Here is a 114,142-nt window from a genome sequence, read left to right on the forward strand (position 1 = left end):
GCCGACGCGGGCACCGTCGGCGCCGCCGTCAACGCCTTCGGGTTCGACCTGCTCGGCCAGCTCACCGACGGCGACGACAACACCGTCACCTCCCCGGTCTCCGTCGCCGCACTCCTGGCCATGGTGCTCGCCGGCGCCGGCGGCGACACCGCCACCGCCATGGCCGACGTCCTGCACCTCGACGACGCCCGCGACGTCCGCGTCGGCGCACTGCTGGACCAGCTGGCCGACACCGACGACATCACCCTCTCCACCGCCAACGCCATCTGGGCTCGCGAGGACTTCCAGCTCGAGGACGACTACCTCTCCTTCGTCCGCGACTCCTTCGGAGCGACGGCCGAGCAGGCCGACCTCGGCGCGCAGGAGACCGCGGACGAGATCGACGCGTGGGTCCGCGAGCACACCGAGGACCGCATCGACGGCATCGCCGCCGACCTCGGCCTGCCCGACCCGCAGGCCGCCGTCCTCCTGCTCAACGCCGTCTACTTCCTCGGCACCTGGACCACCGAGTTCGATCCCGCCGCCACCCAGGACGAGCCGTTCACGCTGGCCGACGGCAACACCGCGGACGTCCCGCTCATGTACCTGCGCGACCAGGAGCTCGAGCTCGTCCAGCGCGACGGGTACCGCATGCTGCGCCTCCCCTACGGCCAGGACGGCCGCTACGGCATGGAGATCCTGCTCCCCGACGCCGACTCCAGCCTTCCGCAGGTGTTGTCGACGCTCGACGCCGCCGAGTGGGCCGAGGCGGTCGCGGGCCTCGCGCCGGAGGAGCTGGGCACCGTGGTACTGCCCCGCTTCGAGCTGGAGTGGAACGCCGAGCTGACCGAGGCGCTGACCGCGCTCGGCATGGGGCCCGCGTTCGCCGGCGGCGACTTCCGGCCGATGTCGGCACAGGGCCAGACGCTGGACACCGTCGTGCACAAGACCTACATCCGGGTCGACGAATCCGGAACCGAGGCCGCCGCCGTCACCGGCGGCATGACGCGTACGTCGGCCGGCGAGAGCTTCCGCGCCGACTGGCCGTTCGCCTTCACCATCTCCGACCGCGAGACCGGCACCGTCGTCTTTTTCGGGACGGTGGCCGACCCGCGCGGCTGAGCCCGACCAACCTGGGGGTACGCATGCCGCTCACGCGCTGGACCGCCGCCGTCGTCGCCGGTGCCTTGCTGGTCGCGGCCTGCGGGACCGCCGACGACGACGGCGACCGGTCGCCGGCCGCCTCCGGGCCGCCGGACGCCGCACGAGTCGAGGTGGTAGCCGACCTCGCGCCCGCCGACGCGGGCACCGTCGGCGCCGCCGTCAACGCCTTCGGGTTCGACCTGCTCGGCCAGCTCACCGACGGCGACGACAACACCGTCACCTCCCCGGTCTCCGTCGCCGCACTCCTGGCCATGGTGCTCGCCGGCGCCGGCGGCGACACCGCCACCGCCATGGCCGACGTCCTGCACCTCGACGACGCCCGCGACGTCCGCGTCGGCGCACTGCTGGACCAGCTGGCCGACACCGACGACATCACCCTCTCGGTGGCCAACGCGCTGTGGGCGCAGGAGGACCATCCCTTCGAGGAGGACTACCTGACGTTCGTCCGCGACACGTTCGGCTCCACGGCCGACGAGGCCGACCTCGGCGCGCAGGAGACCGCGGACGAGATCGACGCGTGGGTCCGCGAGCACACCGAGGACCGCATCGACAGCATCGCCGCCGACCTCGGCCTGCCCAACCCGAGCGCCGTCCTGGTGCTGCTGAACGCCGTCTACTTCCTCGGCGGCTGGACGACTGAGTTCGACCCGGCCGAGACGCGCGACGCCGGCTTCACCCTGCCCGACGGCGAGGTGGTCGCGGTCCCGCTCATGCACCTTCACGACCAGTACGCCGAGCTCAGCGAGCGGGACGGCTACACGATGCTGCGGCTGCCCTACGGCGCGGACGGCCGCTACGGCATGGAGATCCTGTTGCCGGCCGATCCCGCCGGCCTGCCCGACCTGCTCGGCCAGCTCGACGCCGCCGAGTGGGCCGACGCCGTCGCCGGGCTCACCGAACAGAAGGTCTCGACGATCGCGCTCCCGAAGTTCGAGTTGGAGTGGAAGGCGACGCTGAACGACGCGCTGACCGAGCTCGGCATGGGCGCGGCGTTCGCCGGCGGCGACTTCCGCCCCATGTCGCCCACCAACCCGTACCTCGACGTCGTCGTCCACAAGACGTACCTGCGCGTCGACGAGGCCGGCACCGAGGCCGCCGCGGTCACGGGCGGGGTGATGGAGGAGTCCCTCGGCCAGGAGTTCCGAGTGGACCGGCCGTTCGCGTTCACCATCTCCGACCGCGAGACCGGCACCGTGCTGTTCCTCGGTACGGTCACCGACCCACTCGCATAGCGCATCTCGGGCGATCCCGCGACTCGGAGCCAGGGCGCTGTCACAGCGGTCACAGTGAGTTTTGAGGCTCGTCACTGGCGGTAACGTTTTCATGCCAGCGCCTTGATCAACCCCGCGTCTCGAAGTGCGGGCACAAGGTCGTCTTCAGAACTCGCCAGAAGACTTTTTACGGCAAACTGCCCCCTGTGAGTGTGTGGGCTCCCGATTCCGTCCAGCGTCATTGGCATGGAGTGGCCGTTGCGCGGCCCGGCATGCTCGCGCTCGTCATCGCCCTGACCGGGTCGGCCCGCAGCGTCGTCACCGACTGGTGGTGGCTGGGAGCGCTGGCGCTGGTGGCACTGGCCGCGGCCATCTCCGAGCGCATCCTGCCGCGCACCCGCGTGCGGGTGGCCGCCGAGATGGCCCTGGCGTCCATCATCGTCGGGCTCGGGCTACCCGAGGCCTACCTCGCCCTCCCCTACCTCCTCGTGCCTGCGTTCGCCGCGGGCCTGGCCGGCAGCATCATGGGTACCGCCATCACCACCCTGACCGGTGCCGTGGGGTTGGCCATCGGCAACATCCTGGCCGGCGGAAACCTCATCGAGCTGCCCACGTTCGGTAGCGTCTCGGTCTGGGTGGTCATCATCTTCGCCACCGGCGCCATCGGGGCGTGGGTGCTGCGCCTGGACACCATCCAGATCGCCGACGGCGGCCGCTACGCCGCCGCGTACCGCCTGCTGTCGGAGCTGCGCGTCGTCTCGCGACGGCTCTCGGTCGGCCTCGACCCGGGCACCCTCGCCGAAGGCCTGCTCGACCACGTCGCCCGCCCGCTGTCGGTACGCCGGGCCGCGCTGCTGGTGCGACGCGAGGGCGGCAACCTGTTCCCGCTCGCACACCGCGGCGAGGACGACGGCTGGCTGCTCGGCGCCGAGCGCGACCCCGTCGTCCTCGAGGCATGGAGCAGCGAGACGCCCGCGTGGACACCCATGGGGCGGCGCGGCTTCCGCGTCGTCCTGCCGCTGCGGGTCGGGTCACGCACCATGGGCGTCATCGTCGCCGACGTGCCCGACCAGGTCTCCTCCGACGAGCTGCAGACGCTCGTGGGCTCCACCGACGAGGGCGCCCTGCGCCTGGAGACGGCCCTGCTGTTCGACGAGGTCCGCGAGCTGGCCACGCGCGAGGAGCGGCGGCGGCTGGCCCGCGAAATCCACGACGGCATCGCGCAGGAGCTGACGTCGCTGGGCTACCTCGTCGACGACCTCATCGCCCGCACCACCGACGCCGACGCCAAGTCGTTGTCGACGACGCTGCGCCAGGAGCTGACCCGCATCCTGTCCAACCTGCGGCACTCGATCTTCGACCTGCGCAGCGACCTCGACCACGACGGCGGCCTCGGCTCGTCGCTGTCCGCCTACGCCCGCCAGGTCGGCGCCCAGGCCGGCCTCAAGGTCCACCTGGTGCACCAGGAGGAGCACGACCGGCTGCGCCCGGAGGTCGAGGCCGAGCTCCTACGCATCGGACAGGAGGCCATCACCAACGTCCGCAAGCACGCCAAAGCCAAGAACCTGTGGGTGACGGTGTCCGTCAGCCCGCCGAACGCCCAGATTCGGGTGGTCGATGACGGAACGGGCATGCGGGACCAGCCGCGTGGACGGTACGGTCTGGAGATCATGGCCGAGCGGGCGCGGCGAGTGGGGGCGACACTCGTCATCGAAGACAGACCCGAGAGCGGTACCGTCGTCGACGTATCCCTCGGCAGCATTGATGGAGAGGGGTAACAACCGTGCCCATGTCGGTCATGCTCGTAGACGACCACGAGCTCATCCGCCAAGGCCTTCGCCGAGCATTCGAGCGCGACGCGGATTTCACCGTGGTCGGGGAGGCGGCGACAGTCGCCGAGGCGCAGAAGCTCGCCGAGGCCAGCCAGCCCGCGGTGGCGGTCATCGACATCCGGCTGCCCGACGGCAGCGGGCTGGAGCTGGCCCACCGGCTGCGCCAGGCCCGCGCCGACATCGGCTTGGTCATCCTCACCATGTACGCCGGTGACGACCATCTGTTCGGCGCGCTCGACGCCGGGGCCTCGGCGTTCGTCCCCAAGAGCTCCCCGAGCGACGAGGTCGTGGCCGCCGCCCGGCACGCCGCGGCCACCCCGTCCGCGTTCATCGCCGACGGCCTGGCCGAAGCCATGCAGCGCCGCCTGCACCCCACCGGCCCGCAACTCACCCGGCGCGAGCGCGAGGTGCTCGACCTGCTGGCCGACGGCTTGGGCGTCTCGAGCATCGCGCGCAAGCTGTACATCAGCGAATCGACGACGAAGACCCACGTGTCGAAGCTCTACGACAAGCTCAACGCGTCCAACCGGGCGCAGGCCATCATGGCCGCGGTCCGAGCCGGCCTGTTGAGCCGTGGCGAGGACGCCCAACCGGGGTAATGTGACACCGGCACCGGTGCCGGTGACATCGGGCCGGCAGTTGTGACACTGGGTGTCGCACCGTTACACAGTGTGACAGTCCTCCCCCGTTCAGACGATACGTAAGTAACCGCTCGCTCCATCGACCCTGAAGTGATCTGACCTCATCCTTGAGGTAGCTGGTACTGACCTGCCGGCAGACACGAAGGGTCCGGGGGTGATCGCCCATGCGTGAGGTTCTGCGACAGCGGAACTCTGTGCGCGTCGAGAGTGCGCTGATGCGGTTGGCCGTCGTCGCCATCATCTTGGCCGGCACGTGCTTCATCAGTTGGCAGTTGAGCCACGCCATCAGCGTCGGCTGAGTTCGCTCAGCTGGCGTCCACCAGTCCGGACGGTGATGGAACGGCGTCTGCGATCGTCTCGGTCGGCTCCGCGAGTGCCGATCGGTGCGGAACGTCACAGCGGCCGTCCAGGCCGGTGGAGCTTCAGCGCAACCTGCTTGACCTGTATGTTCACCCGTCGTGCCGGTCGCCGCACCCGTCGCGGCCGACACGCGGCCCCGTCGTTCCCGGCCGAGCTGTGACACGCTCGCCGGCCCTGACCTCACGGGTCATCTCCGCAGCAGGGCGGCATTGACCTGCGGTTCTACGTGTCCGATGCCGGCCATCGCCGCATGAGTCCAGACGTCACGACGGCCGGCTGCGCCGCTCATCGGCCCGATGTCACGGGCGTCACGGTGACGTCACGTGTCAGCCTTCGGGCTCAGGGTTCGGTCAGCCCGGCCGGGTGGCGCCGGAGAACGGCATCAGGTCGACGTCGTCGACGCTGACCACGTCACCCGGGTGGGTGGCGTGCACGATCTGGCCGTCGCCGATGTAGATGCCGACATGGCTGATGGGGCTGTAGTAGAAGACGAGGTCGCCGGGCTGCAGCTGGCTCTTGGAGACGCGGGAGCCAGCATTGATCTGTGAGCCGGACGAGCGCGGCAGGCTCACCCCGGCCTCGGCCCACGCCGCGGAGGTCAGGCCGGAGCAGTCCCAGCAGTCCGGGCCGTTGCCGCCCCAGCAGTACGGGTCGCCCACCTGCGACAGCGCGAACTCGACGACGGCGCCGGCGCGGCCGGAGACGGGCACGTCGGGCGGCGTGTCCTCGTCCTCCTCGTCGTCCTCACCCCGGCTGGGCTGCTCGGCCTCTTCCCGCTCTTCCTCCAGGCGGGCGAGCTCCTCCGCCTCGAGCTGGTCGAGGATGGCCTGCGCCTCGTCGAGGAGTTTCTCTACGTTCTCGCGCTCGGTGTCCAGCGTGGCCTCGACGGCATGCTGGCGGGCCAGCTCCTCGTCGGCCAGCATGCGCGCCTGCTCCAGGCTGCGGCTGACCTCGGCGGCGCTCGCGAGGCTGTCGGCCTGCTGGCCGGCGTAGGCATTGACGACGGAGGCCTGCGCGAGGAAGTCCTCAGGGCTCTCGGCGAGCAGCGCCTGCAGCGTCGGGTCGAACCCGCCGCCGGAGCGGTAGCTGGCCGCGGCGAACCCGGCGACCTGCGCCCGGACCGCCTCGACCGCGGCCTCCTGGCGGGTCAGCGAGGCCTGCGCACGCTCGATGCGCCGCTGCACCTCGGCGAGCTCGTCCGTGGCGGCGTTGTAGCGCTCGGTGGCCTGTTCGGCCTGGTGGTAGAGCGCATCCACCTGCTCCCGGACCTCGTCGATGGTCGGCTCCGGATCGGCATGTCCGGACGTCGTCAGCATCAGCATTCCGGTGACGCTGACCGCGGCCGTGCACAGCGCTACGAGCACTCGGCGAGGGCTACGCGACTGACCACCTGGCACAGGCACTCTGGTCCTTCCTTCGGGCGGGAATCAGGCACCTGGGCCGGGAGCCTAGCCAGCCGAGCGCGCCTGCCGCAAATCCCTGGGCGGAGTTTCTGGCGACTTTTTCCGGTCGGCACGCTCGTTGTCACCATCGGTCACGACCAAACGCAGCGGTGGCACCAGTCCTGCCTCGGCGAGCACGCCGATGGCGTCCCGCTCCTCGCCACCCAGCTCGGTGTCGAGCGGTCCCAGCAGCACAGACACTACGCAGTCGGTGCACGCGAGGCCGCGCATCTCGCAGCGGTCACAGTCGATATGCATGATCCCCAGTCCCTCACGCTCGCAAGGGCGAGCCCTTGCCCGCCGACAACGACGCTAGGTCCAGGGTCCGACAAGGTCCCTCCCTCGCCGGCCTCCGAATGATCACGTTCAGCACGAAATCTCGTGTCGCACCATGCCTGCGAGCATGGTGACGCGCGAGGCATCCTGGTGATGTTGGCCTGAGGACGAAGACGAAGACGAAGACGAGGCCGAGGCCGACACGGCAGGGCGGCCGACCCGGCAGCCGTGCCTCAGCGGGCCAGCAGGCCCACCAGCGCGACCGCCTCGACGCTGCGCACGCCCGGCCGCCGGACGCCCTCGGCGACCTCGCGGTCCGAGGACGCGACGACCACCGGCCGGCCCTCCGGCTCGGCCAGGACCATGCGCCGGATCAGCTCGTCCGCGGTCTGTCCGGTCGGGCTGAACCGGACCCGGACGCCCTGGGCGGAGGCCACCGGCGGCGGCACCGTCACGTCCGCCCCGTCGAACACGCAGGTCACCTCGGCACCGGTCCGCGCGGTCACCGCGGCGAGTCCCTGCACGAGCCGGGAGCGCTGCGCGTCCAGCGGCATCGTCGACCAGGCTGTCTTCGTGACGTTGTAGCCGTCGACGATCAGGTGCACCCGCGGCAGCGCCAGCAGCTCGTCGAGGTACCCCGGCTCGTCGGCGCGCCGAGCCCGTCCGGAACCGGCCCCGGCCAGCGGGTCACCGGGCACGACCGCGTCGACGGTGTCGGCGGGCTGCAGCGAGGACGCCGGCAGTGCCAGCTCGCGCCGGAGTCCGGAAGCTGCCTCGGCGAGCGTGTCGAGCAGCAGCGCCAGTCGCGCCGTCTCGAGGCTGCGCTCGGCCCGGCCGCTGCGCCGCACCGCCTCCAGCGCGCCTTCCGCGTCGGCCAGCCGGCCACGCAGCCGCCGCGACTCCGCCTCGGCCGCCCGCAGCGCCGCGCGGGTCTCGGCCAGGTCGCGGGCCGTCTCCTCCTGCTCCTCGCGATCCTGCTGGCGCACGGCGCCGAGCTTCTCCCGCGTCTCCTGGATGCGCCGGCGCAGCGTCGTGTTCTCGGCCTTGAGCCGGTCGATCTCGGCCCGCATCGTCGCGCGCATCTCCCGGGCCGAGGCGCGGGCGGCGTCGAGCTGCTCGCGGATGCGCTCCGTCGCCGCCGCCTCGCGGGCCCGCCGTGCCTCGTCGTCGTCACGGCGCAGCGACATGGTGGCCGCCTCGATCAGCTCTTCCCACCCCTCCGGGCGCAGCAGGTAAGCCATGACGGCGACGTCGACGGGGTCCGCAGCGGCCGGCGTCGTCCCCTCGTCCAGAGCCTTGGCCAACGCAGGATCGTGAGCGGCCGCGGCGTCGAGCACGCGGCGGCGGAAGCCGGCGTCGGTGTCGAGTGCGGTGGCGATCGCGTTGCCGCCCAGCCGCGCCCGCTTGGCCGCGGCGAACCGCGCGATGGGACGCAGGACCCCGGGCGCGTCGTCGGTCGGCAGCCCGCCCAGCACGTCCGAGGCGAGGGCCACGACCCGGGCCCGGACGGCGTCGGGCAGGGCGTTCACGCCGAGTCTGGGCGCGCGACGAGCTCCACCGTGCCGTCCCCGCCACACCACCGGCAGATGACCCGCTCGACCGACTCGGCCAGCACGTCGGTCTCCTCGACCTTCGGCGCGCCGGCGAGGTCGACGTGGACGTACTCGCGCACCCGGCTGGAGCGAACCACGTCGAACCGCGTCAGGTTGCCGCACTGCGCGCAGCGCCACCGAGTCGTCTCGGACGGCTGGGGGACGGGCATGTGCTCCTCCTCTGCCTCGCGCATGGGTCGTGACGTGCCCAGCGTAGGCGCTCGGCGATCGGTTGCCGGCGACGCCGCGAGTTCTCGCTGATCAGTGCCAGCGTCGGCGGGTCGTGCCCGGAGGTTGTCGGTGGGCGTGCCTACTGTGCGGATCAGGGGTGCGGACCGAGCGGAGGAGGTGGGCATGACGGCCGTGGCGATCCAGGGCACGCTGGACGAGATCGGCATGCCCCTGGTGTCCACGACGTTCGTCGTCGTCGACCTCGAGACCACCGGCGGCGCGCCCAGCGGGTCGGAGATCACCGAGATCGGCGCGGTCAAGGTCCGCGGTGGCGAGGTGGTCGGCGAGTTCTCCACGCTGGTCCGGCCCGGCTCCTCCATTCCGCCGTTCATCGCGGTGCTCACCGGCATCACCGACCTCATGGTCGCCGGCGCGCCGCGCATCACCTCGGCGCTGCCGTCGTTCCTGGAGTTCGCGCACGGCAGCGTGCTGGTGGCACACAACGCACCGTTCGACGTCGGCTTCCTCAAGGCCGCGTGCGAGCTCACCGGCGCCCGCTGGCCGCCGTTCCACGTGCTCGACACCGCGCGGCTGGCCCGCCGGGTGCTCTCGCGCGACGAGGCCCGCGACTGCAAGCTGTCCACGCTGGCCCGGCTGTTCCGGTCCGGCACCACGCCCAACCACCGGGCGCTGGCCGACGCGCGCGCCACCGTCGACGTCCTGCATGGCCTGCTCGAACGGCTCGGCAACGTCGGCGTCCACACCGTCGAAGAGCTGGCGTTGTGGCAGAGCAAGGTCACCGTGGCTCAGCGGCAGAAACGGCACCTGTCCGAGCAGCTGCCGCATGCCCCGGGCGTCTACCTGTTCACCGCGCCCGACGGCGAGGTCCTCTACGTCGGCAAGAGCAAGGATCTGCGCACCCGCGTCCGCACGTACTTCACCGCGTCCGAGACCCGCCCGCGGATGACCGAGATGGTCTCCATCGCCACCGGCGTCACCGGCATCGAGTGCGCCACGCCGCTGGAGGCGGAGGTGCGCGAGCTCCGGCTGATCGCCGAGCGCAAGCCCCGCTACAACCGCCGCTCGCGCTTCCCCGAGCGCGGCAGCTGGCTCAAGCTGACCGTCGAGGCGTTCCCGCGGCTGTCACTGGTCCGGCAGGTGCGCGACGACGACGCCACCTACCTCGGGCCGTTCGGGTCACGGCGGCTGGCCGAGGCGGCCATGACCGCCGTGCACGAGGCCGTGCCGATCCGCCAGTGCACTCAGCGCCTGTCGATGAAGCCCGCGTCGTCTGCCTGCATCCTGGCCGACATGGGACGCTGCGGCGCGCCCTGCACCGGTGCGGAGTCGCCGGCCGACTACGCGGTGCACGTCGACGCCGTCCGGCAGGCCTTCACCGGCGACCCCGGTCCGCTGGTCCGCCGCCTCCTGGAGCGCATCTCGCTGCTGGCCGAGCAGCAGCGGTACGAGGAGGCAGCGGTCCGGCGCGACCGGCTGTCCACGCTGGTCCGCTCCGCCGCCCGGGGCCAGCGGATGGCCGCGCTGGCCGCTGTCCCGCAGCTCGTCGCGGCCCGGCGGCGCGAGCTCGGCGGCTGGGAGCTGCACGTGATCCGGTACGGCCGGCTCGCCGCCGCCGAGGTCTCACCGCCCGGCGCCGACCCCCGTCCGTATGTCGACGCCCTCGTCGCCACGGCCGAGACGGTGCGCCCGGCGCCCGAGCCCTTGCCGGCCGCCACCGCCGAGGAGGCCGAGTGCGTGCTGCGCTGGCTCGAGACTCCCGGCACGCGTCTGGTCCGCGTCGACGGCGTCTGGGCGCTGCCGTGGCCCAGCGCGGCCGGCTACGCCGCCGTCGTCGAGGCCCGCGACGAGGACCACTACGCCGCCCAGCCATTCGCCGACCGCCGTCCCCTTCGCCCCCTCCGCTGACCTCAGCCGCACTCCCTTGCGCACGCCCAGCCTTTGCGCGCTCCTGTCCGCCCCGCTCCAAATGATCACGTTCAGCACGTGATCTCGTGTCGCACCATGCTCGTAGGCCTGGTGACGCGCGAGGAATCCTCGTGATGCAGCCCCGGAGCCGACGCGCGGACGCCCCGGGACCCCCGGTAGTCTCGGCGCCGAAGCGGTTCCACCCCGAGGAGACATCACATGATCACTGCGATCGTGTTCATCCAGGCCGACGTCGCGCGCATCCCCGAGGTCGCCGAGGAGATCGCGGCGCTCGACGGCGTGAGCGAGGTCTACTCGGTCACCGGCGAGATCGATCTCGTCGCCCTGGTGCGGGTCCGCACCCACGAAGCGATCGCGGAGGTCGTCGCCGATCGGCTCAACAAGGTCGACGGCGTCCTCAACACCGAGACGCACATCGCGTTCCGCACGTTCTCCAAGCACGACCTCGAGGCAGCGTTCGCGCTCGGCGCCGAGGACTGACGGCGTCGGGCAGGGCTGGCCATCACCAGGACTATCCACGCATCACCAGGCCTACGAGCATGGTGCGACACGAGATCTCGTGCTGAACGTGATCATTTGGGCCCGTGGGGCGCGGCCGGTGGGCGGGAGTGGGGCGGTCAGGCGGAGGCGGCGGTGACCCAGCGGGACAGCAGGTCCGCGGCGGCGCCGGAATCGACCGCGTCGGCGGCCTGCGCCAGCCCGGCGGACAGCCGGTCGTCCAGCGGCGCGTCCGAGGCGTCGTAGGCGGCCAGTCCGGCGGCGGCGTTGAGCAGGACGGCGTCGCGCACCGGACCCTTCTCGCCGCCCAGGTACCGATGTACCGCGTCGCAGTTGTAGGCGACGTCGCCGCCGCGCAGGGCCTCCGGCGACACCGGCGCGATGCCCAGCGTCGACGGGTCGAACCGCTCCTCGACGACCTCGCCGCCGCGCACGACCCAGACGCGCGACGTCGTCGTGGTGGTCAGCTCGTCGAGGCCGTCGTCGCCTCGGAACACCAGGGCGGACACTCCTCGCCCGGCCAGCACCCCGGCGATCAGGCCGGCGACGCGGGCGTCGGCGACCCCCACTGCCTGCGCGGTGGGCCGCGCCGGGTTGGCCATCGGGCCGAGCATGTTGAACGTCGTTTGGATGCCCAGCTCGCTGCGCGCGGTGGACGCGTAGCGAAGCGACGGGTGGAAGGCGGGCGCGAAGCAGAACGTGATGCCGACCTCGTTGACGATCTCGACGACTCGCTGTGCCGGGAGATCGAGCCGGATGCCCAGCCCCTCCAGAACATCGGCGGAACCGCACACCGACGACGCCGCCCGGTTGCCGTGCTTCACCACGCGCGCACCGGCGCCGGCGGCCGTGATGGCGGCCATCGTGGAGATGTTGACGGTGTGCGCGCGGTCGCCGCCGGTGCCGACGATGTCGAGCGACGGGCCGTCGTCGGGGAACGGGGTGGCGTGGTCGTACATCGCCGCGACCAGACCCTCGAGCTCGGTGACGGTCTCGCCCTTGGCTCGCAGCGCGACCGCGAACCCGGCGATCTGCACCGGGGTTGCCTCGCCGCTCATGATCTCGCCCATCGCCCAGGCGGCCGCCTCCGTGGGCAGGTCCTCGCCGCCGACCAGCGAGGTCAGCACGGCCGGCCAGGTCTGGCTGACCTCACTCATGACGCCGCCGGCACGCCGGCGGCCCGCCCGCGCATCAGCTCGGCCACCGCGGACGCCACCTCGATGGGGTCCAGCGGATGGGACACGACGGCCTCCGCCCGCGACCAGGTGGCCAGCCACGCGTCCTGCGGGCGGCCGATCAGCACGAGTACGGGCGGAGACTGGAAGATCTCCTCCTTGATGGTGCGTGCGATGCCCATGCCGCCGGCCGGCACGGCTTCGCCGTCCAGGATCGCGATGTCGATGCCGCCGGCGTCGAGGGTTCTGATGACGGCGGCATGCGTGGCGACCTCGACGAACTCGACCTTCGGGAGGTCTGCGGCGGGCCGGCGGCCGATGGCGAGGCGCACCTTGTCGCGGGTGGTGCGGTCGTCGCTGTAGACGAGGATCGTCATCGTCGGCTCGGTGCTGCTCATCCTTGCGGTCCTCGCTGGCGTGGGTCGGCTGGTGGATGGTCGACTCGATGGTACCGGTGAGCCGCCACCGTCGCCGTCGTGCACCCACCGGCCTGTTGCCCGCCGGGCCGCGCGATCTCCACAAGCTCCGTATTTCATAGGTAAGGCTTGCTTTAATTGGCGACCCTGGCGCACCATATCGGTGACACGCCCGACGCCCGCTACCCCGGGGTCCTGTCGTACCCGTCGGAGCGGACCGACATAATGACAACGTGGCTTCCGCAACTGCCGTCGACGCTGCCCACACGCGGCAACCCGAGCGACCCAATCTCGTCGCCGTCGGGGTGATCGTGTGGCTGTCCAGCGAGCTGATGTTCTTCGCGGCCCTGTTCGCGATGTACTTCACGCTCCGCTCCAACGCCCCGGACCTCTGGGACGAACAGTCCAGCCTGCTGAACGTGCCGTTCTCGCTGCTCAACACGACCGTTCTGGTGCTGTCGTCCGTCACGTGCCAGCTCGGCGTGCTGCGGGCCGAGCGCGGCCAGGTCGGCCGGCTGGGCAACCTGTTGCAGGTCGGCAAGTGGGGCATGCGCGAGTGGTTCGTGCTGACGTTCCTGATGGGCGCGTTCTTCATCGGCGGCCAGGTGTTCGAGTACGCCGAGCTGGCGATGCACGAGGGCCTGACGCTGTCCAGTGACCCGTACGGCTCCATCTTCTATCTGGCCACGGGCTTCCACGGCCTGCACGTCACGCTCGGCCTCATCGCCTTCCTGTTCCTGCTGGGGCGGACGTTCATGACGCGGCGGTTCACCCACGAGCAGGCCACCAGCACGATCGTCGTCTCCTACTACTGGCACTTCGTCGACGTCGTCTGGATCGCCCTGTTCCTCACCATCTACGTGGTCAAGTGACGAGGAGAGACGTGCCCAGATCGTTGCCCGGCCGGCCCCGCGGCTCGTGGATCGGGCGGTTGCTGTCCACCCGGCGGCGGCACCCGCTGGCCGCCATCGCCGTGCTGGTCGCCCTCATGTTCACCTGTGGGGGCGCGTACGCCGCGCTGGCGCCGTCGACGTCACAGAACGTGCAGGCCGCGTCGAGCACGCAGATCGACGAGGGCCGGCAGCTGTTCGCCGTCGGCTGCGCCTCCTGCCACGGCCTGAACGGTGAGGGCCAGATCAACGACGACGGCGAAGTGCTCGGCCCGTCACTCATCGGGGTCGGAGCGGCCTCGGTCGACTTCCAGGTCGGCACCGGGCGCATGCCCCTGGCCGCGCCGTCGGCGCAGGCCGAGCGGAAGCCCCCGGCCTACGACCAGGACCAGATCGACGCGCTGGCCGCCTTCGTCGCCTCCCTCGCGCCCGGACCGGACATCCCGGACGCGGAGTACCTCGACACGTCCGCCGGTGACGTCGCCCGAGGCGGCGAGCTTTTCCGCACCAACTGCTCGCAGTGCCACAACACCACCGGTCAGGGCGGCGCCCTGACCAATGGCCAGTTCGCCCCGGCGCTGACCGGGGTCGAGCCGAGGCACATCTACGAAGCGATGCTCACCGGCCCGCAGGCCATGCCGGTGTTCACCGACGAGACCATCACGCCGGAGGAGAAGCGCGACATCATCGCGTTCCTCGAGTCCGTGCAGGACGAGCCCGACCCCGGTGGCCTGGGCATCGGCCGCGCGGGCCCGGTGGCCGAGGGCTTGTGGGCCTGGCTGGTGGGTATCGGCCTGCTGATCGGTATGGCCACCTGGATCGTGACGAGGTCGTCGAAGGCATGAGCGCGAACAACGAGCACAACAGCGGCCACGGTGAGTCCGAGGAGATCGCCCGGCGCGAGCCGGACGAGGTGGCCGCCGTCGGCGACCCCATCGCCGACCCGGGACTCCATCACAACGACGAGCGCCTCACCGACGTCGACCCGAAGGCGGGCCGGCGCGCGGAGCGGCAGGTCGCCGGCATGTTCACGCTGGCGTCGCTGCTGATGGTGGGGTTCATCGTCGCGTATGTGGCGATCGGCATCCACCCCGACGACCCCGAGAACGGCGTCGACATCGGCAACGTCCAGGTGTCGAACCTGGCGCTCGGCCTGACGCTCGGCCTCGCGTTGCTCCTCGTCGGCGCCGGTGCCGTGCAGTGGGCCCGGAGCCTCATGACGTCGCCGGAGGTCGTCCACGAGCGCCACGAGCTGCGCAGTGACGACGAGACCCGGCAGGCCACGCTGGACGACTGGAACACCGGGGTCGAGGAGACCGGCTTCGGCCGCCGCAAGATGATCCGCAACTCGCTGCTCGGCGCGCTGGCGCTGCTGCCGCTGCCGGCGGTCCTCCTGTTGCGCGACATGGGGCCGAACACCGGCGGCACCCCGGCCGAGCGCAAGGAGCACACCATCTGGGCCGAAGGCGTGCGCATCCTCACCGATGTGACCTTCATGCCCATTCGCGCCGCCGACCTGGAGGTCGGCTCGCTGGTCAACGCTATGCCGGCGACGTTCGAGGAGCTGCCCGAGCACGGCCCGGAGCGCATCAACGAGCGCGCGAAGTCGCCGGTCATGCTGGTCCGGATGCTGCCCGACGAGATCCACGTCGCCGAGGGCCGTGAGAACTGGCACGTCGACGGCATCCTCGCGTACTCGAAGATCTGTACCCACGTCGGTTGCCCGATCAGCCTGTACGAGCAGACGACGCACCACATGCTCTGCCCATGCCACCAGTCGACATTCGACCTGGCCGACAACGGCAAGGTCATCTTCGGCCCGGCGACGCGATCCCTGCCCCAACTACCGATTGCCGTCGACGACGAGGGATACTTGATCGCACAGAGCGACTTCACCGAGCCCGTCGGGCCGAGCTACTGGGAGCGGACGCGATGAGTACCATCGTCAACGGTGCCGGCAAGGTAGTCGATTTCGTCGACCAACGGATCACAGCCTCCAACTGGCTGAAGCGGAACATCCGCAAGGTCTTCCCGGACCACTGGTCGTTCCTGCTCGGTGAGATCGCGCTGTTCAGCTTCATCCTCATCCTGCTGTCCGGCGTGTTCCTGACGTTCTGGTTCAAGCCGTCGATGGCGCACATCGCCTACGAGGGCGCCTACGTCCCCATGCGGGGCGTCGGCATGTCCGAGGCTTACGCGTCGACGCTGGAGCTCTCCTTCGAGGTCCGCGGCGGCCTGCTGATGCGCCAGGTGCACCACTGGGGCGCGCTGGTCTTCCTGGCCGCGATGTCCGCACACATGCTGCGCATCTTCTTCACCGGCGCGTTCCGCAAGCCGCGTGAGATCAACTGGCTGATCGGCGTGACCCTGCTGGTGCTCGGCGTCGCTGCCGGCTTCACGGGCTACTCGCTCCCCGACGACCTGCTGTCCGGCACCGGCCTGCGCATCATCGAGGGTGGCATGCTGGCGATCCCGATCGTCGGCACGTACCTTTCGTCGTTCCTGTTCGGCGGCGAGTATCCGGGCGACGACATCGTCGCGCGGCTCTATCCATTGCACATCCTGCTGATCCCGGGGCTCATCATCGCGCTGGTCACCGCGCACCTGATGATCCTCTGGTACCAGAAGCACACCCACTGGGGCGGCCCGGGCAAGACGAACCACAACGTCGCCGGCGCTCCGTTCTTCCCGATCTACGTTGCCAAGGCCGGTGGCTTCCAGTTCATCGTCATGGGCGTCATCGTCCTGCTCGCGGCCACCATCCAGATCAACCCGGTCTGGCTGTGGGGTCCATACGATCCATCAGTGGTCAGCGCGGGCACCCAACCGGACTGGTACGTCGGCTTCCTCGACGGCGCCCTACGTGTGATGCCGCCATGGGAGTTCTATATCTTCGACCGCCCGATCACGATGAGCGTGCTCATCCCGGCGGTCATCCTGCCCGGGCTGATTCTGACGCCACTGGCGCTCTACCCCTGGCTGGAGCAGAAGGCCACCGGCGACACCCGCGAGCACCACGTCCTGGACCGGCCCCGCAACGTGCCGGTGCGTACGGGCATCGGTGTGGCCTTCATCGTCTTCTACATCCTGCTGTGGATCGCGGGCGGCAACGACTTCTTCGCCACGATCCTGGAGATCCCGGTCAACTGGATCACCTGGTCGATCCGGATCGGCATCTTCGCGCTGCCGCCGCTGGCGTTCTGGCTCACCAAGCGCATCTGCCTCGGCCTGGAGCGCCGCGACCGCGACAAGGTCATGCACGGCCGCGAGACCGGCATCGTCATGGTCAGCCCGGACGGCGAGTTCTCCGAGCTGCACGCGCCGCTCTCGCAGGCCGATGCCTACCAGCTCACCTGGCACGAGCGGCAGCTGCCCTCCGACCCGGGCCCGGCGACGGACGCCAACGGCATCCCGAACCCGAACTACCGCGCCAAGCGAGTCCAGGCCAAGCTGTCGCGCTTCTACTTCGGCGACGTCGTCCAGAAGCCGACGCGCGAAGAGGTCGAGGCCGCGCACCACAACGGCCACCACGATGCGGTCGAGGCCGGCCACCGCGACGAGATCACCAGCGGTCAGCAGTAGCAGACCGAGTCCGGCAGCAGACCGGCCCCGCCGTGCCCACACGTGGCGCGGCGGGGCCGGTTTTCGTCGTGCGCACCACTGGGTCGGCTCGCTCCCGTGCCCGACGCCGCGCGCAAGAAGCTACAAGACCGCCCACTCCCTTGCTGCCTAGCATCGATGACGTCCTCGCAACGCCGGCTGCAAGTGAAGGAGACGGGTGCGTGTCGGCAGCTCGACAAGGCCAGGCCGCTGGCCTCCAGGTTCGGCTCATGGACGATGAGCTCCGACGACGACCGCCTCTCCCCGGCGACGAGCATGCCCAGGTTGGTCCGCGCCGCGCCGAGGAGCCGCTGTGCCTCTTGCCGCGGCACGCTGGTGAGTGGCATGTCCGCGACGGCGTCGCCGTCCCGGTCCCGCTCGTCGGCGCCTGTACGACGAAGGAGCTGACGGGCTCCCTGAGCGCACGAGGCACTGTCCGGCGTCCTGTGTCCCTCTCAGCGGGTGTGTGGACGCGAGTTCTCGGCCGTCGTCGACCGGGTCGGCGTCGGCCCGATGGCCGGCGCGGCGAGCCCGGACCGGCCCGGCGAAGACCTCTGACGGGACGACACGCGATGCACATCTTCCTCACCGGAGGCACCGGATTCGTCGGCGCCGGTATCGCTCGTGCGCTGCTGGCACGGGGTCACGACGTGACCGCGTTGGCCCGCAGCGAGGCGAGCGCGGGGGCGCTGCGGTCGACGGGCGTCCGGCCCTGCCACGGATCGCTCGACGACGTCGATGCCGTGCGGCGCCACGCCGAGCGCGCTGACGCCGTCGTGCATGCCGCGTTCTCCCGTCACTATCTCGACGACGTAGGCAGCGCGGTCACCACGGACCGAGCGGCAACCCATGCGATCCTCGATGCCCTCCGCGGAAGCAGGAAGCCGTTCGCCTACACCAGCGGCCTCGGCGTCGTCGGCGACACCGGCGACCGAATCATCGACGAGGACACGCCGCTCCAACCGCCGAGCCACATGCGGTGGCGGCGAGCGCTGGAGCTCAGCGTCCTCGACGGCGAGCACGGCATCGTGATCCGACCGCCGCTCGTATACGGCCGGGGCGGTGGCCACGTGCTCCAGATCATGATCCGGACCGCCCTCCGCCGAGGTGCGGCCTCCTATCCGGAACCGGGCACGAACGCCTGGCCCAACGTCCACGTGGATGACCTGGGCCGCGCGTTCGCGCAGGCTCTGGAGGAGGCGCCGCCGTCGACCGTGCTCAACGTCGTCGGTGGTGAGTCGACCCCGAAGGCGGTGAGCGAGGCTATCGGTCGGCTCGTCGGCCGTCCCGAGGCCACTTTCGCCCTGCCCCTCGACCGGGCGCGCCGCGAACTCCCGATCGTCGACTGGCTGACCGTCACCCAGCGCATCGACGCACGCCGGGTACGGGCGCTGCTCGGTTGGCGCCCGGCCGAGGCGGCGATCGAGGACGACATCGCCGTCGGCTCGTACCGGCGGTTCGTGCGACCCGTGCCGGAGGCGCCTGCGACCTGAATCCAAGCCGACCGCCCCGGCCGACCTACGCCGGCATCACGGACGAGGTCCGCTACGACGGCCAGCACATCTTCAGCGACGACGCCGAGCTCCTGCACCAATACGCGTCCTCGGCCATGGGCGCCGGGGTTCGGCTGGGCCGGCGATCCCGATCCGGGTGCCCGCGGGCGCGCGGTCGACGCCGAGGCAACGCCGCCCTCGACGCAGCTCTGAGCGAGCCCTGATGCCCGCGGCTACGGCGCGAGCCCACCGGGCGTGGGCTCGTCCAGACCGGGGGCGAGCACCCGGCTGAGGCCACGCTCACCGCGGCGCATGACGACGCGGTGGCCGAAGCGGAACAGCGGATGCAGCACTACGCCGGCGACGTTCATCCAGGCCCGGGTGGTCCGCACGCGCAGGTCGATGTCCAGGCGGCTGCCGTCGCCGTCGTGGGTGAACCGGACCGCGCTTTGGCCCAGCAGGTCACCGTCGACGTCGAGCACGACCAGCCTGCCCGGGTCGACCTCCGCGAGCACCAGGGTGAACGTCAACGCATACCCGCCCGGGCTACGCCACCGGCAGGCCGCGACGCTCCCGACGAGGTCGGTTGTGCGCCGCACGTCGATGGACTCCAGGTTCGGCCACCAATCGTCCCATCGCTGGCCGGGATCGGTCAGAAAGGCCCACGTCCGGTCGAGCGGCGCCGCCACCCGCCAGGTGGACGCGAGCTCGTAGCGGCGTCCCCTCACGCTCCGACTCTAGAACCGCCGCGCGGAGGCCACGGAGATCGATCGCGGTGTCCGGGCAGTCACGGCGGAACACCGCTACCCGCCTGGTGCGCCACCGCTCTGAGCTGCGCAGCGCTCACCTGGCGGTCCAGGCCGCACCGAAGCAGCCGGGCGAGCCGGTGCGCCGGGTCGGCGGCCAGCGCCCGGTCCAGCGCGACGTTCGCCAGGGCTCCCTCGCCGCTCTGGACGGCAACCCAGGCCAGCGTGGCGCAGACCGGCGCCGCGTGGGCGTCGGGCGTGCGGCGGGCCAACTCGGTCAGCAGCACCAGCCAGGTGCGGGCGTCGTCCACCTGGCGGCGGAGGATCGCGTCGCGTGCTGTCTCGTCGGCCAGGCCGAGGCAGATGCGTGCCACCTCGTCATCGTCGAGTTCGTGGCGCCCGGTGAGGAACCGCTCGAAGGTGGCCTCCAGGGCGGCCACCGTGGCGTCGTGGGGGGTGCAAGCGTCTTTCGACGCGCCGACACGGGCGAACGCCCCTAGTGTCCGGGTGAGGTCGAGTTCTGCCGGACCTGCGATGCTGGCGGCGAGCTCTTCGCGGGAGCCCAGGATGCGGCGACCACGAAGGACTTCTTCGGCGGCCAGTCGACCGACCAGGGGGTCATCGGGTGCGAGAATGGTCGTGCCCTCCGATGGGCAGCAGGCCGAGTCGGTGCACAGGAACGACCACCATCGGCCATCCCGTACCAGGAGGGCGTCGACGACCGCCACCGGTCCGTTGCCCAGCTCGGCCACGATGGGGTCGACGAGCTCCCGTCTGGGCAGGCCGTCGTCCGCATGCTCGATCGCTTCTCGCGGCCGGGCACCCACGGCACCGCGCGGTGGAGGGGAGTCGTCGTAGCAGACCAGGACGACGGCCTCGGGCCGGAGATGCTCGAGGCGCTGGACCACTCCCGCCACGAACGTCGGCTGTCGCCGCCGCGGCGGCAGGTCGAACCGGAACACCTGGCCGCACCGCGCGGGCGTCCCGGCTAGGCAGAGCACGACCAGGCTCCGCCGCGGATGGAACCCGATCAGGTGCGGCACGACCGGCAGCAGCTCCGACGGCCGGGGCGCTCTGATCGTGCTGACGGGTCGTTCGCGTAGATTCATGGAGGCGACGCTCCCTGTCTCGCGGCCGCGCTTCAACCGCGAATCGCCGAAATGTGGATAACGTCAGCCGTCAGCAGGAGCTGTGAACAACGCGCCGGCAGCGGCGCGCATGACTTGTCGAGGAGGCGCATTGTCGCGTCGAGGATGGACCCTCTTCCTGGCCATGGGGGTCATCTGGGGCATTCCGTACATGCTGATCAAGGTCGCGGTCGAGGAGATGTCACCGTCGACCATCGTGCTGGCACGAACCGCCATCGGCGCCGCCCTGCTGCTGCCGCTGGCCGCCCGCCGCGGCTACCTGCGCCCGCTGCTCCCCCACTGGAAGCCCCTGCTGGTCTTCACCCTGATCGAGGTGTGCATTCCCTGGCTGCTGCTCGGATACGCCGAGCAGGAGCTGTCCAGCTCGCTCACCGGGCTACTGATCGCGGCGGTCCCGCTGGTCGGCGCGGTAGTCGTCTGGGGCATGGGAACCGAACGGCCAGGTCCCCGTCGGCTGGTCGGGCTGCTCGTCGGGTTCGCCGGCGTCGCCGCGCTGGTCGGCTTCGACGTCCAGGCCAGCAGCCCAGCGCCGGTGCTGGCGGTCGCCGGTGTGGCCGTCTGCTACGCGGTTGGCCCGGTCATGCTGTCCCGCTGGCTGTCGCACCTGCCGGGACTCGGCGTCATGGCCGCGTCGCTGACCGTCGCCGCCATCCTGTACGCGCCGGTCGGCCTCGTGCAGTGGCCGGACGCGACGCCATCGACCGAGGCGCTGCTCAGCCTGCTCGGCCTCGGCGTCATCTGCACGGCCACGGCGTTCCTGGTCTTCTTCGCGCTGATCGCGGAGGTCGGCCCGAGCCGCGCCACCGTCATCACCTATGTCAACCCCGCGGTCGCGCTGCTGCTCGGCGTCCTCGTCCTGGACGAGCGGGTGAGCGCCGCCACCGCCGTGGGGTTCGGACTGATCCTCCTGGGCTCGGTGCTCGCGACCTCGCGTGACCGCGATCGCGGCGAGGCCGGGCGCCCTCCTCAGTCGGCCAAGCCCGAAGCGCTGGACGTCAGGTGCGACGACATCGCCCGCCCGGTCGCCGAGCCCTGACTCGCCGACGACGAGGTGAGCTTGAGCTCACCCGGCTGCCCCTGCCGGCCCGCCGCACGAGGCGCTCAGCCTGAGGCCCGGCCGCTCGTCGCCAGCTGACGGTCGTCGCGGTTGCGCATGAGAACGAGACGCTCGTCCAGCCAGCGGTCGATCGACTCGGTCGCGCGAAGGATCTCGGTCGGGTCCTCGCAGCGGCCACGCCGCTCGACGAGCCGGCGCAGCGTGTCGTCCACGCGGCGGATCCTGGCTTTCACCGGCGCTTTCAACGACTGGGTCATGGCGCGACCTCCTTACGAGGATGGTGTGCACCCGACACCACTACGATTCCCGCTTCAGGGCAGCCATAACCAGATCGACCACCGCGGATCACACCGCCTCTGCGGTTCAGTGCGCGAACTGCCCCCGGTAGTACTCGAAGACCCAGCCGACCGCGGCGATAGCCGCCAGAGCCACACCGATGATGAAGATGAACCACGCGAACACCAGGCCAAGGAACACCACGGAGACCGCACTCGCGGCGGCCAGCGGCCACCACGAGTGCGGGCTGTAGAACCCGTACTCGCCGGCCAGTTCCTCGACCTCGCCGTCCGCACGGTCCTCCGGCCGCGGCTGGATGCGGCGGGACACCAGGTTGAAGTAGAAGGCGATCATGGCGCCGAGGCCGAATGTCAGCACCAGCGCCGTGGTGCCCGTCGGGTCCTCGGACATGAACCAATAGACCGGGGTCACCAGGGCGAAGAAGACCGTGATGATGCCGAAGATGAAGGCCTCGATCTTCACTTCTGCTCCCCCTCGACGTCGGCCGGGCCCAGCGTCTGCATCAGTGGTCCGGCGTCCGCGGGTTTGACCTGCGCTGTCGCCGCCGTCTCCGGGTACTTGAGGTCGAACGCCGGGCGCTCGCTGCGTACCCGCGGCAGTGAGGTGAAGTTGTGCCGAGGTGGCGGGCACGACGTCGCCCACTCCAGCGAGTTCCCGAAGCCCCAGGGGTCGTCCACCTCGACCTTGGGCGCGAGCCGGGTCTGCCACACGTTCCACAGGAACGGCAGGGTCGAGGCGGCGAGGATGAAGGCGAACACCGACGAGAACTGGTTCAGCGTGGTGAAGCCGTCCTCGGGGAAGTAGTCGGAGTAGCGGCGCGGGAAGCCCTCGACGCCCAGCCAGTGCTGCACCATGAACGTGCCGTGGAAGCCGATGAACAACAGCCAGAAGTGGATCTTGCCCAAGCGTTCGTTCAGCATCCGCCCGGTGAACTTCGGCCACCAGAAATAGAAGCCGGCGAACATCGCGAACACGACGGTGCCGAACACGACGTAGTGGAAGTGCGCCACCACGAAATACGTATCGGACACGTGGAAGTCCAGCGGCGGCGAGGCCAGGATGATGCCGGTCAGACCGCCGAACAGGAACGTCACCAGGAAGCCGATGGAGAACAGCATCGGTGTCTCGAACGTCAGCGAGCCGCGCCACATGGTGCCGATCCAGGCGAAGAACTTCAGCCCGGTCGGGATGGCGATCAACATGGTCATGGCCGCGAAGAACGGCAGGTTCACCGCACCGGTGACGAACATGTGGTGCGCCCACACCGCCACCGACAGGCCGGCGATGGACAGGGTAGCGAAGACCAGGCCCTTGTAGCCGAAGATCGGCTTGCGGCTGAACACCGGTATGACCTCGGTGATGATGCCGAAGAAGGGCAAGGCGATGATGTACACCTCGGGATGGCCGAAGAACCAGAACAGGTGTTGCCAGAGGACGGCGCCACCCGCGCTGGGGTCGTAGATGTGCGTGTCGAGGTTGCGGTCGGCGAGCATCGCGAACAGCGCCGCGGCCAGCAGCGGGAACGCGATCAGCACCAGGATGCTGGTGACCAGGATGTTCCAGGTGAAGATCGGCATCCGGAACATGGTGATGCCCGGAGCGCGCATGCACACGGTGGTGGTGACGAAGTTGACCGCGCCGAAGATGGTGCCGAAACCACTCATCGCCAGCCCGGCTACCCACAGGTCGCCACCGACGCTGGGACTGTAGATGGTGTTGTGCAACGGCGCGTAGGCGAACCAGCCGAAGTCCGCGGCGCCGCCCGGGGTGATGAAGCCGGCGCACACGATCAGGCCGCCGAACAGGAACAGGTAGAAGCTGAACATGTTCAGCCGCGGGAACGCCACATCCGGCGCGCCGATCTGCAACGGCACGATGATGTTGCCGAAGCCGATGAACAGCGGCGTGGCGAACAACAGCAGCATGATCGTGCCGTGCATGGTGAACAGCTGGTTGTACATCTGGTCGCCGACCACCTGCCGGCCGGGCGAGAACAGCTCGGCGCGGATGAACAGCGCCAGCACGCCGCCGAACAGGAAGAACCCGAACGACGCGATCAGGTACATGTACCCGATGATCTTGTGGTCGGTGGAGGTGAGCCACCGCACGACGATGTTGCCCTTGCGCTTGGGCCGTGCGATCACCCGGGTGGCCGCCGCGGTCCGCTCGAGGTACGTGGTCACTGCTCGCCTCCCTCGTCCTCGTTGAGGGGAACGTCGCTGTACGCGCCGCGGATCGGCGGATCGATCAAGCCGGTCTGTCCGGCTTCGCGCAGGCCGTCCATCTGGTCCTGGTACTCCTGCTCGGACACCACCTCGACGGTGAACAGCATCGACTGGTGGTATGCACCGCACAGCTCGGCGCACCGGCCGGTGTAGGTACCCTCCCGGTCAGGCGTGACCTGGAAGGAGTTCGGGTGGCCCGGGATGACGTCCTGCTTCATGTAGAAGGAGGGAATCCAGAACGAGTGGATGACGTCCGGCGACTCCAGGTCGAACCGCACGGTCTGACCGATCGGCAGGTAGAGCGTCGGACGGTCGTTGATGGTGCCGACCTCGTGGACGTCCTCGTCGACGTAGTTGAACGTCCACGACCACTGCTGGCCGATCACGTTGACGACGATGTCGGGCTCGGCCGACGTGTCGGTGATCTGGTCCTGGTGGTCCGCGGTGAAGTAGAAGAGCGGGGCGATGATGAACAGCGGCGCGACCGTGTAGAGGAACTCGATCGGGATGTTGAAGCGGGTCTGCTTCGGCAGCTGGTCGTTGCGCCGGCGGTAGGCGATGACCGCCCAGAGGATCAGGCCCCACACCAGGAAGCCGACGGCGAACGCCGCGATCCACGCGCCGATCCACAGGTCACCGACAAGCGGTGTCTCCTCGGTCGCCGGCTCCGGCAGCGCCAAGCGCGACCACTCGTCGCGCTGCTCGGCCGAGCAACCACTCAGCACGACCAACGTGCCGAGAAGAACGGCGGCAGCCGTGGCCCAGCGACGCGCCGGACGGACCCTGCCAGACTGACTCACGAGGCGCCCTTCTCCCTAGGCCGCTCACCGAGCCGTCCGTGCCATTGGCAACCGGCACGGCGTCGGGAGCAAACTTCTCCTGTCGCGCCCAACCCTAGCGGTTGCCCTCCGCCGTCATTCCGGGAGGTACTCGATGAACACACACGGCGTGTCGGCGCCGTCGAACCCGCCGTCCGACCAGGCGTCGAACCCGACGTCGGGCGGCTATTTCGACGCCGCGTCGACCGAGCCGTTGCACCCGGCCGCGCGCGAGGTGATCCTCACGGCGGTAGACGAAGGATGGGCCGATCCGGCGCGGTTGTACGGCTCGGCGCGGCGGTCGCGGATGCTACTCGACAACGCCCGCGAGATCGTCGCCGCGGTCATCGGGTGCCGACCCGACGAGGTTGCGTTCACCGCGAGCGGGACGCAGGCCGTCCACCTGGGCGTCCTCGGGACCGCCCTGGCCGCCGGCACGGACCGGCCGACCGCGGACCGTGACCCGGTCGCCGTCGTCGTCTCCGCCGTCGAGCACTCCTCGGTACTGCAGGCCGCTGTCCACCTGGAGCGCCTGGGCACGACGACGGCGACCCGCCAGGTCGGCGTCGACCGGCACGGCCGGGTCGACGCGGGCGAGTTCGGCAAGGCCGTCGACGACGGCACCGTGCTGGCGTGCCTGCAGGCGGCCAACCACGAGGTGGGCACGCTGCAGCCGGTCGACGAGGTCGACGTGCGCGGCGTTCCGCTGCTGGTCGACGCCGCGCAGGCGGTGGGGCGCGTCCCCCTGCCGCGTCAGTGGTCGCTGCTGACCGCCAGCGCGCACAAGTGGGGCGGCCCGGCCGGCGTCGGGGTCCTCGCGGTCCGCAAGGGCCTGCGGTGGCGCTCGCCGCTCCCCGATGACGAGCGCGAGGTCGGCCGGGTACCGGGGTTCGAGAACGTCCCCGGCGCGCTCGCCGCCGCGGCGGCGCTGCGGGCCCGGTGGGAGGAGTCGACGACACTCGCGGCGCGGCAGCGCGAGCTGATCGACCACATCCGGGCGCGGGTCCCGCGGCTGCTCGACGACGTCGACGTGGTGGGGCACCCGACACTGCGGCTGCCGCACCTAGTGACGTTCTCGTGCCTCTACGTCGAGGGCCAGGCGCTTGTCACCGAGCTGGACCGGGCCGGGTTCGCGATCTCCAGCGGCTCCTCGTGCACGGCGAGCACGCTGCGGCCCAGCCACGTGCTGGCTGCGATGGGGGCGCTCACCCACGGCAATGTGCGGGTCTCGCTGACCCGGGAGGCCACCCGCGACGACGTCGACCGGTTCCTGACCGCGGTCGTCGACGTCGTCACCAGGCTGCGCACAGAACTGGCCGGCCTGTGACCGGGGACGCGCCGGCGCTGGTGCTGGACTGCCGCGGGATGCGATGCCCGCTGCCGATCATCGAGCTGGCCCGGCGCATCGACGACGTCGAGGTCGGCGCGCTGGTCACCGTGGTGGCCGACGACCCCGCCGCCGCCTCGGACGTCCCGGCCTGGTGCCGGATGCGCGGGCACGGCTACACCGGCCCCGGCGACGACGTCGAGGGCGCCCCGTCGTACGTCGTGCGCCGCCGCCACTGATGACCGAGTCCGGCGCTCAGCCCTCGTTGATCATGGACTAGGTCATGATCCTTTCGCGATTGATCATGGCCTACTCCTTGATCAACCGGGCTGGGGGCGCCGTGGCTCCGTGAACGCGACGACGGGGTGCCGGCGAGCTTGGCCGGCACCCCGTCGGAGGCGCTCAGATCAGTGGAAGGAGTCGCCGCAGGCGCACGAGCCGCTGGCGTTCGGGTTGTCGATGGTGAAGCCCTGCTTCTCGATGGAGTCGACGAAGTCGATGGTGGCGCCGCCCAGGTACGGAGCGCTCATCCGGTCGACTACGACGTTCACGCCGCCGAAGTCCTTGACGACGTCGCCGTCGAGCGACCGCTCGTCGAAGAAGAGCTGGTAGCGAAGGCCCGAACAGCCACCCGGCTGAACGGCGATGCGCAGCTGCAGGTCGTCGCGGCCCTCCTGGTCGAGCAGCGCCTTCACCTTCGACGCCGCGCCTTCCGTCAGCACGACACCGTCGGTGACCTGTTCCTGAACCGTCATCTCGTTCTCCTGCTCCGAGGTCGGACTACGTCTCAACGCTACAACGCACCCGTCGTGCGCGGCATTCCTCACTCTTCATCCATGGTCGCACATCTCAGCGGCTCCACGTACGAGCCACTCGCTCGGCGACGGCGGCCAGGCTCTCCCGCGGCCGGCCGAAGGACTCCTCGGTGCCGACGATGTCGACCATCGCGTAGGCGGCCTCGATGCCGTTGGCGCGCAGCTCACGGTTGCCCACCTGCACGGCACCGGCCATGGCGATGCACGGGCACAGGGCGGGCCCGGCCAGGCCGGCCAGCCCGGACACCACCTTGCCGCTCATGGACTGCCAGTCCAGCTTGCCCTCCCCGGTGATGACGAGATCGGCGCCGGCCACCAGGGCGGGCAGCCCCACGGCGTCGGCGACGGTGCTGAACCCCAGCTCGCGCCGCCCGCCGAGCAGCAGCAACCCGTAGCCGAGGCCACCGGCGGCCCCGGCGCCCTTGTGGTCGGCGAGCCGGCGGTCGGCCAGGTCGGCGAGCCGGGTGAGCGCGGCGTCGGCGGCGAGACGGTCGCCGTCGTCGACGATGCCCTTCTGCGGGCCGAACACGTTGGTGGCACCGCGCAGGCCGAGCAGCGGGTTGTCCACGTCGGTCGCGGCGACCAGCTCGACGCCTGCGGTCCGCTTCCGGGCCGCCTCGAGATCCAGCTCGGTCAGCTCGGCCAGCGCCTGGGGCCCGCCGGTCAGTGCGCCGTCGGGCGCTGAGACCGCGCCGAGCGCGGCGACCAGGCCGGCTCCCCCGTCGTTGGTGCCCGATCCGCCCAGCCCGACGACCACCCTCGTGGCGCCGGCGTCGACGGCGTGCGCGACGAGCTCGCCGACGCCGTACGTGCTGGCCCGCTGAGCGGCGCCGGGTTCGGGCAGCCGCCCGTCCGGGCCGGGAGGCAGCAGCGCCAACCCGCACGCCTGCGCGGACTCGACGTACGCGGTCTTCCCCACCAGCAGGAACGTGGCCGGTGCCGGCTCACCGAGCGGCCCGCGGACCGTGGCCGCGAGGAGCTCACCGCCCAGGCACGAGTGCAGGACGTCGACGAAGCCGGGTCCGCCGTCAGCCATCGGGACGGTGACAACGTCGTCGTCCGGGGCGGTCCGGCGCCACCCTTCGGCGATGGCGTCGGCGGCTTCGACCGCGGTGAGCGTTCCGGCGAACTTGTCGGGGGCAACCAGGATCCGCATGGCCCGAGTGTGCCGCATTCGCGGCGCGCGCAAATGTCTGGCATCGCGCCGGGAATGCTGGTGCAGTAGCCCTATGCGGATCCGCCCGATGCGCCCGGACGACGTAGAAGCCGCCGAGCGGCTCACCGCGCTCGCGTTCGAGATCGAGCGGTCCGAGGAGCACGGTGCCCGCTGGTGCCGGCAGATCGCGCACGTCATCGACACCGATCCGGGCGGATGTTGGGTCGCCGACGCCGACGGCGAGACGCGGATCGTCGGCGTGGCCGTCTCGATGCGCCGCGACCTGCTCTGGCTGCTCACCACCTACGCCGTCCGCCCCGACCAGCAGGGCCGCGGCATCGGCCAGGCGCTGCTGGACGCCGCGATCGGCTACGGGGCCGGCTGCCTGCGCGGCATGCTGACCTCGCGGCCGCACCACGGTGCGTTGCGTCGCTACCGCCGGGCCGGATTCTCCCTGCACCCCACCATGCGGCTCACCGGCACCGTCGACAGGTCCACGCTGCCGGTCGTCGACGGCGTCCGCGTCGGCACCGCCGCCGACCTCGACCTGGTCGACTCCGTGGACCGGCGGGTGCGTGGCGCTACGCACCGCCTCGACAACGCGCTGCTGATGGAGCTCGGCACGCTACTCGTGTGCGACCTGCTGACCGGCAGTGGCTACGCCTACCTGACGTCGTGGGGTGTCGCGCCGCTGGCGGCCACGAACCGTGCGGTGGCGCAACGGTTGCTGTGGGAGGCGCTGGCCCGCGTTGAGCCGGGTCGGGCGATCGACGTGCGCAATCTCACATCCGACCAGGAGTGGGCGGTCGATGTGGGTCTCGCCGCAGGTCTCCGCCTCGACCACGACGCCTACCTGGCGCTACGCCACATGCGGCCGCCCGAACCGTACATTCCGTCCGTCGCGTTCGGCTGACGGCGTGGGACGATTGTGAACGCGGCGTGTGTTGCAGACGACGCCGAGGTGACGCGACCGTTCGCCCACGACATGGTTGGGCGTGCCGGCCGCCGAAGGAAAGGGCTGACCAGCCGTGACCGTGACCGACAACCCGTCGACGCCCGTGCCGCTCCTGCTGCTCGGCCGCGGCGCCGACCCCACCAGTGAGCGCGGAGTCGAGTGTCCGGGCGACCTCCCGGCCGCCAGCGATCCCGACCTTGTCGAGCGCGCCAGGGCCGCGCGCGCCGCCCTGGGCGAGCGCGTGTTCGTCCTGGGTCACCACTACCAGCGCGACGAGGTCATCCAGTTCGCCGACGTCACCGGCGACTCCTTCAAGCTCGCCCGCGACGCCGCGGCCCGACCGACTGCTCCGTACATCGTCTTCTGCGGCGTGCACTTCATGGCCGAGTCCGCCGACATCCTCACCGGCGACCACCAGCAGGTGGTCCTGCCGGACCTGGCCGCCGGCTGTTCGATGGCCGACATGGCCCGGCTGCTGCAGGTCGAGGACGCGTGGGCCAGGCTGGCCGCGGCAGGGGTGGCCGACGTCACCGTCCCGATCACGTACATGAACTCCTCCGCCGACATCAAGGCGTTCTGCGGCCGGGGCGGCGGCGCGGTCTGCACGTCCAGCAACGCCCGGCAGGCGCTGGACTGGGCGTTCTCCCCCGAGGGCGCCGGTGGCCAGAAGGTGCTGTTCCTGCCCGACCAGCATCTGGGCCGCAACACCGCGGTACTGCAGCTGGGCATGTCGCTGGACGACTGCGTGGTCATCGACCCGCACAAACCCGACTTCGGCGTCACCGACCAGGAGCTGCGCTCGGCCACGATGCTGCTGTGGAAGGGCCACTGCTCGGTGCACGGCCGCTTCTCCGCCGACTCCGTCGCCGACGTGCGCGCCCGCATCCCCGGCGTCAACGTCCTGGTGCACCCGGAGTGCAAGCACGAGGTGGTCACCGCCGCCGACTACGTTGGCTCGACGGAGTACATCATCAAGACCGTCGCCGCCGCGCCGGCCGGCTCGGCCTGGGCCGTCGGCACCGAGCTGAACCTGGTGAAGCGGCTGGCCGCGGAGCACCCGGACAAGACCATCGTGTTCCTGGACCGGACGGTGTGCTTCTGCGCCACCATGAACCGCATCGACCTGCCCCACCTGGTGTGGGCGCTGGAGAGCCTGGTCGAGGGCCGCGTGGTCAACCGCATCGTCGTCGACGACGACACCGCGCACTGGGCGCGCGTCGCGCTGGACCGCATGCTGGCCCTACCAGGCGGCGGAGCCGTCAAGAACTGAGGTCACACGCCGGGGGCGCCCCAGACGGGGAACCACCGGCTGACATCGGACTCGATGGGCAGGTCGCCGCCGACGATGGCGCGCACCTGCAGCTCCAGGGCGTTGTCGCGGTCCTGGGTGCGGGCGTTGACCGGCGCGAACGGGTAGAACGTGCCGCGCTTGTACAGGTAGACCAGCGCGAGCCCTTGCCCAGCGTCCGAGCGCAGCCCGATGGTGGTGCACAGCAGGGACGGCCCGAACCCGGCGGCCTCGAGCGTGGAGTTCACCGCGTGCAGGTCGGTGCACAGCTCCGACATCTGCGACGGCTCCCGGCGCACCACCAGCCAGGTGTAGCCGAAGTCGTCGTGCACCTCCTCCGGCTCCGAGCCGCCCAGCAACGTGGTGACCTCGGCCTTCAGCCGGGCGAACGGGCCACCTTCGACCTGCCGGAAGCACACAGCTCCCACCCCGGTGGGGTGCATCTGCGCCGACGCCTCCAGCGTCAGCGCCGCGGTGGGCAGCGCGAACAGCGCGTCGAGGTTGGGCTGGACCTGCTTGGACCTACCGAAGATGGCGTCGAGGATGCCCACGGATCACTCCCGGCCCAGCTCGACGGAGATGCGGCTGAGCTGTTCGAGCCGCTTCTCCAGCGGAGGGTGCGAGGCGAAGAGGGAGGCGATGTCGAGCTTGCCGGTCAACGCGGGGACGAAGAAGAACGCGTTGTACGGCTCGGCGGCGCGCAGGTCCTTCCTCGGGATACGGCTCATGTCGCCTGAGATCTTGGTCAGCGCGCTGGCCAGCGCGGACGGCTGGCCGGTGAGGATGGCACCGGCGCGGTCGGCCGCCAGCTCGCGGTAGCGCGAGAGCAGCCGGGTGAGCACGTAGCTCACCGCGTACACGACCGCTGCCACGACCGTGACGATCAGGACCATGATGGCGGCGTTGTTGTTGCCGCGGTTGTTGCCCAAACCCGACCACAGCAGCATCCGGGTGAGGAAGCCCGCCAGGACGCCGACCACCGACGCGACGGTCATCACCAGGACGTCGCGGTGGGCCACATGGGACAGCTCGTGCGACAGCACGGCTTCGAGCTCACGCTCGTCCAGGCGGCGCTGCAGACCGCGGGTGACGGCGACGACGGCGCGCTCCGGGCTGCGACCAGCGGCGAAGGCGTTCGGGATGTCGGTGTCGGAGATCGCGACCCGCGGCTTGGGCATGTCGGCCAGCGCGCAGAGCCGGTCGATCAGCGCATGCAGCTCGGGCTCCTCGGCGGGCGACACCTCGCGGGCGCCCATGCCGGCCAGCGCCAGCCGGTCGGAGAAGAACCACTGGCCCCAGAGGACACCCAGCCCGATGATGACACCGAGGACCCAGCTGCTCGTGCCGAGCGAGATGGCCCCGATGAGCACCACGTAGAGCAGGGCCAGGACCACCATCGTCAAGCCCATCCGGAACGAGAGACCTCGGTCCGGGGCGAATCTCGAACTCGCCAACGTGCTTCCTTCCTACCCGCAGCGGGCGATACCGCTCCTACCCTGGCAACGGCGAGGCGATCGCGCCGGTTCCCGTCGGCTCCCAGCAAGCCGACGGGCAGCCACCACCTGCCGGCTCGACCAAGCCGGCGAAGCGCCGGACCGCCACCGGCGGCACCCCCGCGTCACCACCGCCATGCCCGCGACCGTCCGCGACTCACTTGACCGGCGGCTCCGACGGAACCAAGCCCTCCTCGGTGAGCAGCTCGCGCACCTCGTCGATGTGGGCGTCGTCGTACGGGAGCACCAGGTCGCTGTCGACCAGGACGTCGTCGGCCAGCGCCGTACCGACCCGGCGGACCTCGTTCAGCAGTGACGTCAGCGCCGCGCGGAACAAGTCGTCGTCGCCGCTCTCGATGGACTCACCGAGCGCGTCGTCGAGCCGGTTGAGCTCATCGAGGTGCGAGTCGTCGACCTCGAGCTGCCCCTCACCCATGATCCGGACGATCACAGCTGGCCCTCCTCGCGCTGGCGCTGCGCCTGCGGCTCCGCCGCCGGCTCCGCACCTTGACCCTCGAGCTGCTTCGGCGGCTCGGTGCCACCGGTGATTCCCTGCTTCATGCGCGACAGCTCCAGCTCGACGTCGCTGGTGGAGGCGAGACGGTCCAGCTCGAGGGTGATGTCGTCCTTCGAGGTGCCGGTCGGGTCGTCGAGCGCGCCCGAGGCCAGCAGCTCGTCGATGGCTCCGGCGCGGGCCTGCATGTTGGCCGTCTTGTCCTCGGCGCGTTGGACAGCCATGCCGACGTCGCTCATCTCCTCGGAGATGCCGCTGAAAGCCTCGCCGATGCGCGTCTGCGCCTCGGCGGCGGTGTAGCTGGCCTTGATGGTCTCCTTCTTGGTGCGGAAGGACTCGACCTTGGCCTGCAGCCGCTGCGCGGCGAGGGTGAGCTTCTCCTCCTCACCCTGCAGCGAGGAGTGCTGCGTCTCCAGGTCGGTGATCTGGTTCTGCAGGCCCGAGCGGCGGGTCAGCGCCTCGCGGGCCAGATCCTCCCGCCCGAGGGACAGCGCCTTCTGCGCCTGCTCCTGCAGCTTGCCCGACTGCGACTGCAGCTGGGTCATCTGGACCTCGATGCGCTTGCGGCTGGTGGCGACGTCGGCCACGCCACGGCGCACCTTCTGAAGCAGCTCCAGCTGCTTCTTGTAGGAGTAGTCGAGCGTCTCCCGGGGGTCCTCGGCGCGGTCGAGCGCCTTGTCGGCCTTGGCCCGGAAGATCATGGACATTCGCTGGAGGATCCCCATCTGGCCAGGTATCCCTTTCTCGAGCTGGTGCAGTGTCGTGCACACTGTTTCCACCAACCCTACGGTGTAGTGCCGCACGGTGGCAGGGTCGGTTGCATACTGGCCTACCCTGGTAGGCGTGTTCCGTCGCCGAACTTCTCCCGAGACCGCCGAGGTCCCCGCCGCCGAGACGGCGGACGACGCTGCCCCCCAGGCCGGCAAGGGCCGGCCAACACCGAAGCGCAGCGAGGCCGAGAAGGCGCGCAAGCAGCGCGTCCGTCCAGCTCTCAACCGGCGCGAGGCCATGCGCCGCGACCGCGAGCGGATGCGTGCCGAGCGGGCCAAGACCCGGCAGGCGATGAACACCGGCGACGAGCGCCACTTCCTCAAGCGCGACCAGGGCGACGTGCGCCGCTTCCTGCGCGACTACGTCGACTCGCGCCGCACGGTGGCGGAGTTCTTCCTGCCCATCATCCTGGTCATCCTGCTGACCAGCCTGATCGGCATCGCGCAGGTGCAGCTCATCTCCACCGTCATCTGGCTCGGCGCCATGATTCTGCTGGTCGTGGACTTGACGTTGCTCGGGTTCCGGGTGAAGCGTGAGGTACGCAAGCGCTTCCCCGACGAGACCGGAAAGGGACACGTCTTGTACGCCGTCACCCGCGCCACCCAGCTTCGCCGGCTCCGGCTGCCCAAGCCACAGGTCAAGCCCGGGACGCTGGTGTGAGCACCGCACCCACCGCCGACCGCGACCAGACCGGGCTGTTCATCCGGGCGCTGCGCTACTCCGACCCCGTCGTGCGCGCGTTGGAGACCGAGCTGCAGCAGGAGTACGTCGAGCGCTACGGCGACCATGACGAGACCCCGGTCGAGCCGGACGAGTTCACCCCGCCGCACGGCCAGTTCCTCGTCGGCTTCGTCGGCAACGAGCCGGTCGCCACCGGCGGATTCCGCCGCCACGACGACGGCGTCGCGGAGATCAAGCGCATGTACGTCGCGCACGAGCACCGCGGCGGCGGCCACGCCCGGCGGTTGCTCGCCGAGCTGGAGGCCCAGGCCATCCGGGCCGGCTACCGCCGGGTGGTCCTGGAGACCGGGGTGCGCCAGCCGGAGGCCATGTCCCTGTACAGCTCCAGCGGCTACGTGCCCGCCGAGCCGTTCGGCCACTACGTCGACGCCGAACTGAGCCGCTTCTTCACCAAGGACCTCGACGTTCGGCTCGACGACGCCTGAGCACCGGGCGGCGACGGCGTGCCGGTAGCGTCGCCGGCATGGATTTCCGCCACCTCGGCCGCTCCGGTCTCAAGATCAGCGAGATCGCCTACGGCAACTGGATCACCCACGGCTCCCAGGTCGCCGACGACACCGCGACCGCCTGTGTGCGCGCCGCCCTCGACGCGGGCATCACCACCTTCGACACCGCCGACGTGTACGCGGCCGGCCGCGCGGAGGCAGTGCTCGGGCGTGCCCTGGTCGGCGAACGCCGCGAGTCGCTGGAGATCTTCACCAAGCTGTTCTGGCCGGCCGGGCACAACGGCCCCAACGACCGCGGGCTGTCGCGCAAGCACGTCCGCGAGGCCATCGACGCCTCTCTGCGGCGGCTCGGCACCGACTACGTCGATCTCTACCAGGCGCACCGGTACGATCACGGCACGCCGCTGGAGGAGACCATGGAGGCCTTCGCCGACCTCGTCCGGTCCGGCAAGGTGCTCTACATCGGTGTCTCGGAGTGGACCGCAGACCAGATCCGCGCCGGGCACGCCCTGGCTCGCGAGCTGAAGATCCCGTTCGTCTCCAACCAGCCCGAGTACTCCATGCTGTGGCGCGTGATCGAGTCCGAGGTCGTGCCGGCCTCGGAGGACGTCGGCGTGTCCCAGGTGGTCTTCTCGCCCATCGCGCAGGGCGTGCTGACCGGCAAGTACCAACCCGGCCAGCCGATCCCGGAAGGCTCCCGCGCCGCCCTGACCAGCGGTGGCAGCGACATCACCGGCCGCTGGCTCACCGACGACGTGCTCACCCGCGTACAGCGGCTGGCACCGCTCGCCGACCAGGCCGGGCTGTCGCTCGCGCAGTTCGCCGTCGCCTGGGTGCTGCAGAACCCCAACGTGGCGACGGCGATCATCGGTGCCTCGCGTCCGGAGCAGGTGGCCGAGAACGTCAAGGCCGCCGGCGTCCGGCTCGACGAGGAGCTCATGACCGCGATCGACGACGTGCTGGGCGACGCCGTCGTGCGTGACCCGGCGCTGACGGCGACCCGCTCCCCGTCCTCCCGCTGACACCAGGCACCACCGGGCATTCGGGCGGCTTTGAAATGATCACGTTCAGCACGAGATCTCGTGTCACACCGTGCTCGCAATCATGGTGAGGCTCGGGGGATCCTGCTGAACGTGATCATTTCGACGACCAGGCTGTGAGACTGCTGCGGGGGTCAGTCCGGTGGTTTGAGGCTCATCGGGCCGTAGACCTCGCGGCCGTCCTCGACCAGCATCACCGAGTCGACGCCGGCCTCGACCAGCGCGCGCCAGTGCTCCCCCAGCCAGCTCTCGGCGTCGGACTGCGTGGGGAATCCGGCGTCCGCGCGCCCAGCACCGTCGTCCACGTTCGGCGCCGGACCGCCGTCCGGCCCCAGGAACCGCCACGTCCAGCTCATCATCGCCTCCCGATCGACGCCCACACCTCGCCATGACAGTACGGTCCGGCCCGCGTCGGCCGTCACCGGGTCCGCTGTTGTTCACGTCACACCGAAGTTTCTCGGCCGGCCGCGTCATGAGCGGCTCCCGATCCTGTCTTGACGGGTGTAGGGGCGCGTCGTTGCCGCGCAGGGGACGGCAACGACGCGCCCGTTACCACCGGGCGGCATTCCCGGCCAAACCGGTCCGCGGAACGCGGCGTGTCAGCATCGTCATGGCGCCTTGACAAGACACCCGTCATGCTGTTGCCTTCCGCGTAAAGTTCAGTTCGCGGGGGGCGGGAGTTCATCGACGTGGGTAGTTCAGCGCCCGCACGGCGCCAGCGTCTCCTCAGTGACCCGGACATCTTCCGGTACGTGGCGGCGCGCATCGTCTCGTTGGCCGGCTCGGCGGTCACGTTCATCGCCATGCCGGTGCTCATCTACGGCATCACCGGGTCGGCCACGTGGACGTCGCTCGTTATCGTCGCCGAGGCGGTGCCTTACCTGCTGTTCGGGCTGTGGGCCGGCGCACTGGCCGACCACGTCGACCGGCGCCGGGTCATGGTGGTGGCCGACGTGCTGGCGGCGCTGACCCTCGCCACCGTCCCCATCGCCTGGTGGCTGGACGCGCTGACCGCCGGTCACGTCCTCGCCGCGGCGTTCGCCGCCCGCATCATCTACGTGTTCTTCGACGCCGCCAACCAGGGCGCGCTGCCCAGCCTCGTCTCCCGCGACCGTCTCCCGGCCGCGAACGCGCTGGTATTCGGCGGCAGCACGGTGGCGGAGACCGTCGTACCCATGGTGGCCGGCGCGCTCATCGTCGTCATCTCCCCGGCCTCGATCATCGCCATCGACGTGCTGACGTTCGTGGCGTCGGCGCTGCTGATCCGCAGCATCGCGCGGCCCCTGAGCGGGACGCGTGACCGGGAGGCGTCGACCGGGTTCCCGGCGATCGCCGACGGCACCCGCTTCATCGTGCGCCACCGGGTGGTCCGGGTCATGATCGTCATCGGTGCGCTGGTGGCTTTCAGTGCCGGGTCGCTGATGGCGATCCTCGTCGTGTGGGCCGACCGCACGCTCGACGTGCGGGAGGGCGACTGGCGCCTCGGCGTTCTGTTCGGCGCCTGGGGCGTCGGCGCGGTCATCGGCAGCTTCCTGGTGCCGCGGCTGATGCTGCGCTACGGCGGGGTGCGCGCGGCGCTGCTCGTGCTGCCGGTCGCCGCCGCGGCCGGGATCGCCCTCTCACTGGCGCGCAGCTGGCTGCCCGGCGTCCTGACGGTCGCGGCGTGGTCGCTGTTCTACATCATGATCGCCACCATCTCGGTGACGCTGCGCCAGCAGGTGACGCCAGAACCTCTGATGAGCCGGGTGATGACCGCGGGCCGGATGGCCACGTTCGGCATCGGCTACCCACTCGGCGCGTTCCTGGCCGGCGTGCTCGCCAGCGCCGTCGACACCACCACCGCCATCCTGGTGTGCCAGCTGTCGCTGGTGATCGCGGCCTTGATCGCCTGGCTGTCCTCGCTGCGCAACGCACCGCGCGTCCTCGACGTCCCCGACGACTAACCGCTCGCCCCGACGACGGCGATCAGTGCGGACACCGCGAAACGCGGCCGCGCCGAGCACAGCCGGTACACCGGCCGCGGCCCGTCGCCCACCAGCAGCATCCGGCAGGGGTCGCCGGGGTGATGACGCACGCAAACCGCGTCGCCGACGACCGCCCGGCGGCGCCTAGCTCTCCTTGGCGCTCGGCTGGACGAACGGCGGGCGGACCACCTCGAAGGTCTCGGCCCGGCCGCGCACGTCGACCTGGACCTCGCTGCCCTCCGCGACGGACGGCGGCAGCAGCGCGAGCCCGATGCCCTGGCGCAGGGTCGGCGAGAAGGTCCCCGACGTCACCCGCCCCACCGGCTCGCCGTCGACCGTCACCGTCATTCCGGGACGGGGGATGCCACGGCCCCGCGCCCGGATGCCCTGCAGACGCCGCACCGGACCGGCGGCCTTCTCCGCGAGCAGCGCGTCGCGACCCCAGAACGACGGCTTGGACCAGCCGACCGCCCAGCCGGCCCGCGCCTGCACCGGCGTGATGTCGAGCGCGAGGTCCTGGCCGTGCAGCGGGTAGCCCATCTCGGTGCGCAGCGTGTCGCGCGCGCCCAGGCCGCACGGCACGATGCCGTGGTCCTCCCCGGCGGCCAGCAGCGCGTCCCACATCGTCGCGGCCTCGTCCCACGGCACCAGCAGCTCGTAGCCGCGTTCGCCGGTGTAGCCGGTGCGGCATACGACGAGCGCGACGCCGTCGTGCACGGCCTCGGCGAACGACATGTACGGATGCCCCGTCGGCAGGCTGAGCGCGGCGAGCACCTCGTCGCTGCGCGGCCCCTGCACGGCGAGGACGGCGAGGTCGCGGTGGCGGTCGCGGACCTGCACGCCGGCCGGCGCGGCCGCGGTCAGGCGTCGCACCACCTCGGCGTTGTTGGCCGCGTTGGGCACCAGCAGCAGGTCGTCGTCGGCGTGCAGGTAGACGATGAGGTCGTCCACCACTCCCCCGGACTCGTCGCAGCACAGCGTGTACTGCGCCTGGCCCGGGCCGATCTTCTCCAGCGCGTTGGTCAGGCACGCGTCGGCGAACGCCCGGGCGCCCGGCCCGGTGACCGACGCCTTGCCGAGGTGGCTGACGTCGAACAGCCCGACCCGCTCGCGCACCGCCGTGTGCTCGTCGACGACGCCGGAGTACTGCAGCGGCATCGACCAGCCGCCGAACTCGGCGAACTTGGCGCCCAGCGCGACCTGGCGCTCGTAAAGGGAGGTTCTGGCGAGGTCTTCGGCGGTCACGGCCACACCCTACGACCCTCCATTGATCATCAAGGGGCGGAGGTGGATGATCGCCCGTATGGTCGCATCCGTCGCCGTCCTGTCCGACGTCCACGGCGCGCTGCCAGCGCTCGAGGCGGTGCTCGCAGAGCCCGACGTCGCCGCGGCCGAACGCATCGTCTTGACCGGCGACATCGCCGCGGGGCCGCTGCCTGTCCAGACATTGGACCTGCTCACCTCGTTGGGCGAACGGGTGGTGTGGGTGCGCGGCAACGCCGAGCGCGAGCTGGTCCACGTCGCCCGGGGTGGCACGTCGGAGCACCAGGTGTCGACGTGGGCCGGCCGGCAGCTGCGCCCGGACCAGGTGGAGCTGCTCGACGGCCTGCCGCATCCGGTGACGCTCGACGTCGACGACTTCGGGCCGGTGCTGTTCTGCCATGGAACGCCTCGCGACGACGACGAGGTGGTCCTGGTCGACAGCTCGCTCGCCCGGTGGGCCGACGTGCTCTCGAGCGTGCCGGACGAGGTGCGCACCGTCGTGTGCGGCCACACCCACATGCCGTTCCAGCGCCTCGTCGACCGGCGGCTGGTGGTCAACCCGGGCAGCGTCGGCATGTCGTACGGACGGCCGGGCCCGCACTGGGCGTTGCTGCGCGACGCCGTGGTGTCGCTGCGGGTCACATCGGTCGACCTGGACGCGCTGGCCGACGCCGTCGTCGCCGCCAGCACGTTCCCCGGCGCGGCCGAGTGGGCCGACGAGTACACCCGCACCGCGTACTCCGACGCCGAGGCGCTCACCGCCTTCGCGCCACGAGACGGCCGGACGGTGACCTGACAGCGACCGGCCCAGCGGTAGCATCGGGCGGAATCGACTGGATCGCACGACGTCAGGAGAACCGTGACCAGCATTGCCCTGTCCTCCGCTGCACCGACGGGACTCAAGGTCGACGCCGTGGTGATCGGCGTCGCACCGGGCGACGACGAGGTGGCCCCGCTCCCCGGCAGCGAGTCGGTCAGCAAGGCGTTCAAGGGCGCGTTGCCGGAGGTACTCGGCCAGCTCGGTGCCACTGGCAAGCCCGACGAGGTCACGAAGCTCCCCGCGCAGGGCTCCATCAAGGCGCCACTGGTGGTCGCCATCGGGACCGGCCCGCTGCCCCCGTCCGGACCGGACCGCCACGAGACCTTGCGCCGCGCGGCCGGAGCCGCCGCCCGGGCACTGGCCGGCAAGCAGTCCGCGGCCGTCGCGCTGCCCGTCCAGGACGAGGCCGACGCCGCCGCCGTCGTCGAAGGCCTGCTCCTCGGCGCTTACAGGTTCGACCGCTACAAGAGCAATGGGCCGACCAAGCCGCTGGGCTCGGTCACTGTGCTCGGGCCGGGCGTGAAGGCCAAGGGCGTCAAGGACGCCGTCACCCGCGCCGAGATCGTCACCACCGCGGTCAACCGGGCCCGCGACTGGGTCAACGTGCCGCCGCGCGACCTCACCCCCGAGGTGTTCGCCGACGCCGCCAGCAAGCTCGCCAGGAGCGCCAAGCTCGACGTCGAGATCCTCGACGAGAAGCTGTTGGCCCGGCGCGGCTACGGCGGGCTCATCGGGGTCGGCCAGGGCTCGGCCAACCCGCCCCGGCTGGTCCGGGTCGCCTACCGGCCGTCGCGCGCCAAGCGGCACGTCGCGTTCGTCGGCAAGGGCATCACCTTCGACTCCGGCGGCCTGTCGCTGAAGCCGTCGGACAGCATGGCGGACATGAAGAGCGACATGAGCGGCGCCGCCGCCGTGATCGCCGCCGTCCACGCCATCGCCTCACTGGGCACCAAGGTCGCCGTCACCGCCTACGCCGCCATGGCCGAGAACATGCCGTCGGGCAGCGCGCAGCGGCCGTCGGACGTCATCAGCATCTACGGCGGCAAGACCGTCGAGGTCCTCAACACCGACGCCGAAGGCCGCCTCGTGCTCGCCGACGGCATCGTCCGCGCCGCCGAGGACGAGCCCGACCTCATCGTCGACGTGGCCACGCTGACCGGCGCGGCCGTCGTCGCTCTCGGCAAGCGGCTCTCCGGCATCATGGCCAACGACGACGACCTGCGCGACCGCGTCCACGACGCCTCCCGGCGCGCCGGCGAACAGATGTGGCCGCTGCCGCTCCCCACCGACCTGCGAGACAAGCTCGACTCCCCCGTCGCCGACATCGCCAACATCGGCGACCGCTGGGGCGGCGCGCTTCAGGCGGGCCTGTTCCTCCAGGAGTTCGTCGCCGACGGTATCGACTGGGCGCACCTGGACATCGCCGGCCCCGCGCTGAGCGACACGGCCTTCGGTTACACCCCCAAGGGCGGCACCGGCGCGGGCGTGCGGACGCTGGTGCGCCTCGTCGAGGACGTCGCCGACGGCGTGCTCTGACGACGGGCGGTCAGACCCCGCGGTTGCCGTTCTTGCGGTTCCACTCGCGCATGCGCTGCGGGTAGCCGACCACCTGGGCGTCGTAGGCCGGGATGGCCAACTTGCGGGCCAGCGCGTGCGCCGCGGCCGCGTCTCGCACCCGGCGCCGGGTCCATTCACCGTCGTGGGCGACGAAGACGACCGTGGTGGCCGTCATGGTGGTGGGCGGCTCGACGAACGCCTCGACCCCGCGACGGGACCGGGCGAACTCCTCCAGGTGCTTGACGTCGGCGTTGTCGGCGGCACGGTCCAGGCTGCCCTCGGCGCTCTTTCGCCGTCGCCGGAACAACGCCATCGTCTACCTCCGCTTCTTCGCCGACCCGGGTCGGGCCGAGACGATACCGCGACAGTATCTCGTCACAGTGCAACGATCCGGTCCGGTTGAAGGTGTCGGAACACCGGATGGAAGGATGAGGTTGACGCTTGTGGAGCCCACTGCGGACCGATCCCCGGCCGGGCGACACAGCGTTCGAGACGTGTCTCGACGACAACGACGACATCGAGGAGCACCACCGTGGCCGACAACGCCGGTTTCGACGTCCTCATCCTCGGCGGCGGCAGCGGTGGATACGCCGCCGCGTTCCGGGCCAGCGAGCTCGGACTGTCCGTCGGGCTGATCGAGAAGGACAAAGTCGGCGGCACCTGCCTGCACTACGGCTGCATTCCCACCAAGGCGCTGCTGCACGCCGCCGAGGTCGCCGACAACTCCCGCGACAGCGAGCAGTTCGGCGTCAAGACCTCCTTCGAGGGCATCGACATGGCTGGCGTCAACGCGTACAAGGACGGCATCGTGGCCCGCCTGTACAAAGGGCTGCAGGGCCTGGTCAAGGCCAACAAGGTCACCCTCATCGAGGGCGACGGCAAGCTCGTCGCGCCGAACGCCGTCGAGGTCAGCGGCACCCGCTACGAGGGCCGCAACGTCGTCCTGGCGACGGGGTCCCGCTCGCGCAGCCTGCCCGGCCTCGAGATCGACGGCACGCAGGTCATCAGCAGCTACGAGGCGCTGGGCCTGGACCGGGTGCCGGCGTCGGCCGTGGTGCTCGGCGGCGGCGTCATCGGCGTGGAGTTCGCCAGCGTCTGGCGGTCCTTCGGCGCCGACGTCACCATCGTCGAGGCGCTGCCCCGGCTGGTACCGGCCGAGGACGAGGCCGCGTCCAAGGTGGTCGAGCGGACGTTCCGCAAGCGCGGCATCGGCTTCAAGACCGGGGTTCGCTTCGCCGGGGTCGAGCGGCGTGACGGCGGCGTCACGGTGTCGCTGGAGAACGGCGAGACGATCGACGCCGAGGTGCTGCTGGTCGCGGTCGGACGCGGCCCGGTCACCGAGGGCCTCGGGTACGAGGAGGCCGGCATCACCATCGACCGCGGGTTCGTCGTCACCGACGAGCGGCTGCGCACCAGCGTGCCCGGCGTCTACGCCGTCGGCGACATCGTGCCGGGCCTGCAGCTGGCACACCGCGGCTTCGCACACGGCATCTTCGTCGCCGAGGACATCGCCGGCCGGGGCCCGGTGCCCGTCGACGACCTCGGCATTCCGAAGGTCACCTACTGCGACCCCGAGGTCGCCTCCGTCGGGCTCACCGAGGCGCAGGCCAAGGAGCGGCTCGGCGACGACAAGGTCGAGACGCTGGAGTACAACCTCGCCGGCAACGGCAAGAGCCAGATCCTCAGGACGCAGGGCTTCGCGAAGCTCGTACGCGAGAAGGACGGCCCGGTGATCGGCGTGCACCTGGTCGGCGCCCGGGTCGGTGAGCTGATCGCCGAGGCACAGCTCATCTACAACTGGGAGGCACTCCCGCACGAGGTCGCCCAGCTGATCCACCCGCATCCGACGCAGAGCGAAGCGCTGGGCGAGGCACACCTCGCACTGGCCGGGAAGCCGTTGCACGTCCACGGCTGACCCGCCGGGCATAAGCTTGCGTTCGGCCCCAACCGCTGATGGTCCGTGAGAACTCGAGAGGACTGACGATGGCAACCTCCGTCACCTTGCCCGCACTCGGCGAGAGCGTCACCGAGGGCACAGTGACCCGCTGGCTCAAGCAGCCCGGCGACCAGGTGGCCGTCGACGAGCCACTGCTGGAGATCTCCACGGACAAGGTCGACACCGAGATCCCCTCCCCCGTCGCCGGCACACTGCTGGAGATCAAGGTCTCCGAGGACGAGACCGTCGAGGTCGGCGCCGAGCTGGCGCTGATCGGCGAGGCCGGCGAGTCCACCGGCGACGGCGCATCGGGCGGCCAGGCCGGTGGCGAGGCGGCCGCGGCGGAGCAGGCCGAGGCCGAGCAGGAGCAGGAGGCGCAGCCAGAGCAGCAGGCCGAGCAGGAGACGCAGCCGGAGCAGGCCGTCGAGGCGCCTGCCCAGGAGGTCCCGGCCGCCGCCCCCGCTCAGGAGGCGCCGTCCGGCAACGGCGGTGGTGAGGGCACCCCGGTTACGCTGCCCGCGCTGGGCGAGAGCGTCACCGAGGGCACCGTGACCCGCTGGCTCAAGCAGCCCGGCGACCAGGTGGCCGTCGACGAGCCACTTCTGGAGATCTCCACGGACAAGGTCGACACCGAGATCCCCTCCCCCGTCGCCGGCACGCTGCTGGAGATCAAGGTCTCCGAGGACGAGACCGTCGAGGTCGGCGCCGTGCTCGCGCTGGTCGGCACCGGTGCGCCGGCCGACGGCGGCCAGGCCGGTGGCGAGGCGGCCGCTCCGGCCCAGGAACAGGAGGCTCCGGCCCAGCAGGAGGCTCCCGCCCAGCAGGAGGCTCCCGCCCAGCAGGAGGCCCCGGCCCAGCAGGAGGCTCCGGCCCAGGAGCCGGCGGCGTCCCAGGCCCAGCCAGAACCGCAGGCCCAGCCGGCGCCTCAGGCCGTCGCCACCGCGCCGCAGACGCCCGGGCCGCAGGCCGGCGGGCCGTCGGAGGAGGTGCAGCTGGCGCAGCCGCCGTCGACGTCCACCCCCACCGTCCAGCCAAGCCGCGAGCCGTCGGGCAACGGCACCACGTATGTCACGCCGCTGGTGCGCAAGCTGGCCGCCGAGCACGGCATCGACCTCACCAGTGTCAGCGGCACCGGCATCGGCGGCCGGGTCCGCAAGCAGGACGTCCTGGCCGCGGCCGAGGCCGCCAAGGCTGCCGCCGCACAGCCGGCGCCCACCGCCGCGGCGCCCGCCGCGCCGGCACCAGCCGCGGAGACGGTCGAGCCGTCGCCGCTGCGCGGCACTACCGAGAAGCTGACCCGGATGCGCAAGGTCATCGCCAAGCGCGTCCACGAGTCGCTGCAGGAGACCGCGCAGCTCACGAGCGTCGTCGAGATCGACATCACCACGCTGGCGCGCCTGCGCGACCGTGTGAAGGTTGACTTCGCGCAGCGTGAAGGCGTGAAGCTGTCGTTCCTTCCGTTCTTCGCGAAGGCCGCGGTCGAGGCGCTCAAGCAGCACCCGAAGATCAACGCATCCATCGACGTCGAGAAGGGCGAGGTCACCTACCACGACCGCGAGAACCTCGTCATCGCCGTCGACACCGAGCAGGGCCTGCTGGTGCCCGTGGTCAAGGATGCCGGCGACCTCAACATCGCCGGCCTGGCCCGCAAGATCGCCGAGGTCGCGGAGAAGGCCCGTACCGGCAAGCTCACGCCCGACGAGATCACCGGCGGCACGTTCACGCTGACCAACACCGGCAGCCGTGGCGCCCTTTTCGACACGCCGATCTTCTTCCAGCCGCAGGTCGCCATCCTGGGCACCGGTGCCGTGGTCAAGCGTCCGATGGTCATCGACGACCCCAACCTCGGCGAGACCATCGCCGTGCGCCACATGGTCTACTTCGCGCTCAGCTACGACCATCGGCTCGTCGACGGCGCCGACGCCGCCCGGTTCCTGACCACGGTCAAGAAGCGCCTCGAGGGCGGGCGGTTCGAAGCCGACCTCGGCCTCTGAGGCGTGCCACGACCGACTCCTCCGTGGACGGCGGCCTGACGTGCGCGTCGCCGTCTCCGGCTCCACCGGATTCCTCGGCACGGCCCTGTGCGCCTCGCTGGCCGCCGACGGGCACGAGCTCGTGCGCCTGGTCCGCCGTCCCGCGGCCGCACCGGACGAAGCGGAGTGGGACCCCGAAAAGGGCATCGTGCCGCTGGCCCGGCTCGCCGACGTCGAGGCTGTCGTCCACCTGGGCGGCGCCAACGTCGGTGCCCGGCGATGGACGCGCCGGTACAAACAGCTGCTGCACCACAGCCGGGTCCGATCGACGGCGGTGCTGGCCGCCGCGCTGACGGGGCTGGCGACTCGTCCGCGGGTGTTCGTGTCCGGGTCGGCGTCGGGCTTCTACGGACCTGACCGCGGCCACGACTTCCTTGACGAGGACGACCTGCCCGGCGACGGCTTCCTGGCCCGGCTGAGCCAGGACTGGGAGCAGGCGGCGGCGCCGGCGCGGGCGGCGGACATCGCCGTGTGCCACCCGCGGTTCGGCACCGTCATGGGGCCGGGTGGCGGCGCCCTGGGCCCGATGCTCCCGCTGTTCCGGCTCGGGCTCGGCGGCGCGTTCGGCGACGGCGAGCAGTTCTGGAGCCCGGTCTCCCTGCACGATGCCGTCCGGGCGCTACGCTTCATGATCGAGGAGCACGGCTGCGTCGGACCTTACAACGTCACCGCGCCCGAGCCCGTGAGCAACGGCGAGTTCACCCGTCTGCTCGCCGCCGAGCTCCGCCGGCCGCGGCTGCTGCCGGTCCCGGGGTTCGCCCTGCGCATCGCGGTCGGCGAGGCCGCCGGAGAGCTGCTGGGCAGCCTGCGCATCCTGCCGACCCGGCTGACCGAGGCCGGGTTCACCTTCGACCACCCCGACGCCCGGTCGATCATCGCTGCCGCCGTGCGCGGCTGACGCAGCACCGCCGACGCCACCGCCTTGGTGGCCGACCCCGGGACGCCGTCCCCCGGCTGCCCTATCGTCCGGCCGTCACCGGACGGAGTCGACCTATGGCGGCATCGTCAGGGCGACGGCCGGGAGTCTGGGACGGTTCCCGGCCCTTGCTGTGCCTCGTGATCATCGATGTCGTGGATCGTTGATGATCACGAGGCGTACCGGTGGTGCCGGTGAGCGCGTGTTGGGCGTGAGTCACGTCCTGGGGTGAGTCGCGCCGAGCCTCGATGGGCGCGGATCAGCCGAAACGCCAGGACGAGGTGCCGTCCTCGTTGGCGACGGCGACCAGCTCGGCCTCCCAGGGCTCGTCGCCGGTGCCGTCGATGTCCTGCACGACCTCGCCGTCGTCGTCGACGAGCTGATAGTCGGGGATGCGCTGAGTGATCTGTACCGTCGCGCGACCGCCGTCTAGGCTGACCAGCTCGGCGTTGACCACCTCGAACGCGAGCCCTTCGGTGTGGACGCCGGCGTCGGCGTACTCCTGCAGGAGCTCGGCGTCCTCGGCCAGGACCGGGTTGCTCGGCGCGTGCACCTGACACAGCAGCTCGGCGTCGCCCTCCTCGAACGCCTGGGCGCGCAGCGAGTACAGGCGCTGCACCTCCTGCGTCCAGTCGGCGACGGTGGGCGGCGGCGTGGTCGGCGCCGGCTGCGGCCCGCCGCACAGATCGGTGGAGGCGTTGGCGTCCGTGGGGCTGGAGCCGGTGCCCGGCCCCGTCGTCAGGTCGTCCTCACCGAAGACGCGCATGCCCACCAGGACCGCCCCGGCCGCCAGCAGCAGCACCACCAGGGCACTCGCGATCCAGATGCCGTCGATGCGGCGGCGCTTGCCCTCGCGCTGCTCGGGCCCGTCGTCGCCGTGGCGGCGGCCGCGGCGCGCCTCGCGAGCGACCGGCACGGCCTCGCCGCCACCGGCATCGCGGCCGCCGCCAGCGTCACCACGGCCAGTGTCAGCGCCACCTGCACCAGCACCGGCCACACCCGCACCGCTGGGACGGCGGCCGCGGCGGCGCTCGGACGGCGGGACCGGCGCTTCGGCATCGCGAGCGCCGGCGGGCGCCGCCTCCGGCTGCGGCTCGCCGCCGCGGGCACGCCGTCCGCGCCGAGACGTCGGGATCGGGCCGGTCGGGGCGGTCGGGCTCACTCCCCCGCCGGCACCGCCGGCCGCGGCCCCCATGGCGCCACCGGTCATCGGGCCACCAGCCGCCGCCGGATCGGCACCCGGCCCCACGCCCGGTCCAGCAGCCGGGCCCGCGCCCGGCGCCGCGCCCGCGGCACCTGGGCCACCCGGGCCACCGGGCTCCTGGTCGCCGGCGTCCTCCGCGCGGCGGCGCGCTCGCCGGCCGGCCGACGTGGACCGGCGCATGTAGGCGGCGATGTCGTCGTCGGCCGGTGCGTCGAGGACCGGCCGCAGGGACCCCGTCGTCGTCGCGTGCCCTTCCTCCAGGACCAGCTCGACCGGCACGGGGTCGGCGACGGCGAAAAACGCGTTGCCGACCGCGGAAGCGGTCGGCCGCCGGTGCGGCAGCGGGTCCAGCGCACTGGCCAGCAGGGCCTGCGCGGCCGGTGCGACGCCAGGCAGCGACAGCCGGGACGCGGGCAGGTAGCCGGTGAGTGCGACGACGGCCGCGGTGACCAGGCCGTGCACGTCGGCCGGCGGACCCGGCGGCTGGCCGGCCTGCACCTCGGGCGGGACCGGCCGGGCATGCTGGCCGGTGCGCAGGGGCACGCCGGCCTGGATGAGGCCCACACCGGCCACCATGGGCCGGCCGTCGAGGCTGAAGACGATGTCGTCCAGCGTGAGGTCGCCGTGGATCAGCCCGCGGCGGTGCAGCTCGGTCAGGCCCTCGGCGACCGGGGCGCACGCCGTCACGACCTCGCCGGCCGGCAGCACGCCGCGCGCGCCGATGATGCCGGCCAGGCTGCCGCCCTCGGCCGCACCCAGCACGACGACGACTCCGGCCGGGCCGTCGACGACGTCATGGAACGTGATCACGTGCGGGTGGTCGACGGCACGCAGCGAGTGGGCTGCCATCCGCAGCCGGTCGCGTACCTGAGGACCGACCTGGCCCACGAGACGAAGGGTCACCTGCCGGCCCGTCGCGTCCTCTCGAGCGAGGACCATGCTCGACGCGTCGGAGCCGAGCCGGCGGGTGACGGTATAGCCCGCGGGCGCCTCGTGACCCTGCATCGGGCCATGGTGTCAAACCTCGGGCCGGGATGCCTCATCGGCCGCCCTACAAGTTCTCTCCACGACGCGTGCCGGTCGCAGGCCGCCGGTGACTACGATGCCGGCCATGGACGGGGTCACGCCATTCGCCGCCCCCGAGAGCCCGTTCGGCCTGCCTCTGTGGCTCGGCATCGCCGTCATGTTCGGCATCGTGGTCGCCCGGGCGCAGGCCACGTACTGGGTCGGCCGCGCCGCTGGGGCCGGCATCACGCGGTCGCGCTGGGGCGAGCGCATCGGCCGCGCGCGCCTGGAGCGGGCCGAGCGGTTCGTCGCCCGGTACGGTCCGGCGGCGGTCACGCTCTCGTTCCTGACCGTCGGCGTCCAGACCGCCGTCAACGCCGTCGCCGGCGGCACCCGGATGCCGTTCGGCCGTTACCTCGTGGCCATGCTGCTGGGCTCGGCCATGTGGGCGGTCATCTGGACGGTCGGCGGCCTCGGCGTCATCTGGGGCGGTATCCGGCTCGCGTCGGCGTCACCGTGGGCCGCGGCCGCGGTCGTCGCGGCGGCGCTGGTGGCGGCCGGGCTCGTGGTCGCCGTCGTGCGTCGGCGTCGTCAGAGCAAGCTCATCCACGACGAGGAGGTCCGATGACCCCGACGACGCCGACGATCCTCGCGACCAGCGGCGGCTTCACGCAGAACGCGCACGGAGTCACCGTCCCCGACGGGCTGGCCCGGCTTGCGCTGCGGCTGACCGGGGCGGACCGGCCGAAGCTGTGCTTCGTCGCGACGGCCTCCGGCGACTCGGTCATCTACATCCAGGCCATCTACGCCGCGTTCGCCGGCTGGCCCGTCGACGTGTCGCACCTGGCGCTGTTCTCCATGCCCAACGTCGACGACCTGCGCAAGCACGTGCTGGGCCAGGACGTGCTGTGGGTGGGCGGCGGCTCGGTCGCCGGGCTGCTGGCGATGTGGCGCCTGCACGGCCTGGACGAGGTGATGCGCGAGGCCTGGGAGGCCGGGGTCGTGCTGGCCGGGGTGTCGGCCGGCTCCATCTGCTGGCACGTCGGCGGCACCACGGACTCCTTCGGCCCGCGGCTGCGGCCGGTCACCGACGGGCTCGGGCTGCTGCCGTTCGGCAACGGCGTGCACTACGACGCCGAGGAGGAGCGCCGACCGCTGCTGCACGAGCTGGTCGCGGCCGGCACGCTGCCCGCGTCGTACGCCACCGACGACGGCGCCGGCCTGCTGTACCGCGGCACCGAACTGGCCGGGGTGTACGCCGAGACCGAGGGCGCGCGGGCCTATCTGGTCGAGGCGGCCGGCGGGCAGGTCGTGGAGACGGCGCTGTCCGCCGAGCGCCTCTGAACCGTCAGCGTCCGGCGGGCAGCGGCCGGCTCAGCGTTCGTGCGGCGGGTTCTCGTAGCGCGGCCGGCCGGCGGCGTCGACGTCGTCGGCATGGCGGTGCCGGCCGCCCGGGCCGCCGCGAGCGTGCCGCGCGCCGTCGTCGTCGGGGCGTCCGTCGCCGTCGGGTGGCCGGTCGCCGTTGCCGGCAGGGCTGGCACCCGACACCCGCAGGTGGAAGTCGCCGTCGTAGCGCTCAATGCCGTAGCTGACCGCCTGCTCGACCGCCTCGACGCCGCGGTCCTCCCGCAGCATCATCGGGTCGGTCCGCAGGTCCTTGGCGAGCGCGACACAGATGCCGACCATCACCAGCATGAACGGCGCACCGGCCAGGATGGTGATGTTCTCCAGCCCTTCCAGCGCCGTGGCGCCGCCCTCGCCGATCATCAGCATGATCGCCGCGACGGCGCCCATGAGCATGCCCCAGAAGATCACCACCCGTTTGGACGGCGCGATCGAGCCGCGCTGCGAGAGCGAGCCGGTGACGATGGACGCCGCGTCGGCGCCGGAGACGAAGAAGATCGCGACCAGCACCATGACCAGGACGCTGGCGATGGTCGTCAGCGGCAGCTGTTGCAGCACCGAGAACAGCTGTTCCTCCTGGCCCGTCGGATTCTCTGCGGTACCCACCAGGTCGACGCCGCCGCGCTGCAGGTCGATGGCGGTGCCGCCGAAGATGCAGAACCACACCACGCTGACCGCGCTGGGCACCAGCAGGACCCCGACGGCGAACTGCCGGATGGTGCGGCCGCGGCTGATGCGGGCGATGAACATGCCGACGAACGGCGTCCACGACATCCACCAGGCCCAGTAGAAGATGGTCCAGCCCGAGACCCATGCCTGCATGGCCTCGCCGCCGGCGGCCTCGGTCCGCGCGGCCATCTCGGCCAGGTCGGCGAAGTAGTTGCCGATGGCGGTCGGCAGCAGGTTGAGCACGAAGACGGTGGGCCCGGCGACGAACACGAAGAACGCCAGCACCGCCGCCAGCACCATGTTCGTGTTCGACAGCCACTGGATGCCGCGCTCGATGCCGGACACGGCCGAGGCCACGAACGCGAACGTCAGGACCGCGATGATGGCCACCAGCAGTCCGGTGCTGACGTCGTTCAGCCAGCCGACCTCCTGCAGGCCGCTGCCGATCTGCAGCGCGCCGAGACCCAGCGACGCGGCCGTACCGAAGACCGTTGCGAAGATCGCGAAGATGTTGATCGCCTTGCCGAAGCCGCCCTCGATCCGCCGCCGGCCCAGCAGGGGCGTGAACACCGAGCTGATGAGCTGGCTGCGGCCACGCCGGAAGGTGCCGTAGGCGATGGCCAGGCCGACCACCGAGTAGATGGCCCACGGGTGCAGAGTCCAGTGGAACAGGGTGGTCGCCATGGCGGTGTTCATCGCCTCGACGCTGCCCGGGTCGCCGGTGCCCGGCGGCGGGTCGGTGGCGAAGAACGTCAACGGCTCGTTGACGCCGAAGAACATCAGGCCGATTCCCATCCCGGCGCTGAACATCATGGCGACCCACGACGACGTGCGGAACTCCGGCAGCTCCTCGTCGGCACCCAGGGGGATTCGGCCATACCGGCTGAACGCGGCCCAAAGGATGAACACGACGAAACCGCTCGCCGTCAACGCGAAGGCCCACCCGACGTTGTGGGTGACCCACTCCAGGGCATCCGACGCGGCGCTCGCGAGCGAGTCGGTGTTGACGAAACCCCAGGTCACGAACGCCAGGACGAGAGCACCGGCGACCCCGAACACGACCTTGTCGGTGGGGCGTCTCTCCTCCGCGGCGACCGTCACACCGCCGCGATCATCCGAGTCACCGGACGAGTCAGATTCGTTGATCACATTTCGTTCGACTGTCACATGGAATCGGCGCCCGAATCGGGCGCCCCCTCCTCTCGTCACCCACAGAATGTCCCGTTCAACGTAGCGGTCGGCGCCTTCCCGGATGCGTCGTACCCTGAAGTCCGGCGCCTCACCGGTGCGCCCGCCCAGGTGACACGGGGGTCTTGCGCCGTGGGCGTAGGCTGGTGCCCGTGATCGGCGCAGATACGAGCAATCGGCAGTTCACCCGGACATCCGGCGGCCTGCGCGTCGTCCGGTACGAGGGCCTGGTTCCCTACCAGGAGGCCTGGGCGGAGCAGCGGCGGCTGCACGCCGCGCGGCTGGCAGGCGACGAGCCCGACACCGTCATGCTGCTCGAGCACGAACCGGTGTACACCGCGGGCAAACGCACCGCCCCGGAGGACCGGCCCCTGCTCGACGCCGGCGCGCCGGTCATCGACGTCGACCGCGGCGGCAAGATCACCTGGCACGGTCCCGGCCAGATCGTTGGCTACCCGATCGTGGCGCTGCCCGAGCCCTACGACGTCGTCGCCTACGTCCGCCGCGTCGAGCAGATCATGATCGACGTGTGCCGCGAGTTCGGTGTCGACGGCGTCCGCGTCGAGACCGCCGGCCGCAGCGGCGTGTGGGTCCAGCCCGGCGACGGCAGCTCCGACCGCAAGATCGGCGCCGTCGGCCTGCGAGTCGCCCGCGGCGTCACCATGCACGGCTTCTCGCTCAACTGCGACAACGACCTCGGCTGGTACGACCGCATCGTCCCGTGCGGCATCACCGACGCCGCCACCACCACGCTGTCGAAGGAGACCGGCCGCCGCATCACCGTCGGCGAGGTGCTGCCGTATGTCGAACGTCACCTCGACGTCGTGCTCGCGCCGGATTCGCGCGCGTAGGCTGACAGGGTGACTGTCGCGCCGGAGGGACGTCGGCTGTTGCGCCTCGAGGTGCGCAACGCCGAGACGCCCATCGAGAAGAAGCCGTCCTGGATCAAGACGAAGGCCTCGATGGGGCCTGAGTACCGGGAGCTGCAGTCGCTGGTCAAACGCGAGGGTCTGCACACGGTCTGCCAAGAGGCCGGTTGTCCCAACATCTTCGAGTGCTGGGAGGACCGCGAGGCGACGTTCCTCATCGGCGGCGACCACTGCACGCGACGGTGCGACTTCTGCCTCATCGACACCGGTAAGCCCGATGACCTCGATCGCGACGAGCCGCGCCGGGTCGCCGAGTCCGTACAGGCGATGGGGCTGCGCTACGCCACCGTCACCGGCGTCACCCGCGACGACCTCCCCGACGAGGGTGCCTGGCTCTACGCCGAGACCATCCGCGAGATCCACCGCATCAACCCCAACACCGGGGTCGAGATCCTGACGCCGGACTTCTCCGGCAAGGCCGACCTGCTGCGCCAGGTGTTCGACGCCCGGCCCGAGGTGTTCGCGCACAATGTCGAGACGGTGCCGCGCATCTTCAAGCGCATCCGCCCGGCGTTCCGGTACGAACGCTCCCTCGACGTCATCACCATGGCCCGCGACGCCGGCATGATCACCAAGTCCAACCTGATCCTCGGCATGGGCGAGACCCGCGAGGAGATCTCGCAGGCCCTCACCGACCTGCACGAGGCCGGCTGCGACCTGATCACGATCACCCAATATCTCAGGCCCTCGGTCCGCCACCACCCCATCGAGCGGTGGGTCAAGCCCGAGGAGTTCGTGGAGCTGCGCGACGAGGCCGAAGTCATCGGGTTCGCCGGGGTCATGTCCGGGCCGCTGGTGCGTTCGTCGTACCGGGCCGGCCGGCTGTACCGGCAGGCCATGGAAGCCCGCGCCACCCGCTGACGGCCCCACGGTCCGTCACGCGCGCCATCACGCCACCACCCGTTCCGCTTGCCGCTAGCACCCACTCCCGTTGATCTTGGAGTGAGGGGAAATCGCGGTCTGAAACGCCTGAGAGATTCCCCCTCACTCCAAGATCAACGGGGACGGAGCGGGCGGGGCACCCGTTCGGATCAGCGGGGCGCCAGGCAGTACCCTTCTCTGCATGGCACGCAACGACGAGCAGCAAGGGTCTGACGAGAAGACCGGGCGCATCGCCCAGATCAAGCAGACCTACCGGATGGCGCGGCGCTCCGACCGGTGGATCGGCTGGATCACCCTCGGCATCCTGCTCGGCGTCATCGCGCTCGCCGTCGTGGTGGGCATGCTGCTCGGGCCGTTGTGGCTGTGGATCATCGTCGGCCTGCCGATCGCGCTGCTGGCCTCGGCCATCGTGTTCGGGCGACGGGCCGAGCGCGCTGCCTACTCACAGATCGAGGGGCAGCCCGGCGCGGCCGCGGCCGCCCTCGGCACGCTGCGCCGCGGCTGGGACGTCACCCCGATGGTCGGCGCCAACCGCTACCAGGACGTCGTCCACCGCGCGGTCGGCCGGCCCGGCATCGTGCTCATCGGCGAGGGCAGCGCGGCCGGCCGCGTCGCGAACCTGCTGGCGCAGGAGAAGAAGCGGCACAACCGCGTCGCGCCGGAGATGCCGGTCATCGAGATCATCGTGGGCCGCGAGGACGACCAGGTTCCTCTCCCCCAGCTCACCCGCAAGTTGGGCAAGCTGCCCAAGAACATCCGGCCGGCCGAGGTCACCGAGCTGCGTCAGCGCCTGCGCGCGTTGAGCATCTCGCCCATCGGCATCCCGAAGGGCCCGCTGCCCAAGGGCGCCCGGCTGCCCAAGGGGACACAGCTTCCCGGCCGCTGAGCCAGCCTCGACCGCCCTGGCCGCCGAGCGTCAGGCGGCGTTGACGACGACGGTGTTCGACGCCAGATCATGGAGGCCGCGGCCGTCGCGGGTGAACACCAGCGGCGGGATGATCAGCGCGATCATCAGCGTGCGCACCGCGGCGATCAGCAGGTTGATCCGGCGGCCGCCGAGGTGGGCCACCCGCAGCCCCACCAGGAGCTGCCCGAGACTGCCGCCGGCCAGCACCGTCGTCACCACCACCTGCACGTACCAGCAGATGAGCGGCACCCACACCAGCCCGCTGCTGGCATCCCAGACCTCGCCGCCCCCTGTGACGACGAACGCGATGAGGTTGGCGGCCAGCCAGTCCAGGAACAGCGCGGCGATACGGCGGGGCCAGCTGCCGGGCGACCCGGGACCGTGCGCGGGCAGCGTCACCTCGGTGGAAGGCGGTTGGTCGGAGCTCACGTGCCGAGCCTAGAGCGTGCGGCCCGCCGCGCCTGCGCCGCACCCGGGTCGCCGTCGCCTACATTCGGGGTCTGAGCACGGACGTAACACTGGTGAAACACGTGGGACACCGCAGGGAAATTGCGACACCCTAGCGTCCGGGCCACGAGGGCAATACGGTCAACGCCGACCGTCGACGATTCCGGACTGCGCCGCGCCAGGTGCGAAATGGAGATGCGGATGTTCACCAACCCGGACGAGCTACTCAAGTTCGTCAAGGATGAGGGCGTCGAGTTCGTCGACGTCCGGTTCTGCGACCTGCCAGGGGTCATGCAGCACTTCAACGTGCCGGTGACCGCGTTCGACGCCGACGCGATCGCCGAGGGCCTCATGTTCGACGGCTCCTCGATCCGCGGCTTCCAGGCCATCCACGAGTCCGACATGAAGCTGATCGCCGACCCGGCGACGGCGTTCGTCGACCCGTTCCGCAAGGCCAAGACCCTCGCGCTGAACTTCTCGATCGTCGACCCGTTCACCGGCGAGCCCTACAGTCGCGACCCTCGTAACATCGCCGCGAAGGCCGAGGCGTACCTGGCCAGCTCCGGCATCGCCGACACCGTCTACTTCGGCCCGGAGGCCGAGTTCTACGTCTTCGACGACGTCCGGTTCGAGACGAAGCAGAACGCCGGCTACTACTACATCGACTCCATCGAGGGCGCCTGGAACACCGGGCGCGTCGAGGAGGGCGGCAACCGCGGCTACAAGACGCGCTACAAGGGCGGCTACTTCCCCGTCCCGCCGGTCGACCACTACGCCGACCTGCGCGACGAGATCGTCCAGTCGCTGACCACCGTCGGCATCCCGGTCGAGCGGGCCCACCACGAGGTCGGCACCGCCGGCCAGGCCGAGATCAACTACAAGTTCGACACTCTGAAGCACGCCGGCGACCGGCTGATGCTGTTCAAGTACATCGTCAAGAACGTCGCCTGGGCGGCCGGCAAGACCGCCACCTTCATGCCGAAGCCGCTGTTCGGCGACAACGGCTCGGGCATGCACTGCCACCAGTCGCTGTGGAAGAACGGCGACCCGCTGTTCTACGACGAGCTGGGCTACGGCGGTCTGTCCGACCTGGCCCGCTGGTACATCGGCGGCCTCATCAAGCACGCCTCGTCGCTGCTGGCCCTCACCAACCCGACGGTGAACTCCTACCACCGCCTGGTGCCGGGCTTCGAGGCCCCCGTCAACCTGGTCTACTCGCAGCGCAACCGGTCCGCCGCGGTCCGCATCCCGGTCACCGGCACCTCACCTGCGGCCAAGCGCATCGAGTTCCGGGTGCCCGACCCGTCGAGCAACCCGTACCTGGCCTTCTCCGCCATGCTGATGGCCGGCGTCGACGGCATCCGCAACAAGATCGAGCCGCCGGAGCCGGTCGACAAGGACCTGTACGAGCTGCCCCCGGAGGAGCACGCCAACATCGGCACCGTGCCGGCGTCGCTGACCGAGGCGCTGGACGCGCTCGAAACTGACCACGACTACCTGCTCGAGGGCGGCGTCTTCACCGAGGACCTGGTCGAGACCTGGATCGACTGGAAGCGCACCAACGAGGTCGACCCGATCCGGCTGCGCCCGCACCCGCACGAGTTCGAGCTCTACTTCGACATCTGAGCCCGCCGGGGCCCTCGGACGGAGCCGTTGACCGCTTGCCTCGAGGCGCGGTCAACGGCTCCTCGGCGTTCGGCGGCCTGTGATCATCACAGGCGGGAGTCGTCGTAGAAGATGCGTTCGACGACGGCGCGGGCCTGGCGGGCCGCACGGTGGTAGTCGTCGACGAAGACGGTGCTCTGGCCGGCGGCGTACCCGAGCACTTGCGACACCGCCGCGAGCGTCCGCGGGTCCTTGGGGAGCATGTCCGACGGCCGGCCGGTGACCAGCACCGTCGTGTTGCGGATGGCCGAGGCCTGTCGCCAGGCCGCGAGCAGCACAGTCCGGTCCGACGGCGCCAACAGCCCGGCCGCGGTGGCCGCCTCGAGTGCGCCCGGCGTCGACGTGGTGCGCAGCTCCGGCACCTTCCAGGCGTGACGCAGCTGCAGCAGCTGAGCGCACCACTCGACGTCGGCCAGCCCGCCGGGCCCCAGCTTGAGGTGCATGGACGGGTCGGCACCGCGGGGCAGTCGCTCCGACTCCACCCGCGCCTTGACCCGGCGCACCTCGCGGACCTGGGCATCGGTCAGCCCGCCGCTGGGCCAGCGCAGCGGATCGATGAGCGCCTGGAACCGGCGCAGGAGCTCGGCGTCGCCGCAGCACGGAGCTGCCCGAAGCAGCGCCTGTCGCTCCCAGACCTCGCCCCAGCGGTCGTAGTACGCGGCGTAGGACGCGAGCGTGCGCACCAGCGGGCCCTGCCGGCCCTCCGGGCGCAGCGCGGCGTCGATGGTCAGGCTGGGCTCCGGTGAAGGCAGCGACAGCAGCCGCGTCATCTCGTTGGCGACCGCCAGCGCGGCGTTGGCGGCCTCGGACTCGTCCTCGTCCGGGTACGGCGTGTGCACGTAGAGCACGTCGGCGTCGGAGGCGTAGCCCATCTCACGGCCACCGAGCCGGCCCATCGCGACGACGCCGACGCGGGTGGGCAACGGTGCGCCGCGGGTGGCTTCGACGGCGCGGACCGCGGCGGCCAGCGCGCCGGACAGCGTCACCTCCGCGATCACCGTCAGCGCCTCACCCACCTCCTCGATCGGCGCGTCGGCGGCGAGGTCAGCGACGGTGACGCGGAACAGCTCGCGTCGGCGCATCGCCCGGACCACGCCGATGGCCGCGACCGGGTCGTCGTGGCGCTGGACCCCCGAGAGCACCTCCTTCTCCAGCGGCTTCCGCTCACGTGGGCGCAGCTCGGCGTCGTCGCCCAGCATCGCCACCGCCTCCGGTGCCCGCAGCAACAGCTCGGTGGCGTACCGGCCGGACGCGAGCACCCGCGCCATCCGCTCGGCCGCGGCGCCGTCGTCGCGCAGCAGCCGTAGATACCAGGGCGTGGTGCCGAGCGCGTCGCTGACCTTGCGGAACCCGGCCAGGCCGGTGTCGGGCTCGGGCGCGTCGGCGAACCAGCCCAGCAGGACCGGCAGCAGCGTGCGCTGGATGGCCGCCCGCCGCGACACCCCGGTGGTCAGCGCCTCGATGTGACGCAGCGCGCCGGCCGGGTCGGCGTAGCCCAGCGCCTCGAGGCGGGTGAGCGCCGCCTCCGGGCTGAGCCGGGCCTCGTCGCCGGGAAGCCGGGCGACGGCGGACAGTAGCGGCCGGTAGAACAGCTTCTCGTGCAGCCGGCGGACCTCGCGGGCCTGCTGGTGCCAGATCTCGTCCAGCTCCGCGGGCTGCTTCTTGCCCAGCGATCGGGCCAGGATGCGCAATTGCTCGTCGGAGTCTGGTACGACGTGCGTGCGGCGCAACCCGCGCAGCTGGATGCGATGCTCGAACGTGCGCAGGAACCGGTAGGCCGCGTCGAGGACGGCGCCGTCCTCGCGCCCGACGTAACCGCCCTTGGTGAGCATCGCGAGCGCGGCCAGAGTGTTGGCGTCGCGGAGCGTCGGGTCGGCGCGCCCGTGCACGAGCTGGAGCAGCTGGACGGCGAACTCGACATCGCGCAGCCCACCCGGGCCGAGCTTGAGCTGGCGGTCCGCCTCGGCCGGCCGGATGTGGTCCTCGACCCGCCGCCGCATCGCGTGGACGTCGTCGACGAAGCCGTCGCGGCTGGCGGCGTCCCAGACCATGGGCATGACGGCGTCGACGTAGGCCGCGCCCAGCTCGGCGTCACCGGCCACCGGACGGGCCTTGAGCAGCGCCTGGAACTCCCAGGTCTTGGCCCAGTCGTGGTAGTACGCGACGTGGCTGGCGACGGTGCGTACCAGCGGCCCGGCCTTGCCCTCCGGCCGCAGCGCGGCGTCGACCGGCCAGACGGTGCCCTCGGCGGTGTAGACCGAGCAGTTGCGCATGACGGCGGTGGCCAGAGTCGTGGCGGTGGTGAGCCAGCCGGTGTCGTCGGTGTCGCCGTCGTCACCGGACCCGGCGGGCGGCCTGACCGGCGGCTCGGCGACGAACACGACGTCGACGTCGGAGGCGTAGTTGAGCTCGCGGCCGCCCGCCTTGCCCATCGCGATGACGGCGAGCCGGCACAACGGCGCCGACGGCGGGAGCTCGGCCCGGGCGACGGCGAGCGCGGCCTCCAGCGTGGCGCCGGCCAGGTCGGCCAGTTCGGCGGCGACGGCGGCCACGTCCAGGCCGTCGCCGAGGTCGAGCGCCGCCAGCGAGGCGACGTGCCTGCGGTAGGCGGTGCGCAGCGCGTCCAGGAGATCCTGGTGGTCGCCGACGGCCAGCGGCACGCGGGCCGCGGGGTCCGCGCCCACCGCCTCGAGCATGGTGCGCCGCAGCGCCGCCGCGTCGGGACGGACGGCGGGGTCGAGGTGAGCGAGGTCGAGCCAGTGCGCGGGGTGCCGGCACAGGTGGTCGGCCAGCGCCGAGCTGAAGCCGAGCACGGCCAGCAGCCGGCGTCGATGCGGAGTGTCGGCGGCGAGCTCGGCCACCAGGCGATCGCGGTCGGAGCCGGGTGCCAGCGCCTCGAGCAGCCGGCTCAGCCCGCGCAGCCCGAGATCGGGGTCCGCGGTTGCGCCCAGCGCCGCGACCAGGCCGGACTCGGTGGCGATGCCGCTGAGCAGCGGGCCGTCCAGCTCGCGCTCGGCTGCCGCGGTGTCGGCGAACCCCGCCTTGGCCAACCACGCAGCGCGGCCTTCGGTCCGGTTCACCGACATGCAACTGAATCTACCTGCCCCGCTCACCCGCCCCGCCCGACCTCTCCGTCCTGACAGCGCCCCGCCCATCACCGCAGGTCAACATCGTGTGGGGCGCCGTTTGCACTGGTCGCAGGAACCCAGCGGCGCCACCAAGGTTGGCTGGATGAATCAGGAGGCCAGGTTCCAGCCGAAAGCGGCTGCGGCCAGGCCGGCAGCGACGCTCAACGCGACATTGCCGACGGCGTGCCGCCAAGCGCCGTCCTCGGCCAGCCGCAGGGTCTCGTAGCTGAACGTGCTGTACGTGGTCAGCGCACCGCAGAAGCCCACGCCGACGAGCGACACGACGCCGTCGTCGGCGGCCGAGCCCATGACCAGGCCGAGCACGAACGAGCCGACGACGTTGACCAGCAGGGTGCCCCACGGGAACGCGCCGCCCAGCCGCTCGTGCACGAGCCGGTCGACGACGTAGCGCAGTGGTGCGCCGACGGCCGCACCGGCCGCCACCAGCAGCATCGTCACCGGTCACCGCTCCGCCCGGTGTGCCGGACCACGTCGACGTCGGCCAGGGTGATCAGGCCATCCGCCACCAGCGATTCGATCTCGGCCACGAACGGCCCGAGCTTCGCCGCGACGTCCACGATCACCACCGCGACCGGCAGGTCCGCGGAGAGGCTGAGGAATCTCGTGGTGTGGACGTGGTCGGAGGCGCCGAACCCCTCGATGCCTCGGAACACGCTTGCCCCGGCCAGTCCGGCCGCGTGCGCACGGTGGACGATCTCGGCGTACAGCGGCCGGCCGTGCCAGGTGTCGCTCTCGCCGACGACGACGGTGAGCTGGCGGGCCGCGCCCCGCAGCGTCATGCGCGCACCTCCTCCGCCGACGAGCCACGGCCCATCAGCACCGTACGGGTGATCGCCGTCCCGAGCCACAACGCGACCAGCGCCGCCACGGGGGTCACCGCCAGGTAGAGCAACGCCCCGCCGTAGCGCTCGTGGACCAGCATGACCTGGACGTCGACGGCGAAGGTGGAGAACGTCGTGTACCCGCCGAGCACCCCTACCCCCAGGAACGGCCGCAGCAGCCGGTGTGGTGCGGTGAGCTCCAGCAGCACGACCATCAACGCACCGATCACGAGGCACCCGGTGACGTTGACCAGGAGCGTCGCCCACGGCCAGGACGGCGGGCCGTGCTGGAGCGAGCCGAGGGCGTGCCGCACGAGCGACCCGAGGACGCCGCCGGCGGCGATGACCGCCAGCACGGGGACGTTGCGCCTCACCCTGGGCATAGAACTCTCCCTACCGTCGACGAAACCCGAGGTAGGGACTGTTGGCCGGGCCACGGGGGGCCGCGGCGGTTGTCGGCGAGCCCCACCGCCATCGGGCCCGAGTCTACCGGCTGGAGCCGACGGCTACCTGCGCGAAGCTCTGGGCCACCTGGGCGAACCGCTCGGCCAATGCCCGCCCGGCCGCGGCCACCTCCGGGTCGCGGGCCTCCAGCTCGGCCGTCACCGCGGCGACGTCGACGTCCGGCAGCTCGCGCGCCCAGCCCGTGAACGTCGGCAGCGACACCTCCGGGTGGAACTGCACGCCCCACGCGGCCGCGCCCACCCGGAACGCCTGGTGGGGATACATCGGCGACGACCCCAGCCAGACCGCGTCCGGCGGCAGCCCCGTGACCGCGTCGGCGTGCATGCTCGGCCCGGGGAACGGCGCGGGCAGCCCGCTGACCAGCGGGTCTGTCGTCGCCGGTGGCAGCCATGACACGGTGACGACGCCGGACTCGCGGCCCGCCGCGGCGGCGACGTCCACCGTCCCGCCACACGCGACCGCCAGCAGCTGGGCGCCCAGGCAGATGCCGAGCGTCGGTGTTCCCGCGTCTACGGCCGCGGCCAGCAGCGAGCGCACCGCGGGCAGCCACGGCGCGACGCCGTCGTCGTAGGCCGACATCTGCCCGCCGAGCACGATCAGCCCGGCACCGCCCGGCGACGGCGGCAGCGGCTCGCCCGCGTACGGCCGGTGCATCCGGAGCTCGACGCCCGCGCCGGCCAGCCACGGACCGAACCGGTCCAGCGGGCAGCCCGGCTCGTGCTCGACGACGTCGACGACCGCGGCGGTGCTCACATCACCGGCAGCATCTTGGCCCGCTCGAACGCGGTGACCTGCAGACTGTACTCGTTCCACTCCGCGCGCTTGTTGCGCAGGAAGAACTCGAAGACGTGCTCGCCGAGGGTCTCGGCGACCAGCTCGGAGTTCTCCATGGCCTCGATGGCCTCGTCCAGCGACGCCGGCAGCGGGTCGATGCCCATGGCGCGACGCTCGCGGTCGGTGAGCGCCCAGACGTCGTCCTCCGCGCCCGCCGGCAACTCGTAGCCCTCCTCGATGCCCTTGAGCCCGGCGGCGAGGATGACGGCGTAGGCGAGGTACGGGTTGCAGGCGGAGTCCAGCGACCGGATCTCCACCCGCGCCGACTGCCCCTTGTCCGGCTTGTACATGGGCACCCGGACCAGGGCGGAGCGGTTGTTGTGACCCCAGCAGACGTAGGCCGGCGCCTCTCCACCGCCGCGCAGCCGCTTGTAGGAGTTGACCCACTGGTTGGTGACGGCGGTGATCTCCGGCGCGTGCCGCAGCAGCCCGGCGATGAACGACCGCGCCACCTTGGACAGCTGGTACTCCGCGCCCGGCTCGTGGAAGACGTTGCGGTCGCCCTCGAACAGCGACACGTGGGTGTGCATGCCCGAGCCCGGCCACTCGGTGAACGGCTTGGGCATGAACGACGCGTAGAGGTCCTGGCTGAGCGCCACCTCGCGGACCACCGCGCGGAAGGTCATGAGGTTGTCCGCCGTGGCCAGCGCGTCGGCGTAGCGCAGGTCGATCTCCTGCTGGCCGGGCGCGCCCTCGTGGTGGCTGAACTCGACGGAGATGCCCATGTCCTCGAGCATCGTGATGGTGTCGCGGCGGAAGTCCTGGGCGATGCCGTGCGCGGTGTGGTCGAAGAACCCGCTGGCGTCGACGGGGATGGGCGCCTCGCCGCCGGTGGGCTGGTTCTTGAAGACGAAGAACTCGACCTCGGGGTGGGTGTAGAACGTGAACCCCTGCTCCGCCGCACGGCCGAGCGCGCGCTTGAGCACGTGCCGCGGGTCCGCGTACGACGGCGACCCGTCGGGCATGAGGATGTCGCAGAACATGCGTGCCGTCCCGTTGGCGCCACCGCGCCACGGCAGCACCTGGAACGTCGACGGGTCGGGCTTGGCGAGCATGTCGGCCTCGTAGACGCGGGCGAACCCCTCGATGGACGAGCCGTCGAAGCCGATGCCCTCGGAGAACGCGTTCTCCAGCTCCGCCGGCGCCACCGCCACGGACTTGAGGAACCCGAGCACGTCGGTGAACCAGAGACGGACGAACCGAATGTCGCGCTCTTCCAGCGATCTGAGGACGAACTGCTGCTGCTTCTCCACGGCGCCAGTGTGCCTCACCAGTGTGACAAACAGGTAGCCGACCGCCCCGGCCCATGATCATCAACGGTCGGCGACGCGATGACGTCGCCAACCGTTGATGATCATGGGCCGGGAAGGCTTAGGCTCGGAGGCGTGCCGCAGATCAGAATCGCGCTCGCTCAAGTGAACCCCACGGTCGGTGCCCTGGAGGCGAACTCCGACGTGGTGGTCCGGATGACGGCGCACGCCGCGAGCCAGCACGCCCACCTCGTCGCGTTCCCGGAGATGATGCTCACCGGCTACCCCGTCGAGGACCTCGCCCTGCGCGCGTCGTTCGTCGACGCCTCCCGCACCGCGCTGGAGAAGCTCGCCGTGCGGCTGGACTCCGAGGGCCTGGGCGCCACCGCCGTCGTCGTCGGATACCTGGGGCGCGACGACGCCACCGCCGGCGTGCGGCAGCTCGGCCGCCCCAAGGGGTCGCCGCAGAACGCCGTCGCCGTCCTCTACGGCGGCCGCGTCCTGGCCCGGCAGGCCAAGCACCACCTGCCCAACTACGGCGTGTTCGACGAGTTCCGGTACTTCGTGCCGGGCGACCACCTCGGCGTGTTCCGCCTGCACGGGGTCGACATCGCGCTAGCGGTCTGCGAGGACATCTGGCAGGACGGCGGGCCGGTCTCCGTCGCCCGCGAGGCCAGAGCCGGGCTGCTGCTCGTGGTCAACGGCTCGCCGTACGAACGCAACAAGGACGACACCCGGCTCGAGCTGGCCCGCCGCCGCGCCGCGGACGCTCAGGCCACGCTCGCCTACGTCAACATGGTCGGCGGCCAGGACGAGCTGGTCTTCGACGGCGACTCCCTCATCGTCGCGCCCGACGGCGAACTGCTGGCCCGCGCGCCCCAGTTCGACGAGGGCTGCCTCGTCGTCGACCTGCGGCTGCCCGACGCGGTAGCGCCGGCGCCCCCGCCGTGGGGGGTGACACAGGAGCGCATCGCCGGGTTCGCCGTTCACCGCACCACGCTGACGACGGCGCCGCTGCCGGCGTACACCCCCGAGCCGGGTGCCGTCGCGCCGCGGCTCTCCGACCTGGCCGAGGTCTACGCGGCCATCGTCACCGGGCTGCGCGACTACGTCCGCAAGAACGGGTTCTCCTCGGTGGTGCTCGGGCTCTCCGGCGGCATCGACTCCGCGCTGACGGCCGCCATCGCCGTCGACGCGCTCGGCGCGGCGAACGTCCATGCCGTCTCGATGCCCAGCGACTACTCGTCGGAGCACTCCAAGTCCGACGCGCGAGACCTCGCCGAGCGCACCGGCCTGCGGTACCGGACCGTGCCCGTCGCGCCGATGGTCCGCGCCTACCTCGACAACCTCACGCTGACCGGCCTGGCAGAGGAGAACCTGCAGGCCCGGGTCCGCGGCATCATCCTCATGGGGCTGTCCAACCAGGAAGGCCACCTCGTCCTGGCCACCGGCAACAAGACCGAGCTCGCGGTCGGCTACTCCACCATCTACGGCGACGCGGTCGGCGGCTATGCCCCGATCAAGGACGTCCCCAAGACGCTCACCTGGGAACTGGCCCGCTGGCGCAACGCGGCCGCGGCCGAGCGCGGCGAGACCCCGCCGATCCCCCAGGGCTCGATCGACAAGCCGCCGAGCGCGGAGCTGCGGCCGGGGCAGCTCGACTCCGACTCGCTACCCGACTACCCCGTCCTCGACGACCTCCTCTACCGACACCTCGAGCAGGACCTCGGCGCGACGGAACTCCAGGCGGCCGGGTTCGACCCCGCGCTGGTGGCGAAGGTCCTGCGCATGGTCGACGCCGCCGAGTACAAGCGGCGCCAGTACCCGCCCGGTCCGAAGATCACCATGCGCAACTTCGGCCGCGACCGGCGCGTGCCCATCACCAGCGCCTGGCGGGAGAGCGAGTCCGGCGCGCCGCTGCACGCCACCGACGCGACGTCGCAGCTCGCCGCCCCCGGACCGGAGCCCGCGGCCGCGACACCGGAGCCCGCTCCCGCCGCACCGGAACCTGCCGCCGTCGCCGAGCCTGATCCGTCGACGGAGCCGTGGCCCGCGGCGGAGGCGGCACCCGAGCCGGAGCCGGTCTCGGGCGAGACTCCGGCGGCGGACGAGCCTCGGGCCAGCGCACAGGAACAGCCGCCCCCACCCCCGCCGAGCTAGACCCCCCTTCGCGTTGATCTTGAAGGAACCGCGGAATCAATCGGATATTTCACCGCAGATTCCCCCATTTCTCCAAGATCAGCGCGACGGGGTCGAGCGAGCGCACCTAGCGGGCCGGGCGGACCGGCGCCACCCCCCGGCGTCCGCGGCCCGAACGTGGGACAATTGCACCTGTTAGGGGACCCGAGCAACGGGCCTCGAGACACTCAAGGAGCACTGCGATGACGCACGAGACCGTGCCGCTCTACGGCGGTCACCTCTCCCGCCGGGTCACCATCCGCGATCTGCGAGCCGCCAAGGAGCGCGGCGAGCGCTGGCCGATGCTGACCTCCTACGACATGTACTCAGCCGAGGTGTTCGACGAGGCCGGCATCCCGGTTCTGCTCGTCGGCGACTCCGCGGGCAACAACGTCTACGGCTACCCCGACACCGTCCCCGTCACGCTGGAGGACCTGATCCCGCTGGCCCGCGCGGTCGTCCGGTCCACCCACCGCGCGCTGATCGTCTGCGACCTGCCGTTCGGTTCCTACCAGGTGAGCTCGGAGCAGGCGCTGACCACGTCCATCCGGGTCATGAAGGAGACCGGGGCGCAGGCGGTCAAGCTCGAGGGCGGGCTCACCGTCGTCGACTCCGTGCGCCGCATCGTCGAGGCCGGCATCCCGGTCATGGCGCACACGGGCTTCACACCGCAGAGCGTGAACGCCATCGGCGGCTACCGCGTGCAGGGCCGCGGCGACGACGCCGACCGGCTCATCGAGTCCGCGCTGGCGCTGGAGGAGGCCGGCGCGTTCGCCATCGTGCTGGAGATGGTGACGGCCGAGGTCGCCGCCGAGGTCACCAAGCGGCTGTCCATCCCGACCGTCGGCATCGGCGCCGGGCCCGACTGCGACGCCCAGGTGCTGGTGTGGCAGGACATGGCCGGCATGCGCGCCGGCCGGATGCCGCGGCTGGTCAAGCAGTACGGCGACCTGCGGGGTGCGCTGGCGACCGCCACCCGGGCCTTCGCCGAGGACGTCGTCAGCGGCGCCTTCCCGGCCGAGGAGCACACCTACCACTGACGCCGCCGATCGTGTTCCGCCGCGAACCCCGTGGCGGAACACGATCACCGGACGGTCGTCAAGCCACCTCCGCGGTCTGCTCGGCGGCGGCCCGGGCGGCCTCGGCTCCGGCCAGCCGGCCGAACACCGCGCCTCGCATGAGGCCGGCGCCGGCTGGGTAGTTGTGGAAGAAGAATCCGCCGGTGATCTCCCCGGTGGCGTACAGGTTCGGCATCGGGCGCCCGGCGACGTCGAGCACCTGGCCGGTCTCGTCGATCTTCAGGCCGCCATAGGTGAAGGTGATGCCGCAGGTCACCGGGTAGGCGACGTACGGACCGGTGTCGATGCGCTGCGCCCAGTTCGACTTCACCGGCTGGCCGGCGGGTGCGGCGCGCAAGCCGTCCTTGCCGAAGGGGTCGAACTGGCCGTCGGGGCAGGCGGCGTTGAACGTGTCGACGGTGCGCACCAGCGCCTCGGGATCGACGCCGACCGCGGCTGCCAGCTCCGGCACCGTGTCGGCGACGATGGGTGTGCCCGTCGAGTAGCGGGGTTCGAGCAGGTGGATGGTCTTCTGGTCGAACAGCTGGAAGGCCCAGGCGCGGGTCTGGGACCGGATGACCTGCCCCGTCTTGGCGTAGGTGAGCCAGACCTCGTCCTCGCCCTCGTCGACGAAGCGCTGCGCCTCGGCGTTGATGAGCAGCGCGAAGGGGTAGCTGTATCGGCTCATCTTGTCGGTGAGGCGTAGGTCGCCGACGGTGGGCGCGTTCGCGTCGAGGGGGACGGCGTGGCAGCCGCCCCAGTGGCCGGCCGGCTGGGCGCCTTCGCCGAGCGCGGCGCTGAGCACGGTGCCCATGTTGAACCTGCTGCCGCGGACCTTGACGAGGTCCCACCCGGGGCCGAGCCAGCGCTGCCGCATCTCGGGGTTGCCCTCGAAGCCGCCGGCGCCGAGGACGACGACGCCGCGGACCTCGGCGTCGCCGTCTGGCCGCCGCACCCGCACGCCCTCGCAGGCCGAGCCGTTCATGATCAGTTCGGTGACCGGCGAGTCGTACCAGATCTCTATGCCGGCCTGCTCGACGATCCGGAACAGGTCGTCCATGAGCCCGACGCCCTCGTGCGCCGAGCGCAGTGCGCCGCCGGGTGGCAGGCTGTACCGCTCCCCCGCCGGGATCTTCTCCGGGTCGATGAGCTTGCCGACCGTCAGCTCCCAGCGGACGCCGTGCGCGGCCATCCATTCGATGGTTCCGAAGGAGTCGTCGACGAGCCGGTCGGTGAGCGTCTCGTCGTTGCGGCCCGCGGTGGCGCCGGCCAGCTCGTCTCGGTACCGCTCGGCCGAGTAGGCGTCGACGTCGATCTTGTCCGCCCACTGCCGGGACTCTTCGGTGACCACCGGCAGTAGCGATGCGAGGCCGTCGTGCGCGGTCCGGAAGATGCCGCCGCTGAAGCGGCTGTTCCCGCCCCGCTCAGCGTGCGGCGCGGCTTCGAGGACGAGCACCCGAGCCCCGGCGTCGTGCGCGGCCAGCGCCGCGACCAGCGCCGCGTTGCCCGCTCCCACCACGACGACGTCGGCGCGGTACAGGGGCCTCGACGGCAGGGTGGCGGTGCCTGCCGGGCCCCGCTGCTGCTGTTCGACCGTCATGATCTTCCTTTCGTCCGGGGACGGGGTCGGTGGTGGGTTAGGAGGTCAGGCACCGCGCGACGGTGCCGCGGTGACGCCGAGGTAGCGACGCGCCAGCAGGGCGATCGCTCCGAGCACAAGGCTGTAGAGGATGCTGGCCGCAGCGGCCCGGGCGAACACGCCGCCGTCCATGTAGTCGAAGATGACGATGGACAGCACCCGGGTCTGCGACGTGAACAGGAACACCGCCGCGCTCAGCTCCCGCATCGACAAGATCAGCAGCATGAGCGCCGACGAGACGACGCTGGCGCGGATGAGCGGGAACGTGATCGTGGTGGCCGAACGGACCGGTCCGGCGCCGGAGGTGTAGGCGCTGTCCTCCAGGTCGGGGTGGATCTGCTGCAGGCTCGTCGAGACGCTGCTGTAGCCCTGCGGCATGAACCGCACCACATAGGCCAGCACGAGGATCAGCAGCGTGCCGTACAACGGCACCGGCAGCAGGAACCACGCCCACAGGAAGCCGAGGCTCAGCACGACAGCGGGCATCGCCAGTGGCGCCATCGCGATGTACTCCACCAGCTTGCGCCCCGGCAGCCGGGTGCGGTGGACGATGAAGGCCATCGTGCTGTGCAGGACGCCACCGGCGAGCATCACGAGGAGCCCGACGATCATGCTGTTGCGGAAGGCATCCTGGAAGGTCGAGTCGTTCAGGACCGCCGTGAACTGCTGGAAGCCGAAGACCGATACGTCGAAGAAGTCGCCGACGCCGGAGATGAACGGCTGGGAGCGCATCGACATCTGGAGGAGCGCCGCGAGCGGCAGGATGACCGCGAGGGTGATGTAGGAAGCGCAGAGGGCGAAGACCGCCCAGCGCCAGCGGCCCAGCTCGATGACACGAGGGCGGAACCCCTTGCCGGACACGGTGGTGTACCGGCGTTTGGCCAGCATGCGCCGCTGCACGACGAGGATCAGCAGCACGATGACGGTGAGCCCGACGCCGATTGCCGCGGCGAGGTTGGATTGTGGTGGCGCGGCGTTCATGAGCCGGTAGATGAACGACGGCAGGGTGTCGATGCCGCCGGGCGTGCCCAGCAGGGTCGGCACCGGGAAGTTCTCGACGATCAACCCGAACGTCAGCACGGCCGACGCCGCGATAGCCGGCTTCACCAGCGGGAACGTCACGTGCCGGGCGGTACGCCGGCCGGACGCGCCGTAGACCTTCGCGGCCTCTTCCAGCTCGGGGTTCATCAGCGACAGCGCGCCGTAGATGAGCATGAACGAGTACGGGGCGTAGTACAGGCCGAACACGAACGCGATGCCGGGCAACGTGTAGATGTTCAGCTCAATCGGCACGCCGATGGCCCGGAAGACGATGTTCAGGTAGCCCTGGCCAGGTGACGCGAGGGTGCTCCACGCGACGGCACCGACCAGCGACGACACGAACAGCGGGATGATGCCGGACAGCTGCACCATCGCCTTGCCCGGCACGTCGGTGCGGGCCGCGGCCCAGGCCAGGAACCCGCCGATCGCCATCGACAGCGCGGTGCCGGCCAGCCCCAGGATGAGTGTGTTGGCGGCGGCGCTGGCGTTGGCGCCGCTGAGCAGCTCGCTGAAATGCGAGAACGTCAGCGCGCCGGTCACCGCTCCCGGACGGGGCACGGCATCGGTGACCGAGGCGTAGACGAGCATGCCGATAGGCAGCAGGACCAGAACCGCGAGGACGGCCAGGAGCGCTCCGGTGGGCAGCAGCCGGGTGTACCGCCGGCTCCGGCCGCTGGCGACGAGGCCGCTCATGCCGGCTCGGTCTCGGCCGCGACAGTGCCCACTTCGGGCAGCACCTCGACGTCACATGGCTCGACCGCGACGTGCACCTGGTCGCCGCGCCGCAGGTCCGCTCCCGGGGCGAACGTGACGACGTCGAGGTCCATGCCCGCGGCCCGTACCCGGTAGCGGGTGTGTGTGCCGAAGAAGCCCAGCGACGTGACCGTTCCGCTCCAGACGTTCGGGTGTGCGACGTCCGGGCGCCGGCGGTGCAGCCTTAGCCGCTCCGGGCGCACGCACAGGCTCACCGAGCCGGAGAGGGGAGCCGCGGCCTTGGCGATGACGTCCGGGCGGCGGTCGTCCAGGCTGATGCTCTGCGTGCCGTCCGGCGCGGGTGCGGCCGCCCGCCCGTGGAAGATGTTGCTCATGCCGAGGAAATCGGCGACGAACGAGTTGCGGGGCGCCTCGTAGAGCCGCTCCGGGGTGTCGAGCTGGACGATCACCCCGTCGCGCATCACCGCGACCCGGTCGGCCAGGGCCAGCGCCTCGCCCTGATCGTGGGTGACATACACGGCGGTCAGGCCGGCCCGCTGCTGCACGTCGCGGATCTCGTCGCGCAGTTGCTCGCGCAGCTTGGCGTCCAGGTTGCTGAGCGGCTCGTCGAACAACAGCACGTCGGGCCGCATGACCAGGGCCCGAGCGAGCGCGACCCGCTGCATCTGGCCGCCGCTGAGCAGGCTGGCACCGCGGGAGCCGAAGTCGGCTAGCCCGACCAGCTCCAGCGCGTCCGCGACACGGCGGGCCGACTCGGCCTTCGGAACCTTGCGCATTCGCAGCGGGAACCCGACGTTCTGCGCCACCGTCATGTGCGGCCAGATGGCGTAGGACTGGAACACCATGCCGACGTTGCGCCGGTTGGCGGGGACGTCGATGTGCTTCGCCTTGTCGAACATCACCCGGTCGCCGATGGTGATGGTGCCGCTGGACGGCGTCTCCAAGCCCACGATGCTGCGCATCGTGCTGGTCTTGCCACAGCCCGATGGCCCGAGCAGGACCACCATCTCGCCGCTGGCGATCTCGAGGCTGAGCCCGCGGACGGCGACGTTGTCGCCGTACTGGACCGAGACGTTGTCGACGTTGACATGCATGGTCACTGCTCCACTTCTGGAGTCGTTCGGAGGACGTTCGGGCACTCGCCACCGGACGGCCGCTACCGCGACGGGCGGCCGTCCGGCTCAGGCCCCGGCCGGCTGAGCTGCCCAGCCAGCTCAGCTGCCCAGCCGGCTCGGCTGCCTCAGCCGGGTCGGGCCTCCGGCCGGCGTCACGCGTGCCGTTCGGCGCGCGCGTAGGTCCGTTCGAGCTCGTCGTAGTGCGACTTGCCGACCAGGCGCTGGCGTTCTTCCCAGCCGGCGAGGTCGTCCTTGGCCGCCTCCAGGGATCCCGTGGAGCGCAGAACGGCGAGCACCCGCTGCACCCCTCTCGCCGCGGCCTGGAGTGCGGCGTTGGCGAACAGCGCGATCCGGAACTCGCTGAGATCGGTCAGCGACATCATCGGTGTGCGGCCGCCCTCGACAAGGTTCACCACCTGCGGCACCGCCAGCCGGGACGGGATGGACAGCAGGTCGGCCGCCGACTGCGGCGCCTCGACGAACGTGACATCGGCGCCCGCCTCGGCGTACCGAGCAGCGCGGTCGACGGCGGCGTCGAGACCTTCGGTGGCGACCGCGTCGGTGCGGGCGATGACGACCGTGCGGTCGTCCCTGGTGTCGACGGCGGCGTGGATCTTGCCGATCATCTCCGCGGCCGGCACCAGGCGCTTGTCGTCGAAGTGGCCGCACTTCTTGGGCATCACCTGATCCTCGATCTGTATGGCGTCGGCGCCGGCACGTTCCAGGACGCGCACCGTCCGGGTGACTCCGACGGCGTTGCCGAAGCCGGTGTCGGCGTCGACGATCAGCGGGAACGTCGTGGCGTCGCGGATGGCGGTCACGTGCGCGGCCAGCTCCGACAGCGTCAGCAGGCCGATGTCGGGTGCGCCGAGGAAGGTGTTGGCGATGCCGGCCCCGGTGATGTAGGCGGCCTCGAACCCCATGTCCTCGACGATGCGGGCGGTGAGCGCGTTAGCGGCGCCGGGGACGACGAGCAGCGGGCCGCTGGCCAGCCGGTCCCGCAGCGGATTGTTCGGGTTCATCAGGCGCCCTCCTCGGAGACCAGGTCACCGAGGTCCAGCTCCGTGCTCATGGCCGACAGAGCCGTGACGTCCTGGACCAGCGCGGCGAGCACGTTGCGCAGGCTGTTGCGCAAGTGTTCGCCGGTCTTCTGTGCCGCCACCGACTCGTCGCGGGCACAGATGGCCAGGCAGATGGCGATGTGCTCGGCCGAGGCCTGGCGGGTGCGCGCCGGGTTCAGCTGGGACAGCCGCCGTAGCCTGGCCACGTGGCCGTAGACGTCGCGCAGCGCCGTCTGCAGGTAGGTGTTGCGGGTGGCCGCGCGGATGGCGTCGTCGAACCGGGAGATCACGCTGCGGTGCGCCAGGTGCAGCTCGTCCGGGATCGGGGCGCCGACCGGGATCGCCTCGAGCCGGCTGTGCACCTGGTGCAGTTCGGTGGCCAGCTGCTCGAAGACCTCGAGCTCGCCCTGCCGGGCGGCCAGCCGCGCCGCGTACGTCTCCAGCGCGTCGCGCATCTGGAACAGCTGCGAGACGCTGCTGATCGAGATGTCGGTGACGACGGCGCCACGCTGCGGCGTGATGGCCACGAGGCCCTCGCGTTCCAGCGCCCGCAACGCCTCCCGGACCGGGGTGCGCGAGACGCCGAGCCGCTGGGCCAGATCCGCCTCCCCCAGGATCGCTCCCGGCAGCAGGTGCCATTCGAGGATCTGGTCACGAAGCTTGTGATGAACGACCTGACTCTGCCGCACATGAGCCCCTTCGATAGCGATGTGACGGCAGTATGCATCCAACATGTATCCAAGGTCAAGGCCTACTGCGGGGCACGTCGCAGGCGCGGAGAACCCATCCCGCCTTCGACTCACCATATGCTGATGAGCTGCATTGATGTGCTCGGACGCGGGCGGCTCTGCCGCGCTGGCAGCCCGGGCTCGGTCGACATCCGATCCGCCGACGGGGTTGACCTGCCCCCCGTTGCGACCTAGCTTGTATACCGCTCGTATGCAAGATCGCAGCTGTCAGCGATACCGGACGACACCGTGCGACCATGCGCCGGGTTCAGCCCCTGCGCGGTCAAAGGAGACCTCATGCCCAGACGTGCGATCCCTCCGGTCCGCCAGTCCCGCCGCGGCGTGTGCTCCGCACTCCTGGCCGGCCTGCTGGCCGTCCTCGTCACCGCCGCCTGTGGTGCGGACTCCGGCACCACCGCGGAGGTCGAGGAGGACGCCTCCGGCGCCTTGATCATCGACAGCGAGGAGATCGCCGACGGAGAGTTGTGGGCCGCCGCCCAGGACCAGGGCGGCTTCACCATGTACACCGGCCAGAGCGAACCCCAGGAGGCCGCACTGGTCGAGGCGTTCCAAGACCAAACCGGGCTGAGCGTCGATCTCACCCACATCCCGACCGGCCGCCTATTCGAGCGGATCCAGTCCGAGCACGCAGCGGGCGTCAGCCAGGCCGACGTCATCCGGCACACCGACCGGACGCTGTGGCGCAGCCACGCCGACGAAGGCGTCCTGCAGCCGTACTGTCCGTTGTTCCTCGACGAGGTGGTGAACCAGGAGCTGCTCGAGGAGAACTGCATGTTCACGCCGACCATCCAGTCCATCTACGCCATCGGCTACAACAGTGCGCTGATCCAGCCCGACGACGCGCCACAGTCGTGGACGGACCTCCTGGACCCCCGCTGGGAGGACAGCGTGGGCCTGACCCACATCGGCGTCGGCGGCAGCGCGTGGGGGCGCGACCTCTTCCTGCGCGACACCCACGGCGTCGAGTACTGGGAGAACCTGGCCGACCAGTCCCCGTACATCGCCGGCTCCGGCTCGGTGATCACCCAGGAGCTGGCGCGTGGCGAGATCGAGGTGGGCATGGTCCTGCCCGGCACCCAGGCGCTCGCGCAGGAGGGCGGCGCACCGGTCGCCACCGTCGTGCCCTCCGACGGGGTGCCCTCGTACATCGAGTGGGCCGGCATCGCCGCCGGGGCGGAGAACCTGGAGGCCGCGCAGGTCTTCATGAACTGGACCATGTCGCTGGCCGGCCAGACCGTCGTCACCGAGGAGATCGGCTCCTACTCGCTGCGGGCCGACGCTCCACCGCCCACCTGGAACGGCGAGGAGCAACCGCCCATCGAGGAGCTGGACTTCGTCTTCCCCGAGACCACCGAGGCCTACGTGACCGACCGCGACGCCGCCCAGGCCGAGTGGTTCACCATCTTCGGCTACCAGCCGTCGTGACCCCGTGCCGGCGACACCCGCCGGAGATCGGAGCCCGCGCGCATGCGCCAGCAGTTGTACATCGACGGAACCTTCACCGACGCCGAAGGCGACCGGCGGTTCGTCAGCACCAACCCGTTCGACGGCACCGAGGTCGCCTCGCTCCCCGATGCCGCGCCCGGCGACGTGGACCGAGCGCTGCGGGCCGCCCGAGCGGCGTTCGACGGCGAGTGGGGCCACACCAGCGGCGTCAAGCGGGCCCGCCACCTGCTGGCGATCGCGGACCTCGTCGACGAGCACGCCGAGCGGTTGTCCCGGCTGGAGACCTCCGACAACGGCAAGGTGATCCGCGAGACCTCGGTCCAGATGGGCTTCGTGGCGCGGACCTTCCGGTACTACGCGGGCTGGGCGGACAAGCTGCACGGCTCCACCGTCCCGCTGGACAACTCGGCGCTTTTCGACTTCACCTTGCGCCAGCCCTACGGCGTGATCGCGGTCATCACCGCCTGGAACTCGCCCCTGGTGCTGCTGGCCAACAAGGTGCCCGCCGCGCTCGCCGCCGGGAACACCGTCGTCGTGAAGCCGTCCGAGCACGCCTCGACCACCACCCTGGAGCTGGCGAAGCTGATCGACCAAGCCGGGCTGCCGGCCGGCGTGTTCAACGTCGTCAGCGGTGGCCCGGAGGCCGGCGCTGAGCTCGTCGGCTCCGCCGTCGTCGACAAGGTCTCGTTCACCGGCGGACCAGCCGCCGGCAGCCGCATCGCCCAGTCGGCGGCGGCCCGGTGCGTCCCGGTGACGCTCGAGCTCGGCGGCAAGTCCGCCAACATCGTGTTCGCCGACGCCGACCTCGACCGCGCCATCGTGGGCGCCGTCGCCGGCATCTATGCCGCAGCGGGGCAGACCTGCATCGCCGGGTCCCGGTTGCTGGTCCACGAGTCGATCCACGACGCCGTCGTCGACGAGGTGGTCCGGCGGGCGGAGGCGATCCGGCTCGGCGACCCGCTCGACCCGGAGACCGAGATGGGCCCGGTCGCCAACCGACCACAGTACGAGCGCATTTTGTCCAGCATCGCCGCGGCCGAGGCCGACGGCGCCGTGCGACGCACCACCGCACCCGTCGACGACGTCCCGGGCGGCGGGGCGCTGTTCATCCGCCCCACCGTGTTCACCGGCGTCGAACCGGACATGGCCATCGCCCGGGACGAGGTCTTCGGGCCCGTCCTGTGCGTCATCCCGTTCAGCACCGACCACGAGGCCGTCGAGATCGCGAACGGGACCGAGTACGGGCTGGCGTCGGGTGTGTGGACGGAGAACCTCACCCGCGCCGTCCGCATGAGCCGCGCCCTGCGCGCGGGCGTGACCTGGGTCAACACCTACCGGACGAACGCGGTCCAGGCGCCCTTCGGTGGCATCAAACGCTCCGGGTACGGCCGTGAGCGCGGCGAGGACGGCATCCGCGAGTTCACCTACACGAAGAACGTCATGATCGACGTCAGCGGTGGTGCTCGCGATCCGTTCTCGCTGCAGGTTTGACCCCGGCCGCCACGGCAGCGACGACATCCAACCACCAGGAGCGAGGAGAACCACGTGGGCGAGACAGTGGGAATGATCGGGCTCGGCAACCTCGGCCGGGCGGTGGCCGCCAGGCTCGTCGGCCAGGGCGTCCCGGTGATGGGACACGACCCGTCCGCCGCCGCGTCGGCCGCGGCCGAGGCCGACGGCGTCCCGGTGGCCGGCAGTCTGGCCGAGGTGGCCCGCCGCGCCCGGGTCGTCTTCACCTGCGTGCCGAACTCGGAGGTGGTCGAACAGGTGTGGCTGGGCGACGACGGCCTGCTCGCCCAGTGCGAAGAGCCCACCACGCTGGTGGAGCTCAGCACCATCGACCCGGCCACCATGGTCGCCGCCGGCGCGGCGGCCGCCGCCCGCGGCCACACCCCCGTCGACGTCGGGGTCAGCCGCGGGCCGGACGAGGTACGCCGCGGCGCGCTGTCCCTTCTCGTCGGCGGCGCGGCCGACGACGACGCCGTCACCGGCCTGCTCGCCCACCTCGGTCAGGTGCACCACGTCGGGCCGGTGGGCGCCGGCAAGACCGTCAAGCTGGTCAACAACCTCATCTCCATCAGCAACATGGCGATCCTGGCCGAGGGCTTCACCATGGGGCTGCGGGCCGGCGTTCCGGCGCAGACGCTGTATGACGTGCTCAACGTCAGCGGCGCCAGTTCGCAACAGCTGGACCGCCGGGTCCCTCGCTGGATCGCCGGCGACGACGCCAGCCGCTTCTCCATCGCCCTGGCCGACAAGGACCTGTGCCTGGGCCTCGACCTCGCCCGCGACCTGGGTGTGCCGACGCCCATGGCGAGTGCGGCACGCTCGCTCTACTCGATCATGCGCGGTGAGGGCATGGCCGACGCGGACATCGTCGCCGCGCTGGACCTGTACGGGCGGTGGGCCGGGTGAGCGGTGCCGCCGCGGCGCGGGTCATCGGTGAGTTCGCCGAGGAGCTCGACGTCGCCGCCCTGCCCGAACCCGTCGTCCACGCGGCTCAGTCGCTGATCCTCGACGCCGTCGGGACCGCGGTGGCGGCGAGCCGAGAGGACTTCGCGGTCCGCGCGGAGCGCGCCCTCACCGCCCTCGCCGGCGACGCTCCAGGTGACGCGACCGTCGTCGGCCGGAGCACCCGGCTGCCGCTGCGCGACGCCGTCACCCTGAACGGCGTGCTGGTCCATGGTCTCGACTTCGACGACACCCACCCGCCCGCGGTCCTGCATCCCACCGCGAGCGCGCTGCCCGCGGTCCTTGGCCTGGCCGAGCGCCATGGGCTGACCGGCGGCGACATCCTGCTTGGGTACGTCCTGGCCGTCGAGGTCACGACCCGGCTGGGTGCGGCGGCGAGCGGCGCGTTCCACCTGCGCGGCTTCCACCCCACCGGCGTCCTGGGCGTCTTCGGCGCCGCCGTGGCGGCGGCCAGACTCACCGGGTTGTCCGCGCAGGGCATCGCCACCGCTCAGGGTGTCGCCGGCTCGCTGGCGTCGGGCCTGCTGGAGTTCATCGGCGACGGCGCATGGACGAAGCGCCTGCACCCCGGCTGGGCCGCCGCGTCGGGGATCACCGCCGCCGCCCTGGCCGCCGAGGACTTCGTCGCCCCGGACGAGATCTACGAGGGCCGCTACGGCCTGTACGCCAGCTTCCTCGGGACCGATCACGGCGCGGCGCTGAAGGCTCGCCTCGACACGCTGGGCACCGTGTGGGAGACCCGGGCCGTGGCGGTGAAGCCGTATCCCGCGTGCCATTTCGTGCACGCCTTCGTCGACGCCGCGATTGCCCTGGCCGAGCGGCACGACCTGGACCCCGAGCGGATCGAACAGATCCACTGCCTGATCGCCGAAGAGGAGATCCCGAGCGTGTTCGAGCCGCTGCCGGTCAAGCGCCGGCCGCGGTCGGCCTACGAGGCCCAGTTCAGCGTCCCACACGCGGTCGCCAGCGCCCTCACCCGGCGGCGATTCACCCGCGACGAGCTCACCCCCGCAGTGCGCGGCGACCCCGTCGTCCGCGAACTGGCCCGCCGCACCACCTACGGCCCGGACCCGGACAGCCTGTTTCCCCGCGCCTTCAGCGGTGAGGTGCGGATCCGGCTCGACGACGGCTCCCTGGTCACGCACCGCGAGCAGGTCAACCGCGGCGCCCTGGAACGGCCGCTGAGCCCCGCCGAGATCCGGGCGAAGTTCGACGCCAACATCGCCGGCGTGCTGTCACCGGACGGCGCCGACGAGCTGGCCCGGCTGGTGGCGGCGCTGCCGGAGCTGGACGACCCGGCCCCTCTCTTCGCGGCGCTGGCGCCATGACCGCGCCGCGCGAGTCCGAGACGATCCCGGCCGTGATCATGCGCGGCGGGACCAGCCGTGGCGTCTTCGTCCACCGCCGCGACGTCCCCGCACCGGGCCCGCGGCGCGACCGTCTCATGCTCGACCTGCTCGGCACGGCCGACCCCACCCGCATCGACGGCCTGGGCAGCACGTTGTCCTCGACGAACAAGGTGATGATCGTCGGCCCCAGCGACCGGCCGGGGCTGGACGTGGACTACCTGTTCGTCCAGGGCCTGATCGACCGCGACGGCGTGGACTACGCCGGGAACTGCGGCAACCTGACCGCCGCTGTCGGGGCGTTCGCCGTGGACGAAGGGCTGGTCGAGGCGGCCGAGCCGGTGACGCCGGTGCGCCTGTGGAACGAGAACACCGGCCGCCGCATCGTCGCCCACGTGCCGGTCCGCGACGGACGCGCCGCGGGCGACGGCGACTTCACCATCGCCGGGGTGAGCCGGCCGGGCGCCCGGATCCGCAACGAGTACCTCGATCCGGCCGGCTCGACGCTCGGCGCGCTGCTGCCGACCGGTGCGCCGCTCGACCTGCTCGACGTGCCCGGGCTGGGAGCCGTGGAGGTCTCGATCGTCGATGTCACGAACCCGTTCGTCTTCGTCCGGGCCGAGGACGTCGGCCTGGCCGTCCGGGCCGACGACGCCGGACTGGTTGGAGGACTGACGGCGCCGGCCGCCGAGCTCAACGCCGACCCGGCGCTGCTGGAACGGCTGGAGGCGGTCCGGGCCCAGGCGGCGGTCCGGGTGGGACTGGCCGGCACCGCCGCGGCCGCCCGGGTCACGAGCGCGAACCTGCCCAAGATCGCGGTGGTGGCAGCGCCGGCGGACTACCGGGCGGCATCCGGCTCGCTCGTCGCGGCCCGCGACATCGATCTGGTCGCGCGGATGGTGTCGATGGGTGCCGTGCACCACGCCTTCGCGATGACGGGGGTGATGTGCCTGGCGGTCGCGGCCCGGCTGCCGGGCACAGTGCCGCGGCGGGTGGCCGTCGGCCGTGGCCTCGACGACGTCGCCGTCGGCCACCAACGCGGCGTGACCACTGCGGAGCCGGCGTTCGACGCTGACGGCGCGGTCCGGTCGGTGACGGTGGACCGCACCGCCCGCCGGCTCATGTCCGGTCTCGCCCATCTGCCCGTGCCGGCTGGGACGGCTGGCCGAACGGGCCGCGCAGCCGCTCGGTGACGTCCCACAGCCGGCGAGCGGGTCGGAGTCGCAGGAGGCGGCCGACGAGGTGCGCCCGGCGGCAGCACCTTCGCAGTCACGCGGGCCGCTCAGGGCTGCGGCCGATGAGCACCAGCCGATGGCCGGCCGCCGCCCAGATCCTCCGCGGCCCTCCCGGACCAGCCTGACGTGGCGCCGGCCACGACGATGGTGCGGGTCACGCCGATGCCTTGATGCCGGAGAGACCGAAGACCCGGGAGATCATCGCCTCCTGGACTCGCACCGGCAGCCGCGACACGAACCGCATGAGCCGGACCTCGGACGAGGCGGCGTACCAGCGCCTGGGCCGTCGCGCTTCGAACGCTCTGACCACGGCCTTCGCCACGGTCTCCGGCGGGCTGGGGCGCTGGTTCGCCGCCGCCTTCTCGACGGCGGCGAGGTGCTGCTGGTAGAGCTTCACCTGGGCGGGATCGGCGTCCTGCAGAGCATTGCGGGCGGCAGCCTCGGCCTTGGCGAACAGGAGTGTCTTGGTCGTCCCGGGCTGGACCATCACCACCGGGATCCTCCAGACGGCCAGCTCGGTGCGCAGCGCCGCCGACAGCGACTCCAGCGCGGCCTTGCTGGCGCCGATCGGGCCGAGGAACGGCACCGGCACCCACGCCGTCGGCGCGCTGACATTGATGATCCGGCCCTTGCCGGCGCGGATCAGCGGCAGGAAGGCCTGGGAGACGTATGCCGGGCCGAGGGTGTTGACCTCGAACTGCCGGCGCAGGTCCGCCGGCGGGATCAGCTCCTGCGGGCCCTGGATGATGATGCCGGCGTTGTTGACGACGGCGGCCAGCCCGGCACCCGCGACGTCGTGCCCGACCTTCTTCGCCGCCAGCGCCACGCTCGCCGGGTCGGTGACGTCCATCTCGACGAGCCGGACGCCCTTGATGCCGGCCAGTGCGCCGGGGTCACTACGGATGGTGGCGAAGACGGTCGCGCCGCGCTCGGTCAGCGCCCGGACGGTCGCCGTCCCGATGCCGCCGTTCGCGCCGGTCACCAGGACGGCGCCGCGCTTGTGGTTGTCGGCCATGATTCCACTCCATATGTTCGAGAGGACATGTACTTTAGGACATGTCCGAGTGTGAATGTGGCCCAACGGACATGTCAAGATGGACTCGTCACCGTCGAGAAAGGAGCTCCGATGTCGTTGCGCCACGGCTTGCTCGGCCTACTCGCCGAGGGTCCTGCCAGCGGCTACGACCTCGCCGGGAGGTTCCAGGAGGTCCTCGGCACGGTGTGGCCAGCCCAGCACCCGAAGATCTACGCCGAGCTCGGACGGCTCGCCGACGACGGCCTGATCGAGGTCGACAGCGTCGGGCCGCGCGGACGAAAGGCCTACCGGATCACCTCCGAGGGCCTGGCCGAGGTGCGCCGCTGGCTCACCGACACCGAGGTCGACCACACCATGCGGCTTCAAGCGCTGCTGCGGTCGGTCTTCTTCTGGCTCATGCCGCCCGACGACCTGCGCCGGCACCTCGCCGCCGAGGCGTCGTACTACCGCCAGACGGCCGACTACTACCGCAACATCGCCGCCGCCAAGGACCGCGGCGACTTCGGCGACAGCCCGCCCACCCAGGCCCTGCGCATCGCCGCCGAGGCCGGCATCCGGCTGCACCAGGCGCTCGCCGAATGGGCCGAATGGGCCCAGACCGCCAAGCTCACCACCGAGGACTCCCCGCCGTCGTCCCCGCCCACGGCCCCGGAATGATCACGTTCAGCACGAGATCTCGTGTCGCACAATGCTTGCAATCATGGTGCGACACGAGATTTCGTGCTGAACGTGATCATTTGGAACGACGGCGAGCCGGCGCGCCGAACCTGGTGGCGGGACCCAGACGAGCCCATCCGTCGGTGACCCCCGGCCCCCGGAGCCCTCGATGCCGGCGTCCTCGACGCATACTCGATTTTCGACGAATGCGGCCCGGGACCAGCGCCTGTTCGTCGGAAAGCCCAGCATGCGCTGCTGACGGGAGCACGGGCCGACGGTGAGCTCACCCACCGATCCGGCCGGAAGTCCTCATGTCGAGAGGCGCCGAACCTGACGGCGAGACGGCGTCAGTCCTCGCCGCTCCACTCGCGGTCGATAGCGTCCTGCTGCTCAGTGCGCGCCCGGGCCCGGGCGATCGCGTCCTGGGCCTCCTCGCGGGTTTCGTACGGGCCGAGCCTGCGGTCGTTGGGGCAGCCGTCCACGGGCTCCACCGCCTCGTGGTCCAAGCACCAGTACCAAGGTCCGTCCGCCATGGTCGCTCCCTCCCTCGCCGCCCCACCAGCCCGCGCCGCACGCCGTCGTCGACCCAATCCAGGCTTCGCCTGAGAAGCGTGCCTCAGCTGAACACCCAGGCTTCGCCTGAGAAGCGTGCCTCAGCTGAACACCCAGGCTTCGCCTGAGAAGCGTGCCTCAGCTGAACACCCAGGCTTCGCCTGAGAAGCGTGCCTCAGCCTAGACTTTCACACCATGTCCCCCGTCGTCCCCGGCATCGTCTCGCCTGAGCGCCCAGTACCGTCGTCCATCGCCCGGCCCGAGTACGTGGGCAAGGCCCGGCCCACGCCGTTCTCGGGCTCGGAGATCAAGGACGCCGACACCATCGAGCGCATCCGCGTCGCCGCCCAACTCGCCGCTCGAGCGCTGGCCGAGGTCGGCAAGCACGTCGAGCCGGGTGTCACCACCGACGAGCTCGACGCCGTCGGCCACGAGTTCCTCTGCGACCACGGCGCCTACCCGTCCACGCTCGGCTACCGCGGCTTCCCGAAGTCGCTGTGCACCAGCGTCAACGAGGTCATCTGCCACGGCATCCCCGACTCCACCGTCATCGCCGACGGCGACATCGTCAACATCGACGTCACCGCCTACATCGGCGGCGTGCACGGCGACAACAACGCCACTTTCCTCGCCGGCGACGTCGACGAGGAGACCCGCCTGCTGGTCCAGCGCACCCAGGAAGCCCTCAACCGGGCGATCAAGGCCGTCAAGCCGGGCCGCGCCATCAACGTCATCGGCCGAGTCATCGAGTCGTACGCGAAGCGGTTCGGCTACGGCGTCGTCCGCGAGTTCACCGGCCACGGCGTCGGCGAGTCGTTCCACTCCGGCCTGGTGATCCCGCACTACGACGATCCCGGGTCGACGACGGTCATCGAGCCGGGCATGGTCTTCACCATCGAGCCCATGCTCAACCTCGGCACGCACGAGTGGACGATGTGGGACGACGGCTGGACGGTCGTCACCGGCGACGGGCGCCGATCGGCCCAGTTCGAGCACACGCTGCTGGTCACCGAGAACGGAGCGGAGATCCTCACGCTGCCCTGACACACGTTTGAGACGTTCACTTGGTCGCCACCGCGCACATGAGCGAAGCTTGAAGGCGTGACCTCGACGACGCAGGGCTTCGGCATCGACATCGGCGGCAGCGGCATCAAAGGGGCACCGGTCGATCTCGCCAAAGGTGAGTTTGCCGCCGAACGCGTCCGCATCGACACCCCCGACGAGTCCACCCCCGACAACGTCATCGCGGTGGTGCTGCAGGTTCTGCAACAGATCGGCTGGTCCGGCCCGTTCGGCTGCACGTTCCCCGGCATCGTCAGGCGCGGCGTGGTCGGGTCGGCGGCCAACGTCGACAAGTCCTGGGTCGGCGTCGACCTCGAACAGGTGCTCAGCGAGCGCAGCGGCCAGCGGGTCACCGTCCTCAACGACGCCGACGCGGCCGGGGTCGCCGAGGACCGCTTCGGCGCGGCCGCCGACGTCGACGGCGTCGTCATCGTCACCACGCTCGGCACCGGCATCGGCAGCGCCGTCCTGCACGACGGGGTCCTCCTGCCCAACACAGAGTTCGGCCACCTGTACCTGAACCACCACCACCACGAGGCGGAGAAGTACGCGGCCGCGTCGGTGCGCGAGGAGAAGGGCCTGTCCTGGGAGGAGTGGGCGGAACGGCTGCAGGCCTTCTACTCCCACCTCGAGTTCATCTTCTCCCCCGACCTGTTCGTCGTCGGCGGCGGCGTGAGCAAGAAGGCCGACAAGTTCCTGCACCTGCTCGACCTCCGGACGCCCATAGTCCCGGCCGGGCTGCGCAACGACGGCGGCATCATCGGCGCCGCGCTGACCGCCGCCGAACGTTCCGTGTGAGCAGCGCAGATACGGTAGTCTTGGTAGCGAGGACGAGTCGGCCGGGCGGCCGCGTCGGAGCCTTTCAGGCTTCGCCGAGGAAGGTCCGGACTCCACAGGGCAGGGTGGTGGGTAACGCCCACCCGGGGTGACCCGCGGGATAGTGCCACAGAAAGCAAACCGCCGCCCGTCACGGGCGGTAAGGGTGAAACGGTGGTGTAAGAGACCACCAGCGCCCCAGGTGACTGGGGCGGCTCGGTAAACCCCACCTGGAGCAAGGTCAGACAGGGAACGTTCGAGGGCGGCCCGCCCGAGTTCCCGGGTAGACCGCTGGAGGCCGCCGGCAACGGCGGTCGTAGATGGATGGTCGCCGGTCCCGGTCCGCCGGGAACCACAGAATCCGGCCTACAGGCCGGCTCGTCCCCTCAACTGCCGCTTCGATAGCCTCACCTGATGACGGGCGACGATCGCCGAGGGCACCGCGACGTCTTCCGGTATCCCGGCTACCCGGCGTTCTGGGCGGCCGAGACGGTGTCGGAGTTCGGCACCTACGTCACCACCATGGCGCTGCAGGTCCTCATCGTCGTCACGCTGCACGGCACCGCCACCGACGTCGGGCTGATGAATGCCGCGCGCTGGGCGCCGTACCTCGTCCTCGGCCTGGTCGTGGGCGCGCTGGTCGACCGGTGGCGGCGCCGGCCGGTGCTCGTCGCCACCGACGTCGCTCGCGGGCTCCTGCTGTGCCTCATCCCGCTGTGCTGGCACCTGGACCGGCTCACGCTCCCGGTGCTCATCGGGTTCGTGACGGTGTTCGGCGTCATGTCGCTGCTGAACGACGCCGCCACGCAGTCGTTCCTGCCCCGCCTGGTGCCGCCGTCAGCGCTACTGGCGGCGAACGCCCGTCTCGACCAGAGCGGCGCCGTCGCGCAGACGTCCGGCCCGGTCGTCGCCGGAGGTCTGGTGAGCTGGCTGGGTGCGCCGCTCGCCGTCGTCGTCGACGCGGTCTCGTATCTGTTCTCGGCCGCGGCGGTCGCCTGCATCCGGGTGGCCGAGCCGCGGGCCGGTACCGGCGGCCGGCCGCTGAACCTGCGCCGCGAGATCGGCGCGGGCCTGCGGTGGGTCTACCGGCACCGGATGCTCGCACCGCTCGCCGTGACCACCCACGGCTGGTTCCTGTTCAACAGCATGCTGCTGACGGTGTTTGCGCCGTTCGCGCTGCTGCGGCTGGGGCTGACGCCGTTCGAGCTCGGCGTGGCGCTCTCGTTCGCCGGCGGTGGCGGACTCGTCGGCAGCCTGCTCTCGACCCGTCTCGGCCTGCGATGGGGCGCGGGGCGCACCGTGATCGCCTGCCGTGCGGGCACGGCGGTCGCCTGGGCGGTGATCGCGCTGGCTCCGGGCGACGGCGAAGCTGCCGCGCTCGCCGTCGTCGCTGCCGGGCAGTTCCTGTACGGCCTGACCATCGGCGCGGAGAACGCCAACGAGATGGGGTATCGCCAGGCGGTCACCCCCGACGAGCTGCAGGGCCGCATGAACACCACCATGCGGTCGATCAACCGGGCCGTGATCGTGGCCGGCGCGCCGCTCGGCGGCCTGCTCGCCGACGGCATCGGCGACCGGGTGACGTTGTGGATCGGCGTCGCGGGCTTCGTGCTGGTGTCGGTGGCGCTGGCGGTGTCACCGTTCCGGTCCGCCCGGCACGACGACGCGGACCCCGACGACATGGAGCGCGAGGACGGTGGTCCGGTGACGCCGTAGACGCCACCGGACCACCACCGCCACTACCGGACAGTGTTCGCGCGGCGCCGCATCAGCAGTGCGCCGCTGGCGACGAACGCGATGGCCGCGAACCAGAGCAGCCCGAGGCTCGGGCTTCCGGTGTTGGGGAGCTGTTCCCCACCGGTCGCGCCGCCGTCGTCGCTGCCGCCGTCGCCGCCTCCGTCGTCGCCGGCCGAACCGCCGTCGTCGTCCTCGCCGATCTCGCAGCCGAGCGCGTCGACGTCACGGTCCAGGTGGAACGGGTCCTTCTCGGCGTCGAACAGCTCGATCGGCTTGTGGGCGTCGTCGATGTCCGGGCAGTCGTAATCCTCGACACCGTCTACGCACCACGCCGCGGAGTCCGCGTAGTGAGCGCAGTCGCCAACCGCCTCATCGGGCTCATCCGGCGTACCGCCCTCGTCACCGCCCCCGCCGGCGTCACCGCCGGACGACACCTCGCACCCCTCGCCGTCGTTGTCGTCGTCCAGCAGGAACGGATCGTTCGACGGGTCCACGACGTGGACCGGTTTGTGGGCTTCGTCGATCTGATCACAGTCGTAGTCGTCGACGTCCGGTTCGCACCAGGCGTCCGCGTTCGCGTACGCGGCACAGTCGGCCGCGTCCTTGGTCTCCGCAGCCGGCGACTCCTCGGCCGGCGCGTCCTCGGTGGCCTCCGGCTGAGTCTCGTTCGCCTCGGTGCCGAGCACCTCGTCGCTCAGGTCTGCCTGAGCTGGCGCCGCGCCGGCCAGTGCCAACGCGAGCGCGGCGAAAACCGCAATGGTGACCTTCTTCAAGGCCGCCCCCCTTTGAATTGTCGACAGGCGGTGGATCTTCCCCTCCGCCAAAGCCCGGGACATTAGCGCCTTTCGCGGCTTCCGTACAGATCTTGTGGCGGTTATTCGGAGGATTCTCATCGAACGACGGCGTACGGTTGCGCGTCGTGACCACGGACGACCCGAAGGCAACCGTGCGCCGGGGCTACGACGCCGTTTCCCGCGCCTACCGCGCCGACGACGCCCAGAGTGGCAGGTACGGCACCTGGGCAGACGAGCTGAGCACGCAGCTGCCGGGCCGCGGCCGGGTCCTCGACCTGGGCTGCGGCAACGGGGTGCCAATGGCCCGCGACCTCACTGCCAAAGGCTTCCATGTCACCGGCGTCGACTTCAGTGCGGTGCAGGTCGAGCGGGCCCGCCGGCTGGTCCCGTCGGCGACGTTCGTGCAGGCCGACGCCACCGAGGTCGAGTTCCCGGCGGCTTCCTTCGACGCCGTCGTCTGTCTCTACGCGATCATCCACGTGCCGCTCGACGAGCAGTCCTCACTGCTGGCCCGGATCGCCGGATGGCTGCGTCCCGGCGGCTGGTTCCTCGCCACCACCGGCGACGCCGCGTGGACCGGCACCGAGGACGACTGGCTCGGCGGCGGCGCCACGATGTGGTGGAGCCACACCGACGCCGCCACCTACCGCGCCTGGATCGCCACCGCCGGTCTCGACGTCGAGCACCAGGGCTTCGTCCCCGAAGGCGTCGGCGGGCACGCGCTGTTCTGGGCCCGCAAGCCCGGCTAGCTCCCGCTGCCGCCCACTACCTCGGCCAGCTGCGGCACCAGCTGCTCCAGCGCGTACGGCAGGCTGAGCACCGTCGACCACGTGAGCGCCCCGGACACCAGCAGATCCTCGATGAACAGCACGCGACCGTCCTGCACCACCTGCAGCTGGTCGTACAGCGGCTTCGCCTCGATCTGCTCGCGCAGGTCGGGCTCGGACCCGACGTTCGAGATCAGCAGGTCGCGGTCCAGCTGTGCCATGAGCTCGTCGCTGATCGGGGCGCCGTCGAGGTCGCCGGCCAGCTCGGCGATGTCGTCGGGCAGCACGAAGCCCAGCGACGTCATGAACACCGTGCGCGGGTCGGTGGCGCTGCGGGCGAACGACGAACCGGGTTCGAACTGTTCCGCGACCACCATCTCCACGCCCGCGAACTCGGGGTGGGCGGCGGCAGCGTCGGCGGCGAACAACCCGTCGACCTCGGTGATCAGCCCCTCCGCCCGGTCGGCCTGGCCGAGAATCTGACCGACCATCCTGGTGGTCTCCTGCCAGGGCATGCCGTACTCGGGATAGTCCGGCGACGAGGCCACGGTCGGCGCGATGACCGACAGCGTGTCGTACTCCTCCTGGGTCATACCGGTGTAGAGGCCGATGATCAGGTCCGGGTCGAGCTCGGCGATGACCTCGTAGTCAAAGTTCTGCACGCCGGTGAAGGCGCCCTCGTTGAGCACCATCGGCTTGGCGTCGCCGAGCTCGTCCTGGGCCCACGGCCAAGTGGCATGCGGGTGCTCGCCGTACCAGTCGGTGACGGCGACCGGTGCGATGCCGAAGGCCAGCACGGCGTCCTGGTCGCTGAACCCGAGGGTGACGATGCGCTCGGGAGCCTCGGTGAGCTCGGTCGTACCGTAGCGGTGCTCGACAGAGGCGGGGAACTCCCCATCCGCCGGCGACGGTGTCACCGGTCGGCGGTACGGTCCCCCGCATGGCCGGTCTCGTCGAGGTGACCCGCGGCGTCCTCGTCGCCACGCACGACTTCTGCACGAGCACCACCACGGTGGTCGCCGCCGACGACGGCAGCTGCCTGCTGATCGATCCGGGCATCACCCCGGCCGAGCTGGACCTGCTGGCCGCCGAGCTCGCGCATCGCGGCCTGCATGTCGCCGCCGGGTTCGCCACCCACCCGCACTGGGACCACGTGTTGTGGGCCCGCGCGTTCGGCGACGTGCCGCGGTTCGCGACGGCGAGGGCCGTCGTCGCGGCGGCCACGGACCGCGAGCGGGGCCTCGCCCTCGCCGCCGAACTCGCCCACGGCACCGACGACGACCTCTTCGGCCGGCTCGTCCCGCTGCCCGACGCCAGCCCCAGCGTTCCCTGGCGCGGCCCGCGCGTCAACGTCATCGAGCACCAGGCGCACGCTCCTGGGCATGCCGCGCTGCACATCGTCGACGCGCACGTGCTGGTCACCGGCGACATGTGCTCCGACATCGAGATACCGCTGCTCGACCTCGACGCCGCCGACCCGCTGGACGACTACCACCACGCGCTGGACCTGTTCGACACGCTGGCCGCCTCCATCGCCCACGTCGTACCGGGCCATGGGCATGTCGGCAACGGCGCCGCACTACGCAACCGCCTCGCCGCCGACCGCCGCTACCTCGCCGAGATCACCGCCGGCCGCGGCGACGACGATCCGCGGCTCACCGAGGACTGGCTGATCCGCGATCACCGAGCCCAGCGCGCCCGAGTCTCGGCCACACCGGCGCTCAGCCGAGGGCGGTGTCGAGGGCGGCCCAGTCGACCGAGCGAGGGCTGTGGGCGCTGATCGTCGCCAGCAGGCCCAGCCGTGCCGCCCGCACCGCGGGGTCGTCGGCCATCACCAGGATGTCGTCGAAGAACGCGTTCACCGGCTCGACCAGTGCGCCTGCGGCCTCGGCGAACTCGTCGACCGGGCGGCCGGACCAGTCGCCCAGCGCCGACACCGCGGCCACCAGGCGCTGCTCGGCCGGCTCGGTGAGCAGTGCGGCGTCGAAGGAGGCCGCGGTGTCCGCCGGGACGATGCGCGCGATCCGCTGCAGGGCGGCGACCAGCGACCGGAAGCCGTCGTCGCCGGACCGCGAGCGCAGCGCCGACAGGGTGGCCACGGCCTGGCCGGGCGCGTCGGCACCGGGCAGGACGGCCGAGACGAAGTCGGCCGGGACTTCCTCGTCACGCAGCTGCTGGGCCAGCCGGGCCACCACGAACTCGCGCGCCGCCGCCACCGCGTCGTCGCCGACCTCGATGCCCTGGGCGCGCAGCCGGTCCGCCGCGACCGCGAGGCCGCCGTCGACCGTGACCGACGACAGTGCCGGCGCGTCGCGCAGGATGCGCACCACGCCGAGGGCCGCGCGCCGCAGCCCGAACGGATCCGAGCTGCCGGTCGGCTTGGCACCGAGCGCGAACATGGCCATGAGCAGGTCGAACCGGTCGGCCAGCGCCAGCACCGCACCGGCCAGCGACGACGGCAGGGCGTCGCTGGTGTGCCGAGGCAGCTCCATGTCGAACAGCGCCTGCCCGACCTCCGGCGACTCCCCCGCTCGCACGGCATACTCGCGCGCCATGACGCCTGCCAGGCTGGACAGCTCGACCACCATCTGCGACGCGAGGTCGAACTTCGCCAGCGCCGCGGCCCGCTCCAGCGCGGAGAAGTCCGCCGACGACAGCTCGACCCCCTTGGCCAAGTCGGCGGCGATGGTCTCGATGCGTGCCGCCCGCTCGGCCATCGAGCCGAGCTTCTCCTCGAACGTCAGCTTGGACAGGCCGGCCTTGAACTGCTCCAGCGGCACCTGCAGGTCGGCACGCCAGAAGAACGCGGCGTCCTCGTACCGGGCCCGCAGCACCGCCTCGTTGCCGGCGCGGACCACGTCGGCCTCGCACGCGCCGTTGGCGACGGCGACGAAGTAGGGCAGCAGGGTGCCGTCGGCCGCGCGCACCGGCAGGTAGCGCTGGTGCTTTCGCATGACCGTGGTCAGGATCTGCTCCGGCAGCTCGAGGTAGCCGGTATCGAACGCGCCGAGCAGGGCGTTGGGCTCCTCGACCAGGTTGGTGATCTCGTCGACGAGGCCGGCCTCGCCCTCGGTGTCGACCTGCCCGTCGACGCCGGCGGCCAGCGACGACGCCGCCGCGACCACCGCGGCGCGGCGCCGGGCACCGTCGGCGACGATGCCGTGGCCGGCCAGGAACTCCAGGTAGCCCGCCGCCGTGGGCACCGTCACCACCGGCTCGGCCGCGGTCCGGTGCACCCGGGTGCTGCGGCCGCTGGCCAGCGAGGACACCCGCACCGGCACGACTGTCTCGCCCAGCAGCGCGGTGAGCCAGCGGATCGGCCGGGTGAACGACAGCGCAGGGTCGCCCCAGCGCATGTTCTTCTCCGAGCGCAGCTCCGACACGACCTCGGCCAGCAGGATCGACAGCACGTGGACCGCGCCGCGGCCGGGGTCGACGACGTTGACGACAACGTGCTCGTTGCCGCCGAAGTCGCCCGTGGACAGCTCGGAGACGTCGACGTTTTGACCGCGGGCGAACCCGAGCAGCGCCTTGGTCGGCGCGCCGTCGGCGTCGTAGGCGGCGCTCACCCGGGGCCCGCGGACGGTGCGGTCGGCGTCGGGCTCGCGCGGCTCGACGGCGTCGACCTGCACGACGACGCGGCGGGGCGTGCCGACGGCCGTGATCTCGCCGTGTCCGAGCCTGGTGGCACCGAGCTTCCGTTCGACCGCCGAGCGCACGGCCGCGACGGTGTTGGTGACCTCGTGCGGCGGCAACTCCTCGGTGCCGATCTCGAACAGCAGCGGCGCCGACCCGGGCAGCTCGGCCATCGGAGCGTCGGGCAGCAGCGGCTCGGCGTCGTCGCCGTCCAGACCCGGCCGGGCCACCACGCCCAGCGGGTAGCCGAGCTCCTCGCGGCGCTCGGTCCACAGCGCCGACACCTCACGCGCCAGCCCGCGCATCCGGGCGAACGCCTTGGCCCGCTCGGTGGTGCTGATGGCGCCACGGGAGTCGAGCACGTTGAACGTGTGGGAGCACTTGAGCACGTAGGTGTGCGCCGGCACCGGCAGCCGCTCGGCGATCATGCGCTCGGCCTCGGCGGCGTAGGTGTCGAACAGCCGCCGGTTGGCCTCGATGTCGGCGTCGTCGAGGTAGTAGCGCGACATCTCGTACTCGGCCTGGCCGAACGCCTCGCCGTAGGAGATGCCCGGCGCGTAGGCGATGTCCTTGAAGTGGCTCACGCCCTGCAGCGCCATGATGATGCGCTCGATGCCATAGGTGATCTCGACCGAGACCGGGTCGAGCGTCTGTCCGCCGGCCTGCTGGAAGTACGTGAACTGGGTGATCTCGAGGCCGTCGAGCCAGACCTCCCAGCCCAGCCCCCACGCGCCCAGGGCCGGCGAGGCCCAGTTGTCCTCGACGAACCGGATGTCGTGGGCGTGGATGTCGATGCCCAGCGCCTCGAGGCTGGCCAGGTAGATCTCCTGCGGGTCACCCGGGTCGGGCTTGAGGATGACCTGGAACTGGGTGTGCGTCTGCAGCCGGTTGGGGTTCTCACCGTACCGGGCGTCGTCGGGACGGACGCTGGGCTCGACGTAGGCGACGTGCCAGGGCTCGGGACCCAGCACCCGCAAGATGGTCGCCGGGTTCATGGTTCCGGCGCCCACCTCGGTGTTGAACGGCTGCACCATCAGGCAGCCCCTGTCGGTCCAGTACTTCGTCAGCGCCAGCAGCGCGTCCTGCATCGTGAGCACAGAGGAACCCTAGTGGTGGAGGGCCGTCGGAACGAACTCGAACTCGGTGACACGAACCACGATCTCACCGTGCGGCACGACGAACCAGCCGTCGTCGTGGGCCGCCCAGGTCCGCCACGCCGCGGCCAACCGATCGAGGTCCGCGGTCGTGGCCAGGCCGCGGTCGACCGCCTGGCCGGCGAAGGCCGAGCCCACAACGCGGTCGGCCCACATGTCGCCCCACCACTGCCGTGCCCGCGGATCGGCGAAGCACCAGACGCTCGCGGTGGCGGTGACCTCACCCTGCCCGGCCGCGCGGGCCCAGGACAGCAGCCGCCGCCCCGCATCCGGCTCGCCGCCGTTCTGCCTGGCCAGCGTCCGGTACAGGTCGAGCCACTCCGACAGCCCCGGCAGCAGCGGGTACCACGTCATGCCGCTGTAGTCGGAGTCGCGGGCAGCGACCACCCCGCCGGGCCGGCAGACGCGGCCCATCTCGCGCAGCACGGCGAGCGGGTCGGGCACGTGCTGGAGCACCTGGTGCGCGTGGACGACGTCGAAAGACGCGTCGGCGAAGGCCAGCGACGTCGCGTCGCCGGCGACGAAGTCGAGGTTCCCGGCGGCGACGGGGCCCGGCCCGCCGCCGGTCGCGGTAACGGCCGGCCCGGCAGCGGCCGTGAGCTGGGGCCGGGCCGCGTCGATCACCTCCGCCGAGCTGTCCACCCCGACCACGCGCCCCGGCGCCACCAGCGTCGCCATCTCGGCGGTGATAGTGCCGGGACCGCACCCGACGTCGAGCACCTGCGCACCGGGCACGAGGTGGTCGCGCAGATAGGCAGCGGAGTTCTCGACGGTGCGCCAGCGGTGCGAGCGCAGCACGCTGTCGTGGTGACCGTGGGTGTACGTCGCCATGCCTCCCACAGTATCCCCCATGATCATCAACGGTTGGCGACGCCATGGCGTCGCCAACCGTTGATGATCATGGGAGGAAGATAGGCTGGCGGGCGTGCTGATCCTGCTCCCGCCGTCCGAAGGGAAGGCGGCGCCGGCGAGCGGGCCGCCCGTCGACCTCGACGCGCTGTCGTTCCCGGAGCTGACCGGCGAGCGGGTCGACCTGCTGGGCGCGCTGGTCCGGCTGTGCGGCACCGATCCCACGACGGCGGCCACCGTGCTGGGGCTGGGCCCGAAACAGGTCGACGACATCGCACACAACGCCGTCCTGCCCCAGGTGCCGGCCGCACCGGCCCGCGAGATCTACGCCGGCATCCTGTACGACGCGCTCGGCCTGCGGTCGCTGCGCGGCGCACCGGCCCGCCGCGCCGAGGCGTCGTTGCTGGTCACGAGTGGCCTGTGGGGGTTGCTGCGCCCCTCGGACGTCATACCTGCGTACCGACTGGGCGGCGGAGTCAGCCTGCCCGGCGTCGGGCCGCTGGCGGCGTACTGGCGCCGTCCGCTGGCGAAGAGCGTGCCCGCGGCGGCCGGTGACGGGCTCGTCGTCGACCTCCGCTCCAGCACGTACGCGGCGTTCTGGCGGCCCTCCGGCGAGGTCGCCGACCGCACCGTCGTCGTCCGGATCCTGCACGAGCATGCCGGCCGGCGCACCGTCGTCAGCCACCACAACAAGGCCACGAAGGGCCGGCTCGTGCGGCGGTTGCTCGACGACGGGCGGGCCACGGGCGCGCGCGGCCCGCGCAATCCGGACGCGCTCGCGCACACGCTGGCCCGCCACGGCTGGACGGTCGAGCTGGCCGCGCCGTCCCGCCCCGGGCGGCCGGGCACCCTGGACGTCGTCGTGACCGAGGTGGCGACCTCGTAGATTTGCTGTGACCGACATCACCGTGGATAGCTCGCCGGACGGGATAATGGCCAGGCAGGTCGCGGGGAGGCCACATGGGCGAGGACGTCGACAGGCGCGAGTTCAGCCGTGCTGACCGCACGCGCTACCGGGTGAAGGTACGCCGCGGCCTGGACGCGTTCGAGCGGATGCTGCGGGAGGCGCACTTCGAGTTCGAGCGGCCGATGACAGGTCTGGAGATCGAGCTCAACCTGGTCGACGAACGGTTCGAACCGGCCATGCGCAACGCCGAGGCCCTGGCCGCCATCGCCGACCCGGCGTTCCAGACCGAGCTGGGCCAGTGGAACCTCGAGATCAACCTCGCGCCGCGCCAGCTCAGCGGGCACGGCGCCAGCACGTTCGAGAGCGACGTACGGGCCAGCCTCAACGCCGCGGAGGAGAAGGCACGCGCCGTCGGCACCCGGCAGGTCATGATCGGCATCCTGCCCACGCTGCGCCAGGAGCACATGTCCGGGCGGGCGCTGTCGGGCAACCCGCGCTACGCCCTGCTGAACGAGCAGATCCTGGCCGCCCGCGGCGAGGACCTGCACCTCGCCATCGACGGACGCGAACGGCTGCGGGCCACGTCCGACACCATTGTCCCCGAGGCCGCCTGCACCAGCACGCAGTTCCACCTGCAGGTGAGCCCGGAGCAGTTCCCGGCCATGTGGAACGCCGCGCAGGCGGTCGCGGGCGTCCAGATCGCCGTCGGCGCCAACTCTCCGTTCCTGTTCGGCAAGGAACTGTGGGCCGAGACTCGCGTCGCACTGTTCGAGCAGGCCACCGACACCCGCAGCGAGGAGCTCAAGGCACAGGGCGTACGCCCGCGGGTGTGGTTCGGCGAGCGGTGGATCACCTCCATCTTCGACCTGTTCGAGGAGAACGTCCGCTACTTCCCGTCGCTGCTGCCCATTTGCTCCACCGAGGACCCCGTCGACGTGCTCGACCGCGGCGACACCCCGGCGCTGGCCGAGCTGACCCTGCACAACGGCACCATCTACCGCTGGAACCGGCCGGTCTACGCGGTGGTGCGCGGCCGGGCGCACCTGCGAGTCGAGAACCGCGTGCTACCTGCCGGGCCCACCGTCGTCGACATCCTCGCCAACGGCGCGTTCTTCTACGGGCTGGTCCGGGCGCTGTCCGACGAGGACCGGCCCGTCTGGACGCAGATGTCGTTCAGCGCCGCCGAGGAGAACTTCCACGCCTGCGCCCGCGACGGCATCGCCGCCCACGTGTACTGGCCCGGCCTCGGCCAGGTGCCGGTGGCCGAGCTCGTGCTGCGCCGGCTGCTCCCGCTCGCGCACGAGGGCCTGCGGCGCTGGGATGTCGACACCGAGGAACGCGAGCGGCTGCTCGGGATCATCGAGCAGCGCTGCGCTACCGGCATCACCGGCGCCGGTTGGCAGGTGCGCGCGTTCCACGACCTCTTCGACACCTCGTCGGTCAGCCGCGACGAGGCCCTGCGCCGCATGCTCGGCCAGTACTGCGACCACATGCATGCCAACCAGCCCGTCCACACCTGGCCCAGCGCGGTCGGCTGAGGCCCTCCCGCGACCCGATCCGCGGGGTCTACGGGCGCTGGCCGAAGCGCGGCAGGGCGATCGTGCCGTCGGCGTAGTGCTGGATCTCGGTGACCGAGCCGGGCGCCGGGAGCAGCCTGAACAGCGTCGCCGGCGGCGCGCCGAGCGCGATCCGGGTCAGCACGCGCATGGGCATCGAGTGCGTCACCACGACGACGGTCTGCCCCGGGTACCTGGCCAGCAGCTTGTCGCGGGCGACCGACACCCGCCGGGCGACGTCGTCCAGCGACTCGCCACCGGGCGGCGCGGTCGCTGTCGAGCCGTACCAACTCGCCACCCCCTCGGGGTACCGCTCGGTGATCTCGGCGAGCGTGCGGCCCTCCCAGTCGCCGAAGTGGCACTCGCGCCAGTCGTCGTCGACGCGCACGGACACGCCGAGCCGAGCGGCGACGGCCTCGGCCGTCTGCCGCGTACGCACCATGGGCGAGGCAACGACGGCGATCGCCCCCGACGCCGCGAGCAGCTCGGCCGCCCGGGCCGCCTGCCCGCGCCCGACCTCGTCCAGCTCCGGGCCGTCCACGCCGCCGCCGCTGAACCGGCGGGCGGCGGTCAACGCGGTCTGGCCGTGCCGCACGATCAGCAGCGTCGTCGGCGTGCCGAGCTCCGGGCTCCAGGCCGCGAGCCGGTTGGCCGGGCTCGTGGGCTCGGCCGGCTCGACCTCGCCGGCGTGGTCGTCCACGGCCGCGCCCTCCTCCACGGACGTGGGAGCCGGCGGCACCACGGACGCGACCCCGATGGGCTTGCCGTCCAGCGCCTGGTTGACCAGCGTGTCGGCGTGGGCGTTCTGTGCCCTGGGCACCCAGGTGTAGGTGACCCGTCCGGGTGGGAAGACCCGGCGGACCTCCAGGGCCAGCGGCTGCAGGTCCTGGTTCTTGATCTTCCACCGGCCGGACATCTGCTCGACCACGAGCTTGGAGTCCAGCCGCGCCTCGACGACGGCGTCCGGGTCGATCTGGCGGGCGGCACGCAGACCCGCGAGCACGCCGCGATACTCGGCGACGTTGTTCGTCGTGACGCCGATGGCCTCGGCCACCTCGGCCAGCACCTCGCCGGTGTCGGCGGCGCGTACGACTGCGCCGTACGCCGCCGCGCCGGGATTGCCGCGCGAACCCCCGTCCGCCTCGACGATCAGCCGGCGTCCGCTCACAGGCCGGACTCGGGCGTGCGGACCAGGATGCGGCGGCACTCGTCGTGGCGAACGACGACGTCCGGTGCCAGGCCGCGGATGCGATTGCGCTCGGCGGCGTCGAGCTGCAGCCGGCAGCCCTCGCACCGGCCCTGCCGCAGCGCCGCCGCACCGATGCCGCCGCGCTCGGCACGGATCTTCTCGTAGAGCGCCAGCAGGTCGGCCGGCATCTCTGCGGCCAGGGTCGACCGCTCGCCGCGCGCCGCGGCGGCATCTTCGTCGATCTTCGCCCAGGCGGCGTCGCGCGCGCTCTGGACCTCCTGCGCCCGCTTGCCGACGCCCTCGCGCTCGGCGGCCAGCGCCGCGGCCTCATGCTGCGCCTCCTCCAGGCGCTCCATGATCTCGATCTCGGCGTCCTCGAGCACGCTCTGCCGGCGGTTGAGCGAGGCGATCTCGCTCTGCAGGCTCTCCAGCTCCTTCGCCGAGGAGACCTGGCCGGCGTCGAGGCGCTGCTGGTCGCGGTCCTTGCGGGCGCGGACCTGCTCGACCTCGGAGTCGGCGCGCTTCTGCTCGCGCTCGAGGTCGGCGACGGCCGTGGCGGCGACCACCTCGGCGTCGCGCAGCCGGCTGTGCTCGGCGGCCAACGTCTCCAGCTCCGCCGCCTCCGGCAGCGCCGTGCGGCGGTGGGCGAGCTGGTCCAGCGTCTGGTCGACCGTCTGGAGATCGAGCAGTCGCAACTGCACGGCGGGGTCAGCGTTCAGGGGAGCCTCCTTCGTCGGCCCGGGCGACCGGGGCTCTCAGGACGATTCATGCATGGTCCACGGGTCGGTGGGTGTGCTCGAGACGCGAGTCTCCACCGTACTGCCCCGAGACGACAACTCCGCCGCCAGGCGGGCGGCCGCGTCGGCCAGCCATGGCCACTCACTCGCCCAGTGTGCGACGTCGACCAGGGCTGGCCCACCGGACTCCCCGGCCTCCGACGACGGGTGATGGCGCAGGTCCGCCGTGACATAGGCGTCCACGCCGGCGGCTTTGACGGTGTCGAGCAGGGAGTCGCCGGCGCCGCCGCAGACCGCCACGGTCCCGACGACGGTGTCAGGGTCGCCCATGGCGCGCACGCCGGCCGCCGTCGGCGGCAGCCCGCGGACCACCCGCTTGACGAACTCGGCCAGCGGCTCCGGCGTGGCCAGCGCACCGACGCGCCCCAGCCCGACGGCGGGGTCGGCGGCGTCGGCCGGAACCAGCGGCTGGGTGCGCTCGAGGCCCAGCGCGGCGGCCAACGCGTCGTTGACGCCGGGTGCTGCGCGGTCGGCGTTCGTGTGTGCCACATAAAGGCCACACCCTCCGGTGATCAACCGGTGCACGAGCCGGCCCTTGGGCGTCGTGGCCGGCACGCCGTGAACCGGCCGCAGGAACAGCGGGTGGTGGGTGAGGACGAGGCCGGCGCCCCAGGCCAGCGCCTCGTCGACCACCGTCACCACCGGGTCGACGGCGAACAGCACCCGGCCGACGTCGGCGTCGGGGTCGCCGCACACGAGGCCGACGGCGTCCCACGACTCCGCCAGGGCAGGTGGATAGAGCCGCTCGAGGGCGGCGACGACGTCGTCGAGGCTGGCCACGCGACCGACCTTACCGAGCCGCGCCGACGACGTTCCGGGTGCGCCGCGCCCTTCTATAAAGACCCGCGTTGACGTCGGCCCACACCCCGGCAACTCTGTGCCCGTGCACGGCTCCCGCAGCCGGTGGGACGCCCGTGCGCCGCCGACGGCGAAGGTTGCGTCCCGCGCCGCCCGGCGCCGTCAGCAGTCCCGACCAGACCCGGGCCATCCCCATCCGACCAGTCCCCTACGACGGCGAACGGAGGCCGCCTCATCGCCACCCACGACGAATCCTCGGGCTTCCCGTGGTGCGTCGAGCACGACCCCAGCGGCACGTGTCTCGGCGACGTCCGACGCCTGCCCGGCGGCGGCGCGGCTTGGCTCGAGGGCACCACCGCCCCCACCCTGCGGATCGCCCTCGGCCGGCCGCGGCGCGGCAACCTGTCGCTGCTGACCGCCACCGAGACCCGGGCGCTCATCACGACCCTCGAGGAGCTTGCCAGGGATATGTCCAGGACAGAAAGGTGAATCGAACGCCTGTTTGACACCCGAACTACACCACTGTCATGATGGCCACACCACCACCTCCCAGCCTCTCGGCACCGGGAGGGGTCACGATCACGAGGCACGGGCAGGTCCCGCCAGGCGCCTCGTCCAGCCGCTCACCGTGGGACGGCTGGCGACGACGCGACGCATCATGCCCGCCGCATCGCGGCGAGGCTCCTGGCGAGGCCGACCCGGCGCACACCCGCCGGGTCGGCCTCTGGACCCCATCCAGTAGTCCCTGGAGGAGACCCGTGGTCACCGTACCCAACTCCGAACACCGCGACGTCATCGTCCGCGCGCCGTTCCTCGGCGACGAGGTCGGCCACATGGTCGCCCGGCACGACGCCGAGGGCCCGACCATCGACGTCAGGCTGGCACCGCAGGACACCGAGCAGCACGTCGAGTTCTCCATCTCCCCGGCCGAGGCCCGCGAGCTGGCCGAGCAGCTGGTCCGCATCGCCGACGCCGCCCAGCGCGCCGGCTGGACCCCGGACGTGCTGGCCCAGGTGCGCGAACGGTTCCTGCCCGGCCACACCGATCAGCAGATCATCGAGCGGCTGGACCGGCTCGCCGAACGGCTGGGCGGATTCGTTCTGGGCCACCACGGCCGGGTCAGTTGGCGGGCCGGACGCATCCTGACCGCCGAGCTCGGCGCCGAGGCCGTCGGCCGGGCGGCCCTCGCACTGGAGGCGGCGGTCGAGCAGCTGTCCGCGGTCGGCGCGGCGGTGGGCCCGCTCACCGAGCTCCGGGCCGCGCTCACCCAGCTCGACGTGTTCTACCGGGCCGAGAGCGAGCACCGGCCGTGACCACCGAACCCGAAGAATGCGCGGTGAAGTGGTGCAACGAGACCGGCGAGCACTCGGTGCACCGGCTCTACCTCACGTCCCTGTGCGCCTGGCGCGGTTCCTGGCTGCTCGGCGTCAACACCGTTCAGGCCAACCACGACACGCCGCACGTCGAGCTCACCGCCAGCACCAAACAGGGCCGCCCCGCCATCGTCCCGCTCGATCCCGCCGAGGCCAAGACCGTCGGGCGCGCGCTCATCGAGGCGGCGTCCCGGGCCACCCGATGACCCGTCGTCGCCAGCAGCGAGGAAGCACCATGCCCCAGCACCGCATCTCCCCCGCCCACGAGTACCCCGGCCCCGAGGCCCGCATCCCGCTCATCATCGAGGTCATGGACTCCCGGCCCCTCGGCCGCGCGGTCGGCACCCTCGTGCCGCCCGCCACGGACGGCCACCGGTGCGCCCTGTGGACCGGCGTCGGACTAGTCGGCCACGAGATCGTCGTCGACCTCGACTGGCCCACCCTCGCCACCTGGGTCCGCGCCGTCGTCGCGGCCCGCGCTGGGCCCGGCTAACACGACGGCTGGGCGAGGGCTCAGGCGGCCGCCCACAGTTCGCGTAAAACGTCCCCGAATGTCGCCGTTCCGTCACCTGGCGGAGAGATCTTGCGGGAGCACCTGTCCGTCCTCCGCGCGCGAAAGGCAGTCCCATGTGCCACACCCCAGGCCACGACGAGCCGCACGACCACCACCACGGCCACGGCGGTCACCACGGTCACAGCCACGGCGCGGACGAGTTCGACCCGGACACCGCCGCCGCGCTCGACGCGTCCATCGCCGACGGTGAGCTCTCGCCCACGCAGCTCTCGCGCCGCTCCTTGTTCCGGTCGGCCGGCATCGTGGGCGGCGCGACGGCGCTGGGCATGGCCGGCGTCACCCCGGCCATGGCCGAGGGGCGCGGCCGACCCGCCGCCACCCCGGTCGGCAACGACGGCATCAAGCACTGGCTCGCCGGCGACCACCACATCCACACCCAGTTCAGCTCCGACGCCATGTACCGGGTCATCGACCAGGTGCAGCACGGTGCCGCGTACGGCCTGGACTGGATGGTCATCACCGACCACGGCGGCGCCACCCACTCACGCATCGGCGTCGAGCTGGTCAACCCCGACATCCGTGCCGCCCGTGAGCTGCTGCCCGACACCCTGGTCTTCCAGGGTCTGGAGTGGAACATCCCGGCGGCCGAGCACGGCACGGTGTTCGTCGCGCCCGGCCCGAACGAGGTCTCCGTCCTCAAACAGTTCGAGACCGACTACGACGGCGGCGTCAACGGCTGGGGTGCCAGCACCCCCGCCAACGAAGCCCAGGCGGTTGCCGGCATCACCTGGCTCGGCGCGCAGGTCGACGGGCGGCGCATCGACGACGCGCTGTTCCTGGCCAACCACCCGGCCCGGCAGGGCATCGACAGCCCGCACGAGATCCGCGCCTGGCGCGATGCCGATCCGCGGGTCGCGGTGGGCTTCGAGGGCGCGCCGGGGCACCAGGCCGCCGGGCTGCCCGCCGGCATCGGTGCCGGCTCCGCACGCGGGTTCTACGCCGGAGGCCCCAACGCCAACTCCTTCCCCGGCTATCCGCTGGAGAGCTACCGCACCTGGGGCGGCTTCGACTGGATGACGGCCACGGTCGGCGGGCTGTGGGACAGCCTGCTCGCCGAGGGCAAGCCGTGGTCCATCAGCGCCAACTCCGACTCTCACGTCAACTGGGGCGACACCAGCCGTCGGCCGGACGGTTCCTCGTCCGAGCAGTTCAACCGCGACGGCCGCTACGGAGCACCGGTCCACGGCGGCACGGTCAACCTCACCGCCGGCGACTTCTGGCCCGGCTTCTACTCGCGCACCCACGTCGGTGCTGCGGCCCGCGACTACCTCTCGGTCATGAAAGGCCTGCGCGACGGCCGGGTCTGGGTCGACCACGGCCGGCTGGTGAAGAACGTCGACGTCACGGTGCGGATGCACGGCAGCCGCGAGCCCGGCGTCCCGCTCGGGTCCACGTTGCAGGTCCGCTACGGCGCCCGGCTCGACCTCGTCATCCGCATCACCGCGCAGGACCAACCCAACTGGGCGCAGTTCGTCCCGCAGCTCAACCGGGTGGACCTCATCCAGGGCATGGTCGACCCCACCGGCGCCGCCGCCGACCGCGACACCTTCGCCGCTCCGGACACCAAGGTCGTCGAGCAGTGGGACACCTCGGGCCGCACCGGCACCTTCGAGATCGTCCACCGCCTCCCGGCCGCCTACGACCCGTTCTACGTCCGGCTGCGCGGCACCGACGGCAACCGCTCGCAGCCGGGCTACCTGGGCACCTCGATCGACCCCGAGGGTCCCGCCCTCGACGTCGTCGGCGACGCCGACCCGTGGGTCGACCTGTGGTTCTACACCAACCCCATCTGGGTGGTCCCCACCCGCTGATACAGGGGGTCCATACCGGCAGGGTCCCGGCGCCGGAGCCGCCTCGTCCGGCGCCGGAGCCGCCTCGTCCGGCTCCGGACCACGGCCGTGCGGCGCCGTCGGGTCGGCTGCCAGATGGTCAGCCGGGTGGGTGCCGCCAGCGCAGGAGGTAGCGGTAGTGCAGCCCGCGGCGGATCCACGGGTGATAGGCCGAATTCTGATTCCACATTTGGGCACCATGACTCACGGCGGGCGGCCTCCCGAACGCCGACGGCGGTCCGGTCAGGATCGGTGTCGGCGATTCCCCTGAGCACCTGGCCGCGGTCGCCCGGGCGTGGCACGCTGGCAGCCCGCGTACCGTTGTCCACGACAGGCAGGCACGCCCATGGCAGCCGAAATCCCGACGATCCGGACGCTCGACGAGCTGACCCGGGCGGTGCGGAGCCACACAGACGTCTTCCTGCGGTACTCACACGGTCCCGATGAGGACCGCGAGGCCGGCGCCAGTATCGACTACGAGTCCGGTGCACGGATGCCCGGTCTCTCCGTGACCACCGTGCAGCCGGAGCCGTGGTGGCCGCGGGCGGCGACGGACTGGGTCGCCCGCCGGGTGTGCAAGTACGCCGAGCTCGGCGCCGAGGAGGGACGCCGCCCGTGGCTGCTCACCGGCCGGGTCGTCGGCCACGGGCCCGACCACGAGCCGCTCGTCGTCGACGTCGAGCCGCTGGCGTTCCTCGCCGACAGCGTGGTGCGCGAGTCCGAGGAGCACTACCGCCGGCATTTCGACGTAGCCCGCGACTCGACGGACTGACGGCGGCGGGACCCGTGTGCGACGGGTCGTCGCTGGGTACGGGGCCGCACGACGACCTGATACCGAGGAGGCACCCCCATGGCGACCGAACCGAGCAGCCCGCTCCCGGACAAGGACTACAACCTGGTGAGCGTGGTCCAGGCGTCGCTCAACTACGCGTGGCAGATGGAGACCTACATCGCCGACGCCAAGAAGGCCGGCGACGCCGAGCTGGCCGAATGGTTCAGCAAGATCCAGCACAACAACCAGAAGGCCGGCGAGCAGGGCAAGAAGATGCTCGCCGCCCGGCTGTCGCAGGAGATGTCCGGCTGATCCGGCTCGGCCTCAGGACGCCGACCGTGACGCGGCCAAGCTCACCGCCCGAGCGGCGTCGACGAGCGCCCGCGTGTACTCGGCGGCGGGGTTATGCATCACCGCGGCGGTAGGCCCGGCCTCGACGATCGCACCGCCGCGCATGACGACGATCTGCTCGCAGACCCGGCTGACTACGGCGAGGTCGTGCGAGACCATGACGAGAGTGAGCCCGAGCCGGGCTCGTAAGTCCATGAGTAGGTTGAGCACCTGTGCCTGCACCGACACGTCCAACGCGCTGGTCGGCTCGTCGGCGTAGAGGACTCCGGGGTTGACCGACAGCGACCGGGCGATCGCGACCCGCTGGAGCTGGCCGCCGGAGAGCTGGTGCGGGTAACGGTCCAGGACGGACGGATCCAAACCGACCAGCGTGAGCCATGACGCCAGCTCGTCGTCGGCCACCCGGCGCCGCTCCAGCGCCCGGACCGGTTCGGCGACGGACCGACGCACGCGCATCCGTGGGTCCAGTGACGACGCCGGGCTCTGGAAGACCAGCTGGTTGTCCCGGCGGAACTGCCGCGGGTGCCGAGCCAGCCAGTCGCCGATGTCGCGTCCGGCGTAGGTGACGGCGCCGGCAGTGGCCGTCAGCAGCCCGCAGAGCACCCGGATCAGGGTCGACTTGCCCGACCCGGACTCCCCTACGATCCCGACGGCCGCGCCGCGAGGGACAGAGAGACTGACCGAGCGCAGCACCCACGGCTGGTGGGTGCCGTAACGGAAGGACAGGTCGCCGACGTCAACGAGCGGCGCCATCGCGCTCACCTCCAGAGCCTCCGCCGGTTCCAACCGCCGCCGTGGCCGGGTTCCAGCAGGCATAGCGGTGCTGGTCGGACTGGCGGGTGACCGGCGGTTCGTCCGCGCACTCGTCGAGGTGGTGCGGGCACCGGTCGCGGAACCGACAGCCGCTGGGGAAGTTCCCCAGCGCCGGCACCGCGCCGGGGATCGTCGTGAGCGGCTGCCCGATCACGGCCTCGGCCTGCTCCGGGTCGGCGTGGTCGGGGTTCGCCTCGATCAGCGCCTCGGTGTACCGGTGGCGCGGCCGGTCGACGATCGCGGCGCCCGGTCCCATCTCGACCAGCCGGCCGCCGTAGAGCACCGCGACGTCGTCGCTGATCTTGCGGACGACGCCGAGGCTGTGACTGACGAAGATCACCGACATGTCGTTCTCGGTGCTGACCTCGTCGATGAGCTCGAGGATGCCCTTCTGGACGGTAACGTCCAGGGCCGTCGTGGGCTCGTCGGCGACCAGCAGCCGCGGGCGGGAGGCGATGGCCATCGCGATGAGGACGCGCTGGCGCTGGCCACCGGACAGCTGGTGTGGGTACCGGCGGGCCAGCCGTTCCGGTTCGGGCAGCTGGACCTGTGCCATCAAGTCGTGGACCCGCGCCTTCACTTCCGCGCGGGACAGGTCGCCGGTGAGCCGCACCGCCTCGCCGATCTGCTTGCCCACCCGCATGGTCGGGTTCAGGGCACGCAGCGGATCCTGGAACACCACGCCCATGTCGGCGCCGCGGACGTCGGCGAACTGCCGGTCCGTCAGGCCCACCAGTTCACGTCCGTCGAAGACGATCGACCCAGTCACGGTGGCCTCACGCGGCTGCAGGCCGACGATGCTCATCGCGGTCATCGTCTTCCCCGACCCGGACTCTCCGACCAGGCCCAGCCGGCGGCCGGGAGCGAGGTCGAGCTCGTCGATCGACACGATCTCGTGCGTCCCGATGCGCACGGTGAGGTCTCGGATGGTCAGCAGGCTCGGCTGCATCAGGTCACCGCCTTGGTCGTCTGCCGGGGGTCGAGCACCGCACGCAGCCCGTCGCCGAGCAGGTTGAAGCCCAGCACGGTCACGACCATGATCACGCCGGGGATCAGCACCAGACTCGGCGCCTCGCCCACGACCGCCTGCGCCTCGTTGAACACCATCCCCCACGACGTCGTGGGGCGCTGCGCTCCCACGCCGAGGTAGGACAGCGCAGCCTCGATGAGGATGGCCGACGCGAACAGCAGCGACGTCTGGACGATGATCACCGGGCCGATGTTCGGCAGCACGTGGCGCATCAGGATGAACCAGGTGCCGCGGCCACCGGCACGGGCGGCCTCGACGAACTCGCGGGCGAGGATCTGCCGAGCCGGTCCGATGGTCACCCGGGCCATGACAGGCACGAACCACGCGGTGATAGCGATCATCGTGGTGGCGTTGCCGGGGCCCAGCGCCGTGGCCAGCACCAGCGCGATCAGGATGCCCGGCAGCGCGAGGGCGACGTCGGTGGCGCGGCTGAGGGTCTCGCGCACCGCCCGTCCCGACGCCGCCGTCATCAGCCCGACCAGCACGCCCGGGACGAGCGCCGCCGTCGTGCTGACGACGGCCACCAGGAGCGAGTTGCGGGCACCCACCATGATCTGGGTCAGCACGTCCCGGCCGAGCCGGTCGGTGCCGAGGAGGTGGCCGTCCGTGCCCGGCGGCGCCAGGCGGGCGGCCACATCGAGTGACTCGACGTCGTAGGGCGTCCACACCAGCGAGACCAGCCCCAAGGCGACGAACACGCCGACCAGAGCCGCCCCGACCGTCAGCTGCACAGGCCACCGGCGACGTGCGCGGCTATGCACGGGCCGCTCCTTCCGCGTCGGTGATCCTCGGGTCGAGCAGCCCGTAGGCGATGTCGAGCAGGAAGTTCAGCACCAGGATCACGAGGATGATCACGAAGGCGAGCGACTGGACCACGATGGCCTCGCGCCCGGTGACCGCCGACATCAGCATGCGGCCGAGGCCCGGCAGGGTGAACACACTCTCGATGACGACGGTCCCGGCCAGCAGGCCGCCGAGTTGGAGGGTGCCGACCGTGACCAGCGGGATCGCAGCATTGCGGACACCGTGCCGGATGGCGGCGCCGCGCCAGGTACGGCCCTTGGCCATGGCCGTGCGGATGTAGTCCTCGCCGAGCACGTCGAGCATGCTGGACCGGACGAACCGGGTGAACACCCCGGTCAACGCGATCGACAGCGCTACCAGCGGAAGTGCGAGGGTGCGCAGCGCGCCCACCACGCTCTCCGACCACGGGATGTAGCCGCCCGACGGTAGCCACCCGAGTTGGACGGCCACGAAGCTGATGAGCAGCAGCCCGACCCAGAACGGCGGGATGGCGATGCCCAGCTGCGCGACGACGTCGACGAAACCGCCCCGCACGTCGCGGGAATGCAGAGCGGAGTAGGTGCCGGCGATCACCCCGAGCAGCAAGGACACCGCCAGCGAGATCAGCGCCAGGCTCAGCGTCAGGCCGAGCCGGGCCACGATCTCGTCGAAGATGTCGTAGCCGGCGGCGTACGACTGCCCGAGGTCACCTCGGAACAGCCCGCCGATCCAGCTGGCGTACTGCTCGGGCCAGGAGCGATCCAGCCCGAGCTCCGCCCGCAGCGCGTCGCGCGCCTCGGGCGTGCTGCCCTGTCCCAGGATGACTGTGGCGACGTCCCCACCGAGCAGCCTCATCAGGACGAACACGACGATCGAACCGGCCAGTGCCGACGCCAGCAGCACCGCGGTCTTGCGGACGACCAGTCGGATCACGTGACCTCCTCCCCGATCCGGACGAGGGTGGACCGCGCGGGCGGCGGTGGCCGCGGCGGCGACTCGTCACCCAGCGGTACGACGAACCCGGGTCTCCGCGGCGAGCGCCGAATCCAGTCGGTCCACGACGGCGTTGAGCTCACGCTCGCCGTGAGCGGCCGAAACGTACCAGATCCCCCGTGGTGCCACCCAGATGCCGTGGCCCACGAGCACCTCGACGAACTTTGCGTAGCCAGCGGTGTCGATGGCCTCGAGCTCCGCGTGGTGGTGGATGGTGCGCGGGTCGCCGAACGATGCGTGGAACGCCACCGGTAGCCCTTGGACGCGGAGCGGGACGCCGTGGGCAGCCCCGAGCTCGCCGATCTTTCGCATCAGCGTGCCGCCGTGCGCCTCGATGCGCTCGTAGGGCGGGGCCTGCCGCAGCTCGGTCAGGGTGGCGATCACGGCCGCGCAGGCCGGGACCGAGGAGTTGAACGTCCCCGAGTGGACGACCCCGGCCGTCAACTGGTCCATCAGCGCGGCCGACCCCGCCAGCGCGGAGACCGGCCAGCCGCCGGCCATCGCCTTGCCGTAGACGGCCAGGTCGGGGGTGACGCCGTATTTCTCGGCCGCGCCGCCGAGGGCCACCCGGAAGCCGGTGATGACCTCGTCGAAGATCAGGACCGAGCCGTGCCGGTCGCACAGCCGGCGCACCTCGTCCAGGAACCCGTCGCGCGGTTGGATGGCGGCGCTGTTGCACATCACCGGCTCGACGATCACGGCGGCGATGTCGTCGTGGTTGGCGAACGCCTTCTCCAGCGCGGCGACGTCGTTGTACGGGAGGAAGTACGTCTCGTCGAGGTGATGCGCGAGCTGCCCCGCGCTGGCCGGCCGGATGCGCCCGTCGACGCTGGTGACGAGCACGTTGTCGAGCCAGCCGTGGTAGGTGCCTTCGAACCTGACGAACTTCGTGCGCCCCGTGGCCGCGCGGGCCAGGCGCAGCGCGGCCTGGTCCGCCTCGGTACCGGTCAGTCCGAATCGGACCCGCTCGGCCCAGCCGACGGTGTCGAGGAAGAGCTCGCCGGCCTCGTTCTCCAGCACGTGCTGCGAGCCGAACACCGAGCCGCGTCGGGCCTCCCGCGCGACGACGGCATTGACGGCGGGTGCCGCGTGGCCGAGCAGGCTGGGGCCCTGGCCGAGCAGGTAGTCGACGTAGTCGTTGCCGTCGATGTCGTAGAGCCAGGCGCCCTCGCCCCGGTCGAAGCACACCCGCGGCCCACCGAGGCGGACGTTCGAGTGGACCCCGCCGGGCGTGAGGTCTCGTGCTCGCAGGTCGAACCGCGCGGATCGCGTGTGAGTCGTGGACGTCATCAGCCTCTTCCCTGTTCGACCGAGTTCCATCAGATGAGTCGCCTTTTCCGCCAGGCGAAGCGTATGCTACGTCAAACGGCACGTGTCGGTAAAGGTCCGATTGCCGCCAAGGTGCCACACACTGAATCAGACGTCCCATCTGTTGACACTTCTATCAGGCGCAGCTAGGTTCTCTCAACAGTCAGCGGCCGGGGGCTGTGTGCACCGGCCGGCCGCACCCGCGAAGGCCTTCGAACGAACATGAGGGCGCCGGTCCGGCGCCCGTCGAACCGACGAGCGGAGAGCAGCGAAGCGCATGCAGGAGCCTCAGGTCCACCACCGGTCGCTGGCCGGCGGCGTCGTGCTCACGACCGTGACCGGCACGCCCGGCGGACCGACGCTGGCACTGCTCGGCGGCGTACACGGCGACGAGGACGAGGGGGTCCTGGCCGTCCGGCTGGTGCTGCGCGAGCTGCGCGAGCTGCGCGGTCTCCCGCTGCGCGGCACGGTCCGCGCGGTCGCCGTGGCCAACCCGCCGGCGTGGTCCGCGCAAAGCCGCACCAGCCCGCTCGACGGCGCCAACCTCGCCCGCAGCTTCCCCGGCTCGCCGCACGACGGCCCGACAGCGGCCATCGCGACCGCCATCGCCGACGACGTCATCCGCGGCAGCGACGCGCTGATCGACCTGCACTCGGCCGGACTTCGCTACCGCATGCCGCTGATGGCCGGCTACTGCGCCGACACCCCGGCGGGCGCGGCGTCCGAGCGGCTGGCGCTCGCGTTCGGCGCGCCGGTGCTCTGGCGGCATCCGCGGTCCGCGCCGGGACGGTCGCTCTCGGTCGCCGCCGAAGCCGGCATCCCGGCCGTCTACGCCGAGTGCTCCGGCGGCGGCAGCATCCGGGCACTCGAGCTCGACACCTACGTCGCGGGCGTCCTCGGCGTCCTGCGCCAGCTGGAGATGCTGCCACCGGCCGACCGGACACCGCCCGCGCCGCGGTACGTCTACGGCAACGGCGACCTCGACACCGGCGCCGCCGCCCGCGGGCACGGGTTCTTCGTCTCCTCGGTCCGCGCCGGCGACGTCGTCGCCGCGGGCGACGAGATCGGGCGGTTCTACGACCACGACGGTGAGCTGGTGCACATCGTCGACGCCCCGGACACCGGCATGGTCATGTTCCTGCGCCGGCAGGCCCGTACCGCGACGGACGACGTCCTGTTCGTCCTCGCCCACCTGGACGACCGAGAGGAGACGGGAGCGTGAGTACGACGGCGTACCCGCACGGGCTGGCCCGCTGGGCCGGCGACCTGCCGGCGGTCGACGAGTTCGTCACGCTCGGCGAGGGCGGTACCCCGGTCGTCGGACTGGACCGGCTCGCCGCGCGGCTGGGGCTCGGCCAGCTGACGGCCAAGCTGGAGACCGCCAACCCGACCGGTTCCTACAAGGACCGCGTCGCCGCCATGACGGTGTCGCTGGCCCGCCACGACGGCTACCGCGGCTGGGTGGCCACGTCCTCAGGCAACGCCGGGATAGCGATGGCGGCCTTCGGCGCCCGGGCCGGCCTGCCCGGCTTCCTCTGCGTCGTCTCCACCGCGCCACAGGAGAAGCGGCTGCCGTTGATGCCCTACGGCATCGGTGTCCTGGCCGTGGAAGGCGTCGGCGACGGCGCGTCCGCGTCGGCCGGGACCGGGCTGCTCGCCAACGTCGCCGCGGCCGCCGAGGAGCATCAGCTGTTCCTGGCCATCACCGCGAACGCCTACAACCCGCAGGGCATGCGCGGCATCGACACACTCGGCTACGAGCTGGCCGAGCAGGTGCCGGACATGACCCACGCCTACACGCCGGCCGGTGGCGGCGGGCTGGTGGCGTCACTCGCCCGTGGCCTGGCCGCACGGTCGATGCCCGCCGCCGTCATCGCCTGCCAGCCGCGCGGTTGCGCGCCGATCGCCCGGCACCTGGCCGGCGAGATCGACCGGCCGCTCGTCGAGCGGTGCGACACCCTGGTCTCCGGGCTGCAGCTGCCCGCCCCGCCGGACGGCCAGCTCGCGGTCGACGCCGTCCGGGCCTGCGGCGGCTGGGGCAGCGCGGTCGACGACGACGCCATCGTGCAGGCGCAGCAGCTGCTCGCCGCCACTGAGGGCATCTTCGTCGAGCCGGCGGCGGCGACCAGCGTGGCCGCCCTGCTCGACGACCACAAGAACGGTCGGCTCAGCTCCGACGACCATCCGGTCCTGATCCTCACCGGCGCGGGCTGGAAGGACCAGAGCCGGTACGCCACCCAGGCCGCCCGCATCCCCACCGCCCAGGTCGACGACGTCCCCCGGGTCATCGCCGACTGGGCCCGCGACGTCTGACCCGTCGGCGCGGTACCGCCGGCCACGAGAGGAGACCAGAGTCCATGCTCCGCATCGCCCTGCTCGGACTGTCGCACGAGGCCAACACGTTCTCGTCGCATCCGGTCGACACCGCCGCGACCGAGGCGGCCACGCTGCGTGGCGAAGAGATCCTGGAGCGACACGCGGGCGGCACCAGCACCATGGCCGGCTACCTCACCGCCTGCGAGGCGCACGGCGTCGAGGCCGTGCCGCTGGTGCTGACCAACCTCGTGCCCGCCGGCCCGATCACCGCCGACGCGCTGGCGGTGCGGACCGAGGAGCTACTGACCGCCCTGCGGCGGAGCGGGCCGTTCGACGGCGTCCTCGTCGACCTGCACGGTGCGGCCGTCGGCGAAGACATCGACGACGTCGACGGGCACCTGCTGCGGGCGATCCGCGAGACCGTCGGACCGGACGTGCTCGTCGGTACCTCCCTGGACCTGCATGCCAACGTCAGTACCGCCATGTGCGAGCACGCCGATGTCCTCAACACCTACCGCACCAACCCGCACGTGGACGCGAGGGAGGTTGCCGAAGAGGTGGGCGACCTCATCATCAGGGCGGTGCGCGGGGAGATCCGGCCCACCGTTGCCCACGTCGCGCTGCCGGCGGCCGTCAACATCCTGTGCCAGAACACCGACGAGCCGCCCATGCGGGACCTCATCGATCGCGCCCGTTCGCTGATGGACGAGCCCGGCGTCCTGTCGGCTTCCGTCGCCGAGGGCTACCCGTACGCCGACGTCCCAGAGATGGGCATGAGCGTGGTCGTGATCACCGACGCCGATGGCGGGGCCGCGGCATCCCACGCCCGCAAGCTCGCTGACGAGGTCTGGAGCCGCCGGGCCCGGTTCGACGTGCCGGGCGTCTCGGCGGCGGCGGCCGTCGCCGCCGCGCAGCGGGCCGCGCGCACCCCCGTCCTCCTGCTCGACGTCGGCGACAACATCGGAGCCGGCTCTCCTGGCGACTCGGTGGTGCTGCTCAACGCGGCCCGGGAGGCCGGTTTCGAGAGCCTGCTGACGATCGTGGCCGACCCCGCCAGCGCGGCGGCGTGCACCTCGGCCGGGGTCGGCGCCCAGGTGGACCTGATCCTCGGCGCTCGGACCGACCCCGCGACCGGCCCGCCGGTGCGGGCCACGGCCACCGTCCTGGCGCTGCACGACGGCACGTTCGAGGCGACCGGCCCGGTGCACGCCGGCTGGAGCCACTTCGAGGCCGGGCCCAGCGCCGCCGTCCGGCTCGACACCGGGCAGACGGTGATCGTCACCACCGAGGTGGTGCTGCCGTTCAGCGTCGTCCAGCTCACCACCCTCGGGCTCGCACCCGCGGACTTCGCCGCCATCGTGGCCAAGGGCGTTCACTCGCCGCTCGCCGGCTACGGGCCGCACGTTGCCGAGATCGTGCGCGTGGACACCCCGGGCGTCACCGCGGCGAACCTGCATCGGTTCACCTACGTGAACCGGCGCCGGCCGATGTATCCGTACGAGATCCACACGACGTTCGACGGAGGTGCCGCATGAAGGTTCTCGTCACTGGCGCAGCCGGCCGGGTCGGCGCGAACATGGTCCGGCGGCTTCGCGCGGCCGGCGCCGACGTTCGCGCGATGGTCATGCCGGGCGACCCGCAGCGCGCGAAGCTGGACACCCTCGACGGCGTCGAGATCGTCGAGGCCGACCTCGGCGACCAGCACGCCATCGACGCCGCCAGCCGCGGTGTCACACACGTCGTCCACCTGGCCGCTCAGCTGGTGCGCGGCGACACCCCGGTGGACCGGTTCTACGACGTCAACGCGTTCGGCACCTTGCGGCTGCTGGAAGGCGTGGTCAAGAACGGTGGCGTGGAGCGGTTCCTGCTCGCGAGCACAGACGGGACGTACCGGCCAGGTGATCCGCCGCTGGTCCCGTTGCCCGAGGACACCCCGCAGGAGCCGGCCGACTACTACGGTACGGCCAAGCTGCTGGGCGAGGTGATCCTGCGCAACCACGCCGCCCAGTACGACATCCCCTTCGCCATCACCCGGTTCGCGACCGTTCTCGACCCGGTCGAGGCGCGGCAGCACTTCCGCGTCGGTTCGGTCCGTGCCCTGCTCCGGCGCGTGGAGCTCGGCCGCGACTGCAACATCTGGCCACTGTTCCGCGAGCACCCCGAGATGGTCGGGCTGTTCGACGAGGCCGTGGGGGAAGCTCCGGACGACACCGCCGTCGCCCTGTCCGGGCCGAACGGTTCGTGGAGCATCCACCTGCTCGACGTGCGTGACGCCGTCGAAGGCGTGTACCTGGCGCTGACGGTGCCGGCGGCGGCCGGCCGCGCGTTCAACATCACGGCGGCCGAGCCCACGACCTTCGAGCACGGCGCGGACGTCGTCGCCGAGCTGGACGGCGTGCCGCGGCTCGACGTCCGGCTGCCGCTCACGTGGCGGCTGGAGATGACCGTCGACGCCGCCCGCGACGTACTCGGCTACCGGCCCCGACACGACTTCCGCGGCATGGTCGAGTCGGCCATCGCCGCGGACCGTGGCGCCGCCGACAGCTTCATCCCAGCGCGGATCTGACATGAGTGCCACCACGGACCCGACCGGTGCCGCCGGGCTGGCCGTCGTCACCGGCGGCGGCACCGGCATCGGCCGCGCGATCACCATCCGGCTGGCCCGCGCCGGCTACCGGTGCCTGATCGCCGGGCGCCGGCCGGAGAAGCTCGACGAGACGGCGAAGCTCATCGAGGACGGCGACGTGGTCACCGTCGTCGCCGACGTGACGACGGAGGACGGGCGCTCGGCCATCATGGCCGCCGCCGACGAGCGGCCGGAGCGGCTCACCGCACTGGTCAACAATGCCGGCGACACCTACATCGCTCCGCTGTTCGCCCAGGACCTGGAGAAGTGGCGGGCGAACCTGGCGCTGAACGTCGAGGCGACGGCCTTCCTCTCGTTCGAGGCGATCGAACGGATGGCCCGCACCGACGGCGGCGCGATCGTCAACATCGCCTCCGTCTACGGCAAGGTCGCCCTCAACCCCGTCTTCTACCCCGAGCGGATCGCGCCCGAGACCCCCGACGGTCCGGAGCGTGGGGTCGCGTATGCCGCGTCGAAGGGCGCGGTCCGGCAGCTGGCGCGGGAGCTCGCCGTGGCCGCGGCCAAGCGCGGCGTGCGGGTGAACACCGTGTCCCCCGGGATGATCGGCCTGGAGCACCACGACCTGAGCGCGACCGACCTGGAGCGCTTCGCCGCCGCCACGCCGCTGGGCCGGCTCGGCAGACCCGACGAGATCGCGGGCGCGGTCGCCTTCCTGCTCTCCGATGAGGCGTCCTTCATCACCGGAGCGGAGATCGTCGCCGATGGCGGCTGGACCTTGTGGTGATCACAGCATGAGCGTCTTCGGCGTGGGCGACCGGGTGCGGTCGTGGCCACTTTCGGCGCGCCACCCCTGATGTCAGGAGGTTCACACATGACACGGTTCACGAACGACGACGGCTTCGCGGCACTGTGGTCCGACGCGCTCAGCCGGCGGCAGCTCCTACGCGCGGCCGGCGTGGGCCTGGCCGTCGTCGGCCTCGGCGGGACGGTCGGCGCCTGCACCGCGGAGGCACCGGCCGGCGACAACGCCGGCGAGGGCGGCAACTCCCCCGGATCCACCAGTGCCCAGCTGCGCACGGCGATGGCGAACACCTTCAGCGACCTGGACCCGACGACGGCGTCCGCGGTCGGCACCATCGCGATCAACCGGTTCGTCTACGAGTCGCTGTACCGCCTCGACCCGTTCCCGCCCCGGGCCGAGCTCAGCCCGGAGCTGGCCACCGAGCTGCCGCGCGAGGTCGACCCCACCACGTACCGCATCCCGCTGCGCACCGACGCGGTGTTCCACGACGGCACGGCGCTCACCGCCGATGACATCGTCTTCACCATCGAACGCATCAAGGACCCGGCCGCGGGGTCGCTGTTCGCGCGGTTCTTCGAGATCGTCCAGTCCGTCCAGGCCGTGGGCGAGCACGAGGTCGAGATCATCCTCACCCAGCCCACCACGCTGCTGGCCCAGCGCCTGGTGCTGGTCAAGGGCATGTCGCGGCGGGCGATCGAGAGCTCGCCGGAGGCGCTGACGGTGACCCCGGTCGGCACCGGGCCGTACCGGGTCGCGTCCGTCGTGTCCGGCCAGGAGGTCTCGATGACGCTGTTCGAGGACTACACCGGCCCGGCGAGCGTCTCCTTCCACGAGCTCACCGTGAACGTCACCGTCGACGGCAACGCCCGCGTCTCCGGGCTGCGCAGCGGGCAGACCCGCGTCATCGAGGACGTGCCGAGCAGCTCGTTCGAGAGCCTGGCCGCCACCGACGGCATCGAGGTCGAGGGCGCGACGGGCGACCACCAGACCGGCCTGCTGTTCCACTGCGGCAAGCCACCGTTCGACGACGTCCGGGTCCGCCAGGCCGTGCTGTTCGCGATCGACCGCGACACCATCACCCAAACCAGCTTCTTCGGCCACGCGACGCCGGCCTGGGACGGCGTCATCACGCCGGACAACCCCGAGTACGCCGCACCGGACCTGGTCTACCGGTACGACCCCGAGCACGCACGCACCTTGCTCGCCGAGGCCGGGTACGCCGCCGGCGGCGTCCCCATCGACTTCCTGGCCGGCAACCTGGAGTTCCTCGCCTCGCAGACGCCCATCATCGAGGAGAACCTGCGTGCGGTCGGGTTCGAGCCGAACGTGATCCCCGGCGAGCTGGAGTCGCTGTACTCGCGGGTCACCGAGGGCACCTACAACCTGTTCCTCATCAAGAGCGACACCGCGGCACTTGG

General features: G+C 71.5%; 108 protein-coding genes, 1 other RNA gene and 1 pseudogene (1 of these 110 cut by a window edge). 60 read left to right on the plus strand and 50 right to left on the minus strand.

Going from position 1 to position 114,142, the window contains the following annotated elements:
• The 5 genes from E1269_RS05170 to E1269_RS33720 all read left to right on the plus strand — a co-directional run.
• Positions 1 to 1,101 (plus strand): serpin family protein (locus E1269_RS05170; protein ID WP_131892094.1); only part of this gene is annotated, 1,101 nt, incomplete at its 5' end.
• A 23-nt stretch (positions 1,102 to 1,124) separates the two neighbouring features.
• The gene (locus E1269_RS05175) at positions 1,125 to 2,375 is read left to right on the plus strand and encodes a serpin family protein (protein WP_131892096.1); all 1,251 of its coding nucleotides are present in this window, start codon (positions 1,125 to 1,127) and stop codon (positions 2,373 to 2,375) included.
• Positions 2,376 to 2,605: 230 nt separating this feature from the next.
• Entirely contained in the window at positions 2,606 to 4,132 is a 1,527-nt protein-coding gene (locus tag E1269_RS05180; protein WP_131892097.1) for a GAF domain-containing sensor histidine kinase, read from the plus strand.
• A gap of 11 nt (positions 4,133 to 4,143) precedes the next feature.
• Positions 4,144 to 4,785: a response regulator transcription factor gene (locus tag E1269_RS05185; protein ID WP_131892099.1), complete on the plus strand. Its 642-nt coding sequence runs from the start codon at positions 4,144 to 4,146 to the stop codon at positions 4,783 to 4,785.
• 206 nt (positions 4,786 to 4,991) lie between these two features.
• Positions 4,992 to 5,126, plus strand: coding sequence for a hypothetical protein (locus E1269_RS33720; RefSeq protein WP_275263975.1), 135 nt, complete (start codon positions 4,992 to 4,994; stop codon positions 5,124 to 5,126).
• Positions 5,127 to 5,537: 411 nt separating this feature from the next.
• Here the strand turns inward: E1269_RS33720 and E1269_RS05190 are convergent, their stop codons facing one another.
• From E1269_RS05190 to E1269_RS05205, 4 genes are all read right to left on the minus strand, one after another.
• Positions 5,538 to 6,551, minus strand: a complete 1,014-nt coding sequence (locus E1269_RS05190) for an NlpC/P60 family protein (protein ID WP_131892101.1) — start codon at positions 6,549 to 6,551, stop codon at positions 5,538 to 5,540.
• Between the two features lie 84 nt (positions 6,552 to 6,635).
• Complete coding sequence (locus E1269_RS05195) at positions 6,636 to 6,887, minus strand: hypothetical protein (protein ID WP_131892103.1); 252 nt, start codon at positions 6,885 to 6,887, stop codon at positions 6,636 to 6,638.
• Between the two features lie 251 nt (positions 6,888 to 7,138).
• On the minus strand, positions 7,139 to 8,434 hold the full coding sequence (locus tag E1269_RS05200; protein ID WP_131892105.1) for an NYN domain-containing protein: 1,296 nt from the start codon (positions 8,432 to 8,434) through the stop codon (positions 7,139 to 7,141).
• Positions 8,431 to 8,667, minus strand: a complete 237-nt coding sequence (locus E1269_RS05205) for a hypothetical protein (RefSeq protein ID WP_131892107.1) — start codon at positions 8,665 to 8,667, stop codon at positions 8,431 to 8,433. The genes E1269_RS05200 and E1269_RS05205 overlap by 4 nt, the downstream gene beginning before the upstream one ends.
• Positions 8,668 to 8,851: 184 nt before the next feature.
• Here E1269_RS05205 and E1269_RS05210 point away from each other — a divergent pair, with 184 nt between their 5' ends.
• Together E1269_RS05210 and E1269_RS05215 are read left to right on the plus strand one after the other, a co-directional pair.
• Positions 8,852 to 10,594, plus strand: a complete 1,743-nt coding sequence (locus E1269_RS05210) for a DEDD exonuclease domain-containing protein (RefSeq protein WP_131892108.1) — start codon at positions 8,852 to 8,854, stop codon at positions 10,592 to 10,594.
• Between the two features lie 219 nt (positions 10,595 to 10,813).
• Positions 10,814 to 11,095 (plus strand): Lrp/AsnC family transcriptional regulator, encoded by a 282-nt coding sequence (locus E1269_RS05215; RefSeq protein WP_131892110.1) that lies wholly within the window; start codon positions 10,814 to 10,816, stop codon positions 11,093 to 11,095.
• Positions 11,096 to 11,232: 137 nt separating this feature from the next.
• Here the strand turns inward: E1269_RS05215 and trpD are convergent, their stop codons facing one another.
• Positions 11,233 to 12,270 carry an anthranilate phosphoribosyltransferase gene (trpD, locus tag E1269_RS05220; RefSeq protein ID WP_131892112.1) on the minus strand — a complete coding sequence of 346 codons (1,038 nt, stop codon included), beginning with the start codon at positions 12,268 to 12,270 and terminating at the stop codon, positions 11,233 to 11,235.
• Positions 12,267 to 12,686 carry a hypothetical protein gene (locus tag E1269_RS05225; protein WP_131892114.1) on the minus strand — a complete coding sequence of 140 codons (420 nt, stop codon included), beginning with the start codon at positions 12,684 to 12,686 and terminating at the stop codon, positions 12,267 to 12,269. Before E1269_RS05225 ends, trpD begins: the two co-directional genes overlap by 4 nt.
• 251 nt (positions 12,687 to 12,937) lie before the next feature.
• On the opposite strand from E1269_RS05225, the gene ctaE reads away from it, so the two are divergent.
• The 5 genes from ctaE (at position 12,938) to E1269_RS05250 (ending at position 18,687) form a co-directional block, all read left to right on the plus strand.
• Positions 12,938 to 13,576 (plus strand): aa3-type cytochrome oxidase subunit III, encoded by a 639-nt coding sequence (gene ctaE, locus E1269_RS05230; RefSeq protein ID WP_131892116.1) that lies wholly within the window; start codon positions 12,938 to 12,940, stop codon positions 13,574 to 13,576.
• An 11-nt stretch (positions 13,577 to 13,587) separates the two neighbouring features.
• Entirely contained in the window at positions 13,588 to 14,439 is an 852-nt protein-coding gene (gene qcrC, locus E1269_RS05235) for a cytochrome bc1 complex diheme cytochrome c subunit (RefSeq protein WP_239000786.1), read from the plus strand.
• Positions 14,436 to 15,530 (plus strand): cytochrome bc1 complex Rieske iron-sulfur subunit, encoded by a 1,095-nt coding sequence (qcrA, locus tag E1269_RS05240; RefSeq protein ID WP_131892118.1) that lies wholly within the window; start codon positions 14,436 to 14,438, stop codon positions 15,528 to 15,530. The genes qcrC and qcrA overlap by 4 nt, the downstream gene beginning before the upstream one ends.
• Complete coding sequence (qcrB, locus tag E1269_RS05245; protein ID WP_131892120.1) at positions 15,527 to 17,176, plus strand: cytochrome bc1 complex cytochrome b subunit; 1,650 nt, start codon at positions 15,527 to 15,529, stop codon at positions 17,174 to 17,176. The genes qcrA and qcrB overlap by 4 nt, the downstream gene beginning before the upstream one ends.
• Before the next feature lie 590 nt (positions 17,177 to 17,766).
• A complete protein-coding gene (locus tag E1269_RS05250) occupies positions 17,767 to 18,687 on the plus strand; it encodes an NAD-dependent epimerase/dehydratase family protein (RefSeq protein ID WP_162606238.1) in 921 nt (306 codons plus the stop codon).
• Positions 18,688 to 18,920: 233 nt separating this feature from the next.
• Here E1269_RS05250 and E1269_RS05255 read toward each other — a convergent pair whose 3' ends face one another.
• Together E1269_RS05255 and E1269_RS05260 are read right to left on the minus strand one after the other, a co-directional pair.
• The gene (locus tag E1269_RS05255; protein WP_131892124.1) at positions 18,921 to 19,415 is read right to left on the minus strand and encodes an SRPBCC family protein; all 495 of its coding nucleotides are present in this window, start codon (positions 19,413 to 19,415) and stop codon (positions 18,921 to 18,923) included.
• 59 nt (positions 19,416 to 19,474) lie between these two features.
• Complete coding sequence (locus E1269_RS05260) at positions 19,475 to 20,542, minus strand: DUF4192 domain-containing protein (RefSeq protein WP_131892126.1); 1,068 nt, start codon at positions 20,540 to 20,542, stop codon at positions 19,475 to 19,477.
• Positions 20,543 to 20,672: 130 nt separating this feature from the next.
• On the opposite strand from E1269_RS05260, the gene E1269_RS05265 reads away from it, so the two are divergent.
• A complete protein-coding gene (locus E1269_RS05265) occupies positions 20,673 to 21,617 on the plus strand; it encodes a DMT family transporter (RefSeq protein ID WP_131892128.1) in 945 nt (314 codons plus the stop codon).
• Positions 21,618 to 21,682: 65 nt separating this feature from the next.
• Here the strand turns inward: E1269_RS05265 and E1269_RS05270 are convergent, their stop codons facing one another.
• The 4 genes from E1269_RS05270 to ctaC form a co-directional block, all read right to left on the minus strand.
• Positions 21,683 to 21,895, minus strand: a complete 213-nt coding sequence (locus E1269_RS05270; RefSeq protein WP_131892130.1) for a hypothetical protein — start codon at positions 21,893 to 21,895, stop codon at positions 21,683 to 21,685.
• 106 nt (positions 21,896 to 22,001) lie between these two features.
• Positions 22,002 to 22,397 carry a cytochrome c oxidase subunit 4 gene (locus E1269_RS05275; protein ID WP_131892132.1) on the minus strand — a complete coding sequence of 132 codons (396 nt, stop codon included), beginning with the start codon at positions 22,395 to 22,397 and terminating at the stop codon, positions 22,002 to 22,004.
• Positions 22,394 to 24,118 carry an aa3-type cytochrome oxidase subunit I gene (gene ctaD / locus E1269_RS05280; RefSeq protein WP_131892134.1) on the minus strand — a complete coding sequence of 575 codons (1,725 nt, stop codon included), beginning with the start codon at positions 24,116 to 24,118 and terminating at the stop codon, positions 22,394 to 22,396. The genes E1269_RS05275 and ctaD overlap by 4 nt, the downstream gene beginning before the upstream one ends.
• A complete protein-coding gene (ctaC, locus tag E1269_RS05285; protein WP_203432953.1) occupies positions 24,115 to 24,960 on the minus strand; it encodes an aa3-type cytochrome oxidase subunit II in 846 nt (281 codons plus the stop codon). Before ctaC ends, ctaD begins: the two co-directional genes overlap by 4 nt.
• 133 nt (positions 24,961 to 25,093) lie before the next feature.
• Here ctaC and E1269_RS05290 point away from each other — a divergent pair, with 133 nt between their 5' ends.
• The gene (locus E1269_RS05290) at positions 25,094 to 26,305 is read left to right on the plus strand and encodes a cysteine desulfurase family protein (protein WP_131892136.1); all 1,212 of its coding nucleotides are present in this window, start codon (positions 25,094 to 25,096) and stop codon (positions 26,303 to 26,305) included.
• Positions 26,306 to 26,343: 38 nt separating this feature from the next.
• Entirely contained in the window at positions 26,344 to 26,544 is a 201-nt protein-coding gene (locus tag E1269_RS05295) for a sulfurtransferase TusA family protein (RefSeq protein WP_131892396.1), read from the plus strand.
• A gap of 168 nt (positions 26,545 to 26,712) precedes the next feature.
• Here E1269_RS05295 and E1269_RS05300 read toward each other — a convergent pair whose 3' ends face one another.
• Both E1269_RS05300 and E1269_RS05305 read right to left on the minus strand, forming a co-directional pair.
• Complete coding sequence (locus tag E1269_RS05300; RefSeq protein WP_131892138.1) at positions 26,713 to 27,060, minus strand: HesB/IscA family protein; 348 nt, start codon at positions 27,058 to 27,060, stop codon at positions 26,713 to 26,715.
• Between the two features lie 94 nt (positions 27,061 to 27,154).
• Entirely contained in the window at positions 27,155 to 28,276 is a 1,122-nt protein-coding gene (locus tag E1269_RS05305) for a glycerate kinase family protein (RefSeq protein WP_131892140.1), read from the minus strand.
• Between the two features lie 73 nt (positions 28,277 to 28,349).
• Between E1269_RS05305 and E1269_RS05310 the strand changes: the two genes are divergently transcribed.
• Positions 28,350 to 29,189: a GNAT family N-acetyltransferase gene (locus tag E1269_RS05310; RefSeq protein ID WP_131892142.1), complete on the plus strand. Its 840-nt coding sequence runs from the start codon at positions 28,350 to 28,352 to the stop codon at positions 29,187 to 29,189.
• A 115-nt stretch (positions 29,190 to 29,304) separates the two neighbouring features.
• Positions 29,305 to 30,501, plus strand: coding sequence for a quinolinate synthase NadA (nadA, locus tag E1269_RS05315; protein WP_131892144.1), 1,197 nt, complete (start codon positions 29,305 to 29,307; stop codon positions 30,499 to 30,501).
• A gap of 2 nt (positions 30,502 to 30,503) precedes the next feature.
• On the opposite strand, the gene pspAB is transcribed toward nadA, so the two are convergent.
• From pspAB to E1269_RS05335, 4 genes are all read right to left on the minus strand, one after another.
• Positions 30,504 to 31,070, minus strand: a complete 567-nt coding sequence (gene pspAB, locus E1269_RS05320) for a PspA-associated protein PspAB (protein WP_131892146.1) — start codon at positions 31,068 to 31,070, stop codon at positions 30,504 to 30,506.
• A 3-nt stretch (positions 31,071 to 31,073) separates the two neighbouring features.
• Positions 31,074 to 31,973 carry a zinc metalloprotease HtpX gene (htpX, locus tag E1269_RS05325; RefSeq protein WP_131892148.1) on the minus strand — a complete coding sequence of 300 codons (900 nt, stop codon included), beginning with the start codon at positions 31,971 to 31,973 and terminating at the stop codon, positions 31,074 to 31,076.
• A 196-nt stretch (positions 31,974 to 32,169) separates the two neighbouring features.
• The gene (gene pspAA / locus E1269_RS05330) at positions 32,170 to 32,463 is read right to left on the minus strand and encodes a PspA-associated protein PspAA (protein ID WP_131892150.1); all 294 of its coding nucleotides are present in this window, start codon (positions 32,461 to 32,463) and stop codon (positions 32,170 to 32,172) included.
• Positions 32,460 to 33,251, minus strand: coding sequence for a PspA/IM30 family protein (locus E1269_RS05335; RefSeq protein WP_131892152.1), 792 nt, complete (start codon positions 33,249 to 33,251; stop codon positions 32,460 to 32,462). The genes pspAA and E1269_RS05335 overlap by 4 nt, the downstream gene beginning before the upstream one ends.
• A gap of 118 nt (positions 33,252 to 33,369) precedes the next feature.
• Here E1269_RS05335 and E1269_RS05340 point away from each other — a divergent pair, with 118 nt between their 5' ends.
• From E1269_RS05340 to E1269_RS05350, 3 genes are read left to right on the plus strand one after another with little or no spacing between them, the layout of a single operon-like run.
• Positions 33,370 to 33,957: a DUF3043 domain-containing protein gene (locus E1269_RS05340; RefSeq protein WP_131892154.1), complete on the plus strand. Its 588-nt coding sequence runs from the start codon at positions 33,370 to 33,372 to the stop codon at positions 33,955 to 33,957.
• Positions 33,954 to 34,463: a GNAT family N-acetyltransferase gene (locus E1269_RS05345; protein ID WP_239000787.1), complete on the plus strand. Its 510-nt coding sequence runs from the start codon at positions 33,954 to 33,956 to the stop codon at positions 34,461 to 34,463. The genes E1269_RS05340 and E1269_RS05345 overlap by 4 nt, the downstream gene beginning before the upstream one ends.
• 38 nt (positions 34,464 to 34,501) lie before the next feature.
• Positions 34,502 to 35,506 (plus strand): aldo/keto reductase family protein, encoded by a 1,005-nt coding sequence (locus tag E1269_RS05350; RefSeq protein WP_131892156.1) that lies wholly within the window; start codon positions 34,502 to 34,504, stop codon positions 35,504 to 35,506.
• Between the two features lie 152 nt (positions 35,507 to 35,658).
• On the opposite strand, the gene E1269_RS05355 is transcribed toward E1269_RS05350, so the two are convergent.
• The gene (locus tag E1269_RS05355) at positions 35,659 to 35,880 is read right to left on the minus strand and encodes a hypothetical protein (RefSeq protein WP_131892158.1); all 222 of its coding nucleotides are present in this window, start codon (positions 35,878 to 35,880) and stop codon (positions 35,659 to 35,661) included.
• A 333-nt stretch (positions 35,881 to 36,213) separates the two neighbouring features.
• Here E1269_RS05355 and E1269_RS05360 point away from each other — a divergent pair, with 333 nt between their 5' ends.
• Positions 36,214 to 37,467: an MFS transporter gene (locus tag E1269_RS05360; protein WP_162606239.1), complete on the plus strand. Its 1,254-nt coding sequence runs from the start codon at positions 36,214 to 36,216 to the stop codon at positions 37,465 to 37,467.
• Here E1269_RS05360 and E1269_RS33725 read toward each other — a convergent pair.
• Positions 37,464 to 37,598 (minus strand): hypothetical protein, encoded by a 135-nt coding sequence (locus tag E1269_RS33725; RefSeq protein ID WP_275263981.1) that lies wholly within the window; start codon positions 37,596 to 37,598, stop codon positions 37,464 to 37,466. The genes E1269_RS05360 and E1269_RS33725 overlap by 4 nt on opposite strands.
• A gap of 34 nt (positions 37,599 to 37,632) precedes the next feature.
• Positions 37,633 to 38,733, minus strand: a complete 1,101-nt coding sequence (gene gcvT, locus E1269_RS05365; RefSeq protein ID WP_203432959.1) for a glycine cleavage system aminomethyltransferase GcvT — start codon at positions 38,731 to 38,733, stop codon at positions 37,633 to 37,635.
• Positions 38,734 to 38,791: 58 nt separating this feature from the next.
• On the opposite strand from gcvT, the gene E1269_RS05370 reads away from it, so the two are divergent.
• Positions 38,792 to 39,547 (plus strand): metallophosphoesterase family protein, encoded by a 756-nt coding sequence (locus E1269_RS05370; RefSeq protein ID WP_131892164.1) that lies wholly within the window; start codon positions 38,792 to 38,794, stop codon positions 39,545 to 39,547.
• Positions 39,548 to 39,610: 63 nt separating this feature from the next.
• Positions 39,611 to 41,107, plus strand: a complete 1,497-nt coding sequence (locus E1269_RS05375; RefSeq protein ID WP_131892166.1) for a leucyl aminopeptidase — start codon at positions 39,611 to 39,613, stop codon at positions 41,105 to 41,107.
• A gap of 10 nt (positions 41,108 to 41,117) precedes the next feature.
• On the opposite strand, the gene E1269_RS05380 is transcribed toward E1269_RS05375, so the two are convergent.
• Positions 41,118 to 41,441 (minus strand): hypothetical protein, encoded by a 324-nt coding sequence (locus tag E1269_RS05380; protein ID WP_131892168.1) that lies wholly within the window; start codon positions 41,439 to 41,441, stop codon positions 41,118 to 41,120.
• A gap of 219 nt (positions 41,442 to 41,660) precedes the next feature.
• Here E1269_RS05380 and lpdA point away from each other — a divergent pair, with 219 nt between their 5' ends.
• From lpdA to E1269_RS05395, 3 genes are all read left to right on the plus strand, one after another.
• Entirely contained in the window at positions 41,661 to 43,043 is a 1,383-nt protein-coding gene (lpdA, locus tag E1269_RS05385; protein WP_131892170.1) for a dihydrolipoyl dehydrogenase, read from the plus strand.
• Positions 43,044 to 43,111: 68 nt separating this feature from the next.
• Entirely contained in the window at positions 43,112 to 45,058 is a 1,947-nt protein-coding gene (sucB, locus tag E1269_RS05390) for a 2-oxoglutarate dehydrogenase, E2 component, dihydrolipoamide succinyltransferase (protein ID WP_131892172.1), read from the plus strand.
• 40 nt (positions 45,059 to 45,098) lie between these two features.
• Positions 45,099 to 45,995, plus strand: a complete 897-nt coding sequence (locus tag E1269_RS05395) for a TIGR01777 family oxidoreductase (protein WP_131892174.1) — start codon at positions 45,099 to 45,101, stop codon at positions 45,993 to 45,995.
• A gap of 277 nt (positions 45,996 to 46,272) precedes the next feature.
• On the opposite strand, the gene E1269_RS05400 is transcribed toward E1269_RS05395, so the two are convergent.
• Positions 46,273 to 48,222 (minus strand): protein kinase domain-containing protein, encoded by a 1,950-nt coding sequence (locus E1269_RS05400; RefSeq protein ID WP_131892176.1) that lies wholly within the window; start codon positions 48,220 to 48,222, stop codon positions 46,273 to 46,275.
• A 106-nt stretch (positions 48,223 to 48,328) separates the two neighbouring features.
• On the opposite strand from E1269_RS05400, the gene E1269_RS05405 reads away from it, so the two are divergent.
• Together E1269_RS05405 and E1269_RS05410 are read left to right on the plus strand one after the other, a co-directional pair.
• Positions 48,329 to 48,850 carry a DedA family protein gene (locus tag E1269_RS05405; RefSeq protein ID WP_131892178.1) on the plus strand — a complete coding sequence of 174 codons (522 nt, stop codon included), beginning with the start codon at positions 48,329 to 48,331 and terminating at the stop codon, positions 48,848 to 48,850.
• Positions 48,847 to 49,566: a Type 1 glutamine amidotransferase-like domain-containing protein gene (locus tag E1269_RS05410; RefSeq protein ID WP_131892180.1), complete on the plus strand. Its 720-nt coding sequence runs from the start codon at positions 48,847 to 48,849 to the stop codon at positions 49,564 to 49,566. The genes E1269_RS05405 and E1269_RS05410 overlap by 4 nt, the downstream gene beginning before the upstream one ends.
• Positions 49,567 to 49,596: 30 nt before the next feature.
• Here the strand turns inward: E1269_RS05410 and E1269_RS05415 are convergent, their stop codons facing one another.
• Positions 49,597 to 51,396, minus strand: coding sequence for a BCCT family transporter (locus tag E1269_RS05415; protein WP_239000788.1), 1,800 nt, complete (start codon positions 51,394 to 51,396; stop codon positions 49,597 to 49,599).
• A gap of 242 nt (positions 51,397 to 51,638) precedes the next feature.
• Here E1269_RS05415 and lipB point away from each other — a divergent pair, with 242 nt between their 5' ends.
• The 3 genes from lipB to E1269_RS05430 all read left to right on the plus strand — a co-directional run bounded on the left by lipB (position 51,639) and on the right by E1269_RS05430 (position 54,180).
• Entirely contained in the window at positions 51,639 to 52,334 is a 696-nt protein-coding gene (gene lipB / locus E1269_RS05420; RefSeq protein WP_131892402.1) for a lipoyl(octanoyl) transferase LipB, read from the plus strand.
• 9 nt (positions 52,335 to 52,343) lie between these two features.
• Positions 52,344 to 53,273 (plus strand): lipoyl synthase, encoded by a 930-nt coding sequence (gene lipA, locus E1269_RS05425; RefSeq protein WP_131892182.1) that lies wholly within the window; start codon positions 52,344 to 52,346, stop codon positions 53,271 to 53,273.
• A gap of 202 nt (positions 53,274 to 53,475) precedes the next feature.
• Positions 53,476 to 54,180: a DUF4191 domain-containing protein gene (locus E1269_RS05430; protein WP_131892184.1), complete on the plus strand. Its 705-nt coding sequence runs from the start codon at positions 53,476 to 53,478 to the stop codon at positions 54,178 to 54,180.
• A 30-nt stretch (positions 54,181 to 54,210) separates the two neighbouring features.
• On the opposite strand, the gene E1269_RS05435 is transcribed toward E1269_RS05430, so the two are convergent.
• Positions 54,211 to 54,630 carry an RDD family protein gene (locus E1269_RS05435; protein ID WP_131892186.1) on the minus strand — a complete coding sequence of 140 codons (420 nt, stop codon included), beginning with the start codon at positions 54,628 to 54,630 and terminating at the stop codon, positions 54,211 to 54,213.
• A gap of 219 nt (positions 54,631 to 54,849) precedes the next feature.
• On the opposite strand from E1269_RS05435, the gene glnA reads away from it, so the two are divergent.
• Entirely contained in the window at positions 54,850 to 56,274 is a 1,425-nt protein-coding gene (glnA, locus tag E1269_RS05440) for a type I glutamate--ammonia ligase (RefSeq protein WP_131892188.1), read from the plus strand.
• Between the two features lie 86 nt (positions 56,275 to 56,360).
• Here the strand turns inward: glnA and E1269_RS05445 are convergent, their stop codons facing one another.
• The 6 genes from E1269_RS05445 to E1269_RS32750 form a co-directional block, all read right to left on the minus strand.
• Entirely contained in the window at positions 56,361 to 59,399 is a 3,039-nt protein-coding gene (locus E1269_RS05445) for a bifunctional [glutamine synthetase] adenylyltransferase/[glutamine synthetase]-adenylyl-L-tyrosine phosphorylase (RefSeq protein ID WP_131892190.1), read from the minus strand.
• A gap of 150 nt (positions 59,400 to 59,549) precedes the next feature.
• Positions 59,550 to 59,900, minus strand: coding sequence for a fluoride efflux transporter CrcB (crcB, locus tag E1269_RS05450; protein ID WP_131892192.1), 351 nt, complete (start codon positions 59,898 to 59,900; stop codon positions 59,550 to 59,552).
• Entirely contained in the window at positions 59,897 to 60,241 is a 345-nt protein-coding gene (locus E1269_RS05455; protein WP_131892194.1) for a DUF190 domain-containing protein, read from the minus strand. Before E1269_RS05455 ends, crcB begins: the two co-directional genes overlap by 4 nt.
• Positions 60,238 to 60,666 (minus strand): fluoride efflux transporter FluC, encoded by a 429-nt coding sequence (locus E1269_RS05460; protein WP_131892196.1) that lies wholly within the window; start codon positions 60,664 to 60,666, stop codon positions 60,238 to 60,240. Before E1269_RS05460 ends, E1269_RS05455 begins: the two co-directional genes overlap by 4 nt.
• 103 nt (positions 60,667 to 60,769) lie before the next feature.
• Positions 60,770 to 61,501, minus strand: coding sequence for a type 1 glutamine amidotransferase (locus E1269_RS32745; RefSeq protein WP_203432963.1), 732 nt, complete (start codon positions 61,499 to 61,501; stop codon positions 60,770 to 60,772).
• Positions 61,498 to 62,835 (minus strand): glutamine synthetase family protein, encoded by a 1,338-nt coding sequence (locus E1269_RS32750; RefSeq protein WP_203432965.1) that lies wholly within the window; start codon positions 62,833 to 62,835, stop codon positions 61,498 to 61,500. The genes E1269_RS32745 and E1269_RS32750 overlap by 4 nt, the downstream gene beginning before the upstream one ends.
• 132 nt (positions 62,836 to 62,967) lie before the next feature.
• On the opposite strand from E1269_RS32750, the gene E1269_RS05470 reads away from it, so the two are divergent.
• Together E1269_RS05470 and panB are read left to right on the plus strand one after the other, a co-directional pair.
• Entirely contained in the window at positions 62,968 to 64,992 is a 2,025-nt protein-coding gene (locus E1269_RS05470; protein WP_131892198.1) for an NAD+ synthase, read from the plus strand.
• A 221-nt stretch (positions 64,993 to 65,213) separates the two neighbouring features.
• A complete protein-coding gene (panB, locus tag E1269_RS05475) occupies positions 65,214 to 66,050 on the plus strand; it encodes a 3-methyl-2-oxobutanoate hydroxymethyltransferase (protein ID WP_131892200.1) in 837 nt (278 codons plus the stop codon).
• A 58-nt stretch (positions 66,051 to 66,108) separates the two neighbouring features.
• Here the strand turns inward: panB and tcuA are convergent, their stop codons facing one another.
• The 5 genes from tcuA to E1269_RS05500 form a co-directional block, all read right to left on the minus strand.
• Positions 66,109 to 67,668: an FAD-dependent tricarballylate dehydrogenase TcuA gene (gene tcuA / locus E1269_RS05480; RefSeq protein WP_131892202.1), complete on the minus strand. Its 1,560-nt coding sequence runs from the start codon at positions 67,666 to 67,668 to the stop codon at positions 66,109 to 66,111.
• Positions 67,669 to 67,713: 45 nt separating this feature from the next.
• Positions 67,714 to 69,441 carry an ABC transporter permease gene (locus tag E1269_RS05485; protein ID WP_131892204.1) on the minus strand — a complete coding sequence of 576 codons (1,728 nt, stop codon included), beginning with the start codon at positions 69,439 to 69,441 and terminating at the stop codon, positions 67,714 to 67,716.
• On the minus strand, positions 69,438 to 70,556 hold the full coding sequence (locus tag E1269_RS05490; protein ID WP_131892206.1) for an ABC transporter ATP-binding protein: 1,119 nt from the start codon (positions 70,554 to 70,556) through the stop codon (positions 69,438 to 69,440). Before E1269_RS05490 ends, E1269_RS05485 begins: the two co-directional genes overlap by 4 nt.
• A 173-nt stretch (positions 70,557 to 70,729) precedes the next feature.
• On the minus strand, positions 70,730 to 71,599 hold the full coding sequence (locus E1269_RS05495) for an isocitrate lyase/PEP mutase family protein (protein ID WP_131892208.1): 870 nt from the start codon (positions 71,597 to 71,599) through the stop codon (positions 70,730 to 70,732).
• Positions 71,599 to 72,327, minus strand: coding sequence for a GntR family transcriptional regulator (locus E1269_RS05500; protein WP_162606240.1), 729 nt, complete (start codon positions 72,325 to 72,327; stop codon positions 71,599 to 71,601). Before E1269_RS05500 ends, E1269_RS05495 begins: the two co-directional genes overlap by 1 nt.
• Positions 72,328 to 72,663: 336 nt before the next feature.
• Here E1269_RS05500 and E1269_RS05505 point away from each other — a divergent pair, with 336 nt between their 5' ends.
• The 5 genes and pseudogenes from E1269_RS05505 (at position 72,664) to E1269_RS05525 (ending at position 78,844) form a co-directional block, all read left to right on the plus strand.
• A complete protein-coding gene (locus tag E1269_RS05505) occupies positions 72,664 to 73,812 on the plus strand; it encodes an ABC transporter substrate-binding protein (RefSeq protein WP_131892212.1) in 1,149 nt (382 codons plus the stop codon).
• Between the two features lie 42 nt (positions 73,813 to 73,854).
• Positions 73,855 to 75,324, plus strand: a complete 1,470-nt coding sequence (locus tag E1269_RS05510) for an aldehyde dehydrogenase (RefSeq protein WP_131892214.1) — start codon at positions 73,855 to 73,857, stop codon at positions 75,322 to 75,324.
• Positions 75,325 to 75,375: 51 nt separating this feature from the next.
• Positions 75,376 to 76,248, plus strand: a pseudogene (locus E1269_RS34015) (NAD(P)-dependent oxidoreductase); the annotation flags it as partial.
• Entirely contained in the window at positions 76,245 to 77,633 is a 1,389-nt protein-coding gene (locus tag E1269_RS05520; protein ID WP_203432967.1) for an MmgE/PrpD family protein, read from the plus strand. The pseudogene E1269_RS34015 and the gene E1269_RS05520, both read left to right, overlap by 4 nt.
• Positions 77,630 to 78,844 (plus strand): PrpF domain-containing protein, encoded by a 1,215-nt coding sequence (locus E1269_RS05525; RefSeq protein ID WP_131892218.1) that lies wholly within the window; start codon positions 77,630 to 77,632, stop codon positions 78,842 to 78,844. The genes E1269_RS05520 and E1269_RS05525 overlap by 4 nt, the downstream gene beginning before the upstream one ends.
• A gap of 196 nt (positions 78,845 to 79,040) precedes the next feature.
• On the opposite strand, the gene E1269_RS05530 is transcribed toward E1269_RS05525, so the two are convergent.
• A complete protein-coding gene (locus tag E1269_RS05530; protein WP_131892219.1) occupies positions 79,041 to 79,901 on the minus strand; it encodes an SDR family NAD(P)-dependent oxidoreductase in 861 nt (286 codons plus the stop codon).
• 111 nt (positions 79,902 to 80,012) lie between these two features.
• Here E1269_RS05530 and E1269_RS05535 point away from each other — a divergent pair, with 111 nt between their 5' ends.
• Positions 80,013 to 80,579 carry a PadR family transcriptional regulator gene (locus E1269_RS05535; protein ID WP_131892220.1) on the plus strand — a complete coding sequence of 189 codons (567 nt, stop codon included), beginning with the start codon at positions 80,013 to 80,015 and terminating at the stop codon, positions 80,577 to 80,579.
• A gap of 347 nt (positions 80,580 to 80,926) precedes the next feature.
• On the opposite strand, the gene E1269_RS05540 is transcribed toward E1269_RS05535, so the two are convergent.
• Positions 80,927 to 81,112 carry an SPOR domain-containing protein gene (locus E1269_RS05540; protein ID WP_131892221.1) on the minus strand — a complete coding sequence of 62 codons (186 nt, stop codon included), beginning with the start codon at positions 81,110 to 81,112 and terminating at the stop codon, positions 80,927 to 80,929.
• A 214-nt stretch (positions 81,113 to 81,326) separates the two neighbouring features.
• Between E1269_RS05540 and map the strand changes: the two genes are divergently transcribed.
• The 4 genes from map to E1269_RS05560 all read left to right on the plus strand — a co-directional run bounded on the left by map (position 81,327) and on the right by E1269_RS05560 (position 84,725).
• Positions 81,327 to 82,175, plus strand: a complete 849-nt coding sequence (gene map, locus E1269_RS05545; RefSeq protein WP_131892222.1) for a type I methionyl aminopeptidase — start codon at positions 81,327 to 81,329, stop codon at positions 82,173 to 82,175.
• Between the two features lie 57 nt (positions 82,176 to 82,232).
• Entirely contained in the window at positions 82,233 to 82,991 is a 759-nt protein-coding gene (ppgK, locus tag E1269_RS05550; protein ID WP_131892223.1) for a polyphosphate--glucose phosphotransferase, read from the plus strand.
• 33 nt (positions 82,992 to 83,024) lie between these two features.
• Positions 83,025 to 83,394: RNase P RNA component class A (rnpB, locus tag E1269_RS05555), an RNA gene on the plus strand.
• A gap of 29 nt (positions 83,395 to 83,423) precedes the next feature.
• Positions 83,424 to 84,725, plus strand: coding sequence for an MFS transporter (locus tag E1269_RS05560; protein ID WP_131892224.1), 1,302 nt, complete (start codon positions 83,424 to 83,426; stop codon positions 84,723 to 84,725).
• A gap of 23 nt (positions 84,726 to 84,748) precedes the next feature.
• On the opposite strand, the gene E1269_RS05565 is transcribed toward E1269_RS05560, so the two are convergent.
• Entirely contained in the window at positions 84,749 to 85,519 is a 771-nt protein-coding gene (locus E1269_RS05565; RefSeq protein ID WP_131892225.1) for an LPXTG cell wall anchor domain-containing protein, read from the minus strand.
• A 146-nt stretch (positions 85,520 to 85,665) separates the two neighbouring features.
• Here E1269_RS05565 and E1269_RS05570 point away from each other — a divergent pair, with 146 nt between their 5' ends.
• Positions 85,666 to 86,289, plus strand: a complete 624-nt coding sequence (locus tag E1269_RS05570; RefSeq protein WP_131892226.1) for a class I SAM-dependent methyltransferase — start codon at positions 85,666 to 85,668, stop codon at positions 86,287 to 86,289.
• On the opposite strand, the gene E1269_RS05575 is transcribed toward E1269_RS05570, so the two are convergent.
• The gene (locus E1269_RS05575) at positions 86,286 to 87,224 is read right to left on the minus strand and encodes an iron-siderophore ABC transporter substrate-binding protein (protein ID WP_131892227.1); all 939 of its coding nucleotides are present in this window, start codon (positions 87,222 to 87,224) and stop codon (positions 86,286 to 86,288) included. The genes E1269_RS05570 and E1269_RS05575 overlap by 4 nt on opposite strands.
• Before the next feature lie 23 nt (positions 87,225 to 87,247).
• Here E1269_RS05575 and E1269_RS05580 point away from each other — a divergent pair, with 23 nt between their 5' ends.
• Complete coding sequence (locus E1269_RS05580; protein ID WP_131892229.1) at positions 87,248 to 88,087, plus strand: MBL fold metallo-hydrolase; 840 nt, start codon at positions 87,248 to 87,250, stop codon at positions 88,085 to 88,087.
• Here the strand turns inward: E1269_RS05580 and E1269_RS05585 are convergent.
• Together E1269_RS05585 and E1269_RS05590 are read right to left on the minus strand one after the other, a co-directional pair.
• Positions 88,029 to 91,031 (minus strand): glycine--tRNA ligase, encoded by a 3,003-nt coding sequence (locus E1269_RS05585; RefSeq protein WP_131892406.1) that lies wholly within the window; start codon positions 91,029 to 91,031, stop codon positions 88,029 to 88,031. The two genes, E1269_RS05580 and E1269_RS05585, sit on opposite strands and share 59 nt — an antisense overlap.
• Before the next feature lie 18 nt (positions 91,032 to 91,049).
• Positions 91,050 to 91,928 (minus strand): methyltransferase domain-containing protein, encoded by an 879-nt coding sequence (locus tag E1269_RS05590; RefSeq protein WP_131892231.1) that lies wholly within the window; start codon positions 91,926 to 91,928, stop codon positions 91,050 to 91,052.
• A 94-nt stretch (positions 91,929 to 92,022) separates the two neighbouring features.
• Between E1269_RS05590 and yaaA the strand changes: the two genes are divergently transcribed.
• The gene (gene yaaA / locus E1269_RS05595) at positions 92,023 to 92,832 is read left to right on the plus strand and encodes a peroxide stress protein YaaA (RefSeq protein ID WP_131892233.1); all 810 of its coding nucleotides are present in this window, start codon (positions 92,023 to 92,025) and stop codon (positions 92,830 to 92,832) included.
• Positions 92,833 to 92,906: 74 nt separating this feature from the next.
• A complete protein-coding gene (locus E1269_RS05600; protein ID WP_131892235.1) occupies positions 92,907 to 94,391 on the plus strand; it encodes a glutamate-cysteine ligase family protein in 1,485 nt (494 codons plus the stop codon).
• Between the two features lie 28 nt (positions 94,392 to 94,419).
• Here the strand turns inward: E1269_RS05600 and E1269_RS05605 are convergent, their stop codons facing one another.
• From E1269_RS05605 to E1269_RS05615, 3 genes are read right to left on the minus strand one after another with little or no spacing between them, the layout of a single operon-like run.
• Positions 94,420 to 95,577, minus strand: a complete 1,158-nt coding sequence (locus E1269_RS05605) for a bifunctional RNase H/acid phosphatase (RefSeq protein ID WP_131892237.1) — start codon at positions 95,575 to 95,577, stop codon at positions 94,420 to 94,422.
• Positions 95,574 to 96,299: a zinc ribbon domain-containing protein gene (locus E1269_RS05610; protein ID WP_239000791.1), complete on the minus strand. Its 726-nt coding sequence runs from the start codon at positions 96,297 to 96,299 to the stop codon at positions 95,574 to 95,576. Before E1269_RS05610 ends, E1269_RS05605 begins: the two co-directional genes overlap by 4 nt.
• Before the next feature lie 54 nt (positions 96,300 to 96,353).
• Positions 96,354 to 97,175: a Nif3-like dinuclear metal center hexameric protein gene (locus E1269_RS05615; RefSeq protein WP_131892241.1), complete on the minus strand. Its 822-nt coding sequence runs from the start codon at positions 97,173 to 97,175 to the stop codon at positions 96,354 to 96,356.
• 776 nt (positions 97,176 to 97,951) lie between these two features.
• Here E1269_RS05615 and E1269_RS05620 point away from each other — a divergent pair.
• From E1269_RS05620 to E1269_RS05645, 6 genes are all read left to right on the plus strand, one after another.
• Positions 97,952 to 98,506: a cytochrome c-type biogenesis protein gene (locus tag E1269_RS05620; RefSeq protein WP_131892243.1), complete on the plus strand. Its 555-nt coding sequence runs from the start codon at positions 97,952 to 97,954 to the stop codon at positions 98,504 to 98,506.
• Complete coding sequence (locus E1269_RS05625) at positions 98,503 to 98,772, plus strand: hypothetical protein (RefSeq protein ID WP_131892245.1); 270 nt, start codon at positions 98,503 to 98,505, stop codon at positions 98,770 to 98,772. The genes E1269_RS05620 and E1269_RS05625 overlap by 4 nt, the downstream gene beginning before the upstream one ends.
• A gap of 29 nt (positions 98,773 to 98,801) precedes the next feature.
• Complete coding sequence (locus E1269_RS05630) at positions 98,802 to 99,059, plus strand: hypothetical protein (protein WP_131892247.1); 258 nt, start codon at positions 98,802 to 98,804, stop codon at positions 99,057 to 99,059.
• 134 nt (positions 99,060 to 99,193) lie between these two features.
• Positions 99,194 to 100,951 carry a histidinol-phosphatase gene (locus E1269_RS05635; RefSeq protein WP_131892249.1) on the plus strand — a complete coding sequence of 586 codons (1,758 nt, stop codon included), beginning with the start codon at positions 99,194 to 99,196 and terminating at the stop codon, positions 100,949 to 100,951.
• 364 nt (positions 100,952 to 101,315) lie between these two features.
• Complete coding sequence (locus E1269_RS05640; protein ID WP_131892251.1) at positions 101,316 to 101,741, plus strand: DUF6098 family protein; 426 nt, start codon at positions 101,316 to 101,318, stop codon at positions 101,739 to 101,741.
• Between the two features lie 78 nt (positions 101,742 to 101,819).
• On the plus strand, positions 101,820 to 102,053 hold the full coding sequence (locus E1269_RS05645; protein WP_131892253.1) for a hypothetical protein: 234 nt from the start codon (positions 101,820 to 101,822) through the stop codon (positions 102,051 to 102,053).
• Between the two features lie 12 nt (positions 102,054 to 102,065).
• Here the strand turns inward: E1269_RS05645 and E1269_RS05650 are convergent, their stop codons facing one another.
• The 5 genes from E1269_RS05650 to E1269_RS05670 form a co-directional block, all read right to left on the minus strand.
• Entirely contained in the window at positions 102,066 to 102,845 is a 780-nt protein-coding gene (locus tag E1269_RS05650) for an ABC transporter ATP-binding protein (RefSeq protein WP_203432975.1), read from the minus strand.
• Positions 102,829 to 103,854, minus strand: a complete 1,026-nt coding sequence (locus E1269_RS05655; RefSeq protein WP_203432976.1) for an ABC transporter ATP-binding protein — start codon at positions 103,852 to 103,854, stop codon at positions 102,829 to 102,831. Before E1269_RS05655 ends, E1269_RS05650 begins: the two co-directional genes overlap by 17 nt.
• Positions 103,854 to 104,696, minus strand: coding sequence for an ABC transporter permease (locus tag E1269_RS05660; RefSeq protein ID WP_203432977.1), 843 nt, complete (start codon positions 104,694 to 104,696; stop codon positions 103,854 to 103,856). The genes E1269_RS05655 and E1269_RS05660 overlap by 1 nt, the downstream gene beginning before the upstream one ends.
• Entirely contained in the window at positions 104,689 to 105,651 is a 963-nt protein-coding gene (locus E1269_RS05665) for an ABC transporter permease (RefSeq protein WP_131892257.1), read from the minus strand. Before E1269_RS05665 ends, E1269_RS05660 begins: the two co-directional genes overlap by 8 nt.
• Positions 105,652 to 105,717: 66 nt before the next feature.
• Positions 105,718 to 107,001, minus strand: a complete 1,284-nt coding sequence (locus E1269_RS05670) for an aspartate aminotransferase family protein (protein ID WP_131892259.1) — start codon at positions 106,999 to 107,001, stop codon at positions 105,718 to 105,720.
• Between the two features lie 295 nt (positions 107,002 to 107,296).
• Here E1269_RS05670 and E1269_RS05675 point away from each other — a divergent pair, with 295 nt between their 5' ends.
• From E1269_RS05675 to E1269_RS05700, 6 genes are all read left to right on the plus strand, one after another.
• Positions 107,297 to 108,241: a succinylglutamate desuccinylase/aspartoacylase family protein gene (locus E1269_RS05675; RefSeq protein ID WP_131892261.1), complete on the plus strand. Its 945-nt coding sequence runs from the start codon at positions 107,297 to 107,299 to the stop codon at positions 108,239 to 108,241.
• Complete coding sequence (locus E1269_RS05680; protein ID WP_131892263.1) at positions 108,238 to 109,332, plus strand: pyridoxal-phosphate dependent enzyme; 1,095 nt, start codon at positions 108,238 to 108,240, stop codon at positions 109,330 to 109,332. The genes E1269_RS05675 and E1269_RS05680 overlap by 4 nt, the downstream gene beginning before the upstream one ends.
• Before the next feature lie 44 nt (positions 109,333 to 109,376).
• Entirely contained in the window at positions 109,377 to 110,870 is a 1,494-nt protein-coding gene (locus E1269_RS05685; RefSeq protein WP_131892265.1) for a M81 family metallopeptidase, read from the plus strand.
• Positions 110,867 to 111,901: an NAD-dependent epimerase/dehydratase family protein gene (locus tag E1269_RS05690; protein WP_131892267.1), complete on the plus strand. Its 1,035-nt coding sequence runs from the start codon at positions 110,867 to 110,869 to the stop codon at positions 111,899 to 111,901. Before E1269_RS05685 ends, E1269_RS05690 begins: the two co-directional genes overlap by 4 nt.
• A gap of 1 nt (position 111,902) precedes the next feature.
• A complete protein-coding gene (locus tag E1269_RS05695; protein WP_131892269.1) occupies positions 111,903 to 112,706 on the plus strand; it encodes an SDR family NAD(P)-dependent oxidoreductase in 804 nt (267 codons plus the stop codon).
• A gap of 87 nt (positions 112,707 to 112,793) precedes the next feature.
• Positions 112,794 to 114,142, plus strand: the 5' portion of a protein-coding gene (locus E1269_RS05700; RefSeq protein ID WP_162606241.1) for an ABC transporter substrate-binding protein. 298 nt of this gene lie beyond the right edge of the window; 1,349 of the gene's 1,647 nt are visible here — the first part of the coding sequence; it begins with the start codon at positions 112,794 to 112,796; the stop codon falls past the right edge of the window.

This window comes from Jiangella asiatica (assembly GCF_004349065.1).
In the GTDB taxonomy this organism is placed as follows: Bacteria; Actinomycetota; Actinomycetes; order Jiangellales; family Jiangellaceae; genus Jiangella; species Jiangella asiatica.

Coding starts and splice junctions, on each gene's coding strand:
- E1269_RS05290 (WP_131892136.1), top strand. CDS start 25,094: ATGAACACACACGGCGTGTCGGCGCCGTCGAACCCGCCGTCCGACCAG.
- E1269_RS05585 (WP_131892406.1), bottom strand. CDS start 91,031: ATGCAGGACGCGCTGCTGGCGCTGACGAAGTACTGGACCGACAGGGGC.
- E1269_RS05490 (WP_131892206.1), bottom strand. CDS start 70,556: ATGCATGTCAACGTCGACAACGTCTCGGTCCAGTACGGCGACAACGTC.
- trpD (WP_131892112.1), bottom strand. CDS start 12,270: ATGAGTGAGGTCAGCCAGACCTGGCCGGCCGTGCTGACCTCGCTGGTC.
- E1269_RS05495 (WP_131892208.1), bottom strand. CDS start 71,599: ATGAACCCGAACAATCCGCTGCGGGACCGGCTGGCCAGCGGCCCGCTG.
- E1269_RS05400 (WP_131892176.1), bottom strand. CDS start 48,222: ATGCAGGGTCACGAGGCGCCCGCGGGCTATACCGTCACCCGCCGGCTC.
- E1269_RS05335 (WP_131892152.1), bottom strand. CDS start 33,251: ATGGGGATCCTCCAGCGAATGTCCATGATCTTCCGGGCCAAGGCCGAC.
- E1269_RS05630 (WP_131892247.1), top strand. CDS start 98,802: ATGCCCCAGCACCGCATCTCCCCCGCCCACGAGTACCCCGGCCCCGAG.
- E1269_RS05505 (WP_131892212.1), top strand. CDS start 72,664: ATGCCCAGACGTGCGATCCCTCCGGTCCGCCAGTCCCGCCGCGGCGTG.
- E1269_RS05530 (WP_131892219.1), bottom strand. CDS start 79,901: ATGGCCGACAACCACAAGCGCGGCGCCGTCCTGGTGACCGGCGCGAAC.
- E1269_RS05635 (WP_131892249.1), top strand. CDS start 99,194: ATGTGCCACACCCCAGGCCACGACGAGCCGCACGACCACCACCACGGC.
- E1269_RS05695 (WP_131892269.1), top strand. CDS start 111,903: ATGAGTGCCACCACGGACCCGACCGGTGCCGCCGGGCTGGCCGTCGTC.
- E1269_RS33720 (WP_275263975.1), top strand. CDS start 4,992: ATGCGTGAGGTTCTGCGACAGCGGAACTCTGTGCGCGTCGAGAGTGCG.
- E1269_RS05685 (WP_131892265.1), top strand. CDS start 109,377: ATGCTCCGCATCGCCCTGCTCGGACTGTCGCACGAGGCCAACACGTTC.
- E1269_RS05225 (WP_131892114.1), bottom strand. CDS start 12,686: ATGAGCAGCACCGAGCCGACGATGACGATCCTCGTCTACAGCGACGAC.
- E1269_RS05430 (WP_131892184.1), top strand. CDS start 53,476: ATGGCACGCAACGACGAGCAGCAAGGGTCTGACGAGAAGACCGGGCGC.
- panB (WP_131892200.1), top strand. CDS start 65,214: ATGACGCACGAGACCGTGCCGCTCTACGGCGGTCACCTCTCCCGCCGG.
- E1269_RS05540 (WP_131892221.1), bottom strand. CDS start 81,112: ATGGCGGACGGACCTTGGTACTGGTGCTTGGACCACGAGGCGGTGGAG.
- E1269_RS05175 (WP_131892096.1), top strand. CDS start 1,125: ATGCCGCTCACGCGCTGGACCGCCGCCGTCGTCGCCGGTGCCTTGCTG.
- E1269_RS05185 (WP_131892099.1), top strand. CDS start 4,144: ATGTCGGTCATGCTCGTAGACGACCACGAGCTCATCCGCCAAGGCCTT.
- E1269_RS05535 (WP_131892220.1), top strand. CDS start 80,013: ATGTCGTTGCGCCACGGCTTGCTCGGCCTACTCGCCGAGGGTCCTGCC.
- E1269_RS05645 (WP_131892253.1), top strand. CDS start 101,820: ATGGCGACCGAACCGAGCAGCCCGCTCCCGGACAAGGACTACAACCTG.
- E1269_RS05640 (WP_131892251.1), top strand. CDS start 101,316: ATGGCAGCCGAAATCCCGACGATCCGGACGCTCGACGAGCTGACCCGG.
- E1269_RS05580 (WP_131892229.1), top strand. CDS start 87,248: ATGGCCGGTCTCGTCGAGGTGACCCGCGGCGTCCTCGTCGCCACGCAC.
- E1269_RS05410 (WP_131892180.1), top strand. CDS start 48,847: ATGACCCCGACGACGCCGACGATCCTCGCGACCAGCGGCGGCTTCACG.
- E1269_RS05380 (WP_131892168.1), bottom strand. CDS start 41,441: ATGGCGTTGTTCCGGCGACGGCGAAAGAGCGCCGAGGGCAGCCTGGAC.
- E1269_RS05295 (WP_131892396.1), top strand. CDS start 26,344: ATGCGATGCCCGCTGCCGATCATCGAGCTGGCCCGGCGCATCGACGAC.
- E1269_RS05305 (WP_131892140.1), bottom strand. CDS start 28,276: ATGCGGATCCTGGTTGCCCCCGACAAGTTCGCCGGAACGCTCACCGCG.
- E1269_RS05655 (WP_203432976.1), bottom strand. CDS start 103,854: ATGCAGCCGAGCCTGCTGACCATCCGAGACCTCACCGTGCGCATCGGG.
- E1269_RS05250 (WP_162606238.1), top strand. CDS start 17,767: ATGCACATCTTCCTCACCGGAGGCACCGGATTCGTCGGCGCCGGTATC.
- map (WP_131892222.1), top strand. CDS start 81,327: ATGTCCCCCGTCGTCCCCGGCATCGTCTCGCCTGAGCGCCCAGTACCG.
- E1269_RS05195 (WP_131892103.1), bottom strand. CDS start 6,887: ATGCATATCGACTGTGACCGCTGCGAGATGCGCGGCCTCGCGTGCACC.
- E1269_RS05370 (WP_131892164.1), top strand. CDS start 38,792: ATGGTCGCATCCGTCGCCGTCCTGTCCGACGTCCACGGCGCGCTGCCA.
- E1269_RS05650 (WP_203432975.1), bottom strand. CDS start 102,845: ATGGCGCCGCTCGTTGACGTCGGCGACCTGTCCTTCCGTTACGGCACC.
- E1269_RS05560 (WP_131892224.1), top strand. CDS start 83,424: ATGACGGGCGACGATCGCCGAGGGCACCGCGACGTCTTCCGGTATCCC.
- qcrA (WP_131892118.1), top strand. CDS start 14,436: ATGAGCGCGAACAACGAGCACAACAGCGGCCACGGTGAGTCCGAGGAG.
- E1269_RS05510 (WP_131892214.1), top strand. CDS start 73,855: ATGCGCCAGCAGTTGTACATCGACGGAACCTTCACCGACGCCGAAGGC.
- E1269_RS05405 (WP_131892178.1), top strand. CDS start 48,329: ATGGACGGGGTCACGCCATTCGCCGCCCCCGAGAGCCCGTTCGGCCTG.
- E1269_RS05590 (WP_131892231.1), bottom strand. CDS start 91,928: ATGGCGACGTACACCCACGGTCACCACGACAGCGTGCTGCGCTCGCAC.
- sucB (WP_131892172.1), top strand. CDS start 43,112: ATGGCAACCTCCGTCACCTTGCCCGCACTCGGCGAGAGCGTCACCGAG.
- E1269_RS05355 (WP_131892158.1), bottom strand. CDS start 35,880: ATGAGCTGGACGTGGCGGTTCCTGGGGCCGGACGGCGGTCCGGCGCCG.
- E1269_RS05260 (WP_131892126.1), bottom strand. CDS start 20,542: ATGAATCTACGCGAACGACCCGTCAGCACGATCAGAGCGCCCCGGCCG.
- glnA (WP_131892188.1), top strand. CDS start 54,850: ATGTTCACCAACCCGGACGAGCTACTCAAGTTCGTCAAGGATGAGGGC.
- tcuA (WP_131892202.1), bottom strand. CDS start 67,668: ATGACGGTCGAACAGCAGCAGCGGGGCCCGGCAGGCACCGCCACCCTG.
- E1269_RS05675 (WP_131892261.1), top strand. CDS start 107,297: ATGCAGGAGCCTCAGGTCCACCACCGGTCGCTGGCCGGCGGCGTCGTG.
- E1269_RS05270 (WP_131892130.1), bottom strand. CDS start 21,895: ATGACCCAGTCGTTGAAAGCGCCGGTGAAAGCCAGGATCCGCCGCGTG.
- E1269_RS05455 (WP_131892194.1), bottom strand. CDS start 60,241: ATGACGCTGCGGGGCGCGGCCCGCCAGCTCACCGTCGTCGTCGGCGAG.
- E1269_RS05690 (WP_131892267.1), top strand. CDS start 110,867: ATGAAGGTTCTCGTCACTGGCGCAGCCGGCCGGGTCGGCGCGAACATG.
- E1269_RS05670 (WP_131892259.1), bottom strand. CDS start 107,001: ATGACGTCCACGACTCACACGCGATCCGCGCGGTTCGACCTGCGAGCA.
- E1269_RS05310 (WP_131892142.1), top strand. CDS start 28,350: ATGCGGATCCGCCCGATGCGCCCGGACGACGTAGAAGCCGCCGAGCGG.
- E1269_RS05205 (WP_131892107.1), bottom strand. CDS start 8,667: ATGCCCGTCCCCCAGCCGTCCGAGACGACTCGGTGGCGCTGCGCGCAG.
- E1269_RS05525 (WP_131892218.1), top strand. CDS start 77,630: ATGACCGCGCCGCGCGAGTCCGAGACGATCCCGGCCGTGATCATGCGC.
- E1269_RS05215 (WP_131892110.1), top strand. CDS start 10,814: ATGATCACTGCGATCGTGTTCATCCAGGCCGACGTCGCGCGCATCCCC.
- E1269_RS05300 (WP_131892138.1), bottom strand. CDS start 27,060: ATGACGGTTCAGGAACAGGTCACCGACGGTGTCGTGCTGACGGAAGGC.
- qcrB (WP_131892120.1), top strand. CDS start 15,527: ATGAGTACCATCGTCAACGGTGCCGGCAAGGTAGTCGATTTCGTCGAC.
- E1269_RS05350 (WP_131892156.1), top strand. CDS start 34,502: ATGGATTTCCGCCACCTCGGCCGCTCCGGTCTCAAGATCAGCGAGATC.
- E1269_RS05485 (WP_131892204.1), bottom strand. CDS start 69,441: ATGAGCGGCCTCGTCGCCAGCGGCCGGAGCCGGCGGTACACCCGGCTG.
- E1269_RS05445 (WP_131892190.1), bottom strand. CDS start 59,399: ATGTCGGTGAACCGGACCGAAGGCCGCGCTGCGTGGTTGGCCAAGGCG.
- E1269_RS05600 (WP_131892235.1), top strand. CDS start 92,907: ATGGGCGAGGACGTCGACAGGCGCGAGTTCAGCCGTGCTGACCGCACG.
- E1269_RS05460 (WP_131892196.1), bottom strand. CDS start 60,666: ATGCCCAGGGTGAGGCGCAACGTCCCCGTGCTGGCGGTCATCGCCGCC.
- E1269_RS05210 (WP_131892108.1), top strand. CDS start 8,852: ATGACGGCCGTGGCGATCCAGGGCACGCTGGACGAGATCGGCATGCCC.